Below are 112,289 nucleotides of genomic sequence, written 5' to 3' on the forward strand. Positions count from 1 at the left end.
ACTGCGGAAGCGAAGCAAATTTTCGCAGCAAAACAAAACGTGCGTTTGTTAGAAATCCCTCTCGGTTCTGGCGTCAATCAATATGACGTGAAACGTGTTGGTGGTGGTTTGTTAGTGCAAGCACCAGACGCGAAAAATGTTTTGCCAGCCGATGTGCGTGTGGTCAGCAAATTGCAACCAACACCACAACAAATGGCTGACATGATGTTCGCATGGCGCGTCGCTAAATACGTGAAATCCAACGCGATTGTCTTCTGCGGCAATGGCATGACTTTAGGCGTAGGCGCTGGTCAGATGAGCCGTATCGATTCTGCACGTATTGCTTCAATCAAAGCACAAAACGCTGGCTTAACTTTGCAAGGTTCCGCAGTCGCGTCTGACGCGTTCTTCCCATTCCGCGATGGTCTCGATGTTGTTGTCGATGCTGGCGCAACTTGTGTGATTCATCCAGGCGGCTCTATGCGCGATCAAGAAGTGATTGATGCTGCGGATGAGCGTGGTGTGGTGATGTTGTACACGGGTGTGCGTCACTTCCGTCACTAATTTGCATTCAGAACGTCGTTAGTCAAATGGCGTTCGTCTATATTCTCGCCAGTGATCGCAACAGCACTTTGTATGTTGGTGTAACGAGTGATCTGGTTCAACGAATCTATCAACACAAAAACAAGTTTGTACCAAGCTTTACTGAAAAGTACGGCGTGGACAAACTTGTTTGGTTTGAGACTTGTGATTCTATCGAGGGCGCGATTATGCGTGAGAAGCAAATCAAGAAGTGGAAGCGCGAATGGAAAATCAATTTGATTGAGGCGACCAATCCTTATTGGAATGATTTGTATGACTCGATTTTGTAGTGGCTGTTTTGTTCCAGCTTTTATCCGCGTTGAACAAACGACACTGGGCTCCTGCCTTCGCAGGAGCGACGGTAAATAGTTTATTGTTTGCTGCTTTGTGTTAGGAAACGAAGCTGAAAAATTTGAAGCCATGCCCTACATTTGTTAACGGTCATTCCTGCGAAGGCAGGAATCTAGTGGCGTTCGTTGAGCGCCAACAAAAGTAATTAGGGATCAGAAGTACAACACGCGAACACCCAAGACCTGCGTATAATTTCGCAATAAATTCATACACAGAAATCAAACACCAATGAAAATCCTAGGCATCGACCCCGGCTTACGCACCACAGGTTTTGGTGTCATTCATAAGCAGGGCAGTAAGCTCACCTACATCGCCTCAGGTACCATCAAAACAGTCGAAGGCACTTTGCCTGAACGCCTCAAAACCATCCTCTCCGGCGTCACCGAAATCATCCAAACCTACCAACCCGATTGTGCTGCAATTGAGAAGGTATTCGTCAACGTCAACCCGCAATCTACGCTGCTACTTGGTCAAGCGCGCGGTGCAGCGATTTGCGCTTTGGTGCAAGCCGATTTGAACGTCGCTGAGTACACCGCGCTGCAAGTTAAGCAGGGTGTGGTCGGTCATGGCAAGGCGAAAAAAGAGCAGGTGCAGGATATGGTGCAGCGTTTGCTGTCTCTATCAGGTACGCCAAGCTCGGACGCCGCCGATGCCTTGGGTGTTGCAATTTGTCATGCGCATAGCGGGGATACTTTGAAGACGCTTGGTGCTATTGCGCCTGAGTTGGCTAAGAAGGGTTTGCGGGTGAGGGCGGGGAGATTGATTGGGTGATTTAATCCTGCAGAGAAGTAAAAAATGAGATATCTAAAATTGATGGCCGATTATCATTGTTTCCCACTTTGGGAGAATTCGTCAGATCTTGTAGGAAATGTTGATCCAGCATCTTTCCCAATTTCTGAAAATTTAATCTCAAAGTTAAATGAATGGGCCGAAATATTTAATGCTACGCTAAATCTCAATGATCCAGTCCGATCAGGTTTCGCGGCAGAGAAATTGAAGATTGAGTTTCATGATAAAGGGCATGATCTATGTCTTTCACTAAAATCGGAACTTGGTGATAATTATTCGGTCATTTATGTTTAGGCAAAGTTGTGAAAAATAGGGTTAGAAAAAATTCAAAATTTATTTCCAAAAATGACTTGCGATAATTTGATCTAACCCTCTTATTTTGTATTCATATCTAGTTGGATCTTTGTCCGTTGTCGTGGTTTAAATTTTGTAGGTGATTTTTAATGTGCAGGTCGGGTGTGGCCCGACAGCCACTCCCTTTCTTTGCTTCGCCAAAGAAAGTAAGCAAAGAAAGGCGACCACGCTGCCACTGGCCTTCGGCTCCCCAATTGTGCAAGACAAAAAATGGGAAAGCCTTGAAACTCGCTTCGCTCAGACAACAAGGCTATCTTTATCCATTTTCTGTCCTGCACAATTGGCAGTGTCAGAAGTGGATGAAAGTCAAAAGCAAAAGCGAAAGCGAAAGCGACTTTAAAAACAGCCACCTACAACCACTTAAAATTAGGAGTAGTAGAGCGAATTTTTGCGCAGTGCTAAGTATGAATTCACTCATAAAGGTCATACCGGACTTGATCCGGTATACAGAATTCACCTTTTGGCGCGTCGAAATGAATGCCGGATCAAGTCCTGCATGACCATTAATTTTCGCTCTTCGCATTTGTTTAGCGGAAGCGCTCTTGGATAAGCTAAATACTTGACCTGGAATTTCTTTGTAATTAAGCCTGCTGTTGTTCTGGCCTATTTCAATTTGTGCTAGGTCGAGAATGGTGTGTTCCCAATTGTGCGAACTTAATGATTTAATTTTATTTTCATCATTGGCCTTTGGCCTGTATCGCCAATTTTCCAATTGTAAGTACTAAACAAGCCAAAAAATGATGGCTTCGAACTAGCATTGTGTGAAATGATTTCGGCATTTTTTGGGAGCCGTACTTCAAGTGTTCCATCTACGCTAATTCCTAGTTGTTCGAGCTCACGTTGGCCTTTCTCTTTTATCTCTTTGGACGCGATGGTCATGATGCCATTCTTATCGGTGCTGACTGAGAAAATATCAAACATATTCAGTGTTTGGCCAGTTTTTCTTTTGCCTTCAATTTTAAGTTCGTATCTTCCATTTCCTTTATAGACTGCGTTCTGAACGTCTGGGTTTTTTAAAAGACGCTCTGTTTCCTTCTTTAGACCCATTTGATCCTTCTCGGAAAGTGTTCCTGCTTTCTTTATTTTTGCTGCTGCAAGTCCGTGTACCGCGGTTCCTGCATAAACAAAGGTATAACTTGCGTCAGCTTGAATATCAACTTTGGCCGTGAAACGTTCGGGGATCAGGCAGCTAGAGAGCAATACTACGCAGGCTAAGGAAGCAATGATGGCAATTTTTTTCATAGTCGCACATTCCTAATTGAGGAACAGATTTGATTTTCGTAGATTTTTTTAGGCGGGCGAAACCCGCCATTCTTCTAGACTATCGAATTTTGTGTCTAGGTCACTTGTGATTTTACAGACCTCGCAAGCTTAAAAACTAAATCGTAACGCGGATGTGAGTGTGCCATCTGAGCCAAAACGTTCCACCTCTATAGAAAGTGAGAATTTTTTGCTTAAGGCATATTCGGCGCCAATCGATCCGTATGCATTCGTCTTAGTTTCATCGACACCAGATGGGAAGCCGCTTTTCTTAAATTGATTGCGTATCAATCCAAGTTTTCCGAATAAAGAGAATTGCTCAGTGAGTGGGAGGCTCCCTTTGCCAGCAATGTATTGCCCAGTGGCGCCAAATGTTGCCGTGCCAGCCCGTCCCGAGAATTTCCATTCTGTGCTAACACTTCCCAAATCAACATAGGCTGTTTCAATGGACCATGTTTTATCGATTGCCATACCCGCGAAAAATTTAGCACCAGTCTGATTGACACTGTTTTGATTTGAAAATTGGTCATAGTTGATGCTTACTTCATACTTGCTTGAAGTGATACCTGCCCCGACATAATATCCATCTTGCGCTTGTGCAGTCGAAATACCAGCTAAACAGCATATTGCGAGAACTATTTTCTTCATCTGTAAACCTAAAAAGAGTGAGTTTGAAATTTGACGAATATTCTATGCGCGAAGCGCATATGAATGGCGATAGTGTATCAATAAAATAAGAAAATTAAGCATGTAATTAAAATTTATTTAAACAACTACATCTTTCAAATTCTAAACAAGCACCCGACCCCGCAAAGCCTTTTGCACTCCATGCGTATTTTTGCTATCCAAGCGCTTGCGTTGTGAACTGCGAGTTGGGCGTGTTGGGCGACGTGGTGTTGGTGTGTGGGCGGCTTGTGTGATGATGTCTTGTAAACGTCGCAGACCGTCGGCGCGATTTTGTTCTAGGCTGCGAGATTGCTGTGCTTTAAGAATGATGATGCCTTCTTTAGTGATGCGTTGATCACTCATCGCCAGCAAGCGTTCTTTGATACTGTCAGGTAAAGACGAACGAGCGATGTCGAAACGTAGATGCACTGCGCACGAGACTTTATTGACGTTTTGACCGCCGGGGCCTTGGGCGCGGATGGCGGTGAATTCGACTTCGTCAGGATTAAGTAGGACGCTCATGCGGTGTTTGCTAATAGTCTAAAAAGCTTGGAAGACGCATGATAGGCTAGTCTGCAGGATTTGGAAAAAAACCTTGAAAATTTGCCTTCATTTTCAGCTTTCCAAGTAAGATTAGCGCTCTCTATTACCCTGAGTTTTCTACCAATGCGCTTCATCCATACCTCCGACTGGCACCTCGGCCAAACTCTGCACAATTTTGATCGTAGTTACGAACATCAAGCGTTTTTAGATTGGCTGATCACCTGTTTGGTGAATGAACAAGCCGAAGCCTTGCTGATTTCTGGCGATATCTTCGACACCGCCAATCCTTCAGCGCTAGCGCAAAAACAGTTTTATCGTTTTTTACAGCAAGCCAAACAACAGTTACCGCATTTGAATATCGTCATCATCGCGGGCAATCACGATTCACCCGGTCGCTTAGAAGCGCCTGCGCCCCTTTTGGAAGAAATGGATGTCGCGGTGATCGGATTCGTGCCGCGTTTGCCCGACGGCAGCATCGATTTGGATCACCTAGTTTTACCTTTAAAAAATGCAGCAGGTGAGATCAAAGCATGGTGCTTAGCGATACCATTTTTGCGTCCCAGCGATGTGCCTAAATGTGACGGCGAGGTTAAAGACCCTTACATGCAAGGCATCACGCTCTTGTATCAACAATGCTTGCAATATGCGTTGACTCTGCGTCAACCCAATCAAGCCAATCAAGCCATAATTGCGCTCGGTCATTGTCACATGGTCGGTGGCGAGATCTCCGAAGAATCAGAGCGCCGCATCGTGATCGGCGGTACTGAAGCTTTGTCAGCCAGTATGTTCGATGCGAATGTCGCGTACGCCGCATTAGGCCATTTACATCTGGCGCAAAAAGTCGGTAAGCAAGACCACCTGCGTTATTGCGGGAGCCCATTGCCGATGTCCTTTGCCGAAGTTGATTATCAACATCAAGTGCTGCGTGTGGATCTGGATCAAGACAAAGTCAGTGACATTGCGCCCATCCTCGTGCCACGTGCAGTCGATTTGCTACGCGTACCCAAACATCCCGCACCGCTAGCGCAAGTCTTGGTGGCATTAGCCGCGTTGGATGTGCCCAGCGACACGCCGCTAGAGCGCCAACCGTATCTTGAAGTGCGCGTCAGACTCGATGCCCCTGAGCCAGGTTTGCGTGCCGCGATAGAAAACGCGATTGAAGGCAAGGCGCTGCGACTAGCCAAAATCGAAACCAGCTTCGCCGCAAAAAAAATCAGTGATTCAGAAACCGTGACACTCACCGAACTAGAAAACCTGCAACCCGAAGATATCTTCCAGCGTCTGTACCAAAACAAATACCAAAATGAAGCGCCACCAGAACTACGTAGCGCCTTCACCGAACTGATGCTAGCTAATGACAGCAGCGACGAGGTGCAGTCATGAGAATCTTAGCTCTACGCGGAAAAAATCTCGCCTCACTCGCCGGAGAATTCGAAGTCGATTTTGAACAAGAGCCGCTCAAATCCGCTGGCTTATTCGCTATCAGTGGCGCAACAGGTGCAGGTAAAAGCACCTTGCTCGACGCTCTCTGCATGGCGCTGTATGAAAACACGCCGCGCCTAATTAAGGCAAATGGTGGTAAAACTCTACCTGACGGAAATGAGCTGATTTCACAAAAAGATACGAGTAACTTGTTACGCCGAGGCACGGGCGAAGGTTACGCTGAAGTCGATTTTGTTGGTTGCGATCAGATGCATTATCGCGCACGTTGGAACGTTCGTCGGGCAGGAAATAAGCCTACAGGTACATTACAACCAACCACTATGTCGTTACATCAATTGCCAGATTTGTTGATTTCTGGCGGCAAAAAAACTGAAGTCAAAGCCGAAATAGAAAAACGTATAGGTCTCAAATTTGAACAATTCACCCGCGCTGTGCTACTCGCGCAAAATGAATTTTCCAGCTTCTTAAAAGCCGAAGACAACGAACGTGGCGAATTATTGGAAACCCTGACAGGCAGCGCGATCTATAGTGAATTATCCAAACGCGCTTTCGAACGCGCCAAACGCGAGCAACAAGACCTGCAACGCATATTAGATCGCTTAGACGATCAAAAGCCATTAACCGAAGAAGAGCGCGCACAGCTTGATAGCGATCAGCAAAACGCACTAGTGCAACTGCAAAAATTAGAAGAACGCAAACTCGCCTTAGAACAAGCTCTGCGTTGGTTTGAACAAGATCAAAGGCTGCAACATGATAGCCAGATCGCGCAAGAACAAGTCGAGCAAACACAGCAAGCATGGGCACAATCGGCAGCGCGACAAGTACAGCTACAGCAAATAGAAGAGGTGCAAGTCGCTCGTCCTTTGCTAACTGAAACCGATCGTCTAAAAGCCAGCGTTGAGCAATGTCAGCAACAAATCATCAAGGCCCAAGCGCAACTCCAAAATGCGCAGAGCAATAGCCAACAACAAGAGCAACAGCAGCAAGCCGCCAAACAACAGCTACAAAAAGCCGAGCAAGTCCAAGCGCAAGCCGCACCGCAACTAGACGCCGCCAAAGCGCTAGAGGCTGCCATCGCCACGATACAACCTGCGCACGAAGCGATGCAAGAAGCGCACGCCAAATTGCAAGCAAAATGCAGCCAAACCCAAGAACAGCAGCAAGCAAAGCAAGTCGACATCATTACCAACCAAAGCCAATTGCAAGCCTGCACCACATGGCTAAGCGAGCACAGCGCCTTGCAAGTCTTAGCAAACGATTGGACAAAATGGGAAGTCTTGCTACGCCAAGCCAAACAAGCACAAGACGAGCTTCAACACCTCACACAAAAGCACGCGCAACATGCGAGAGAGCAGCAAGCCCAACAAGCGCAAATCGCAGACCTTAGCGTGCAACTAAGTCTAAGCCAAACGCAATCAGAAAAAGCCGAACAAGCACGCCAACAAAGCGCAGCGGCATATCTGGAATCCAGTACCAAATTAAACGCCCAGCTGCAACAAAAGCCAGCATTAGAAAAACGCCGCGAACACTTAAACAGCCTAGAACAATTGGCGAATAACCGTGAAGACGAGAAAGCACGCCTGCACAAAACGCAGCAACAAATTCAGACACTGCAAGACAGTCTCGCGCAAACTAAGAGTGAAGCCAAACAAGCAAAAGACAAATTACCCGCATTGATCTCAGCGCAAGAGCAAGCCGAACGTTCTCTCAGAATTGCTGAAAGCGCTTGCCTAAAATCCGCCGAAGATCTACGCGCCACCTTAGCGCCGGATCAAGCTTGCCCTGTCTGTGGTTCGCACGAGCATCCATTCCGTAGCGATCCTGCGCATCCGCAACAGTTGCCGCAGTTACATGCCATGCTCGAACAATTGCAAGCGCAGGTTCAACAATGCCGCCTAAGCACACAAAGCACACAACAAGAATTTAGCAGCAAAGACGCGTTGGCTACGAGCTTACATGCACAGTTACAACAAGCCCAGCAAGAAGAGGCGCAACAACAAGCACAGGTCGCACAAACGCAAAGCGCATGGCAAACGCATCCATTAGCGCAAGAGATCGATGATCTATCGCAAGCAGAGACGGTACTCAAAACATGGATAGCCGAACAAACCACCCAAGTGCAACAAGCGCTGGCGAATATCACCAACTTGGAAAACGCCAACCGCACCGCTTTACAAAGCAAAGACAGCGCACAAGCCCACTATGAACAAGCTACGCGTACGCACAACGCCAATAAAGAAGCACAACAAAATGCTCTCAACGCCGTAGAGCGCAGCAAGGCAGAACAAGCGCACACACAAGAACAATGCACCCAAAGCCAAACCAGACTCAACACCTATTTAGAAGAACTCACCCCAGCACTGCATGAGCTAGGCGATGGCGCAAGTAATTGGAAAGAGCAATGGCAAAACGCGCCCGAGCAATTCACCCAGCAATGCGCAGCACACGCCAAAGAATGGCTCAAACAAAGCAAACAACGCGAAGCATGCAATCAGCGCGCAAGCAGTTTGACCCTAGAGTTGAATAATCTCAGCGCTATCCTGCAACAAGCAGAACAAGAACAACAAAACAGCGCACAAAACCTAGCCGCCAGCGCGCAAGCACTACAACAAAAACAAAGTGAGAAAAGCGCCTTATTGCGCACGCTTGCCGACCTATTCGCTTACCTAATTCAGCACAACACACCGCAAATACAAAGAACAGAACTCAGCCTAAAACAGATCGAAGCTCAATTCACGCAAGCGATTAACGCCGCTAAACAAGCGGTAGATCTAGCCACCCAAAACCACAACGCCGCAGTGCTAGCCCACAGCCGCTGCACCGAAGCATTAGCACAAGCAACAGCACGATTAGTCGCTGAACAAAACCTGCAAGCGAACGCCGCAGCCGCGTTAGCAAATTGGTTAGCAGAGCACGGCACAAGCCTAATGAGTGGAGAAGAGTCTGCAGAAAATCCAGAAGACCAACTACGCCAATTGCTAAACTACGATGCCGCGTGGATCACCAGCGAACGCCATGCCTTACTCGCCATCGCCAACGCCAGCCAGCAAGCACAAACGCTCAGCCAAGAACGCCAACGCCTGTGCGCAGAACACCAAGCACAGCGCCCCGATGTGCAAACAATCTTGGCACAAGACGAGTCAAAGAGAGATGACAATGCAGATGACAACGCAGACGCGAATGTGAATGAAAATGTAGATGAAGATGGTGAGCCAGACAGTGATGCGATAGCAGAAGAAAACGCAGAAGTATCATTCAGCACGCAACTAAGCCAAGCACTACAAACCCTGACAAAACAACGCAGCGAGGCACAAGCGCAAGCCAGCCAACTACAAACTGCTATCGCCCAAGACCAAGGCCGCCGCATGCAAGCCGCCGACATCCTAAAACAACTAGAAACCCAAGAAGCCAAAAGCAAAATCTGGGAAACCCTAAACCAATTAATCGGTGCAGCCGACGGCAAAAAATTCCGTAACTACGCCCAGCAATACACGCTCGATGTCCTAATCGGCTACGCCAACCGCCACCTACACGAACTATCCCGCCGCTACCGCCTTCAACGCATCAACGACAGCCTAGCCTTAATGGTGATAGACCAAGACATGGGCGACGAAGCTCGCTCAGTCCACTCACTCTCAGGCGGCGAATCCTTCCTAGTCTCACTAGCCCTAGCACTGGGCCTCGCATCACTATCCAGCAAACGCGTACGCGTCGAATCCCTCTTCATCGACGAAGGCTTCGGCAGCTTAGACGCCGACACCCTACGCGTAGCAATGGACGCTCTAGATGGCCTACAAGCCATGGGCAGAAAAGTCGGCGTGATCTCACATGTGCAGGAGATGACGGAGAGGATTGCGACTAAGGTGATGGTGGTGCGAGGGGCCGGGGGGAGAAGTGTGGTTGGAGTTGAGCGATGCTGAGTCTATGTAGAAATGCATCTGGTTGTGATTTGTGTTCTTTCACATCGAAACAAATGCTTTTGTAACAAAAATGCACAGCTGAAATGTGGAAAGGCTTTTTCTAACCGGATGCAGTTCTAAGATGTGTTGTTTTAAATTACGATTTCATATCTTTGATATATATATGAAATGAGGTGTATGAAATTAAATTTAGAATGACAATGCATATTGCTTCAAATTAAAAACAGTTGAATTTACAAAAAGATTGTGATCTCTTATGTCTGGCTATATTCAAAGTATTAAAACTATAATTCCTTACACAGATAAAATTGTCAATATTGATCTAAGGGGTAAGAACCTTATTCTGACAGGCGGAAATGGATGTGGCAAAACAAACCTTTTAAATCATTTATTTGATTATTTGAAACGTCGAGTTATCGACCATAAAAATTACGATACGGTTAAATTGCAAGCAAGCATTGAAAATTTTTCCACTGCCATTTCGGCGGAAGGGAAAAAATCTCCGAGCTATGAAGATTGGAGCATGCAAATGAAGATCGCCCAAGAAAAATTGGATGAAATTCAGAGAGCCACTTTATCCTTCGTTAATTTGGAAATGTATATTGATAATTTTTATTTAAATCGTGCTCTATTGACCACGTTTAAAGCTGTCCGCGAAGCGAACATTTCGGAGTCTACTTCTGCTTTGAGTACTTCAACGCTTGTCGCACAAGTGAATGGAAAAAGGCAAACACTTGTCGCAGGATCTTTGTTTGAGCAGTACCTAGTTAGCTATAAGACTGTTCAGGCTTACGCTGATGCTCCAAGTGTGAATAATACGCCGGACATCGCATTAAAAATTCAGACTTGGTTTAACGAATTGGAGAGTAATCTAAAGATACTTTTTGAGGACCCTTCACTAGTACTTCAATTCGATTCACGACTGCAGACTTTTTTAATCAAGCAAGAGCACAAAGAAGCGTATCGTTTTCAACAGCTTTCATCCGGTTACTCTTCAATACTCGCTGTCTACGCACATTTAGTAACAACGGTTCAATTAGACGAAGTTACACCAAATGAAATCGAAGGCGTTGTGTTTATCGATGAGATTGATGCTCATCTACATGTTTCGTTGCAGCGGAAGATATTCTCATTCCTAGTAAATTCCTTTCCAAAGGTTCAATTTATTGTTTCAACGCATTCGCCGTTTGTTGTTTCGTCTGTAAGTGATGCCGTTATTTACGATCTTTCAAAGCTTGAGCAGATCGAAGACCTTTCTATGTACTCGTACGAGTCAATATTAGAAGGGTTATTTGGTGTCTCAGTTAGTTCAGATATTTTAAATACGAAAATTGAAGAGCTACATGAAGAGGCTGAAAAAACTGAAATTGATGTAGAAAAACTTGAACATCTAATTTCGGAACTACGCTTAAATGAAACCAGACTTAGCACGGAGTCTTTGCTATTTTTGGAGTCGGCGCAATTGTCTCTGCTTAAGGCTAAAGCGAGGGATAGAAATGTTTAAGGTTAAGCGGTCAGACGTGATACCAGCTTCGCTTTTGACCAAAAGAAGCTATAAGGACGAAGACGTAGTAGAGGCGCTACAAAAAGACTTTTACAAAAAATGCTATCTGTGTGAAATTAAGGAACCTCAAGATATAAATATTGAACACTTTGTTGCTCACCTAGGCGATGAAGATTTGAAATACGATTGGAAGAATTTGTATTTTTCTTGTGGACGATGTAATAACATTAAGCTCCACTTCTTCAACAATCTCCTAGATTGTTGTGATCCGACCCATGATGTATTTCGCGCCATCAAGTTGCTACCACCAAGGACACCCGGTGCAAAAAAGGTTGTCGTCGAACGGCAAAATGAGGATGCACGTACTCGTGAAACCGAAATGTTGTTAGAGCGAATCTATAACAGTGAACATACTGTGAACAAAGCGATCACTGCAAGTTTCTTGAGGAAGAAAATATATAATCGGTACATAAAGTTTCTTCAATTGGTTAATAGATATTATGCAGATGACACTTTGGACGATGAGCGAACTGACGCGCTAGCACGAATAAAGGTGCTAATGTCCGACCAGTTAGAGTTCTCAGCATTCATTAAGTGGTGTGTTCTTGAAGATGAGGAGTTGGTAGAACTACTCGGGTCATTCATTGAATAAAGCGAAGCAAAGGGCTTGGCATAGTCTTTCTTGAAACATGGGAATAATTTTCAATAGATCCTGCTCAGTCAGTGTCATCACTTGCCTTGTATGCTCCGAATTAAGACTAGAAATGTGAATCCAAATACACGATAATGCACCAATAGTATGATTATTTGTGTCTCCCTCACGACTTTTGGAAGGTATGCATTATGGGAACTGTACGTAAAACTATCTCCTTAACGGACACCCAAGACGCTTGGATTAAATCGCAAATTAGCGCTGGGCATTACACTAATGACAGCGAATATATCCGTGATTTAATTCGACGCGAACAAGAGCGCAATGCTGCACTTGAGGCGATTCGTGCCGGATTGATCGAGGGTGAATTGAGTGGCGAACCTCGTCATGTGGACGTGAACACTTTTAAGACTAGGATGATGGCTAAGTATGGCTGAATATCTCCTGACTCCGGCCGCTGAAAGCGATCTGGAAATTATTTGGGAATATACCAGCCAGCAATGGGGCGCGGATCAAGCGATTCGTTACACCGATATTCTGTTCGATGCTTTTGCCGAACTGGCAAAGTCGCCTCAAGCAGCTCCAGCTTGTGATCACATTCGTCCAGGATACCGGCGTCGAAGCGTGGAACGACATATGATTTACTATCGAATTTCGGATTCTGGGATTGTCATCGTTAGAATTCTGCATGATCGTATGGACGCACCTCGGTATATTTGAGCTGATTCTCTAATCAAAGGATAGGTACAACAACCATGGTCACACAATACAAAACCCCAGGCGTCTACATCAACGAAGTCAACGCCTTCCCCAATTCAATAGTCCCAGTCGCCACCGCGATTCCAGCCTTCATCGGCTACACACCCAAAGCAGAATATCAAGGCAAGTCCTACCTCAATACGCCGCAGGTGATTTCTTCTTATGCTGAGTTTGCGGCGATCTATTTGCTGGATGATCCTATGCCGCCAGCTGATCCGGCGAAGCAGTATCAGCCTGAGTATTATCTGGTCCCGCAAGCGCCGCATGTGCCGTTGTCGAGTGTTGGGCATTATATGAATTTTGGTGGCGTGGTTTATGCGATCTTGCCTGATCCGAATACGCTTTATTACATGGTCAATAGCCTGCGCTTGTTTTTTCAAAATGGTGGTGGGCGTGCCTATATCGTTTCGGTCGGTACCTATGGTGCGCCAAGTAAGACGCCTTTGTCTGATCCTAGCGTGCGACCTGTGAATGCGAATGCCTTGCTGTCTGATTTGACGACTGGCTTGGCTGCTTTGAAAAATGAGCAGGAACCGACGATGTATGTGTTCCCCGAGGCGACTTTGTTGTCTTTGGCGGATAATGCGACCCTGATGCAAACGGCTTTGCTGCAGGCTTCAGAAATGCAAACAGCAGTGTGTATTTTTGATGTTATCGGTGGCGATACGCCTGATCCCGTTTTATACACGAATGACATAGAGAATTTCCGTAATGCGACTGGTAATCACGGTTTGAATTTTGGGGTTTGCTATTACCCATTCATTGGCACCACGACCATGCAAAGTGCTGAGATTGATTTTACGAATTTATGTGGTGGCGATGTCGCGCAATTGGCGGCGCTCTTAAATCCACCATCGAATCCTAATCCCGCTGCGGCAGCTATTTTGAATGCGATACAAAATCCGCCAGCCAATCCCATGACGAATAATCAGTTGCAAGCGGCGTTGTTGGCTGCTAGTCCTAGCTATCAGCAGCTGATGAATGAGGTCTTGGCCTATGCGAACATCCTGCCAGCGAGTGGGGCGATGGCGGGTGTGTATACCGTCAACGATAGTCAGTCCGGTGTGTGGCAGGCACCAGCCAATATCGGTATCGTCGGTGCTGTGGATTTGCCGATTCGATTAACCGATACGCAGCAAGAGAATTTAAATGTGGACGCAGTGACTGGTAAATCCATCAACGCGATTCGCTTATTCAATGGACGTGGAATTCTCGTGTGGGGCGCTCGTACGCTTGACGGGAATAGTTTGGATTGGCGCTATATACCTGTGCGTCGCACGATGACTTACATAGAGCAGTCGATCAAGTCTGGCTTGAACAGTTTGATTTTTTCTCCTAATGATGCGACTACTTGGGCGACGGCGACTAGCATGGTTGTGAATTTTCTCTATTCGCTTTGGAATCAAGGTGGCTTGCAGGGTGCTAGTCCTGCTGATGCGTTTGTTGTTCGCTGTGGGTTGGGGTCAACGATGACAGCAGAAGATATTTTAGACTCTGTTATGACTATGAGCGTGGCTGTCGCGGTGACGCATCCGGCAGAGTTTATTGTCATTAACTTTAGGCAGCAATTAGCAGTGGATTCATGATGTTAAAGTTTGTTTGTGATGAGATGGAAAGCACCACAACGCAGTTCCTAAATCCGCATCGTAGCTGGCGAGTCACGCTAGAAATGTATGTTGATCCTGTTGGTGGTGTCGCTGTGGTGCCTTTGGTTTGTCGTCAATCCGCCTGTAATTGACGACGCACGTTCTGCTTCTATTTATTCGAAACCTAGTCGCTTGACACCGGAAAGTATGAGAACCACCTCGCTGGTCGCGGTTGAGAATGCTGTGCCGTGAGCTAGGGCATCTTCGGCTTTGTCGAAATGACCGTCATTGATGAGTTCACCGACTTGACCAGCAACGCGGTGGAAGCGAGCATGTTTTTCGAGTAGTTCTTTAAAGCTTCGACGCCCACCTAATCGTTGGCCGTCGCCATAGATCCATTTGCCTAATGCGCAGCAGTCATCACGAACGAGCGTTTTGACATCCACATGTTCACCATTCTCAATCGCATCGCGCAACTTGACTTTCCATTGGCGATGTCCATCGATGATAGCGTCGATATCGATGCCTTCGACTTTTTCGGAAGCTTGCGCGCCAGGTAGTCTGAATTCGTCGACTTGGGCAGCCAGACGAATGGCGGTGCTACATTGAGATCTCGCGGCGGAGGCGGTTTCTTCGACAAGGGCCGCATTGGCTTGGGTATTGCGATCTAATTCACTGACTGCCTCACCGATTTGGCTGACGCCGAGGCTTTGTTCACGCGCACCATTTGCGACTTCGTCGAGTAAATTTTTGATCTTGTCGGCGTTGTGTACAATTTCTGTCATGGCACTGCCAGCGTTGCGAACGACTATTGTTCCCGAAGAAATCTGCGCCGAACTGTGCGTAATCAAATCTTTGATTTCCTTTGCAGCATTCGCGCTACGGGCAGCTAGCGCTCTCACTTCTGAGGCGACCACCGCAAAGCCGCGACCCTGTTCACCAGCACGTGCAGCTTCAACTGCTGCATTTAAAGCCAATATGTTGGTTTGGAATGCAATACCGTCGATGACGCTGATGATGTCGCTAATTTTTTTGGAAGACTCTTGAATGTTTTCCATGGTGACGACGACGTCGCCCATGACTTTGCCACCACGGGTGGCAGCTGTCGCATTTTCGACTGCAATATGTGAGGCTTGTTTGACGGAGTCTGCGGTCATTTGCACGGTCGAGGTTGTTTCTTCTAAGGCCGCTGAGGATTCCTCTAAGGCGCTGGCGGCCGCTTCTGTTCTGGCTGACAGATCTTGCGTGCCTTGGGCAATTTCCATGCTGGAGCTGACCACTTGATCGCTTGCCAATTTTACTTGATTGACGGTATCTCGAAGTGCCTTTTGCATGTTCGCTAATTCTTTTAGCAAGCCAGACATTTCGTCTTTACCATTAGCTTGAATATCGGCGCGCAAGTCGCCCATGGAAATACTAATAAGTTGCCGACGCAGCTTTTTAAATCCGCCTATCATCGAGCGATAGAAGCCCATGAATAAATAAAAAGCGAGCAGGACGCCAAAGATCGAAATACCAGACGTAAGCCACAAATTGCGGCTGAGATTGTCTTTTCGTTCTAAGAGCATTTGATCGAGAACCACGAGGTTTTTTTGAACCTGAAGGAATTGTGCTTCTAGAGTTTTGCTAGCAAGGGAGACATAGTTGGCGGTATCAGCCGTTAGCTCTGTTTGATTGGCGAGTAGATCACGTTTGATCGCAGCAACATACGCCGTAGTGGCTTCAGTCGCGTTCGTTTCTATTTTTGCGAAATAGGCTGGTGCGATTTGCTTCACTTTTTCTAAATCACGTAAGGCGAGTGAAAGTTCGTGCTCCATGACGGAAAGATGTTGCTGAATTTCGGCTGCTTGCTGAGGCGATATTTGTTTGGCATTGAGCGCATTGCGTCCCAATCCGCGTAATTGAGATGTGTTTCGAATGACTTCCGGACCACGCATTAACACTGCACTCATCAAATAGTAGGAATGCAAATCAGGATCTAGCGCTAGGCCGGAACCGTCCGTGGTCTTATCGAGTAGCCCGATCAGACTATTGAACAGCGCGGTGTGTGCTTTGTAGGCGTCTTCGGCGTTGAGTTTGTCAGATTGGGCTTGGATCAAGCTTTGGCGAGTTTGTTCTAATTGAGTGCTAGTCGCTAAGGTGCTTCCTAGTTTCTTGTCCAGATTTTCTAAGTCTTTAAATGTTGCTTCAAACTGAGCTTTTGCCTCGTTGGCAGCGGAACTTGATGCAGATGACCTCACTTGATAGCGCCAGGTGGCTGCATGATCCAGTGCGGTATAAACAGACTTTGCGTACTGAGTCCCTAATCTCTCTTGCTTGACAAACTGTAAACTCTTGCTGATTTCAAGGTAGTAACTTGCAAACATCCAAAATATCGGCAGCAAAAAAGCAATCGAAATCAGTGCGATTTTCATCGGAAACTTGAGTTGTCGCATGAAGGACGAAGCAGGTGACCAGATTTTTGCGTGAGTGAGCAGATGGTAGATTTTTTTCATAAATGGGTTCTCAATCCTTCTGGAATTTTGATTGTATTACCTTAATGCAATTTTTGTCTAAGATATTGATTATTGTTAAGCTTGCTTCTGGTGATTGTTAAATGTTGTTAATTTTCTGCGTTTTTTATTTTATGAATTCTGTTTTTTCTCGAAAAAAATTCGAGAATTATCTGACTCCGCGATTCGAGAATCGATGATTGAAGTGTGGTGGAAGTCAGAATATCCGTGAGCCAAATGCCTTTTATGTGGATTTGGTTTGGACCTCGGCTATGACGATGGACGATGTGCTAGATCGATGCATATTGCTTGTGAAATTACAGTGATGAGTCAGGCGAGTGTGTTGTAAATACGTACTTGTGTACGTTGGTATTGTCGATCGTGCCGTTGGCTTTGTTCTCAAATTAGTAGCTTATTCTTGCGCACGGCAGGACATTGCACCATTGATATAAAACCAGCCATTGCCAGCGTCCCTAGTCGGCAAGGCACTTAAGTCAATTTTTTGCGTGCCGCATAATTGAATAGCCAGATGCTTATTGTCACGATGCGCTAGGATTTTGTGATGTTGTCCTTGTAGATCAAAGGCGTAGAAGCTGTTTTTGTCTAAGCTGATGCCATCTTGGTGGCGGCTGCGTTCGGCAAAAATTTCTATTTCTGGGTTGTATACACTGGGGCTGTGTGTGAGAAGAAATTTAGCAAGTGGACTATGTTCGAGATAGCGGTATTGGATGGCACTGGCGACGCCTAAGGTTTGTATCAGTAGGCAGGTCAAAAGTAACGGTCGATCCCACGCCACCTGCTTTCGCAGCAACACCAGAAAAACAAACAGGAACGGCATCGCGCCCCAGAACGCATATCGCATCATGCCGATGGCGGCTGAATTCCAATTACCTGCGACCAGCGAGGTCAATGCAAAGAGACAGGACAAGCCGCAGGCGAGTATTAGCAAAAAGAACGAGCGCCATTTTTCTGCCTGTGTGCTCGTCAATACCTGCCATGCCAAACCTAGCCAGATGCCGAGTGCACCGATGATCATGCCTTGGTTCACATCAAAGAAGAAAGAGTGCAGTCGTATCCAACTGATGAATGCGGTGCTGGTAGAGTCTCTGGCGATGACACTGTGTACGCCGAACGCCCAGTAGTTGAAAACTATTGGCGCGAGAAATAGGACGCTTCCTAGTGTTAGACCAAGCAGCAGGCGCTTGGTAAAAACGCTTCGTAAGCGGGTGACAAAACTTGCGTTCACTTCATCAGTTAAAATCAGTTTGAACAGCGGCGCCAATCCTAGCGCAAATACGATAGGCGGGTTTTGTGTGGATGCCAGACCGATCAGCATGCCAGCGATGATCGGTGATTCTAAAGCGAATAAAATGAGGCCAGCGCATAACAGGGCTGCACTCATGCATTCGGGGCTACTCCATAAAACATAATTGAGGCCACCACAGCTGGCAAATAAGAGTAGTCCAAAAGCGGCTTTCCATGCGCTATCAAAAAAACGGAAGAGACAGATTCCTAAGATAAAAACGCAGGCCAGATTCAGAAAATAAAGGCAGTCGCTTGGCGCAATGCCAATTTGTTCAAACAGTAGGTAGGGCAAGGCCGCGACAGCTGAGTATGCAAAAAAATGACTGGCAAATACTTCGCCATTGCTGGCGCGATAGTAGCCGTATTTGGGAACAGGCGCCTGCGTTTGCATGCCCTCGGCAAGTTCGTCAAAACGGGTCGCATGTTGCGGTAATAATTGTTTGGCTTGGACGATATCTTGGCTGCGTATCTCTGGCGTGACATGATTGGCGACGGCGACCGTCATCAAAACATATTCATCAAAATCACCCGCCATTAAGCCCTTACGGCTAATGAATAGCAGGGTCAAGAGTGTGAGCAAAACCAAGGAAAATTTTTGTAGGCGACTCAATTGTACGATGATGGACTCCGTTGCTTCATTGGATAGAATTAACAACCGCAACCATAGCCAAAGCTATCATTGCCCAAGATTTTCCAAGCACCATTCATATTCACTAAGGTCAGACGGTACCAGCGATCATCTGTCGTGGTGGTGCCACCGATGTGACCTGGGCCTTTGCTGGTGCCCTCCCATATCGCGATGTCGGCGATGCCGTCTTTATTTAGGTCGTAATACAGATGATTGCCGCTGATGAAGCCTGTTTTTTTGCGGTCGAGTTTGAGCGGTAAACTGGTGATGCTGGCTTGGTTGTTGTCTAGTTTTACAGGTAGGTAGAATTGATACACGCTGCCTTCTGGATTACGTTTGCGACTTTCTTTTTGGTAGCTGTTGGGATTGAATTCGGGAGATGCTCCTTCGTTAAAATAGTGCCAGAGCGAGGTGTCTGCATCGCCAAAACTAAAGCCGGGCGACCAGCCTTCGCATTCTGCTTCATCGACTTCACGCCACAGGGTTTCTGTGCTGCGTGCCACGCTCGGTTCTGAGACGATTTTGCCGTCGCGGAATAGGCGTACTAATTGCACTGAGCGCACTAGTGCTTGAGTGCGCTTGAGCATGTCATACAGACCGGGGCCGCTATAGTCTCCTTCGTCCTTTTTAGGTTTAGGACGCGGTGTGACTAATTGACGATAGATGATGCCAAAGCGACCGCTTAGTTCCTCCGGGCCAGCGTGTGGTGGTGCGATTTCACTATCTTTGAGAAATAGCGAAGGTTTGACGCTGGCGAATTCTAATTCGCGTACCAGACGGATGATATGCGTAGGATCACTGTCGCTATTGTTGGCGTCTTGTGGTGGAATTTCGAGACCCAAGGTGCCTTGTAATTCTCTGGCGAACTGTTCCATTTGATTTTGGCGTCGCCATTGTTCGTCGCTGACTTTTTTATTTACTTGTAATAGACGATTGGCTTCTCGGCTCAGATCAAGGTCTTGGGCTGCTTTGCGTTTTAACTCTGACCAGTCAACATAGGCGCGCGGTTTGCTTCCGTACATGCCGAGTGCAAGATGGGCTTTCATTTTTTCTAGTGCTTCCTCGCGCGGCCAGGGATCGTTGCTGCCTTTTTTGGTTTTACTGTCTTTGATTGAATTGACATAGGCTTCTAGTTGCCACCAACCGGGCGTGAGCCAGAATGCGCGTTCAGGATTGTAGTCAGGTGAGGCGGGTAGACTGAGGCTAGTATCGCCGCGTACGTTGGCAAGTACCACCGGTGTTTTGACTAAGTAACGGCAGGCGGTAAATCCACTCGCGATGTTCGCAGTCTGAATCTCACAATAGCCGCTGGTGCCATCTTCGCGGATCAGGGTGACGACACTGTTTAAATGTAGTCGTGACACCACCGTGGCATCTTGACGCGGTGCTTCGCGTACCGTTAAGGGATTGCCGCCCGCCCAGCGTTGATCAATAGGGATGCCAGCCTCACCCGATTTGGCGCGTGCCACGATCTCGGCACTCAAAAATTGACAGGCAACATAACCATATTGCCCATCGCCTTCAATCAGACAAAAACCATCGTGTTCGATTTTATCTTTCAAAATAACATGGGCGCCACGTGGTAAGGTGCCAAGCACTTTATGCTCCGCACTAGAGCCGCTGCGAACTCTGACATCATCGACTTTGACCCAGCGAGGTGGTTGCTCGACTGGCTTGGCCATGCTCGCATTGGATAGTAGAGACAAAGGAAGTAGTGAGAGAGATAAGATGCTAGTCAGGTTTGGCATTGGTCTTTGTCTGCTGAATGGATAGATATTGGCGGCTGTTAGGTTTGATGTTGGTATCAAGCTTTCGGATACTTGTCAGCGCAGAATTAACCAATCGCGCCCAGTCCCTATTTTTACTAGCGACTACAGAAAGGTCTATTGTAGCAGTGGAGAATTGGCTTGTTGCCGCTGGCGGCAATTTATTCTGATGATACTTATTTTGACTTTGTGGGCAAATGAATGCCCGCCAACATGCATCGTACGGAGCCGCCTGCTAATTCGATGGTGGGGACTTCTAGTGGTAATAAGCGCGTGTGTTTTTCCAGGCGCTGACGTTGATCTGCATGCAGACTCGCTAATGCCGTGGTGGAGAGTGCTAGTAGTGTGCCGTGTGAACTTTGGAGTTCAAGCGCATTGGCGGCGAAACTGCGAATTTGGGCAGAACTTAATTCGATGACGTCTTTGCCAGCGTCGCGCAGTTGACGCAGTAAGGTGCTGCGCTGTTGTTCATCTTGAATAGTCTCTGATCCAACGAGGGCGAAGTTCCTGCCTATGCTTAGCATGACATTGGTGTGATAGATTGCTCTGTGATCCATGGTCGCGTTGATGACTTGCGTCTGATAGCCGAGGCTGCGACACAAGTCTTGCAACACGTGTGGCGAGGCGCGTTGTGATAAACACATATAGGCATAACGCTGCTGGTGATCAAATACGATGGCGCCCGTGCCTTCTAAAAACTGCTGTTGATTTTCGTAGTGACGCAGGTCGATGCTTTGTTTGACCTGATAGTGCTGCGCGAGGAAGTCCAAAATATCTAGTCGCACTTCACGTCGTCGGTTGTGACACAGCATCGGATACAGATAAATGCTGCCGTCATGATGCGTCGAGAACCAATTATTTGGGAACACCGAATCTGGTGTGTCATGTTCGCCCAGATCGTCAATCACATGCACGGTGACGCCATGAGCGCGCAGTTGCTCTATCGCTTGACTGACTTCGGCATACGCTTGAACGGCGATCTTGTTTGCCGTCAGCCCGCTGTCGAGGTTTTGGAACATATTGTCTGACAAGGTTTCGAGATTCACAGAGAAACGATGTGGACGTATCATGACGACGGCATGGGGTGTTTGCGCTGACATAGTGGCTCGCTTCGATCGAGTTGGAAAGCCAATTATTGTGAGTTTTTTTGATGTCAACGAATAGTCCGCAGTTTGCTCAGTTTTGTTTGAAAACTTCGCACTTTGTCTCGCATCCTTTACAGTTTGCGTAGTCACACTTGTGATGCCATCCGCTTTGCTTTAGTCTTGCCAAAACACAGACCTTAGGCCTATTCAATATGGATGATATCGATCAGCAACTGCTGCAGTTTTTGCGCGAAGACGCGCGCATGTCTGTCTTGATGTTGGCCAAAAAATTGCGCTTGTCGCGGACCACGGTACAAAAGCGACTGACTAAATTAGAGAGTGCCGGTGTGATCCTGGCTTATACGATCAAGACCAGAGCAGACGTTTTGCAACACAAGATACGTGCAATGATGAATATCGCCATCGAAGGCAATTACGCCAATGCCGTGCAGCAGGCATTACGCGCCTTACCGGAGGTGTATAGCCTGCACACCACCAATGGCAAATGGGATGTGATCGCCGAAATCCGTGCAGAGAATTTGGAAGTGTTGAATTTGATTTTGGGTAAAATCCGAACCATCGAGGGCATCGCTGGTTCGGAGACGAATATTTTGCTGTCAACTTTGAAGATTTAAACTTTCACCACCTGATCTTCGTCCATGAAATTAACATGCGGCCAATAAAGATAATGACGCAGCTTGTCAGTACGGCCAGCATGACGATAAAGATGATGACTTCTCCATGTCCGTACCCTAGGCGTAAAAAGTCATAGGCTGAAAGCAGCGTACCACCTCCTACCAAACCAAAAATCAGACTGAATAACGTATATCGAACCCCAGCAGTTTTGACGGTACATTGTTGCCTTCGAATTTGTCGTCGAAACATGCGCGCCATGAGTAGTATGTAAGCCAGATTCGTCAGGCCGTAGATCCCATAGATCAAGTCTTCTTTATCCATCGTTTGGACGTGATGTACGCTTATTTTTCTGGTGTGATATCAAGCATCGATACGCTTTATCTTGTTCATTTGAGGACCTTACATTCGCTGTCAATGAACAGCACTGCAGAATGGTGATGCCCAGTGGAGGCATGCATAAAGCTACCAGTACATATGACGGTTTTGTTCAATTGAGCCCTCAAAGTCTGATAGGCTTTTTTGGCTTCGCCCGCGAAAATCAATTGCATGGTTTTTATTTTTTGTTCCGCTGGTTCCAATTCATTTTGTCCAGCTAATAAACATAAATTGCTGGGCGTGGTGATAAAGAAGTAGCTCGCCGGACGATCGCCGTTCTTGATACTTTCATAGTTAGGTTGCTCTGGGAAAGTCATTCGCGAGAGTTTGCCTTGGATGGTGACACGTTCCGAATACTTTACACAATCCTCTGCATAAGCAAAGGTGGAGGACAATAAGGACAGTAAAACGAGTAAAGGCTTCATAGCTGATTTTTCTTAGATGAAATTAAAGATGTGTTATTGACCGCATGACGGACCGTTGAGAACATATACCCAGCAAAGCCGATTTCAATGAGGCCGCCGATCGCTGCTGCCATCGTCGGTGCCAGTTGTGCGAAAAAGCACGCTAAGCCAGCAGCCACCAAGCTCGCTCCCATGATCCAAAAAACCGGTTTGCCATAGACACTGGCAAAGATAAAATACCGACATCCGATGGTCAGCATCATTGCTGGAAAAAATAGGTAGGGGCGCAATAGGAAAAGTCCATACGCCATCGCACAGCATGCGATCAGCCAGAAAGTCGATGCCATCGCCAATGGGTTTAAGGCGTTGCTTTTGCTGGTTACTGCCGGACGTCCGAGCCACTTAGTCAGCATCGCACTAATCGGATAAATCAGAGCGCCGCCGATCAGTAAAGCCCATACACCTTGCGCTACACTGAGCTGATAGCACACCAGCGTGGCAGTCATCCAAACCAGACCAGAGACCAGGACTCCTGGCGCGCCATCGTAGTGGGCGTGACGCATTTCTTGTTGATGTGCTTCGGTGGGGCTTAGGTTCATTGGGGTATCTTTTTGGGTTTTTGTTAGATTGGTGCGATTCATCTTACGAAATCGCACGATTGATGTTCGAAAAAAGTGTTTGGCTTGATGAGTGATATCTCGTTTTCACTGCTTACTCTTCGTTGTATTTCTTCAAAAGCTTAAGAAACGTCTTGTCCTTTTTCATATCGTCCAAGGTGGTGTTCCATTGCGCGACAATCACAGGATCTGTGCTTTTTGAAACGGCGATGTATAAAGGCGTTTTGAATAAGTCGTAAGCGAGTTTGACGTCGGTAGCTTTGTAGCCAGCTAAACTCGCCGTGATGGGTACGCCTTTTTTGGCGTCTGCGTAGGCGGCGATTCTGCCTATCATTAGTTTTTTGAAGCTAGAAGCCACCGATCCAGCACGGTCTAGATTGGTGAAACCTAGCTTGGTGAGCGTCTGATCACGGATGTCGTCCCGATACACGCCGATCAGGCCAATTTTTTTGGCGTCTTCTAGCTTGTGAATTTGTATCTTGGAATCGGCTCTGACGTAAAGACCATATTCGATCGATAGGATAGGCCCTATCCATTGATAGAGGTGTTCTCGATCTGGTGTGCGTGCCATCGTAAATAGGAAACTATTTGGCACTGTGTTTAATTTGTCGATGCCGCGTGACCACGGGACGACTTGGATGCGATCGGTGTTGCCGATACGTCGCTGAATTTCCTGTACGACTTCGACGGTCAATCCCGTTAATTTTTTGTTGTCGTCATAAAATTGCAGAGGCTTATCGTCTTCACAGTAAAGAGATAAGACCGGCTGCGTTTTATCTTGTGCAAATGTCTGTGTAGACAAACACAGTAAGCTGGCCGTTATCAGGAGATGTTTGAGTAAGACCATGGCTGCGTATTTACCCGGTTTCTTGAATGAGAAGCGAGATAGCTTAGAGATTTTGCTTTTTATCGTTTCTTTCTGCTATGAACTATAACGAAACTTGTCCCTATAGGCAAACTTTACACTCAATACACATCTCGCCGATAGCGGCCATCCTCACGCATCTTTTCTAACACGGCATCTCCCAATAACTCCCGCAGAGCAAGATCAACGCCGCCCGCCATGCCTTCTAAGCTGCCGCAGACGTAAATGGCAGCACCTTGCTTGACCCAGTTACATAGCTCGGGGGCTTGTTCGCGTAACTGATCTTGGACGTACACGCGTTGTGTTTGATCGCGTGAGAAGGCGAGGTTAAGTTTGGCCAAGACGCCTGTGCTTTGCCATTGTTCGATGTCTGTTTGGCAGAAATAGTCGTGAGCGCGATGACGTTCACCGAAGAGTAGCCAGTTTTGCTGTTGGCCATGTTGCTCTCGATGTTTTAGCAGCGCGCGCAGGCCAGCGATGCCGGTGCCGTTGCCGATCAAGATCAGCGGGCAATTATTGCTGGGCGGATGAAAGCTGCGATTGCTGCGTAGGCGCATTTCTATATTGCTGCCGAGTTCGGCAAAGTGCGTGAGCCAGCCTGAACCTAACCCTAGGCTGCCATCGGCCTGCTGCGCTTGTCTGACGATGAGTTCGACCGCGCCGTCTTGTGGGATGGAGGCAATCGAATATTCTCTGTGCGGCAGTGTGCTGTCGATGCCAGGGCGTCGTGGCAAAATTTCGGCGATGTCACCGGCTTGCCAATCGCTCTTTTGTGGCGGGCTTAAACGTAGTTGATAAACGGGATTGCCTTGGCTGCCGGGATTGAGTAATCGGCGCTCGGTCAGAGTCCAGGTTTCGTACTGCGCTTGATGCCAATCGGCGAGATCGGTGTGACCACTGAGTACACCTAAATGATGTTGCCAATGACGTAGTGCGCCATCGTCACCATTATCAACCTCGACCGTATCGAACAATCTTTGTGCGCCTTGTTGGTGCAGCCAGTGATCGAGTTGATGTCCAAAGGCGCAGAAGGCTTGGTAGTTGCGATCTCCGAGTGCCAAGATCGCATAGCGGCAATGTGAGAGTGAGAGCGATTGACTGAGAATGTGACGGCTAAATTTGACGGCACTATCGGGCGCATCACCTTCGCCTGTGGTGCTGGCGATGAAGAGAATTTTGTGTGCTTGTTGTAGTTGCTGTGCATCGATCTGACTGATGTCGGATAGATGCGCTTGCATGCCACCTTGTTGCAAGCTGGCTTGGGTTTGCTGGGCGAGTTGTTCGGCATAGCCAGTTTGACTGGCGTAGATAATCAGGATGTCGTCAGCTTTAAGGGCTTGTTTGGTTCCGAGTGTTTGACGATGGGTTTTGTGTCCTTGTTGTATCCAGAGATAGAATAGGCTGTAGCTGATTAAGAGGCTGATTACCGTGCTCATACGGGCTAGTTGTGTGCTCAGATATTGTTCTAGCGGCGCGAACAAACAGAGGACGCTGATGGCGATAGCGATCAGCAGACCGAGCGTAAATAGTGGCGATTTATGTTGTGACGGCATGGTGAGTAATTCGGCGTATTTTTCTAATATCTTTTATCTGGTATTTCAACAGTCATCATCCATCATGGCCAAGAATGCTGGACTCATGTGGGTACGAAATCCATGTTCTTCGCGCACGACAAAGCGTGCCGCGGCATGCAGTTGTTTGGCGTATTGCATGCCCGCGTCTAAACCCATGACGGTCATCGCCGTCGCCAGCGCATCGGCGATCATGCATTCTGCATGGAGTACCGTGACCGCCGCGACACCGTGTTCTACCGGATAACCCGTGCGTGGATCGATGGTGTGAGAATAGCGCTTACCTTCATACATGAAGTAGCGATTGGTATCGCCGGATGTGGCGATCGACAAACCATGTAAGGCGACCACATGGCTGGGTTCTTGCTCTTGTTGAGTGACATCTTCTAATGTTACCCACCAAGGTTGCCCGTCGGGTTTGCACCCGAGGCCGCGTAATTCGCCACCGACTTCGACTAAGTAACTAGTAATATCCATTTGTTGCAAATAGCGGGCGACTTGATCGACACCAAGACCCTTGGCAGTCGAGCACAGATCCAGTTGAATGTGTCCGGTTTGACGCACACTGTGCTTGTCTTTGTTGACTTGAATCTGTTGCCAGTTACCGCTTTGTAAAGCGTCCTGAATGGCGATCACATCAGGTGTTGCATTGATCTTGCCTGCTGGGCCGAAGCCCCACAAATTCGCCAGTTGCCCGATGTTGGGATCGTACGCGCCACCAGTTTGCTCAGCGACAAACAAACTATGTTGTAAGACTTTGAAAAACTCGCTTGGTAAGACATGCCAGCTATTGGCTGGTGCGAGATTAAAGCGCGTGATATCGGAATCGACTTCCCATGGACTCATTTGCGCAACAACTTGATCGAGCTCTGCTTGAATGCCCGCCTGTAACTTATGCGCATCGATGGAAGCATCGGCATAGCACTGTACCTGCCAAGTTGTGCCCATGGTGAATCCGCGCAGATCATGTAACTGCGCTTGGGCATTTGGCTGATTTGGTCGCTGCATCGTTAGCGGTAATAAGACCTGACGTTGTCTGGTTTGCGATGCGCTCGGTTGCGGCATAGTCACGATGTTCGGTAAGGAGGATTCAGAGACAAGATGAAGGGAGAAAGTTGTTTGCGTGCCAGTACACTTGGGGGGGGAATACCGACACGCGACTCTTGGGAGAGTATGAAATTAGTCTGGCATAACCTCTAAAGTAGCGACATAGCTTGCGCGACGTTCTTTGACGCCTGGAATACTAGATTTGGTATCGCCAAAAGTCGCTTGCATCCAATACAAACCTGCGCCTTGCCATTTGATGCTTACTTTGCCTTCATTATCAGCAGTCAGTAATTGCTCATCGAGTTTTTGACGGTAACGAATGCCACCTGCGATGACAGTCACTTTCACACCCGCCGCTGGCTTGCCATCGATTAAAAATTGGAATTTTGCTTCGTCACCATTCACCAAATCATTTGGATGCGTGATTGGATTTAATTCCAAACCCTTACCCGTTGGCTTTAATGCCGTATTGTTTGGTTTGCCGTTGGTCACAAAAGTTTCCACGCGCCCTTGATTGTGGCTTACTTGCAGATCCTCGGCATTCGCTGGTACTTCTTTTGCGAAGGCTTCTGCGGAACCGCGCCAACGTTTTGGTGCGCCATTTTCTTTGTAGCTCGCATTGATGCCATCATTCACGACACTGATTTTGTACGTGCCTGGCAATTCTGCGCGAATATCAAAGTTGCTACGCAATTTTCCGCTGCTTTGATTTTCCGCTTTGATGTTAGAACCGTCAGCTGCAGTGATGACCAAGTTATTGAGATTCATGGCAACGTGATCAAAGAAGAACACATCCGTCGCCGCCGCTGCATCAAAGCTCACCCACGGTGCTTTGCCGTTCACGACAGTGGAAGTTGGAACGATAAATTGACGATGCGCCAATGCATCTAATGGCGCCAGTAGGGGCATGCAAGCAACTAAGGCGAGGCACAAACTTTGACGAGTTTTCGTTGTGAAGAGTTTCATGGAAAAAATCCTTGATTAAATGATTGTCTTAGTTGAATACGATTATGGTTTAACTTGTACCGAAATCTTGCCTAACTCATGATCGCCTTGCGCTGAAGCCAACTTGCCGTCTTTGCCGCCCCACGTGAATGGAACTTTGACCACTTCACGTCCGCCACCTTCGCGCGCTGCTTCGACTAACAAGTTGTATTCACCTGCTGGCAGTTTAGCCAATGCCGTTTTGTCGCTCGCAAAATTGAGTGTATGTTCACCTACAATCCGTGTCGCACTACTAACGCCATCTATTGGCATCGAGACATCGCGACCACTGCGGCGCCACCATTGACGCATATCTTTTAACCATTTTGCGCCTTCGTTATCACGCTTTTTCAGGTCGTACCAAACAGATAGATTCGCCGCAAAGCTTTGGTCTGGACGTTCAACCCAGATCGCGACATAAGGGCGGTGATATTCTGCGACGTTGAGTTTAGGAACTTCAACTTTCACAACTAACTCCGCTGCCATCGCCGATGTGCCGAGTAAAGTGCTGATAGCGAAGGGAAGTATTTTTTGCATAAATTTACCTCGATAATAGTAGTTCTGATTATTTAAAAAATTTTGCAATTCATGATTGCGATACCTGAAGAATAAGGTGTTTCGATTCATGCGCTGTCATGTATTTTTGAATCGATAAAACGGATGGATTACCGTCAAAAAAACAATCAAGCAATTAAAACAAATCGCTGGCGTGACGATCACTCATCGGCTGGCAAATACAAATAAAAACCATCTAATCTTTTGAGCAAATTGAATCAATAAGCCTAATGAATAAACATAATGCTGAGGATCATCGGGACGACTAAGCCCGCAACCACGAGCGGCCAAGTTAGACGTCGATTACTCGCATGCATCTTGAGTAGAAATAAACCGGTGATACAAAAGATTAAACATGCTAAGGCAAAAATATCAATGAACCATGACCATGCTTTGCCGGTATTGCGGCCTTTGTGTAGGTCGTTTAAATAAGCGATCACACCACGTTCCGTTTTTTCATATTCAAGTGCGCCATCTTCCAAATTAACACGCAACCATGCATCGCCACCTGGACGTGGAAGAGCGACATAGATTTCCTCGGGCGACCACTCTGCTGCTTTGTTAGCTGCATCGATATGATGTTGTGTCTCCAGCCATTGCACCATGCTTGCGGGCAGACTGGTATCGACGTTCTTTTGGCTGCGTTGTGTTACTTCAGCATTGAGTTGCTGCAAAAGACTCGCTGGAACTTGACCAGTCTTTTGACTAGTTTTGGGGCTAGCTTCAATATCTGCAGCATGGTTTAAAGTAAAACCAGTTGCAGCGAACAGGATCATCGCGATTAAACAAATCGCGGAGCTGATCCAATGCCAGTTATGTAAATGACGCAGCCAAAAAGCGCGTTGTTGTTGAGGAGTAGACACGTTTTAGATACTAAGAAATCGTAATTTGCTAGTGACAGCAAGAAGTTAACTAACGAAGAAACCTTATTTTAATTGAGAATCATTCTCAATTGGAAAAAAATTGTGCAATTGATTTGTATCGCATTGTTACCAAGCAGTGGAAGGCACTGACTAGATCAACGAAGACAACGGTGATTAAGTCTCGGCCCACATGCGAATGAGATTATGATACTGCGCAGTCAAGCCTAATACCTCTGTGCTATCACCGATTTGGCCACGCAAACTTTGTATATGTTGATCCATCTCAAACAGCATGTTGCGACGCGCATCGTCACGGATCAAGCTTTGCGTCCAGAAGAAGGAGCAAACGCGAACGCCACGTGTCACGGGTTTCACTTGGTGCAAGCTGGTTGATGGATACAAAATCAAATCGCCAGCAGGCAATTTGACCTCGTGCGCGCCATAGGTATCAATGACTTCAAGTTCGCCACCATCATATTCATCGGGGTCGCATAAAAACAAAGTAGAAGACACGTCGGTGCGTAAAGTGTAGTCAGCATGAGGGACTTGACGAATCGAGCCATCGACATGCAAACCATAATGTTCGCCGCCTGCATAAGCATTAAACAATGGCGGTACGATGCGTAGCGGCAGTGCGGCAGAATAAAAAATAGGGTTCTTCTTTAACGCTGCCAATATCATTTGCCCCAGCTTTATTGATATTTCGGCGTGTTCGGGTAATTGACGGTTCTGCTTGACCAAGGCGCCTTGTGCGCCAACCGTCTGTTTGCCGTCGACCCAGTTCGTTTCCTGTAACCGTTGGCGTAAATAATTCACTTCATCCAAAGTGAGAACGCCGGGGATGTGCAACATCATAATGATTAATCCGTATAAATAAGTGATTTGCTGTTGCCAGCAATGCTTTCAACACTGTTCTGGTGAATGTATCGAGCGCTTGCTTTAGTCATTGATGAGCATTCTAATCAATCTTTCTTGCAAAGTAAATGGGAATCATTCTCATTTACTTGTTGCAAATCAAAATGAGAACGATTATTATTTGCGTTATTGATTTCTGCCAGCCATCGAAACTGTTCACTCCAAGCGGTTCTCACTAGCCAGCCTTCTCCTTTCAATTTAATCGAAACATGCGCCAATAACATGTAAATGCGGTGATTCCGGCGTTTTATGTTCATTAATGACTTGTTTGATTGATTTCCTTTTTTTTATTTTTTATATTCCTAACCGGAGAATTCTTGTGGCATATATTCGTAGTCGTCAACATCCAACAAATACGGTTCAGTTCAAACATACTCTGATCGCACTCGCGGTTATGGCAGCGCCGTTATCCGTGCACGCACAAACTGAAACGCAGAAGAGCGCGCAAGAGCAAAGCAAAAAAGAAAATGCTTTGCCTGAAATTAAAGTGCAGGGCGCGCAAGATATTCCATACAAAGCAGAAGTATCTAGCTCAAGCAAATTGGTGAAACCACTTTTGGAAACGCCACAGATGGTGTCGGTCATCAAAAAAGAACTCCTGCAAGAACAAGGCGCTTACAACTTGATGGACGCTTTGCGCAATACGCCGGGTATCACGATGCAGTTGGGCGAAAATGGCAATACGGCGGCGGGCGATACATTCCAAATGCGTGGTTTCGCAACGCAATCTTCGGTGTTTGTTGATGGCGTACGAGATCTCGGTGCGATTACGCGTGACACCTTCAATGTTGAGCAAGTTGAAGTGGTTAAAGGGCCAGCAGGCGCAGACGTTGGTCGTGGTGCAGCATCTGGCTATATTAATCTCGCCTCTAAAGCAGCGATGTTGGACGATGTGACGAGTGGCACAGCAAGCATCAATAATGGCAATAACAAGCGTGTTACCGCGGATATCAATCGTAAGATCGGCGATACAACTGCTGTGCGTTTAAACGTATTCAAGCAAGACGGTGGCGTAGCGGGTCGTGATCAGGTTGAAAGTAACGGTTATGGCATTGCACCTTCAATTGCGGTCGGTTTGGGGCAAAAATCACGTGCTTACTTTTATTCGCAACACATTCGTCAAAACAATGTGCCTGATGGTGGTATTCCTACAGTTGGCTTAAAGGGCTTTTACAACGCGAGCACTTTATTGTTGAATGCACCTAAGGTCGATAGCGAAAACTTCTACGGTAGCGTCAATGACTTCGAAAAAGTAGAAGCGGATATGGCTACGGCAAAATTTGAATTTGATTTGAATGACACGACGGTATTGCGCAATATCACACGCTATGGTCAATCTTCGATGAAGCGTGTGGTGACAGGGATCAACGGTCTAACGGCAACTGGTGCGCAAGATACTTGGACAGTGGCTCGTTCCCGTCAAGGTTTAGATCAAAGTAATGAAATCATCGCTAACCAAACGAGTATCAATAGTAGCTTCGATACTGCAGGCTTGAAGCACAGCTTATCAGCGGGTGTCGAGCTGTTGATGGAGAAGCAAAATACAAACACGCTGGCGGTACCAACTGGTGTCGTAGTTCCTGCTGCCAATCTGTATAAGCCAGATGCTAATGTGAGCTTGCCTGTCCCTGTGAAAAATGGTGCAACGGCAGAAGGTCAAACCAAGACTGTCGCACTTTACATATTCGATGCGATTGACTTGAATGATGCGTGGCAATTGAACACAGGTTTGCGCTATGAGCGTTATAACACGGAAACACGTACGGTCAGCCTGTCGACAGCCGCAGCGAATCCGACATTGCCAGTGGGGACTTTGATTCCTGCAAAAGTAACGAAGAGCGATGATCTCTTAAGTTGGAAACTGGGTTCAGTTTATAAGGTCGCGAAAAATGGTCGTTTGTACGGCGTGTATGCGACATCCTTAACGCCACCTGGCAGCTCAAATTTTTCATTGAGCAGTGCCGCAAACAATGTCAATGGTCCATTAGCTGATCCACAAAAAACCACTAATTTGGAACTCGGTACTAAGTGGGATCTGTTAGATAAATCTTTATCATTGACGGCAGCGTTTTACCGGACTGACAGCACCAATGAAATCGTCCAAGTTGATAGCGTGACGAATGCATTTGCCCAGTTTGGTAAGCGTCGTGTAGAAGGTTTTGAAATTGGTGTGGTCGGACAAATCAATCCAGATTGGCAAGTTACAGCAGGTGCCGCAACGATGAAGACGAAGGTATTGCAAGGTTCAACTGGCAATAATGCCGCTGGAGCAGCAACACGTTGGTCTCCAGATCTGACAGCAACTTTGTGGAGTAGTTATAAGATAACGCCTGCCTTCACGATTGGTGGCGGCTTACGTTATACCTCAGAGCAAAAACGTGTGATCGATCCTAGTGCAAATCTGGCTGTGCAAAACATGCCAAATATTGCTTCCAGTTGGGTTGCTGATGCGGTCGCATCCTATCAGGTGAATCGCAATTTATGTTTGCAATTTAATGTTGCCAACTTGACAGACAAAGCCTACGTGAGCACCTTAAATAACAGCGGTGCGCGTTATACCGTTGGTGCGCCACGCACATTCAATTTGAGTGCGAATGTTTTGTTCTAATCAGCGCGTGATGGACGCAAGCCATAGTCAGTTTGATTAAATACTTGTCAACGCATTTAAAAGCGCATCATCGTTTTGGTGGTGCGCTTTTTATTTGTCTTGAGCGTTGTGTCTGGTCATCACATTTGTCATTAGTTGTGTATAGTTATTGAGTCGCGGGCTATCCGCAGATATCGTGATTGCTTATTGGGTTTGAAAAAGGAGAAAAAAATGGATGCAATGAAAAAACAAGCTGCAATTGATGCGCTGAATCACATCATGGAGTTGGAACTAGCAGGCGTAGTGCGCTATACGCATTACTCCTTGATGGTGTATGGCTATAACCGTATTCCTATAGTTTCATGGTTAAAAGGAAATGCTGACGAGAGTTTGGCACATGCCCACAAAGCAGGTGAATTAGTAACGCTGTTAGGTGGCCACCCTTCGCTAAAAATCGGTGCACTGTTAGAAACTGAACAGCATGATATTGGTGATATTTTGCGTGAAAGTCTGGATCTCGAAACGACGGCACTTTCTGCTTACTATGCTTTGCAGAAAATAGTAGAAGGCAATTCAGTTTTGCTCGAAGAATACGCGCGTGAAATGATCGTCGCTGAAGAGTTACACTTAGACGAAGTCAATAAAATGTTACGTCGCCCTGGCGCAATTGAGGTGTTTGCAGCGACATAGTATATTTGAACAGAAATGAGCGCCCATCTCACTGCGCACAGTTGTGTAGATGGGGGTTGCCATGATGTATTGCAGACCTCAGTTTTACTTTCTCGTTTCTATCATCGCCCCAGTGTCTTGCTGAGATTTTTTCTTTAGTTCCTAGCGATATAGCTGTATCTGCTTAGCGAGATCTTACGCAAAATACCAGCTTGTTCATCACTAATGATAAAAACAGAATTAGACCAAAACAGAGTGCGCATACCGTTAAATAAATGATGCAAGCTTGAAGTAGACCAAGATAGGTATGTGCTGTAAAGAACGCATTGAGATGAATAAAAAATCCGCAGGCCATCCACGGTAGCCTTGGGAGTGGCTTATCGAGCCATGATTGACGCTGATGGCATAGATAAATCAGACCATTGGCGATTGCCACACTAAATAGAAATGTTGTGATTGCGAGTGTGCTCATGTATATCTTTCTTCGGCTGTGAATTTACTCCAACTGGAAGCATGTGTGATGCCAGCGGTGATCAGATTGGGCATTCAGTAAGGGCTTATGATGCGGGAGTAATTTGCGGCTCTTTTTTCCCAACATCTAAATCTTCAGTCGCTTGTTCCAAGCCGCGCGCCAAAGATGACACACTTGGATTCTCAATAAATACACAACGTTTGCCCGTGCGTTTGCAAAACTCTTTGACACGCCAATAAGCGTTATGACTGATGCAGCCAGTTTGGCAGATCACTAGGTCGGCTGCTGCTAAACTGGTGTCTAATAGGCTTTGGCTATCTTCCATGCCGCCATCATGATGTGCGAAGCGTCCGCCAACGCGCTCGATGAGATCGCGGTAGCTAGCAACATTGCCACTACGACCGCCAACACATAAAACATTTTTTTGCTGTAAATGAATCGCAATCGGAATCGTGCGGTGCGTTTTGATTTCAACTGCACGCATGTCCTGCGCTGGCTGTTGTTCCAGTTGTTCAGTATTAGTTGTTGTCCGTCGGTTGGCGTTAATGAGCTTATGTTTAAGTTCGCGCACCAGTTGTTCTAACTCCTGTTGACGCGACATCATTTGTTCGACTTTTTGTTGCAAACGTTGACGGCTACCTAATTCGGGAATGGTATTTTTGAGTGCTTGTAAATCGGTGTTGAGATAGGCAATGACACTTTCTTTACCAATGTTTTCAGCGCGCAATTGCACGATGCTTTGCTGTAGAAGTTCGAGCTCTTGGGTTTTCTCTTGTACGTAACGGGTGTGCCGCTCTTGTTGTTTGGCTATTTCACGAGCAAGGATCGCATTCTCTTCTAGCACGGCATTGAATCGCATGATGTCGGCGCGCACTGTAGCACCAGCCTGATGTTGCAGCATGTGCATATCGCGACACATTCCTTCTTGTATATGGTGATTGCAGAGTGGGTGAGTTAATCCAGCCCAGAATGCGCCGGCAACATCGCCTTGGTAAATGGCGTCAACCCATAACTGTGCCAAGGCATCGTGGGTTTTGGCCGAACGAAATCGCTTAATCGTTAGTGCATAGCGTTGATCGAGATCTTCTTGCAAAATTTCTGAAACCCGATTGCGATTGCCACATTCAGCAATGGCCCCCACATGGAGTTCGTAGTCGTCGGCCTGCGTGCTACCGCCCAAAGCTTTGCTGATGAGTCTGCGTAGAACGGCAAGCGGAATACAAACGCCAATTACCGGGCAGTGGGTGTCACGAGATAGATCCCATAAGCGACGACGACGTGAACCAACTCCGGCAGCGTTTGGTGTAGCTGCTGCATCGTTTTTTGTATTAGATGAATGTTTGTCGCACATGTTCAAAACTCCTTGTTTGGAAAATGCTCAATGAAATTGACGTGGTACCTCGGGACTTCGCTGGTCTTGCGAGAACGTCTGCGCTTGTTCTATGGTCGTTTGTGCTTGCGTAATCATCTTCGACAGCTCTGCGAACGCGTTCAGATCGAGTCGCATCGAGATCGATTGCAAGCTCAGATGTACGACGCCACACTCTGGGCAAATCATCACCTCACCAATTTTGCTATGGGCAATGCTCAGGTGCTGGCAGGGCTTGTTGTTCTTAGAAGTTGTCATCTGATTAGACTTTCAGGAAGAATGTTCTCGAGTTAAGCGCATTAACAAACGGGATAGGCAAGACAGGAACAAGTCTGGCCAAACGTAAAGGGTGCGTGACTTGAAAGATAGCCAGTAAATGATGCTTGAGCGTCGTGATGGTGTAGTCCCACCGAGCGCGGTCGTACGTTCTCGTTTTGGTATTGATTAAGATTGCCAACGGCGTACTGAAGATGTTTGCCATGCTATGCATATTGCCCCACATAGTTGGCACTGGCTGGCGTAGGCGGGCTGGTGCGTTAATAAAACGATGAATCTAGTTGTGAAATGATCGGTCTAAGTAATTGCGGTTTGATCGACACCAGCGTTTTTAAGCTGCGGCTAGCAGTCTTCTATTTTGGGAACACAAGGATGCGTTTGCAGCTGACATTGCTGCTCACCTTGTCTGACGCATTTACTTCGTCAAAATGAGTTTGCCTAAAGACGTGCAGCGCAGGCGATACAGCATGCCCTGATGTTCTATCTCGATCTCTGGCTGCCCTTGTAAAATGTCTTGGCTGGAAATTCGGAGCGGCGCAATTTGCTTGTTTGCTGGCTTGAGCAAGGCAGGGCTCACTTGCGGTGTTTCAGAGGAGTTCATAGGCGCCTAGTTTGGGAAAGTTAATCAATGATTTTATTATAAATGCGAATCATTCTCATTTACAAGTGAAATTTGTACGGATTTTGTGTTTTTCCTGCTGTTGACGTTGATTGCCTGCTGCGCGGGCGTGGCTTACGCTCAAACGATGATCGATTTGGTATGTTGCGGATTGGTGTAACGCGACTTGCTTGCGTGGAGGCAACAGTTCTTCAGTTACTTAGTGCAAATGCAAAGCAGGCGTTTTACACTGTGCTTGGATCTGCCACTCACATGCTCTTCAATTTCTACGATGCGCTTATTGTTTTTAATAATTCAACTCTTCAGTATGGTGATGTTGACGATTTTGATGTCGTCAGGCGCTGGTGCACAAACGCTAGTGGTCAAAGCCTATACGGAAGATTGGCCGCCTTACAACTTTGTAAAAAATAAGGAAGTGACTGGCATCTCTGCCGATATTTTGCGTGCCGCCTGCGAATTGGCAACCTTACAGTGCGAATCGCAGTTAGTACCTTGGGTTCGAGCCTATAAGACCGTACAAGAGATGCCAAATACCTTGATCTATACCATCGCTCGCATTCCTGCGCGGGAATCACAATTTCTCTGGGTAGGGCCGATTGCGACACGCACCACTTGGGTCTATGCGCGCACCGCCGTCGCCAATAGAATCCAAACGATGCAAGATTTGAACAAATTTAGGGTCGGCTTGATCCGCGATGAGGCTTCGTTATCGGAGCTGATGGATGCCGGGATATCAAAGTCCGCGATTAAGGTATTGAATTCACAGAGTGACGAAATGCGCTTATTTAAATCGGGGCATATTGATGTCGTGGTGAATACAGAAATCGGCATGGCTATGAGCCGAAAGCAATACGATATCAGTGGCACTGACGTGACGAAATTAATGAAACTGTATGATGGCGGTGCCTTGTACTTTGGCATGAATTTACAGTCCGATCCTAAGTTGGTGGAAAAATTACAAAGTGCCGTTGATAAGTTGCGGAATGATGGTCGGATACAGGCGATCGTTCAGCAATATGTCAAATTGCCCTGATCTGAAATCACCACTTACGACACCTACAGATCGTTTTAGAAAGTCCACGATGTTTTACACCTTAGCTGTTTTATTACTCTTTCAATGCTTGGGCGAGGCGCTGGTCTTCGCCTTGCAGTTGAGTATTCCGGGCCCTGTCATCGGGATGCTATTTCTCTTTTTCGCCTTACTCCTGTCGCCACGATTAATGGAAAAAGTCGAAGAATCTAGTCATCATGTGCTCAAGCATATGTCCTTGTTTTTTATTCCTGCTGGCGTTGGTATTATGGTGTCGGCAAATGGAATCGCTCAACATTGGCTGGCGCTATTGACAGCAATTGTGGTGAGTACCTTATTGACACTGGCGGTGACTGCTATCAGCATGCAATGGCTGACTAAAAACCATCACTCCCAGACTGATGATACAAATCAAGTGACCTCGAACTCTTCATCTGAGCTCGAGAAATAAGATGGCAATCAACGAGATTTTTGTGCCAGTTTGGAACCATCTGAGCCATTCACCTTTGCTCGCCATCGCCGTGACCTTGATGGCGTATTTGTTTGCCATGTGGGTTTCCGCACGTTTTCATTTTTCGCCATTAGCCAATCCTGTTGTGATGGCAGTCGCTTTGATCATCCTGCTTTTGCAACTGAGTGGAATCTCGTACGAGCGCTATTTTTTGGCGGTGCAGCCTTTGCATTTGATGTTGGGGCCAGTCACGGTGGCATTAGCGATTCCTTTGGCGCGTCAATTGCCACGTCTGCGCCGTAGCATTTTACCCTTGAGTGTGGGATTGCTTTTTGGTTGTGTGACGGCGATTGTATCGGCGGTATTGATCACGATATGGATGCATGGTTCTTATGAACTTGCGCTCTCGATAGGACCGAAATCGGCAACGACGCCGATTGCCATGGGCATCGCGGAAAAGATCGGCGGTATCCCTTCAGTCGCTGCTGCTATCGTTATTTTGACCGGCGCTTTTGGTGCCTTGGTCGCGCGTTATTTATTTAACTGGATGCGTATAAGGTCGCCCGAAATACGCGGCTTCGCGCTAGGCTTGGCCGCGCACGGCATTGGCACCGCGCGTGGTTTTCAGGTGAGTAAAGAAATCGGAACTTTTGCGGGGCTGGGCATGGGCTTAAATGGCATGTTAACCGCTATCTTGGCGCCCAGTTTGGTTCCTGTGCTGGTGAGCTATTTCTTCAAATAGCTTGGCAGCCATACTAAGCATCGTTAGATAATCGCTGGTGTATAGCCTGCTTCACGTATTGCAGCTTCCAGTGTTGCTCCATCCTGCTTTGATTCAATGCTGACTAAGTGATTAGGTAAATCAACTGTGATGCTGGCTGCAGCATCGAGTTCTTTGATGGCTGCATTGATCGTTGCCTCACAGTGCTTACAGGTCATATCGGGTATGTGGAATTGTGGCATAGGTTTTCTCCCTAGTTATTGTGGAATAGCTTTACGCCAGATTGTAGCTGCTCATTTGTCGTCTTGCTTGCGTTCCATCATGAAGATTGACAATTTTCTTGACTCTCCCTTTCTACAACGCTATATCCTGAGTAAATTAAAAAATGTATCAAGAAAACCTATAAAAAATCTATGACTAAGAAACTGAATTTGCCCATTGTCGGTATGACGTGTTCGTCCTGCGCAGGACGTGTCGAGAAGGCATTGCTTGCGGTCGATGGTGTACATAACGCTTCGGTGAATCTGGCCACAGAAAAGGCCAGTGTCGACCTTGAGCTTGTGGTGGATGCACAAGCTTTGATCTCTGCGGTGGAAAAAGCGGGCTATCAAGTGCCAACAAAAACCTTCGATCTGCGTGTGACAGAGATGACATGTGCGTCTTGTGTGGCGCGGGTGGAAAAAGTATTGAAAGCTGTTCCCGGGGTCTTGCAAGCCAGTGTTAATCTAGCGACAGAGAAGGTGCACCTGAAGACGCTCGCTGAGGTTGAATTGGTTAGCCTGCTAGCCGCCTTAAAGAAGGCTGGATACCCCGCACAGGTGTTAAATGACGCCGAAAGTGTGCCGTCAGCGAGCTTGACTCGAGTTTGGCTCACGCCGGGTTGGACTGTGGTGATCGCCATCGTCTTGAGCCTACCTTTGATGGCGCCAATGTTGCTGGCACTCATTGGCATCGATTTGCAGATACCTGGCTGGGTACAACTCGGTTTAGCGACGCCCGTGCAATTTTGGTTGGGTGCGCGCTTCTACAAAGCAGGTTGGAAGGCCTTGATGGCTGGTAGTGGTAACATGGATTTGCTGGTGGCGATCGGGACTAGTTCGGCTTATGGCTTGTCGGTTTATTTGTTATTTGCCCATCAAGCGCATGCCATGAGCCATTTGTATTTTGAATCCTCGGCTGTGGTGATTAGTTTGGTTTTACTTGGAAAATGGCTAGAAACTCGTGCCAAACGCCAAACCGTACAAGCCTTGCAAGCCTTAGAGTTGCTGCGTGCCACTACCGCATTATTGCGTAAAGATGGCGTCGATATTGAAGTGCCAGTGGTCGAAGTGCGAGTTGGTGACAACCTGATTGTACGACCCGGTGACAGGGTTGCCGTGGATGGTGAAATCATTGAGGGCACTAGTCATCTGGATGAATCCTTAATCACAGGGGAAAGTCTGCCAGTTAGTAAGTCTATTGGTGACAAGGTGATAGGCGGCTCAGTGAATGCGGATGGCTTACTCATCGTGAAAGCGACCGGCGTGGGCGGCGCGACCATGCTGTCGCAAATCATTCAGTTAGTCGAAGATGCGCAAGCCGTTAAAGCGCCAATTCAAGCATTGGTAGATAAAGTCAGCGCCGTATTTGTTCCCGTGGTATTGGGGATATCGGCGTTCACTTTGATCGCTTGGGGTTTGCTCACGGGGGATTGGCAAACGGCTCTCCTCAATGCCGTAGCCGTGCAAGTGATCGCCTGTCCGTGCGCCTTGGGTTTGGCGACACCGACTGCAATCATGGTGGGCACTGGCGTAGCGGCGAAATACGGCATCCTGATTAAAGACGCCCAAGCTTTAGAAACGGCCCATGGCTTAACCGCAATCGCGTTTGATAAAACCGGCACGCTGACTGAAGGAAAACCAGGATTGCGTGCGGTGATCAGTCACGCCTACAGCGAAACACAGTTACTAGAATGGGCGGCAGCGCTACAGCAATACAGCGATCATCCGCTAGCGCATGCGGTCATGCAAAAAGCGAAGGAGTCGGGATTGCAGGTAGCTGAGGTCAGCGATGTCTTGGCGATGCCCGGACGTGGCGTTCAGGCCAAGTTGAATCAGGTCACGATGGTCTTAGGTAATCTGCGTTGGATGCAAGAACTAGGCGTCAACACCACAGAATTCGATGCCACAGCGCTGGAGCAACAAAACATGGGACGTACCGTGTCCTGTTTGGCTTTAGAAAACGAGGGTCAATGGCAATTGGCGGGATTGTTGAGTTTTGGCGATAGTATAAAAGTTTCGGCTCGTACAGCCGTCCAACGATTGCAAACTCTGGGTGTCAAAGCCGTCATGTTGAGCGGTGATAATTATGGCAGTGCCAATGCGGTCGCCGCAGCACTGGGGATTACTGAGGTCAGAGCCGAAGTGCTGCCTGCCGACAAGGCGAAGATTGTGCGCGAATTGCAGCAAGCAGGTTATCGGGTAGGCATGGTCGGCGACGGCATCAATGATGCGCCAGCACTGGCAGCGGCCGATGTAGGTATTGCGATGGCGACCGGGACGGATGTGGCCATGCACACCGCTGGCATTACGCTGATGCGCGGCGATCCGGTGTTGGTGGCGGACGCGATTTCGATTTCGCAAAGAACGTATCGCAAAATTCGACAAAATTTGGGATGGGCATTTATCTATAATGTGGTCGGTATTCCCTTGGCTGCGCTCGGGTATTTGAATCCCATGATCGCTGGCGCAGCGATGGCTTTTTCTAGCGTCAGCGTGGTATCGAACGCTTTACTTTTGCGGAGCTGGAAACCGTGGCAAGCAAAGGAGCGAACTTAGTCCAAACTTTACACGGCTTGTTGCAGGATAAACGCCGTCAACATGTTGAACTGAAGACGTTTGCGACTAAATACAGGAAGGAATTCAGTGAGTAAATTCAACAAATACACTTGGTACTACATCAGTTAGAGCAACTGACGCATGCTAGTCTCGGCAATGATCAACCGGATTGTCCGAACTTAGAGGAATTGTCGAGCGACAAGCAGGCTGCTTGAGGTCGTAGTTTTATATTCGTCACAGCGTATCGTTTTTTAATCTCAAATTACGGACTTATCGCGCAATTTCTGGCATGCTTGCTTTTTTTACACAAGCTGAGATGAGTGATGCCTATTCCATTCCAAAAACAACTATCAACCGCGCTGATCAGTGATGCCAATGGAGGCATTGCCATCGTTCGCATAGGCGTTGCTTTGATTATTTTGATGCACCCTTTGCATGGCTATTTTCATCTGGAGAATATACCGCGCTTTGGCGAATATTTGAGTGGACTAGGTTATCCTATGGGCGGACTTTTAGCATGGCTGGTGCTGCTGATACAAACCCTAAGTAGCGTAGGGTTGCTATTGAATCGCTACGTGCTTCCCGCTTGTATGGGACATATGGTGATCATCAGTTTTGGTCTGGTGCACGTGCATGCGCAATATGGCTGGTATGTCGTGGGGCCGGGACAGGGCGGCATGGAATGGGGCTTTATCTTACTAACCGCCTTAAGTGCTGTGATGTGGGCATATTGGCCGCGTACTGCGCCAGCAAAGTAAACCGACCTTGTTCAAACTGAATCGCTTCAACCTAGGTCGAACCGATTCAGCATGAAATGCTGGTTTGCGTTTATTTTTTCAGGCAACCAGACATAAATTTTTTGCGCTCGTCGCCTTTCATACCCTTGGCATCAGCATTACAAGTTTTCATCTTATCTTGCTGCGTGGTCAGAGTTTTTTCTTCAGCTACCGGCTTGGCAGAGAGACATTCTTTCATAAAGGCTTTGCGCTCATCGCCTTTCTTACCAGTCGCATCTTTGTTGCAAGTGGTCATTTTTGACTGCTGTGCAGTGGTCGCGTGCGCCATGAGAGCCGGACAAATCAAAGCGATAGCGAGAACGATTTTTTTCATGCTTAACTCCAGTGTAGAAGGATGGGGGAAATGCGGGGTGACTATAGAACACTTAGATTGGCAATGCAATTGAGTTTGCTTTGTTTAACTTTTACAAATGACTTATTGTTTTCATGCGTTTTATTATCGCGCCCCGGTAGACTCTACAAGCTGCTGGTAGCTAGCCGAGTGACGTTGGCTTTTAATCGTACTCCAAATGGTTTGAATACGTTTTGGATTTTGTTTGAAAACATTTTTATTGACCGCGAGATACAGCGGTAAATCCATAAATGGCAGCGGGTGGATTTGTATGCCACCTTTAAAACCAGGCTCTCGGGTGCTGAGGTAATCTGCATCCATCTCTCGCAAGATAGCGAGATCAGCGGCGCCTTTGCTGAGTCTGTGCAGGGCTTCTTCTGCGTTGCGGACTTCATGAATTTTAAAGCCCTGCTTCTGCAATAGATTGCCGATCAGATAGCCACGTTGCACGACTATGGCTTGCTTTACGCCTTGGAGTTTTTTTCCATCCCAGCTCACTTCACTCTGAGCTCGCATAAACAGTTTGGTTTGAACGCTATTGAGGGCTGCGTTCAGGTCCACAGTGCCATCGCGCAAACTGGGGTAGACGCTAAAGTGGAGACGTTCAGCGGATACTGCAGCACCAAAATAGCCGTCAAGTACGCCTAGGCGAACTTCTTCCTGACAGCGTTTCCAAGGTTTCGCAATTAATTCAAAGCGTTCACCCAATATCTCTTCGACTCGTTTTAACAATTCTATGCTTAGGCCGCTGCCATCCGGCATCGTCCAGGGTGATTGTGGCGTGTCTTCGAAACAAAATTTGAGCGGTGTTTGTGCCTGTGCCGATGCCACTAGTAAATGACTGAATAACATTATTTTAATTGCTTGCAATATCAGCTTCATCGTTTCACCCTGATTGGTTTGCCGCGCTTTACCTGTGTTTTACCCACGAAAAGTAAGCCTCATTCTGCATGAGTATGAGGAAAATTTGTGCAAAATCATTCGTATGTCTTCACCTATTTAAACAGATTTTTAATGCGCATATACGCCTTGCAATTCTATTGTTGATTTGCGACAACATTTTTTATTCTTAAGCTATTCATCATTCCGAAAAAAGTGCACAGTAGAGACTCAGTTGTTATTTTTTGTAGCACCTGCTTGTCTATACCGATTCGAGATTTGCAGGTGGTTTTTGCTCAATGATTGATATTGTTTTGTGAGGAACATGACATGTTACGAGACCTGACTATTCGTGCAAAATTGATCGCCAGTCTAGCGATATTGACTGTTGTTGCATGCCTAATTGCCGGTGGCGGATTTATCGCTTTATCGAGTAGCAATAATTCAATTAAAACGATTTACGATGATCGTTTGATCGCCTTGAGTCAACTCGATGAAGTGATACGCCTGATTCAAAGCGATAAAATCGCCGTTTCGCGAGCTGCATTAGAGTCTCCTGAGCAAATCAACAAAAGCTTGGCGGAAATCGACGAAAATCGAAACCGTGCCAATAAAGTCTGGTCTGAATACATGGCGACTTACTTGACTCCAGAGGAAAAGTCATTGGCGCAACAATTTGAGCAAAAGCATAAGGTGTTTTTGAGTCAAGGACTGCAGCCCGCCATTGGCGCTCTCAAAAATAATGAAGTCGATCTCGTGAAGTCGCTGGTCACACATAAACTGGGGGAGACTTTTTTACCCTTGCGCGAAACCATGAATGACTTAATCCAATTGCAAAAACGGGTTGCAAAAGCGGAGTTTGAAAAATCCCAAGGTGCATTCGCGAATTTCAAATTGATGACATTCGCCTGTTTAATCGTCGCACTCGTCATTGCAATCGGTATGGGTATGTGGCTAATGACTAGTATCGTTAAACCGATTCGCGAAGCCGTTTTGGTGGCAGAAACGGTGGCTGCCGGTGATTTGACTCGGGTTATTCATAGCGACTCAAATGATGAGTTAGGTAGTTTGTTGCAAGCTTTGAAAGCCATGAGTAAGAGTCTGACTTCCATCGTGAGCCAAGTTCGGACAGGTACCGACACCATTGCCACTGTATCTAGTGAAATCGCCGCAGGCAATTTGGAGTTGTCCTCACGCACCGAGCAGCAAGCGAGTTCTTTGGAAGAAACTGCGGCATCCATGGAAGAAATTACCTCAACTGTCAAACAAAATGCAGACAACTCTAAGCAAGCCAATGTCTTGACTGGCTCTGCCTCTGACGTCGCTGCACGTGGTGGTATGGTTGTTTCACAGGTGGTGTCGACGATGAATTCTATCAATGAATCTTCCAAGAAAATTGTCGACATTATTAGTGTGATTGACGGCATCGCCTTTCAAACGAATATTTTGGCACTCAATGCCGCAGTGGAAGCCGCGCGTGCGGGCGAGCAGGGCAGAGGGTTTGCGGTGGTGGCTTCCGAGGTCAGAAGTCTGGCACAACGTAGTGCGGCAGCCGCTAAAGAGATTAAAGAGTTAATTAATACTTCGGTTGAGAAAGTCGATGCAGGTTCACGTCTGGTGCATCAGGCCGGTGCGACCATGGATGAAGTGGTGGAAAGCGTTAAACGTGTCAGCGATATCGTGGCAGAAATTACCGCCGCCAGTACCGAACAATCTAGCGGGATTGATCAAATTAATCAAGCCGTCATGCAAATGGATACCGTAACTCAGCAAAATGCCTCATTGGTGGAAGAAGCAGCGGCGGCTGCTGAGTCTATGCAAAATCAAGCCAGAACCTTGGCAGAATTGGTGAGCATTTTTAAGATACCGAGTGCGCAACAATTTCAAGCTCTCCGATGAATATCGATAGGTAGCGCAAATTCAAGTGTGACTGTTCTTGATAAAAACAAGGAGCCGATTATTGGCGGGCATGTCGAGATCTGCGCTTAGCAAGAGAGCGTGGTTTTCGGCTATTTTTTGTATCTCTTCAATGTCACGAATGCCCCGATGTGGCGCTTGCATTTTTAAGTTGGTATCGAATTCTTGATTGCTGATCGAAGTGAAGTTGCCGTGGTAATTAAACGGACCATAGATGATCATTTGTCCCTTTGCGTTTAATACACGACTTGCGCCTTCAAACATCAACTTGACCTCATCAATGCTCATGATGTGGCAGGTATTGGCTGTAAAGACCGCATCCACAGTTTGCGTCGGCCAATTTCCCTGCGCAACGTCCAGTGGTAGTGGAGCGCGTACCCGAGAACTGCCGTGATCTTGTATCCACGCTTGGATACTGGGATGGTTTTCGACCCGGTCACTCGTCTGCCATTCCAAGTGGGGTAAATGCTGACTAAAGTAGACGGCATGTTGTCCGGTACCGCTGCCGATTTCTAACACCAGTCTGGCGTCGCTTAAATAGGTTTGAAGGTAGGAAAGAATTGCAGCCTGATTTCTTTCGCAAGCGGGTGAAAATTGTTTTGCCATTTGAGTCATGTAAATCGATCGAAAAGTCATTAAGCAAGAAAAATTGCTACTAATCTGGCTCGCACGCTAACGAGTGCAAGGCTGCACGATTATGGGGCAAGGCCGGCTCTTTATGCCAACTAATGCCATTTTTGTTGTTTCCGTGAGGACATAAATTGACTTCATTTTTTCTTGGTGTCATGATCAATTTACGTTTGTATGTCTGCACACCTCATTTCTTTTTGCACACCGTGTGATTCTCTTGTTTGGAGGTTTTTAATGCAGCACCTCAGTCCACAAAAGTCAGCAGTGGCCATCGCAGTCGCCTCATTGTTTTATACATCTGCTGGTTATGCGCAAACTGGCAATGCGCAAATTCCTGCGATCCAGACGCAAGACGACAAGCCTGTGTCGGTGATCGTCACGGGAACGCGTTCGCAGAACAGGTCCGCAACGAACACATTAGCGCCAGTGGATATTATTTCCGCCGACGCTTTGCAAAATCTTGGCGTCAGCGAAATCAATCAAGCCCTATCTGTTGCCTTGCCATCCCTGAATTTCCCTCGCCCAGGTTTAACCGATGGTACCGATACCATACGCCCAGCCACGCTGCGGGGCTTGGGGCCAGATCAGACATTAGTGTTGGTGAATTCTAAGCGTCGTCACTCGTCCTCTTTAGTGAATGTGAATGGGACGGTAGGACGTGGTGCGGCGGCAGTCGATTTAAATACCATCCCTAGTGCGATCGTCAAAAATATCGAAGTCTTACGCGACGGCGCCTCGGCGCAATATGGTTCCGATGCTTTATCCGGCGTGATTAACTTGCGTTTGCGTGAAAACCGTGATGGTGGTGAAGTGACTGCGAGCTATGGTGCTCGTATTACTGAATATGACTATATTCCTGGTGCGACAGCCACAGGTGCGACTTGGACTGCGCCGGGAACTTCGCGTGAACGACACGATGGCAAAACCGCTACTGTCAGTATCTGGAAGGGTTTGTCGTTTGGCGAAACAGGTTATGTCACGGTCGCAGCCGAGTTGAAAGATCAGGAACACACCGAGCGTGCAGGGTGGGATTTTCGCCCACAGTATCCTTTGGTGAATGGTAGTTTTGATCCGCGGGAAAAAAACTTTAATCGTTTTAATGCCTGGTATGGCGAACCGGAACTCAAGCAGTCGACCGTATTTGTGAATGCTGGACAGAGCCTAGAAGGCGGCGTTAAATTGTATGCTTGGTCGAGTTATCAACGACGTGATGCTTTGTCTGGTGGGTTTTTCCGTCGTCCATTGCAAGATCAAAATGTGCTCGCCATTTATCCAGATGGATTTTTGCCTAAGATCGCTCCGCAAGTGGATGATTACAGTGTCACAGGGGGAGTTAGTTGGTTAGCCGGACAGTGGGACATGGATGCCTCGCTTGGCTATGGCAAAAATAAAATGCAATTCACGATTAAGGACACCTTGAATCGTTCGATTGGCTCGACTAGTAAAAAACAATTTGAGGCTGGTGGGTTTTCTTATGATCAATTGGTGTTTAATCTGACCGCAGTACGAAGCTTTACGATGCCAGAATTGGCGTCGCCTGTGAGCTTTGCAACTGGCTTTGAAGCGCGCCGAGAAGGTTATAGTTTGTTTGCAGGTGAGCCTGATTCTTATCGTTTTGGTGGCGAGAAATTAGCAGACGGTACGTCAGCAGCGCCTGGAGCACAGGTGTTTCCAGGCTTTACACCAACCAACGCGTCTAATAATCATCGTAGTGCGGTAGGTGCATTTATTGATGTAGAAACGAATTTTAGCAAGGCATGGCAAGCATCGGCGGCAATACGAGCCGAACGTTACTCTGACTTTGGTCATAATGTGACGGGTAAGATTGCCACGCGCTATGATTTTAGCAGGCAATTTGGCTTGCGTGGCTCGATGCAAAATGGTTTCCGCGCACCGTCACCACAACAGCAATTTTTCACCTCGACTGCTACTAATTTTATCGTTGTAGATGGCGTTCAGAGAGCATTTGAAATTACCACCTTTAAGCCCTCTGATCCTGCTGCAGTCGCAATGGGCGCCAAGCCTTTAGATGCGGAAAAATCCTTCAATCAGTCTTTAGGGGCGGTCTTTAGTTTTGGTAAATTAGGTGTTACCGTGGATGCCTATCGCATACAACTTAGTAATCGTATCGTTCTATCAGAAAATTTGACTGCAACAAATGTACGTTTATATCTGAATGCGATTGAAGGACTAGAGAAAGTTGGTGGCGGTCGGTTTTTTATCAATGGGGTGGATACAACAACGAAGGGAATCGATATTGTTTCCAATTGGCCGATGGTGACCGAAAGCGCAGGACGATTCGATTTTACGGTGGCGGGTAATTTCACTAAAACAGAGGTGACCAAAATACCAGTCACTGCGCAGTTATCCGCTTTAAAACCCGCACCAGTCTTGTTTGGCCGTATCAATGTTTTGATCTATGAACGAGGTCAACCTCGGAGCAAAATCAATGCAAGTGTCGATTGGAAACTCGCTGACTACGGGGCAACGCTACGTGCTACTCGTTACGGTGAGGCACTCGACCCAGGTGCTAGTGCAGATTTCGATCAGATATTGTCGCCGAAAACTTTGATGGATCTCGAGTTTCGTTACCAGTTGAATCGGCGATTGAAACTTGCCGTTGGCGCTGACAATGTGTTTGATGTCTACCCAGATGCACGTATCCCCAAGTTGAATACGTCTGGCGCAACGAGTTTTTCGAATTATTCACCATTTGGACGTTCCGGCAGATTTGTCTATGCACGTCTGAGTTACAGTTTGTAGCATGTTGATCGTAGTCGACCAGATGGCTTGATTGCAGTGAATTAAGGGCGACAATAGTTCGCCCTTTTTGATTGCTATTTAGAAAAATTAGCATTTTGGAGACTAGTGAGGTGCAAGGTATACTGCGAAGCTTATATCTCCCAATAACGCATTTGAATGTGCAATATGCCAATTACTATCTATCACAATCCGAAATGCGGCACCTCACGCAATACGCTTGATTTGATCCGTAACAGTGGTGCAGAGCCCGTCATCATTGAGTATTTGTCACAGCCACCAAGTAAAGCGGAATTGCAAAAATTAATCGCTGCAATGTGTGTTCCAGTTCGTGAAGTCATGCGTCAAAAAGAGAGCTTGTATGCAGACTTGCAATTGTCGGACAGTAAATGGAGTGACGATGCTTTAATTGATTTTATGTTATTGCATCCAATTTTGATGAATCGCCCAATTGTGGTGTCAAACTTGGGAACTAGACTTTGTCGTCCATCTGAACTCGTCTTGGATCTTTTACCAGATCCACAAGTGGGGGCTTTTACTAAAGAAGATGGTGAAGTTGTGATTGATGCGATGGGACAACGGGTTCATCCATCTGTCTAAATTTTGAACGGGGTTCATGGTTGATGATGGCGCCTCGATGGCGCTCCTGCAGCCCCGCTCAATCCATCTCTATTTACTGCGCTTTTTCGGTGAGTGTTTCATGGATGCGAGCCACATCCATGACCGCCGCGGTTCCATACCATTTATGATACTCGGCGATCATTTCGCCCTTGATGATGACAGGATCGGTGGCGGTCAATTGCTTTGCTTCCTCTATGTCTTTGACCGCGAATATAAACAATCCACGCCAACCATCAACGCCGTCAAACGGTCCCGCGAGTACCAATTTACCTTCAGCTGCTAGTCGTTTTATATTGGCGAAATGACCTGCAAACATGTCATCTCTTTCTTTACCCGTTGCGATTTTATTCGGGCCTGTTTTCAGTACCACTAAAACATAGCTGCGCATCCCGCGCTGATCGGCGCCTAATCGTTGGACTGCTTCAGCATCATATTTAGGATTCGTGGTCAGCGCTTTTTCTGTGGTTTGCGCAAAGCTGCTCAAGCTGAGCATGCCTGCGAAAATTAATAGACCGAAGTGTTTTGATATTGTCATTGTCGTCTCGCTATGAATGGGGAATTCCGTTCACATCATAAACTTTGTTCGGCTGGAATTCTGTAGTTTTGTGAATTCGAAACGACAAACCCGCCTGTGGTGTCGTCGTTTTAAAAAGCCTCGCATTACATCGTTAAATCGCTTTGTCGTGTAATAGATCCATGAGTTTTTGATCATAAAATGTCGCATAAGCCCTACATTGTTTTCGGCAAGACTTCGATTTTTTGCAAGTAGATAGTCTTGTCGTAGGCAAGGATAAATTTTCAGCGCACAATGCCATTTTGCAGAGAAACGTACTTTTTGGGTAATGCTGTGGCATGGTTGTCTATGTCACTTGCGACTTGTCTATGGTCTGATTTTTGAATTGGAAACATGGTGTTGATTAGTGTGACGTCACAACATTGGCGACAGCAAAATTGCCATTTGGTTTGCCTGATTAGCCTTTTGTGCTGGCTGTTTTTGCCAATTAGCGCGAGGGCCCAATGCTCTCGTCCGATCCAGGTACCGGTCTCGGTGTCAGGATACAACGTGATTGCCAAAGGAAATCAATACACGGGAATCATGCCAGACTTTCTAAGTCTGATCGAAGCGAAAACAAATTGTCGTTTTGCGTATTTTCATGTACCTAAAAGCCGCCAGGAATATTTGTTTGAAAGTGGTAAAGCCGATCTTTTGATCTCGACGGTTAAAACGGATAAACGAGAAAAATCTGGCTATTTTGTTCCCTTGATCCAATTGCGCGCTGCACTGATTTCTATTAAAGGGCACAACTTTTCTATCCAAAGTGCCAAAGACTTAATCGAAAAAAAAGCACTCAGATTAGTGGTGGTGAGGGGGTATGACTATGGTCCTGTCTATCAACGTATTGTTGAAGAAATGAATCGCTTGGGGCGCTTGACGATTGAAAGTGATCCAATTTCGGTTGGGCGCACCATGCAAAATAATGCCAATTACGTGACGATTATGGCGCCCACTCTATTTATGGGCTTGGTGCAAACCGAAGTCATCTTAACAAATCTGATTGGCAAATTAAGCTTCGATAAACTAGATGATTTGCCATGGAATGAAAGTGGTATCTATATTTCTACGTTGTCCCTGAGCTTGGAAGATCAAAACTATCTGCGATCGCAGCTGGAAAAAAATGCGATGACAGATATGATTTGGAAATCGTATGCAAATTATTACTCTCCAGAGGTGTTGAAACTTGGTTTGCGTCGACGAGAACAATCTCATGAGCATTGATGATCCGTCCGTCTCTCAACGCATTATTCGCATTGTTCGCGTTTCGAGCCGCAACGTCGTCGACGGAGCGGGTTCGCAATCGGCCGCAGCCTCTCGCGAGGAACTAAGTTGAATCGCTGCTGTCAATAGAAGCTCATTTCTCAGTTTTTTATTCCCCCCCTTTCTATTTTATTTGGAGTATTGAATGCGCCCAAAGCATTACGCCTCGATATGTAGTATTTTGTTTGCCGGCACGGAAGCCTTCGCGCAAACATCTGCGCCCACGACGAAGGCGTCAGTGGCTGCTGATACGCAAGCAGCTACCCAGACGGTGGCTAAGGCCGCCGCGAAACCAGTGACGCCAGCATTACCTCGTCCTGTAGAAATCGCCGATATGGCAGCTTGGAAATCGATTAGTGCCGCCGTGGTATCCGCTAATGGATCATGGTCGGCGTGGCGTTTGACCGAAGCTGATGGTGATGCCAATCTCATCGTCAAATCCCTGTCAGGTAAGGAAGAGTATAGTTTTCCAGCAGGGCAGGGTGTAGGCACAATTGAATTTTCTGATGATGGTCAATGGCTAGCTTTTACAGCGCATATGACGAAAAAAGAGCAAGAGGCGGCGAAAAAAGCCAAAAAGCCACTCCAAACTAAAGTTGCTCTGGTCGATTTGAAAACTGGCAAGTTAACAACGATAGAGAAGATTCGCAAATTTGCCTTTGCCAATGAACGGGGTGGTTGGATCGCCATGCACAAGTCGCTGCCAGATGCAGCGCCGGCGACAGCAACACCACCGCCAGCGTCTGGCACAGCAGGTGCGCCTGCACCTGCGCGTGCTAAGGGTTCAGATCTGTTGTTGAAAAATTTAAAGACTGGAACTGTGCTGAATTTGGGTAATGTCGCTGAATTTGAATTTGATCATGACGGTCGCTATCTTGCCTATATCGTCGACGCAACCGACAAAGCCGGCAATGCGGTGATCGTGCACACTTTAGATAGTGGCGCCAGTCAGGTTGTCGATGATGGCGATGCTGTTTATGAGAAGTTGCTGTGGAATGATAAGGGCAACGGCTTTGCGGTGCTCAAGGGAATTGAAGACAAAGCCTATCAAGACAAACTGTGGAATGCTTTAGGTTTCCGCTTAGAAGCCAATCACGTTTTCGCCAAAACCGTGATTGATCCCGTGAAGTTAAAAGATTTCCCTTCTGATATGACGATCTCCGGTGATGCCCAGCCGCGTTGGAGTAAGGATTTCGCGTGGATTTCATTCGGCATTAAAGAGACCAAGAAAAAGCCTAAGGATGAAAAGAAAGAAGCCGAGGCCGATGAAAAAGTTAATTTGGTGCTGTGGCACCATCAAGATAAGCGCTTACCGACCCAGCAAAAAGTACAGCAAGAGCAGGACAAGAAGCGGTCGAGTGCTGCGCTCTATCGTGTGGCAGAAAATAAGTTTATCCGCATTGGTGACGAGAAACTAAATAATGTATCAATGCCACAATTTGGGGATTGGGCATTGGCGCAAGATGACAGCGAATATCAACGGCAATCGAGTATGGATGGCCGTCGCTTTAGTGATGTATATGCGGTCAATTTAAAAACTGGTGAGCGTCGATTGCTGAATAAACAGGCGAGCTGGACTTTTGCGTTGGCATATGATGGACGTCATTATCTTCATTATGAAGACGGACATTTTTTCAGCGTAGAGATGGCAACTGGCAAACGCCATAATCTCACGGCAGCGTTACCGACGAGTTTCATTTACGTTGAAGATGATCATAACTTAGTCAAACCGCCAGTCTCGCCTTTTGGTTGGAGTGCGGATAGTCGTTTTGTATTATTGAGTGATGGTTGGGATATTTGGAAGATGCCAGCTGAAGGTGGTAAAGCTGTGCAGGTGACCAATGACGGTAAGCGCGATCAAGTACGATATCAACGTCGTTTCACTCTTGATCCGAATGAGAAGGGAGTCGATCTCAGCAAAGCACAATATTTTAGTGCCTATGGTGAGTGGACTAAAAAAGCTGGGTTTTTACGCCTCGATCCTAATGGAAGTACGAAACGTTTAGGGTTTGAAGATGTCGCCTATCGTCGTTTGATCAAAGCGGAAAAAGCTGAAGTATTTTTATTATCTAAAGAATCCTCCATCACGCCACCTGATTTGTATGTCAGTAATGAACAGTTTAATGCGCCACGCAAATTGACGGATTTATCGACACAGGAAAAAAATTACACCATGGGTGGCGGGTCCATGTTGATTGATTATGTCGGTACTGACGGTAAAAAATTGCAAGGCGCTTTATTTTTGCCAGCGAATTATCAAGCTGGTAAAGCTTATCCAACGGTGGTCTATATTTACGAGAAATTAAGCCAGGGCTTGAATAGTTATACGCCGCCTATGGTTGGTGGCGGTGGGTTTAATCGCGCTTACTACACGAGTCACGGCTACGCGGTATTCAATCCGGATATCACATATCGCTTGAATGATCCTGGCGTCAGCGCGAAAGAAAGTGTGCTGCCAGCTTTGCAGGCAGCGATCGCAACTGGCGTGGTGGACGCTAAACGCGTTGGCTTGCAAGGGCATAGCTGGGGTGGCTATCAAACCGCATTTTTGGTCACGCAAACTGATGTTTTTAAAGCGGCGTCCGCAGGTGCAGCATTGACCAACATGATTAGTATGTATAGCTTGGTGTATAAAAATTCTGGCAGTACTAACCAAGCGATTTTTGAGAGCAGTCAGGGGCGTTTCCTCGGTGCTTATAACGACCATTGGGAAGCCTATGTGCGCAACAGTCCGGTATTCTTCGCCAAGAATGTGAAAACGCCATTATTGATGTTGCAAAATGATGTTGACGGTGCGGTTGATTACACCCAAGGCGTGGAATATTTTAATACTTTACGTCGTGCTGGCAAGGACGTCATCATGCTTGAATATCCTGGTGAAAATCATGGCTTAGTGAAAAAGCCAAATCAAAAAGACTACATGCAGCGCATGAAGGAATTTTTCGATTTTCATCTAAAAGACAAGGCGGCGCCAGAGTGGCTAAACAAAGGCGTGGCTTGGTTGAAAATGGATGAGCATTTGAAAGAGCGTGCTAGTTTGGTCAACTTGCCCGAAGTGAAGTCTGAAGCTAAGGCGGATGTTAAAAAAGCGAGCGATGCTAAAGCCACAGATGCCAAGCCTGATGACACAAGAGCGCAATAAGTCATTTAGTCATTGAACAAAAAAGACCATAACTCTGCGAAGAGTTATGGTCTTTTTGTTAGGGGCAATCATACAAGAAAAGAGTCTCGAATTATTGTCGAGGCTTTGAACAATCTTTGCAGTTTTATTTTTTGGATTTCTTTATTTGGTTTGCCCAGTCGATCATTTCGCTTTCTAAGATGGACAAAGGGACAGATCCTAAGCTTAGCAATTTGTCGTGAAAGGTTTTGAGATCAAATCGATCTTCCAAAATTTTTTCAGTTTTCTGACGTACTTCTCGGATCTTCAGTTCCCCCAGTTTGTACGCTAATGCTTGTCCTGGCCAGGAAATATAACGGTCAATTTCAGTCGTAATTTCATGCTCCGATAACGCGGTATTCTCGCGCATAAACTCCAAAGCGCGATCGCGCGACCAGCCTTTGGCATGCATCCCAGTATCGACTACCAAACGTGAGGCGCGCCACATCTCATAGACTAGGCGCCCAAAGTGATGGTAGGGCGTTTCATAAAATCCCATTTCTACGCCGAGGTGCTCCGCATACAGTGCCCAGCCTTCACCGAATGCAGAGATGTAAGCATTGCGTCTGAATTCTGGTTGCTCAGCCTGCTCGCCAGCTAGCGCAATCTGTAAATGATGCCCAGGCACCGCCTCATGCAAAGTTAGTGCAGGCAACGCCCACATGGGACGTTGATTTAATAATGACGTATTGACCCAGTAATTCGACGGACGTTTCGGATCGCCACTGCCAGCATAACGACCTGCGGTATAAGTGGGGGCAATATCCTCTGGTACCGCTTGTATGCCATACGGCTTACGTGGTAATTGGCCGAAATAACGAATTAACAGCCCGTCAGATTTCTTTGCCCAGTAGGATGCTTCTGCCAATAACTCGCGTGGTGTCTTTGCATAAAATTGCGGATCGGTGCGTAAAAAATGTAAGAAAGCTTTGAAGTCGCCATTGAACTTCAAACCCGTGATGATCGTATTCATTTCATTGCGAATTCGTGCAACTTCCGATAAGCCAATCGCGTGAATCTCTTCTGGGCTATTGCTTAATGTCGTGTATTCAAAAATTTGTGCTTGATAAAATGCTTTGCCGTTTGGTAAATCGTAAGCAGCGATGGATTGGCGAGCCTTCGGCATGTAATCATTGCGGATGAAATCGAGCAGTTCCTGGTAGGCGGGAATCACTCTTTCTGAAATCAATTTTTTTGCACGTTTTTGCAAATCAGCCTGTTGTGCCGGATTGATGGATGCGGGTAATTGCGTGAAGGCCTTGTAAAACACACTCTCCTCAACTTGGGCGACAACATGCCTTTGTATGCTGGCATCACGACCAGTCAACACGACCTGCGGCATCGTCATGCCGCGGTCTATCCCGAGCTTCATTAATGCAATTTTTTGTGCAAAAGTTTGGGGAATGCTGTTCAGTTGTTTTAAATACCTTTCACAGCCTTTGAAATTGGCACACCTAGTGGATTCTGCTGCGCCTGCAGTCCCAGCCCAAAATTGGCTGTCAGAGTTAAAGGTCAGTAAATGCGCATTTAACGTGGTGGAATTGATCCGATTGGTGATTTGATCAGCGAAGATTTTAAGATTGATTTGTGATTCCTTACTTAGATGTGAGGGATTGATGTTTTGTAGCTGCTGGGCCAAGTCACGCCAGGTCTTTAAGCGCCTTTGTTCGGCGGCATCACTGTAATCTGCTTGGGTAATCTCATCTTCATCATCCGCTGCTCGACGACCTGGAAATTCCTTATTGCGAAAAGCTGCCTCTTTTTGATAGAGCTCCTTAAATAGTTGTTCCGCTTTGGTCTTTTCTGAAGAGTTGCTGTTGGCAGACAACGATGCCATTTGCGTCGGCATCGCGTAAATGGTGGTCGGTGTCCCTGCAATGACGCATGTAGCGAGCGCGATTGCAGTGAGTGTGGCCTTAGGCTTTGTACTGGCTTCGATGGCGAAGATTTTGGACTGAAGTGAGTGTGGCATGCGATCCCCGAAAATAGAGTTTGAGGTGTGTGACTGAATATGCAGTCGGTAAACCAGTGTAATGGTAATGAATCCGAGTGTGATCAATGCGAAAAGTTCCCTGTTGTTGAAATGAGGCAGGATGACTGGTTGAAAGATATTCTTTAGACAGTGTGTGGGTGAGTTGTTACACTCAAGGCTCAATTAACAGAAAAGAGTAGGTCGTATGACAACACTAGCCTCATATACCGCCGATTTTTGGTCGAATGCTGAATTGGGCGCCAACGCCATTATTTTTTTGAATCTGACTGGTGCTATGTTGCTCGGCTTTGTCGTCGGTTATGAGCGCTCTTATCATGGCAGAGCGGCAGGTATGCGCACTTATGGTTTGGTTTGTATGGCGTCAGCCGCTTTGGTTGTCATTGCCGGGTATCCAGATTTCTGGTTCGGTGGGCGCTCCCTTGCGCCCGTTGCCTTAGATCCTTCCCGCACCATACAAGGCATCGTGACGGGCATAGGATTTTTAGGTGCTGGTGTCATTATGAAAGAAGGGTTTAGTATTAGTGGTCTTACGACTGCTGCATCACTTTGGGCATCTTCTGCGATTGGGATTTTAGTTGGCGTTGGCTTTTTCGCGGCAGCTATTTTATTGGCTTTTTTATCTGCAGCATGCATGATTTGGGTCTTCAAACTAGAAGCTTGGTTACCAGCTCGTCAAGCGATATCCATCGTAATGCAATTTAAAGAAGGTTTTGTTGCTAGTGAGACTGCGATTCGTCAACTCGCTTTGGAGCGAGGATATGAGGTGGCTGGTGGAACAATTATTATTTCGTCCAAAGATGGTAAAACGGAATGGCGTTTTGTTGCGGTTGCCTTAAATCGGAAACAGGCTACCTCAATTAGCCAACTCTCCGAGGAAATGAATAAATTTGAAGGGTTAAGCTCGTATCAGTTGGCACACGCTAGAAATTAGCTAAGTAATTGAATTTTCAATATAAATTTCTGCCTACCGCGTAGGTCGGAAAAAAATGTAAGCAAAAATTTAGATTTCCTCGATAAAAAGGTATTGACAGGTAAAAAGAACATCTCCATAATTCGGGGTTCCCTGGGAGGGGTGGCCGAGTGGTTAAAGGCGACAGACTGTAAATCTGTTCTCTCTGAGTACGCTGGTTCGAATCCAGCCCCCTCCACCAGGCAGAATTTAGCGGCTGAGGTTAGTTGTCGAATCAGTTTCGTATGCGGGTGTAGCTCAATGGTAGAGCCGAAGCCTTCCAAGCTTAAGACGAGGGTTCGATTCCCTTCACCCGCTCCAAGTTTAAAGTTTTGTCTCTGCATGTGTGTTGTGCAAAGAGCTGCCCTTGTAGCTCAGTGGTAGAGCACTCCCTTGGTAAGGGAGAGGCCACGTGTTCAATCCACGTCAAGGGCACCAGTGTAGTTTTAAATCATCGTCTTCGCATTGTTTTTATCGGGCGTGTGCTTGATAAGTTAAGAAGATCTCTCACAATCGTTAGGAGTCTAAAATGGCAAAAGGTAAGTTCGAACGCACCAAGCCGCACGTTAACGTCGGTACAATTGGTCACGTGGATCACGGTAAAACGACATTGACAGCAGCGATTGCGACAGTATTGTCTAAGAAATTTGGCGGCGAAGCGAAAGCATACGATCAGATCGATGCAGCTCCAGAAGAAAAAGCACGCGGTATTACAATTAATACAGCGCACGTAGAATACGAAACAGCAGGTCGTCACTATGCTCACGTTGACTGCCCAGGCCATGCTGATTATGTTAAAAACATGATTACTGGTGCTGCTCAGATGGACGGCGCGATCTTGGTTTGCTCCGCAGCAGACGGTCCAATGCCACAAACACGTGAGCACATCTTGTTGGCACGTCAAGTTGGTGTTCCATATATCATCGTTTTCTTGAACAAATGCGACATGGTTGATGACGCTGAGTTGTTGGAATTGGTTGAAATGGAAGTTCGTGAATTATTGTCTAAATACGAATTCCCAGGCGACGATTTGCCTATCATCCAAGGTTCCGCAAAATTGGCGCTCGAAGGCGACAAGGGTCCATTGGGCGAAGAAGCGATCATGAAATTGGCTGATGCTTTGGATTCATACATCCCAACTCCAGAACGTGCTGTTGACGGCGCATTCTTGTTGCCAGTAGAAGACGTATTCTCTATCTCTGGCCGCGGTACAGTTGTGACTGGTCGTATTGAGCGCGGTATCGTTAAAGTCGGCGAAGAAATCGAAATCGTTGGTATTAAAGATACAGTAAAAACAACATGTACTGGTGTTGAAATGTTCCGCAAATTGCTCGACCAAGGTCAAGCAGGCGATAACGTTGGTGTATTGTTGCGCGGTACTAAGCGTGAAGATATCCAACGCGGTCAAGTTTTGGCGAAACCAGGTTCAATCAAGCCGCATGATCATTTCACAGGCGAGATCTACGTTTTGTCTAAAGATGAAGGTGGCCGTCATACACCATTCTTCAACAACTACCGTCCACAGTTCTACTTCCGTACAACGGACGTAACTGGTTCAATCGAGTTGCCGAAAGACAAAGAAATGGTTATGCCAGGTGATAACGTTTCTATCACAGTTAAGTTGATCAACCCGATCGCGATGGAAGAAGGTCTCCGTTTCGCGATTCGTGAAGGTGGTCGTACTGTTGGTGCGGGTGTTGTTGCAAAAATTATTGTTGGTTAATAGTTTTAAGTTGTAAAGATGAGTTGGGTAGTTGCTTGAAAAAGCTGCTATCCTTCTCGTTTGTAAAAGCTGTAGGGGTGTAGCTCAACTGGCAGAGCGTCGGTCTCCAAAACCGAAGGTCGTAAGTTCGATCCTTACCGCCCCTGCCACCATCAAGGCCAAAAGGCATCGAAAGTAAAAGTCAGCATGTCTAACCAAACCGTTCAAACTGTCAGTACTTCCAATGATAAATATAAAATCATTTTGGCGGTGATTGCTGCTGTTGCTGGTGTTGTAGCGTTTTATGTTCTCGCTAATCAAGCGAAATATGTGCGTATAGGTGCATTGTTTGGTGGTCTAGCATTAGCTCTGGTGCTGGTCTTTATTTCTGAGACTGGACGTGAGTTGGTGTCCTTTGCTAAAGAATCGATTCGTGAAGCTAAGAAAGTGGTCTGGCCTACTCGTAAAGAGGCAGGGCAAATGACTGCAGTGGTATTCGGATTTGTATTGATTATGTCAATCTTCTTGTTTACGACTGACAAAGTTCTTGAATATTTGATTATGAACGTAATTCTTGGGCTTAAATAATGAGCGAACAAATCTCAGATAAAAATACGAATGATATGCCAGAGCAAGACTCTGGTGTTTCTGTCCCAAAGACTGCAAAAAAATGGTACGCCGTCCACGCCTATTCTGGTATGGAGAAAAGTGTTCATCGTGCATTGGTGGAGCGCATTGAACGCGCTGAAATGCAAGATATGTTTGGGCAAATTTTGGTGCCTACCGAAGAAGTGATAGAAGTTAAGAACGGTAAGAAGAGTGTTACAGAACGTCGGTTGTTTCCTAGCTATGTTTTCGTCGAAATGGAAATGACTGATGATACTTGGCATTTGGTGAAGAACACGAGCAAGGTTACCGGTTTTATCGGTGGTAAATCGAACAAGCCAGCACCAATTCCGCGCCACGAGATTGAAAAAGTCCTGCAGCAGGTCCAGGACGGTGTAGAAAAGCCAAGGCCAAAAGTATTGTACGAAGTGGGTGAAGTGGTTCGTATTAAAGAAGGTCCATTCACAGACTTCAACGGCAATGTCGAAGAAGTGAATTATGCTAAATCCAAAGTGCGCGTGAATGTCACGATCTTTGGGCGTGCAACCCCAGTTGATCTGGAATTCGGTCAAGTCGAAAAAGTATAAGTAGTAAATGTCGTAAGCGGGGCTGGCACCGCACAGAAATGTAAAAGCTGGTGAAAAAAGCGAGGAGCCTCTTGATTAAATTTTAATCTAAAGGCGCTACCACTCAACCATAGAAGGAGCCATCATGGCAAAGAAAATTATTGGTTTTATCAAGCTGCAAGTCCCAGCTGGTAAAGCAAATCCATCCCCACCAATCGGTCCAGCATTGGGTCAACGTGGTTTGAATATCATGGAATTCTGCAAAGCGTTTAACGCGCAGACTCAAGGTATGGAACCAGGTATGCCAATTCCAGTTGTGATCACCGCATTTGCTGATAAGTCTTTCACATTCGTGATGAAGACGCCTCCAGCAACTTACATGATCAAAAAAGCAGCTGGCATTACTAAAGGTTCTGCTAAGCCGCATACAGACAAAGTTGGCAAAATCACTCGCGCGCAAGCCGAGGAAATCGCAACAGTTAAACAAAAAGATTTGACTGCAGCTGATATGGAAGCAGCCGTGCGTACAATCGCAGGTTCTGCTCGTTCCATGGGCATCACGGTGGAGGGTCTGTAATGGCTAAGTTATCTAAAAAAGCAAAATTGCTGAAAACAAAAGTAGATCGTTTGAAAGTTTACCCATTTGAAAACGCTATCGCGTTGATCAAAGAGTGCGCAACTGCAAAATTCAACGAATCTATCGACGTTTCTGTTCAACTCGGTGTTGATCCTAAGAAATCTGACCAAGTTGTTCGTGGCGCAGTTGTATTGCCAGCTGGTACAGGTAAGACAGTGCGCGTAGCGGTTTTCGCACAAGGCGCTAAAGCAGAAGAAGCTAAAGCAGCTGGTGCTGATATCGTTGGTATGGAAGATTTGGCTGAACGTATCAAAGCCGGCGACATGCCATTTGATATCGTGATCGCATCTCCAGACACTATGCGTATCGTTGGTACTTTGGGTCAAGTTTTGGGTCCACGTGGTTTGATGCCAAATCCAAAAGTTGGTACTGTTACTCCTGACGTTGCAACAGCAGTTAAAAATGCTAAAGCAGGTCAAGTTCAATACCGTACTGATAAGGCTGGTATCATCCATACAACAATCGGTCGTAAATCTTTCGCTGATGGCGATTTGAAATCGAACTTGTTGGCCTTGATCGAAGCATTGAACAAAGCTAAGCCAGCAACAAGCAAAGGTGTTTATCTGCGTAAAATCTCCATCTCATCCACTATGGGTGCTGGTGTGCGCGTTGATCACATCAATTTGTCTGCGTAATTTAAGAATTAAGTCCATTCACCTTTTTGGTGAATGGCGCATCTTTGGGCTGTTTGTTTTTATTTGCTTCGGTAGGTAATGGCAAACAGAGTGTCAAAGACCGTTGGGCTTTTTAAATTCGTTTAGAAAGTTAATTGTTGAGAAGTGATTCTTGATGCCCAACGCAGATGGTGTACCCGAGCAAGTTTTGTAGTGACTACTGGTAATCCAGTGAAGCTCCTAACTTCGGACGCCGTGTTCGAAACGATATGAGGGAAGTGCATCATTGTGGTGTATCGACTGAGTATCATTTAAGGAGGTTGACCGTGAGTCTCAATCTGAATGACAAAAAGGCTGTTGTCGCCGAAGTCTCTGCAAAAGTAGCAAAAGCGCAGACTATCGTCGTAGCCGAATACCGTGGCATACAGGTCGGTCATTTGACGCAATTACGTGCTAGCGCACGTGCTCAAGGCGTATACATGCGCGTGTTGAAAAACACACTCGCACGTCGCGCTGTAGAGGGAACTGCATTTGCAAGCCTCGCTAACGAAATGACAGGTCCGTTGATCTATGCGATCTCGGAAGATGCTGTTGCTGCTGCTAAAGTTGTTCAAGACTTTGCAAAAAGCAATGACAAGTTAGTCGTTAAAGCTGGTAACTACGCTGGTAAATCTTTGGATAAAGCTGGTGTTATCGCGTTGGCAAGCATTCCTGCTCGTGAAGTATTGTTGGCGCAAGTGTTGGGTATGATGCAGGCTCCTGTATCAGCATTCGCACGTGCTTTGGCAGCACTCGCAGCAAAACAAGAATCTGGTTCACCAGCAGCACCGGCAGCAGAAGTTGCCGAAGCAGCAGCTGAATAAGATTTTTCGTCAAATACCGAATCATAGTAATTTAAATATTGGAGTTTCAAATGGCAATTAGCAAAGACGATATCCTGGAAGCCGTAGGCGCGATGTCCGTAATGGACTTGAACGACTTGGTTAAGGCATTCGAAGAAAAATTTGGCGTTTCCGCTGCTGCAATGTCAGCTGGCCCAGCTGCTGGTGCTGCTGCTGCTGCTGTTGAAGAGCAAACAGAATTCAACGTTATTTTGTCTGAAGTTGGCGCAAATAAAGTTGGCGTAATTAAAGCAGTTCGTGAATTGACTGGTCTGGGCTTGAAAGAAGCTAAAGACGTAGTTGATGGCGCGCCAAAAACAGTTAAAGAAGCTGTTTCTAAAGCGGATGCTGAAGCTGCTAAGAAGAAATTGGAAGAAGCTGGTGCGAAAGCAGACATCAAGTAATTCCATGTTATACTGGCAGACTTTCGAGTTTGCCTAAGTCAAAGGAAGGAATCTTCTTGCAAGAGAAGGTTCCTCTTTGGCTTCTCTGTCGTTCTCACGGCAGAATATTTTGTAAGTTTGTTGAAATTTCCTAAGCCGAATCTCATAAGGTGAGGGCTGAGACTTGAGGTTTCTTGATGGTTTTTCTTGTAGTGTCATTTACCTGGAAAAAAGTTTTGAAATCTGAATTCTCCATCCTTCCTTGCCACTCACGGAGTGTCCATGCACTACTCATTTACTGAGAAGAAGCGCATTCGCAAATCTTTTGCGAAACGCGCTAACGTCCACCACGTTCCGTTCCTGCTGGCGACCCAGCTCGAGTCATATCATAGTTTTTTACAGCAAGACAAAGTTGCGTCTGTTCGTAAAAACGAAGGTCTTCAATCGGCCTTTACATCGATATTTCCGATCGTGTCGCACAATGGGTTCGCTCGTTTAGAATTTCTATCCTACGTTTTAGGCGATCCAGCCTTTGACGTCAAGGAATGTCAATTGCGCGGTTTGACATTTGCTTCTCCTTTGCGTGCCAAAGTGCGTTTGGTGATCCTTGATAAAGAATCTCCAACCAAGCCTGTCGTTAAAGAAATGAAAGAGCAAGAAGTGTACATGGGCGAATTACCGCTTATGACCAACACGGGTTCTTTTGTGATTAACGGTACTGAGCGCGTTATCGTGTCTCAGTTGCACCGTTCACCAGGTGTGTTCTTTGAGCATGATCGCGGCAAGACACATTCTTCCGGTAAATTGCTGTTCTCAGCACGGATTATTCCTTACCGTGGCTCATGGCTCGATTTCGAATTCGATCCCAAAGATATTCTGTTCTTCCGTATTGACCGTCGTCGTAAGATGCCTGTCACGATTTTGTTGCGTGCTATCGGCATGACAAATGAACAGATCTTGGCGAACTTCTTTGTCTTTGATAATTTCGGCTTGCATAGCGATGGCGCGGAAATGGAATTTGTCGCAGAACGTCTGCGCGGTGAAGTTGCGCGTTTTGATATCTCTGACAAAGCTGGTAAGTTGATCGTTGCGAAAGACAAGCGTATCAATTCCAAGCATGTGCGTGAAATCGAATCCGCTGGTATCAAGATGATTTCCGTGCCTGAAGACTATTTGCTCGGTCGTGTATTGGCGAAAAATATCGTCGATGCGGATACTGGTGAAGTGGTTGCGAACGCGAACGATGAGTTGACAGAAGAATTGTTGGCAAAATTGCGCGATGCAAAGATCACTGATATTCAGACTTTGTACACCAATGATCTCGATCAAGGTGCGTACATTTCTCAAACTCTGCGTGCCGATGACACCGCTGATCAAATGGCAGCGCGTGTAGCGATCTACCGCATGATGCGTCCTGGTGAACCACCAACAGAAGATTCTGTTGAGGCTTTGTTTAACGGCTTGTTCTACAACGAAGATCGTTACGATTTGTCTGCAGTCGGTCGTATGAAGTTCAACCGCCGCATTGGTCGTGATGAATTGACTGGCGCAATGACTTTGTCGGATGACGACGTTCTGGCAGTGATTAAGATCTTGGTTGAGTTGCGCAATGGTCGCGGTGAAGTCGATGATATCGATCACTTAGGTAACCGTCGTGTACGTTGCGTTGGTGAATTGGCTGAGAATCAATTCCGTGCTGGTTTAGTTCGCGTTGAGCGCGCAGTGAAAGAACGTTTGGGTCAAGCTGAGGCAGATAATTTGATGCCGCATGATTTGATCAACTCTAAGCCGATTTCTGCAGCGATCCGTGAATTCTTCGGCTCCTCACAGTTGTCTCAGTTTATGGATCAAACTAACCCGTTGTCTGAGATCACGCATAAGCGTCGTATTTCTGCTTTGGGACCTGGTGGTTTGACACGTGAACGTGCGGGCTTTGAGGTACGTGACGTTCATCCAACTCACTATGGTCGCGTTTGCCCAATTGAAACACCAGAGGGACCAAACATTGGTTTGATCAACTCGTTGGCTTTATATGCGCGTTTGAACGAATACGGTTTCTTGGAAACGCCATACCGTAAAGTTATCGAAGGCAAAATTACAAACCAGATCGATTATTTGTCCGCGATTGAAGAAGGTCGTTACATCATCGCTCAGGCGAATGCAACGATCGACGCGAACGGTAGTTTGAGCGATGAGTTGGTATCCTCTCGTCAAGCTGGTGAAACGATTCTGGTTTCCCCTGAACGCGTTCAATACATGGACGTTGCGACAGGTCAGGTCGTTTCTGTTGCGGCATCTTTGATTCCATTCTTGGAACACGATGATGCGAACCGCGCGTTGATGGGTGCCAACATGCAACGTCAAGCAGTTCCTTGCTTGCGTCCAGAAAAAGCATTAGTCGGTACAGGTATCGAACGCACAGTTGCGGTCGATTCAGGTACTACAGTACAAGCATTGCGCGGCGGTAAAGTTGATTACATCGATGCAGGTCGTATTGTTATTCGTGTTAATGACGCGGAAGCACAAGCGGGTGAAGTCGGTGTAGATATCTACAACTTGATCAAGTACACACGTTCTAACCAAAATACGAACATTAACCAACGTCCTATCGTGAAAGTTGGCGATATTGTTGCTAAGGGTGACGTATTGGCTGACGGCGCTTCCACCGATTTGGGTGAATTGGCGCTCGGTCAAAATATGTTGATCGCGTTTATGCCATGGAACGGTTACAACTTCGAAGATTCGATTTTGATCTCTGAAAAAGTTGTTGCTGATGATCGCTACACATCGATTCATATCGAAGAGTTGTCTGCTGTTGCTCGTGATACGAAGTTGGGTGCGGAAGAAATCACACGTGATATCTCTAACCTCGCTGAAAATCAATTAGCGCGTCTGGATGAATCCGGTATCGTGTACATCGGTGCGGAAGTGACTGCTGGTGATACGCTGGTCGGTAAAGTGACGCCAAAAGGCGAAACACAATTGACGCCAGAAGAAAAACTCTTGCGCGCAATCTTCGGTGAAAAAGCATCTGACGTTAAAGACACATCCTTGCGCGTGCCTTCTGGCATGGTAGGTACAGTTATCGACGTTCAAGTCTTCACACGTGAAGGTATCCAACGCGACAAACGTGCTCAACAAATTATCGATGATGAATTGAAGCGCTATCGCCTCGATTTGAACGATCAGTTGCGTATTGTTGAAGGTGATGCTTTCGAACGTTTGCAACGTATGTTGGTCGGTAAAGTTGCTAACGGTGGTCCAAATAAATTGGCTAAAGGCGCAACGATCACTAAGGAATACTTAGCAGAAGTTGATAAGTATCACTGGTTCGATATTCGCCCAGCGGATGAAGATGCAGCACGTTCTATCGAAGCGATTAAAGATTCTATCGCTGAAAAACGTCACCAGTTTGATCTGGCGTTTGAAGAGAAGCGTACTAAATTGACGCAAGGCGATGAGTTGCCACCAGGCGTACAAAAAATGGTTAAGGTTTACTTAGCTGTTAAACGTCGTTTGCAACCAGGTGACAAGATGGCGGGTCGTCACGGTAACAAGGGTGTGGTTTCACGCATTGTTCCGGTTGAAGATATGCCTTACATGGCTGACGGTACACCAGCTGACATCGTGTTGAACCCATTGGGTGTTCCTTCACGTATGAACGTGGGTCAGGTTTTGGAAGTCCACTTAGGTTGGGCAGCTAAAGGCTTGGGATTGCGTATCGGTGAGATGTTGAATGCTAAGGCAAAAGTCGAAGAAATTCGCGGTTTCTTGAAGCAGATCTATAACGAATCTGGTAAGACAGAAGACATCGATGGTTTGTCAGATAGCGAAATCCTGGAATTGACTTCCAACTTGAAAAAAGGCGTACCTTTCGCGACACCAGTGTTTGACGGTGCGCATGAAAGTGAAATTCGCCGCATGTTGGATTTGGCATACCCAGACCATATCGCAAAACAACTCGGTATGACGCCTTCGAAGAATCAAGTCACTTTGTATGATGGTCGTACTGGTGAAGCTTTCGAGCGTAATGTCACCGTCGGTTACATGCACATGTTGAAATTGCACCATTTGGTCGATGACAAAATGCATGCACGTTCGACTGGACCTTACTCTCTCGTTACTCAGCAACCATTGGGCGGTAAAGCACAATTCGGTGGTCAGCGTTTCGGTGAGATGGAGGTGTGGGCACTCGAAGCATATGGCGCGTCTTACGTCTTGCAAGAGATGTTGACTGTGAAGTCCGATGACGTGAATGGCCGTACCAAAGTGTACGAAAATCTCGTCAAGGGTGATCACGTGATCGATGCTGGTATGCCAGAGTCGTTCAACGTTCTCGTGAAAGAGATCCGCTCTTTGGGTATCGATATCGATCTAGAACGTAATTAATTAGTTTTAAATTAGTAAATTGGTAGCAAACCTTCGCCCGAATTCATTTCGGGCGTTGGTCATTCAGATGGGTCTTAATTTTCTGTGCTTTTTGTTCCCGGTAGTAGCGGAACTTGTGTCGAACACGATGTCGATCAGGCTCTCCCGTTATTGCGAACAGGGTTAAACCTAAAGTTAGTTAATTAACTCGTCAGCTTTAAGCGATTCAACTCTTCACTGGAGTGATATACATGAAAGCCCTGCTCGATCTATTCAAGCAAGTTCAGCCCAATGAACAATTCGACGCGATCAAAATTGGTCTCGCGTCTCCAGAAAAAATCCGTTCATGGTCCTATGGCGAAGTAAAAAAGCCAGAAACAATTAACTACCGTACGTTCAAACCTGAACGTGATGGTTTGTTCTGCGCGAAAATTTTTGGCCCAATCAAAGATTACGAATGCCTGTGCGGTAAGTACAAGCGTTTGAAGCATCGCGGTGTCATCTGCGAAAAGTGCGGCGTTGAGGTAACTTTGGCAAAAGTGCGTCGTGAACGTATGGGCCATATCGAATTGGCTTCCCCAACTGCCCACATCTGGTTCTTGAAATCCTTGCCATCCCGTTTGGGTATGGTGCTCGATATGACTTTGCGCGATATCGAACGCGTTTTGTATTTTGAAGCGTATGTAGTCACCGATCCAGGTATGACTCCGCTGAAAAAATGCCAGATCATGTCTGAAGATGATTACGCAGCGAAGTACGAAGAGCATGGTGATGAATTCACCGCGTTCATGGGTGCAGAAGGTATCCGTGAATTGTTGCGCTCTATCGATATCGATCGTGATGCAGAAACTTTGCGTACAGAACTCAAAGAATCCAAATCCGAAGCGAAGATCAAAAAGTATTCCAAGCGTTTGAAAGTATTGGAAGCATTCCAACGTTCTGGCATTAAGCCAGACTGGATGATCATGGAAGTGTTGCCTGTATTGCCGCCAGAATTGCGTCCATTGGTACCATTGGATGGTGGTCGTTTTGCGACTTCCGATTTGAACGATTTGTATCGTCGCGTCATTAACCGTAATAACCGTTTGAAGCGCCTGATGGAATTGCGCGCTCCGGAAATCATTACGCGCAATGAAAAGCGTATGTTGCAAGAAGCGGTCGACTCCTTGTTAGACAATGGTCGTCGCGGTAAAGCAATGACTGGTGCGAACAAGCGTCCATTGAAATCTCTCGCTGAGATGATCAAAGGTAAGGGCGGTCGTTTCCGTCAAAACTTGTTGGGTAAGCGCGTCGATTACTCTGGTCGCTCCGTTATCGTGGTTGGTCCACAACTGAAATTGCATCAATGCGGTTTGCCAAAATTGATGGCTTTGGAATTATTCAAACCATTCATTTTCAATAAATTGGAATTGTTGGGTTTAGCGACTACGATCAAAGCAGCGAAAAAACTCGTTGAAATTCAAGAGCCAGTGGTTTGGGATATCTTGGAAGAAGTCATTCGCGAACATCCAATCATGTTGAACCGTGCGCCAACCTTGCACCGTTTAGGTATTCAAGCGTTTGAGCCAGTCTTGATTGAAGGTAAAGCGATCCAATTGCACCCACTCGTCTGCGCGGCTTTCAATGCCGACTTTGACGGTGACCAAATGGCGGTTCACGTTCCTTTGTCTATCGAAGCACAAATGGAAGCACGCACATTGATGCTCGCTTCTAACAATATTTTGTTCCCATCAAACGGTGAACCATCTATTGTGCCTTCTCAAGATATCGTGTTGGGTCTCTACTATGCATCCCGTGAAGCCATCAATGGCAAGGGCGAGGGTATGATGTTCCCAGACGTTTCTGAAGCGATTCGTGCTTGGGATAACAAAGAAGTGGAATTGGCGACACGTATTACCGTACGTATTACTGAATATCCAAAAGACAAAGCAACTGGCGAATTCGTTAAGACAGTTAAGCGTTACGAAACCACAGTTGGTCGTGCGATCTTGTCTGAAATCTTGCCAAAAGGCTTGCCATTCTCAGTCTTGAATCGTCCGTTGAAGAAGAAAGAAATTTCTAAGTTGATCGATACGTCCTTCCGTAAGTGCGGTTTGCGCGCGACGGTGGTGTTTGCCGATCAATTGATGCAGTCTGGTTTCCGTTTGGCGACTCGCGCTGGTATTTCTATTTGTATCGACGACATGTTGGTACCACCACAAAAAGTCACTTTGTTGGCTGCGGCTGAGCACGAAGTTAAACAGATCGAACAGCAATATGCGTCCGGTTTGGTCACTGCTGGCGAACGTTACAACAAGGTTGTTGATATTTGGGGTAAGACCGGTGATGAAGTCGGCAAGGCGATGATGGAACAACTCAAAGTTGAACCAGTAACCCGTCGTGATGGCACAGTTGGTACACAAGAATCTTTCAACGCGATTTACATGATGGCTGACTCCGGTGCGCGTGGTTCTGCAGCACAGATTCGTCAGTTGGCAGGTATGCGTGGTCTGATGGCAAAACCAGACGGCTCCATTATTGAAACGCCGATTACCGCGAACTTCCGCGAAGGTCTGAACGTTTTGCAGTACTTTATTTCCACTCACGGTGCACGTAAAGGTCTGGCAGATACGGCGTTGAAAACAGCGAACTCCGGTTACTTGACGCGTCGTCTGGTCGACGTTACCCAAGATTTGGTTGTTATTGAGGACGACTGCGGTACATCGAACGGCGCTTCCATGAAGGCCATCGTTGAAGGCGGTGAAGTTAACGTGCCTTTGCGTGATTTGATCTTGGGTCGCGTTGCTGCAAACGACATCGTTAATCCAGAAACACAAGAAACTTTGTATGCTGCTGGTACGTTGCTCGACGAATTTATGGTCGAAGAAATCGAAGCCTTGGGCATCGATGAAGTGAAAGTTCGCACACCATTGACATGTGACACACGCTACGGTTTGTGCGCAATGTGTTACGGTCGTGATCTTGGTCGCGGTGCGATGGTAAATGCAGGTGAAGCAGTTGGTGTTATTGCGGCCCAGTCTATCGGTGAACCTGGTACACAGTTGACGATGCGTACGTTCCACATCGGTGGTGCGGCTTCTCGTGCAGCGATCGCTTCTTCTGTGGAAGCAAAATCTAACGGTACGATTCGTTTCACAGCGACGATGCGTTATGTCACGAATGGCAAAGGCGATCAAATCGTGATTTCCCGTTCTGGTGAAGTCTTGATTACAGACGATCATGGTCGTGAACGTGAACGTCATAAAGTTCCTTACGGTGCGACATTGATCGTGAAAGACGGCATGACGATCAAGGCTGGTACAGATTTGGCGACATGGGATCCATTGACACGTCCTATCATTACTGAGTACACAGGTCAGGTGAAGTTTGAGAACGTCGAAGAAGGCGTGACTGTTGCTAAGCAGGTTGATGATGTCACTGGTTTGTCCACACTGGTGGTAATCGATGCGAAACGTCGTGGTTCTGCAGCGGGTAAGAGTTTGCGTCCACAAGTTAAATTGTTGAACGAAGCTGGTGAAGAAGTGAAAATTTCTGGCACTGAGCATGCGGTAACGATCGGTTTCCAAGTTGGTGCTTTGATTACTGTGAAAGACGGTCAACAAGTTCACGTTGGTGAAGTCTTGGCGCGTATCCCAACTGAATCACAAAAAACGCGTGATATTACCGGTGGTCTCCCACGTGTTGCTGAGTTGTTTGAAGCACGTTCACCAAAAGACGCAGGTATGTTGGCAGAAGTGACTGGTACGGTGGCGTTTGGTAAAGAAACCAAAGGTAAGCAACGTCTGGAAATCACTGACATGGATGGTCAGAAGCATGAATTCCTGATCACCAAAGATAAACAAGTCTTGGTGCATGACGGTCAAGTTGTGAACAAAGGTGAGATGATTGTCGACGGCCCAGCTGATCCACAAGACATTTTGCGCTTGTTGGGTATCGAAGCTTTGGCGCGTTACATCGTTGACGAAGTCCAAGACGTTTATCGCTTGCAAGGCGTTAAGATCAATGACAAGCACATTGAAGTGATCGTGCGTCAAATGTTGCGTCGTGTTGTCGTTGTCAATCCAGGTGATGCTAACTACATCATGGGCGAACAAGTTGAACGTTCTGATTTGCTCGGTGAAAATGATCGTGTGCTTGCTGCTGGCGGTATTCCTGCAACGTATGAAAATATTTTGCTCGGTATTACGAAAGCTTCCTTGTCGACAGATTCTTTCATCTCTGCCGCTTCCTTCCAAGAGACCACACGTGTTCTCACCGAAGCAGCGATTATGGGCAAGAAAGATACATTGCGCGGTTTGAAAGAAAACGTCATTGTTGGTCGTTTGATTCCAGCTGGTACAGGTTTAGCGTATCACCGTGCACGCAAGATGAAAGAGTCTTGGGAAGCCGATGAGCGCGCAGCCTTATTGCAAGCTGAAAAAGAAATCTTCGCACCAGCAGCCGAAGTCGTTGCTATTGATGTGAATACTGACGAAGCGTAAGTTGTAGCGCGAGTCAGTCAGACTTGAAAACGGCACCGTAGAGTTTCTGCGGTGCCGTTTTTGTTTTTGATTGTAGGGTTTCAGAGAATAAGATGATTCAGGTATTGAATTGGAAGCTGACAGAAGTACAGAGTTAGTAAGGAAAGTATGGAAAGTATGCGCTTAGAAGCTAAAGCGATTGAGCAGGCCTTATACCAGCTCAATCAGGCTAACGAATATCCTTCTCTCCAAATAGAAGTGGTGGAGCAGACTGGTTCAACCAACGCAGATCTGATGCAAAGAGCCAAGAATTTACAAACCCCGACATTGCTGTTGGCGCGTCACCAGACTGCAGGTAAAGGCCGTGCTGGTCGCAGCTGGTTGTCGACACCCGATGGTGTGTTGACTTTTTCGTTGGCATGGGAATTCCAGTCCGGTGTGCAGGGATTGATAGGTTTGCCTTTAGCTGTTGGTGTCGCCATCGCTGAACGCCTGCAGCAACTCGGGGTACCGGTAAAATTAAAATGGCCAAATGACCTGTTGAAAGAATCAAAAAAACTAGCAGGTATTTTGGTGGAATCGCAAGTCAGTAGTGCGGGCAGTAGCTGGGCTATCATAGGCATAGGGCTAAATTTGCGTGTACCTGATGAATTAGAGCAACGCATAGGACAAGCTGTTGCCGATGCCGCGTGGCTAGCACAAATGGACAGAAATCAATTGGTCGCGCAATTGCTACAAGCTTTACAGGCTGCCTTGATAGAGTTTTCCACGCAAGGATTTGCCGCCTTTGTCGATCGTTGGAATCGTCTGCATGCTCACGCAAATCAGGCAGTGATGATTATTGATCAGCAAACGGTATTGCAGCAAGGCATTGCGCTTGGCGTGGATCAACAAGGTTGTTTGATCTTGCAAACGGAAAAAGGGGAAGTTTTGATTCATTCTGGGGATGTCTCTTTGCGGCCTTTGCCGTAAAATGCTTATTTCCGTTTTCCGGCTTGGTCATAAATCCAAATGATAGAAAAACGTCCCATGCTCCTATTGATCGATGCCGGTAACACCAGGGTGAAATGGGCATGTGTGCCGATCGATGCTCCTTTGCAGTTCCCCGCTCCCTGGGATGCCATTGGTTCCGTATCGCACCAAGGGTTTGAACAATTGGCGCAATCGATCAGTCATCACGATTTCGTGCGTTGTAAGATATCCAATGTCGCCGGTGCGGCTTTACAGCAACGTATAGAACAATTGGTACTGACCCAGTATCCCGACTTACTCATCGAATATTTCAATGCTGCTGATGCGGTGCCTGGTGTGCAAAATCGATATCGCGATCCTGCCAAATTAGGTGCTGACCGTTTTGCGTCAGCGATCGCTGCGCATTATAGTTTTCCCGGTGATGATGTAGTGGTAGCTACCTGCGGCACGGCGACAACGATAGACGCGATCACGGCTCAAGGAGATTTTTTGGGTGGCATGATTCTCCCTGGCCTCCAATTGATGGCAAGCGCCTTAGCAAACAACACCGCTCAATTACCGCAGATAGCACTGCATGCGGACTCGTTGGATGTGTTCGCCACGCAGACCGATCAAGCGATTGCTAGTGGTTGCCTGCATGCACAAATCGGTGCTATGCAGTGCGCCGTACAACATTTAGCGCATCGGTGTGGCAAACCAGTGAAGCTAATCATTTCAGGCGGAGCCGCACCCTACTTGGTGCCACAACTCAGACAACTTCAACAACTCCAGCCATTTCATTGGCAAGATGTTGAGAATCTGGTGTTGACTGGTTTATGGATCGCCGCCAAATCGTCGTGATATGCAAGCACTTCATTGAGAAAATACATTATGTTGAGATTCTTTTTTCTAATTTTTTTGATCGTTAATGCGCTACTGCTGGCCTTGAATCTAGGGTACTTAGGGAAGTGGTCGAGCGAGGAGCGTGAACCATCGCGCATGAAGTTGGAGAAAAATGCCGACAATATTAAATTGATGAGTGCGAATGTCGCACAAGATCTGATCGAAGCACAAACAAAAAAGGCTGAGCCCGTTTTAGCTTGTCTTGATTTAAGTGGTTTTACCGCAGCCGACAGTAAGAGTTTTGATGAGAAAATTAAGACACTGTCGCTGGCGACACGATTGACCCGCACTGAGTTGGCAGAGGTCGCAACGAATATGGTGTACATCCCGACACTCGGCAGCAAAGATGCAGCAGAAAAGAAAGCGGCGCAGATTCGTAAACTAGGATTCAGCGAGTTTTATATTGTGCAAGACCAAACGCCAATGCGGTGGGCGATTTCTATGGGCGTATTCAAAACCCCCGAAGCAGCGAAAGCCCATCTAGCCAATTTGCAGAAAAAAGGATTGAAAGAAGCCAAGCTAGCACCGCGTACGGTGAGCGCTGCAAAAGTGAGTTATCGTTTGCAAGATTTGAACCCAGAAGAAAAACAATTGGTCGAACAAATTAAGTCGGGTTTTGTTAACGCGCAGAGCCATGAATGTGCGTCCAAGACGGAGTAAGGACAAAGTCTGTTTGTTGTTAATGGGGTGGCGTCATGAACCTGACTTGGCTGCTGGCGTTATCATGTTGATGGCTCTTGATTCGTGATCACTGTCCAACTAGATACCAAAAAAATCAAAAGAATTCAAAAAACCTCAAGAAAATCAGAGAGAAATAGCATGTCTGCCGCCTTTCATTTCAAACAGGGACAAATCCCACTATTGATTTCTATGCCGCATGTCGGAACAGAAATCCCTGCCCATATCGCAGCTCAACTCAATCCAGTCGCAGAGATTAAGGCCGACACCGATTGGCATTTGCCCCTGCTCTATAACATGCTCGATGAACTCGGCGCTTCTTGTATTCACGCCAGATATTCGCGTTATGTGATCGATTTGAATCGTCCATCGGATGATAAGAACCTCTATCCCGGGCAAGATACCACGGGTCTTTGTCCGCTCGATACTTTCGCGAAACAAGCCTTGTATCGCAATGGTATCGGTCCCAATGCGGAAGAAGTACAGAACCGTATTCAAGATTATTGGCAGCCTTATCACCAACAATTACAAGCTGAATTAGCCCGTTTGGTCGAGGTGCATGGCATCGCGATTTTGTGGGATGCGCACTCGATAGCGTCACAAGTGCCACGTTTTTTTACAGGACGTTTACCGGATTTAAACTTCGGTACTGCGGATCAGAAGTCTTGTGATGCAAGCTTGCAAAATGCATTGGCAAATGTCATGCAAACAGGAGCGACGTCTTACACCCATGTTTTCAATGGCCGTTTTAAAGGCGGGCACATTACCCGTCATTATGGACAGCCAACGCAGCATATTCATGCGGTGCAATTGGAAATGAGTCAGTGCGTTTATATGGACGAAACGCAGCCATTTGGCTACCGCCCTGATCTGGCAGCACAAATCCAACCGCTATTGAAAGACTTACTGCAAGCCTGTTTGCAGTGGGCGCAGCAGAACGCACAGGCAAAGAGCATAGGAAAGTCATCATGAGTACACCACAACAGTCAATCTATGCAAAAAATGCTTTATTACCGTCTGGCTGGACTAGCAATGTTCGTTTGCACTGGAATGCCGACGGGGATTTCACACAGATAGAATTGAATGCGGTGGCGACAGCGTATGAAGTGCAACATAGCTTCGTATCACCCGGCATGACCAACCTGCATTCTCATGCTTTTCAGAGAGCGATGGCCGGTATGACGGAGATTGCGGGTGAAGGGCCGGATAGTTTTTGGACTTGGCGCGATTTGATGTATCGCTATGCCTTGGCAATTTCACCCGAACAAATGCAAGCAATTGCGGCGCAGTTGTATTCCGAATGTTTGCGGCACGGTTACACGTCTGTATGTGAATTCCACTACGTACATCGTGCGCCCAATGGTGAATTTTATGCCGACATCGCCGAGACATCAAAACAAGTAGTTGCCGCCGCTAATAATACTGGTATGGGCATCACGATGTTGCCAGTGCTGTATAGCTTTGCGGATTTTAAGCAATTACCATTGCGCGAAGATCAAAGACGTTTTAATACCAACGTCGATCAAATTCTGCAGATCATCCAAGCATTGGAAACACAAAGAAATGTGCAAGTTGAAGTAGGCGTGGCACCGCATTCCTTACGTGCAGCCAGCACAGATCAGATTCGCGAGTTGGTAGCGGCCTTGCCGAGCGCAAGACCGATTCATATTCATATCGCAGAACAAATGCGCGAAGTGAATGCTTGCGTGGCAGCGACAGGTATGCGTCCGGTTGAACTTTTATTTGATACGCAAACTGTCGATGAACGCTGGTGCTTAGTGCATGCAACGCATTTGAATCAACAGGAAGTGGCGAGCATGGCGGCAAGTCAATCTGTCGCTGGGATTTGCACCTCGACCGAGGGTAATCTCGGCGATGGCTTTTTTGAATTGCCTGACTATATCGCCGCGCAAGGGCGATTTGGTATCGGTACCGATAGTCATGCCTCGCAGAGTGTGGTGGAAGAAATTCGTTGGCTGGAATATGGGCAGCGTTTGAAAGCGCAAGGCCGTAATATCGCCAGTGTCAAAGGACAAAGACGCGTCGCTGATTTCTTGTGGCAGCAGTGTTTGCACGGTGGCGCACAAGCTTCTGGTCGCAAAGTCGGACAACTACAAACTAACTGTCGCGCCGACTTCATTATCTTTGATGATCAGCATCCGAATTTACAAGGTCTAGATGTGGCGGATGTCTTGAGCAGCGTGGTGTTTACCGGTAACGATAATCTTATTCGTGATGTGTATGTTGGAGGTCAACAGGTCGTTGCCGCAGGCCGCCATCGCGATCAGACACAGATCAATGCAGATTATGTCCAATGTATGCGGCAGTTGCGGCAGCTGTAATCGCGCTGCTTTTGAGGTGTGACAATAAAAACGAAGTAAAAAAACGATAAAAGATAAACGATAATAGGGGAAAAACATGAAGACATTTGCGATTAAGCATTTGAATGGATTACTAATAGGCTTAGGCGTATTAACAGCACCAGTATTGGCAATTGCTGCCCAATTTTCCACCACAAGTTCAGCTATCTCTGCAGAAAAGAGCGATCGCCAAGCCTCGTCACTGGCAGCGCGACTCCAGGCTTTAGATCAATTACTCGCCGAACAATGGGAATACGGTTTACGCACGAATCCGGAATATGCGTCGATGTTAGGTGACAAGCGCTTCAATGATCAACTACGCGACTTCTCACAAAGTGCGATTGATACGAATTTGAAGAAAAGTCGTGAGTTCCTGAAGCGCTTCCAAGCCATCGATACCAAGGGATTTGATGTGCAGCAAAAGCTGAACAAAGACTTGATGGTGCGTCAGTTACAAGAAGAATTAGAAGGCGCACGTTTTAAAAATTGGCAAATGCCAGTGCTGCAAAATTCTGGTTTGCACCTCGATACTCCCGAGTTAGTCAGTATGCTGAGTTTTTCCAGCGTGAAAGACTATGAAGATTACATTGCGCGTTTGCATAAGTTGCCAGCGCTGTTCGAACAAACCATCACGCAAATGCGTTTGGGTGTGAAGAATAAAATTATGCCGCCGCAATTTTTGCTACCGAAAATCGCCAGACAATGTGAAGACATCGTTGCGATGAGTATGGAGACTTCGCCTTTCGCAAAACCCGTCGCGCAATTTCCTGCGGACATTTTAGAAGCAGATCAGCAACGTCTGAAAGCCGCCGTTCTGGACGCGATTAAAACCAAAGTCATTCCAGCCTATCAAAATTTCGCGAATTTTGTACGTACTGACTATGCGCCGTATGGCCGTAAAGATGTGGGTTTATGGGCTTTACCAGATGGCGCAGCGCGCTATAAATTGCAGGTAAAAACGCAAACGACCACCAACAAGACGCCCGAAGACATTCATCAAATCGGTTTACGTGAGGTCGCGCGTATTGAAGGACAGATGTTAGAAGTCGCCAAGAAATTGGGTTTTGCTGATCTCAAATCCTTCAATGCCTCGATGGAGAAAAATCCTGATTTACATCCAAAATCACGTCAGGAAATTCTCGATTTGTATAGCAAGTACACCGATCAAATGTACGCCAAAATTCCTGAATTATTCGGTCGTTTACCAAAGGCCAAAGTCAAGATAATGGCGGTTGAGGAGTTCCGTGAAAAAGAAGCTGCGGGTGCGTCCTATAACCCGGGTGCAGCCGATGGCTCACGTCCCGGTCATGTGATGGTCAATACCGGCGACTTTGCCAATCGCATGACCTTGTCGATAGAGACGACCGCTTTGCACGAAGGCGTGCCCGGACATCATATGCAAATCGCGATTGCCCAAGAGTTGGAAGGCTTGCCTGCTTATCGCCAGCAAGGCGGCAACAATGCTTATGTAGAAGGGTGGGCACTGTATTCTGAGCGCTTGGGACGTGAACTCGGTTTCTTTAATGATCCATACAATTTCTATGGTCATTTGCAAGACGAGATGCTGCGTGCGATTCGCCTAGTGGTGGATACTGGTTTGCACTATAAAAAATGGGACAGGCAGCAGGTCGTCGATTTCTTCCGTAATCATTCTGGTATCGAAGAAGTCGAAATTCAGAGTGAAACTGACCGCTATATCGTTTGGCCAGGTCAGGCATTGGGTTACAAGATCGGTCAGTTAAAGATCTTAGAATTGCGCGATTATGCAAGCAAGACCTTGGGAAGTCGGTTTAGTTTGAAAGAATTTCACGACGAGATCTTAGGCGCCGGTGCTTTGCCACTCGATGTTTTGGAAAGTCGAATTAAGACTTGGGTTGCAGCAAAGAAATAGCAGAAAAGTAGCAAAAGAACAAATGTAAGATAGTTGGACGGGTGACAAGACTATGTGGTTTTGTCACCCGTTTTTAATTTTCAGTATGGAAATAGATTGCCCGCACGTAATTGGCGCGAGTAGAATCAAAAGCTTCAGATCGCGTTCGTGGTCTAATCATAAGGAGCTGTTATGGGTGCCTTTGCGATGCCGGTTTATATGCTCGAATACACGCCAAAGACGATTGCGTCTTTACTGTCTCAGGGGGCGATAGATGGAACGGAAGTCCAGCTCGATGTTTATGATAGAAACGACTTAAACATCAAACTGGAAGCCAAAGGGCAGCGCTTAAAGTCAGAGCCAGAAATGTTTCGCATCACTACCGAACATAATGGCATCACCAATGAACACGATTGGAATTTCACCATCTTGCGTGAATCGGCAGATCGTAGTCGCAAAAAACGCTGAATCACAGCGTCCGAATCACCGCGTCGGAATCACAGCGTCCGAATCACAGTGTATGTGTCAACGCATATGGATTCAGTAAATCGCTGCGGCGCAGGCTTTCGGAGACGCGTCGTGACAACGATTGTTAACCCTTCCAAGCTCTTTGCAGGCCAGTATCCGTGTGTATCCAGCCACCTTTGGCGCTCGCGCGGAAATAAAACCCTACGCCACCTTGTTTGAAACTCTGTATTAACTCACCCAAGACTTCTTCATGTAAATCACCGATGCGAATGTCGGCCGCTCGTCCCTCTAAATGCAAAGATTTGCGGGCTGCCGGAATGCCTTCTTCACGCAAGCGTTGATTCGATTCTGGGGTGCGATAACCCGACAAGACTTCCAGCGGCTTCGTCATGCCAAAGCGGGCAATGAATGCCTGAGTTGCCCATAATGTTTCCAGTAATTTTGGATCGATAGGCGCACTGCGTTTTCCATTGACGTCGCGCAGGATATGGCAGAACTGTTGATAAGCAGATTCCACCATCTCGCCATCTTTCCAATATAAAAGCTTGATTCGCTCTCCGCTGGCTGGGCGAATTAAATCCAAGGTGCGTGGCTTGAGCCAAAAATCGATATCTAAAACCTGCGCATCAAAGAGATCCGGCGGTGGCGTCAGTTTGCCCGTTTTGTTCTCGCTATCTTGTGCCAAGCTCACCAATGGACGGCTACCTATATATAGACCGGTGGCAGTTAGTAGTAGCGACTTTTTCAGGAACTGGCGGCGATTTTGCATGATAGGAATTGGGGAAAACGAAGATAAGAAATTCTAACGGGTATCTGTCTGCTTGCGTACGTTCTGCTCTAGTTTCTTTCGATGAAAGTGCAACGATATTCAACAAAACCGGATTTCAACTTACTACTATAATGTGACTTTGAGTTTCACTTCACTACGCCCATGTTAACTCCCGCGCAAATCAATCAATTTCAGCAGCAAGGTTTTTTGGTGTTGTCTGCTTTTAGTACGCCAGAATATTGCCAGCAAGTGCTGGCGTTTGCTCAGCAACAGCTCGATAGTGTGGTGCTACCGATCGAGTACGAAGCCGATACCCGTTATCCCGGCGCACCAATTTCACGAGATGCTGAAGGAGGGCAAACAGCACGACGTTTATTGCAAGCCTATGCACGGTCAAGTTTGTTGGCGGATTGGGCGACGCAGCCAAAACTGACTGGCGTATTGACGCAATTGCTGGGGACTGGCGTATGCATGTCGCAAGTCCATCATAATTGCATCATGACCAAACAAGCGAGGTTTTCTAGTCTAACGGGATGGCATCGAGATAGCCGTTATTGGCATTTTCAAAAGCCAGAATTAATCAGTGTATGGCTGGCACTTCGGGATGAAAAAGTTGAAAACGGTTGTCTGTTAGTCCTACCGCAATCACATCAATGGCAGATCGAACCAGAACAACTCGACAGCGCTCAATTCTTGCGTGCCGACGTCGCTGCGAATCAAAGTCTCCTTGCCGAAGCTTGTGCAGTGCCACTAAAGCAGGGCGACGTTTTGCTATTTTCCAGCAATCTGTTTCATGCAGCCGGTTGCAATCAAACCACCCAAACTAAATTTTCCATGGTGTACACCTATCGTGCCGCAGACAATCCGCCTTTGCCAGAAACTCGTTCGGCTAGCTTGCCTGAAATCCTTTTAGTCACCGAGGAACAGGCTGACTAGGGCTTGGGTATTGATCGAGGTTTGTTCAGTAATATCGACGGCAGCCAAAGCGATGCAACGATAGGAATCGAGAGTCCCATCTCGACCACGTTGGAACGTGTGTGAGCGAGGTCAAACTTGGCTTGGCAGCAAAGTGAACTTTCTCAAATTTGTCAGCGACTTTCACCTGAAAGTGCCGTCTATCCTAATAAGCGAGTCTTGAGGGACAGGCACAAAATCAGCTTGTCTTCTTATTCGGAATTTGGGAGCAGTAATTAGGCATTGACACAGGTCTATCTTCATTTGGTGTGTTGTTTTTGGTTGCTTTGCATTTTGTCCCCACCGTCTTGCGCCTGTGTAAGCATGATCCTAGCCTGACCGAATTTCACTTAGTCGCTAGTTGGGGTAATTCGCTCTTGCATCGAGCCGCTATTACAGCTGTTCTCCAAATCCCCACAACGTGAGAGAATGTGTTTTTACTAATCTCAGGAGAAGCGTTGTGCATCTCGTTCTCATCCTCGTTGTGATCGCCGTTTTGGTGCTCGTCATCAAACAAATGAACAAACAAGCGGCGGCCAATTCCTCTGTGCTTTCCCCTAGCAATCCTCAGAGCCCGTGGGGCAGTGATACGTCGATTTCCATTGCCTATCTCGCCAATGGTAAGCTCTTTTACAAAGACGCCCATGCGGTTATCGAACAGGTGCAAAGTCCCTATGTGCAAGAGATGATGGACAAAATGGAGCGCCAAAAAGAACGGCACGCTTGGAAAGAAAACACTAGCTTTAGTGTCTCTGCGAATGGTGGTATGCGACAGTTTGATAAAGACTTCGCGCAAATCATGGCGACTTCCATGCAATTGATCGAAGCGAAGCAAATGCTCTATTTTCTCAAAGACGACTTGATGGGCGGCTTATTTTCGATGGACCTGCAAACAGGCGAAGAAAAGCGCATTCTGCATAAGCAAAACTTGGCTCTCAGCGATCTGAATTTAGATGCGGCGAGCGACAACATTCTGTGTACCTCGACCAGTAAAGATGGCTCGACCAATATCGCCATGATCCATCGCGACGGCGGCCAATTTCAATTATTAACTGGCGGTGATACGTTCGATAGCGCGCCTGCGTGGATACCAGGTTCGCCAACCCAAATCTTATATCAATCAGCTGGCATAGCACGAGCACCAAGCGGTTATATCGCTGCAGTCGGCAATGCATGCATACAAATGTTGGACATGAAATCGAGTAAGGTCACGCCGGTATTGGACGATCCACAATTCGACTTTTTGCACCCACGCGTTTGCCCAAGAGGAAATTTGCATTTTATTCGCCGACCCTACGAAGGACAAAAGAGTGACATGGGTGGTGTGTTGTTAGACACCTTGTTATTCCCTTTTCGCTTATTGCGAGCGGTATTTCATTACCTGAATTTTTTCTCATTGATGTACAGCCGCAAACCATTGACCAGCGCCTCTGGTCCCGCAGTTAAGGCAGACCTCAAAGAGATCATGCTCAAAGGCAAACGTATCGATGCAGAAAAAGCCCTGCGCAACGCAGGCACGGTGCAAGGCGTCCCTTCACTCGTCCCCAGCGCATGGCAATTAATCTCGCGTGATCGCCAAGGCCAAGAGCAAGTGCTTGCCACCAACGTCGTTGACTACGATATTCGCGCAGATGGCAGCATCGTGTACTCCAATGGTCGCGGCGCTTTTTTGCTGGAACCAGGAAAGCCAGCAAGTTTGATTATGCGTACCGATTTGATTGAGGAATTGGTGGTTGCTGCGGTTTGAGGTGAGTGGTGTTGGTTGTTGAATGGGTGATGCTGGTGAAGATTTTTCATCTGCATTTAGACGCACAGTCAAGCTGAGCTATGAATCAGGACTTATGAATATGGGTATTTGAGTATAGGGCTAACATTAGGAGAGAAAGTCTCTGATTTTGTTTGTGGATCTATCAAACGAGGACTCAGATTGCCTCACTCATAACAACATGGTTAACTGCTCTTGAAACGACAACAAAGAAGTTCGTTTAAACAAAATATGTCCAACTTTGGGACGCACAAGGCATTGCCTTTTCAGCTGTAATATTGAGAATAGCGTTGTCCCCCACCTACTAAGTCAGTGGGAGTCCATTAGCGTCCAACCCATCGAGGCGTGAATGGAGAGTTCTGATTTTTTTGTAGCTATGAATAAGCGGGCAAACCGGGACTAGCGATCGTATCCTCTATCGATTAATGTTGTGTATGTCATCAAGACGAAGCGGTGACTTACTAAATCATGCTTTCCTCACGCATTGATTTTGAGCACCTGCTAAGCACAAATCTGCTAGGTAAAATCGAATTCGTGTACACTCAGTCAGCGAGGCTGTGATATACACCGACTTGCCAACTTCGACCAACGCCTAACCAAGAAAGTATTCCATGCGCACATCAACTTCGTTCTATCGTTCACTATTTGTGGCTCTACTTAGCTGGGGGCTGCTCGCTGGTTGCGCGACAACGCAAGGCAATACACCAACCGAAAAACGTCAAGCAGTGCAAACTATGCGCGACAATGCATTGACGACTTTATATAAGACACGTGCTGACGCCAAAGCCAAAATTGCTGCCTCGTATGGTACAGCTGTTTTTAGTACCGCCAATGTCAATTTGCTCATCGCTAGCTTTAGTGGTGGATATGGGGTTGCCAAAGATCGCAACGGCAGTCAAATTTATATGCGTATGGCGGAAGCTGGTGTTGGCTTAGGCGCTGGCGTTAAAGATGTTCGTACCATCTTTGTTTTCCATACCAAAGAAGCGTTTGAACAATTTGTGAATTCGGGCTGGGAGTTTGGCGCCCATGCGGATGCAGCAGCGAAAGCTGGAGATAAAGGCGGCGCAGTAGGTGGTGAAGTCGCGATCGGTGGCATGACAATTTATCAGATCACGGAAGCTGGTCTAGCACTGCAAGCGACCGTGAAAGGGACTAAGTTTTACAAAGACGCTGAGCTAAACTAGACCTAAGACGATATCTCAGCTAAGACGCCGCAAGGTAGTAGAGCACACGCATTGTCAATCGTCCAGACCAGAAAATAGATCTGGTCTGGGCATAGCTATATCAACTAAATTTTTCATGGTGTGCTCCTATCGTGCCGCTGACGATTCGCCTTTGCCAGAAATGCGTTCGATCAGCTCGCCTTGATTTGCACTAAGCCTGAGCTAAGTCTGCATTCATGCAGACTTAGGGATATGAAGAAAATAAGTGGTCAAAAATGATAGCTTAAGGCTAGCACGCCAGAGTTACTACGGATCGTTTTGCTTATTGGACTCAGTTTCGCATCACCCGTCAAACGATCACTAGAGACCAGTAAAGTCAGTGCTGAACGCGGGTTAACCATATACGATATAAATGCCGTGATATGGGTATCGCGCAAACCTGCTTTGGGTTTGAATTCTGCATGTTGACTTCGCTGTGCCTGCAATTTTGTCACGCCAAAAAATGACTGCATGTAATTCTGATTTGCTAGACTTACACCCGCACCTGCACCCACCCGCAATTTGGCGTTTGGCATTTCCACTAAGCTGATGCCAAGATCCACGACGAAGCCTTTACTATCGCCACCAGATCCATAGCGGGCTGAGCTCGTCAGACTGATATTGTGATTCGGATTCACGTTAAAGAACGCACCGAGTTCAGCTTTCTCCTTGATCTCGCCCATACCGCGTAGCGCTGTTGAACGACTTTCTTTACGACCAATATCAGCAGTCAGTCGTGCACCAAAATCTAGCGACGCATTTTTGGAAAAATTGTAGCCTATTCCATTCGAAGCGCCAGCGAACCAGCCATTTGCCCACTGATAATCAAGGACAGGCACAATCAATTTTCTGGTTTCTTTAGCGCCTTGATATTGCGGCATCGTCAGTGCCGCGATACCTGCTAGGCCACCATCTCTACCGGGTGGTGCTGCATGCAGTTGAACTGCGTTGAACATTTGCGCATACGTATGAGAATGTAGACCGTACAGCATGATGCCAGCCATGATGGAGACAAATTTAAGAGTGTGATTTCGCATGTATTTTCCTAATGATAGAAAGTGAATTGAGATTCTGGTTGCACAAGCAGAGCGTGAAGTTTGTCAAGGTATGACCACACGATCTGATTGGCAGCCCGAAGTGTAAAAAACGCTTATATAAACCACATTGGAAATGAGACGAAAGGATTTGGTGGTGCCGTCAATACACCTAAAAATGGCGTGAATTGTTAGGCTTTATGGTGCGACTTGGAGGTCAGTGTGAGCGCTACTCAGAGATGTTTTCAGTGCAGCCGTATGGCGATATTGAAGTAGATAGTGCTAAAACTTGTTTGTATCATCGCCCGCACGCTGTTATGTGAGCAGCGTGCATGGAACGGTTCATAACTCATGCGTGAAAAACTAAGGCAGTTCAATCCAGTTCGAATAGGTATCTTTGATCTCGACTTCTGCTTTTTGAAATGGGATCGATACAGAAACCTTCGTGATGGCATTCTTAGGTAAATTGCGCGAACCTGCACCAGTGCTGTAGCTCGTAGTAATGACGCCTGACATGACAAACGGCATTGCCCCTTGAAACACGCGCTGATGGCGTTCTCCTGTGTCGGGATCGATCCATAGTTTGACGTTTAGGCCCTTATTGGAGAATTCAAAAACTGCTAAAGTTTTGCCGTTTAATACTTGCGAACCTATGCGTTTTATTGCCGCGTTATCCCCGAACATTGTCGATTCCAAAGGCAAAAACATAGCGCCGAAATCGACATTTTGGTCGGCGTCTTTAGGATCGCTCAGTGGCGGAGTGACATCTAATACCGTGTAGACAGGTTTGGCTTTTTCCATGCGGGCGAATTGTTTGTGCACGATGATTTTTTTGGTCGGCTCGCCTTTCGGTGTTTCAAGTACCACCTGCTCAATATTTTTAGCCACCCATTTATTGTTTTGCTTGAATTGTGCGACGGCTTTCTCCCACACGGGATCGACCACATCATTCGCGCCAAGTGCATTGTTGCAAAAGGTGGTGGTGATAAAAAACAGAAGGCTGTATAGATATTTTTGCATAAATAATTGTCCATGGATTCATATGGCAGTGAATGTAGATTATTCGCTTGTGGAATGCAAGGAAAAAAATTTAGTGCAGGTTTTTGCTTGCATGTTCTGAGGTGGGATCACTCACATCATCTGAGCTCTATTGGACGAGAAGATCCGCGTCGACAGTTTCGGTGGGTGAGGGCATGGCCTCGATTCTGGGTTTGCCACTCACCACTGGTCATGACAAGACGACGGTTTAACTACATGTTTAACCTCGGTCTTCTTGTGCCGCCAAGCCTTTCTCTTTGGCCGCTTGAATAATTGATTTTACTTGCTTCTCAGCTTGTTTAGCTAAGGCATTCATTTGCTCACCCAGCCGATTCATTTGCTTGCCAAGCTCATTCATCGGTTCTCCGGCTGCGTTCATTTTTTTGCCTAGATCCTCGAGTGGTTTTAACGATTCCGCGTGCTTCACATGTTCGGCGCTGTATGCGGCAGTTTCTTTAGAAATAGCTGCCGTGACTTCTTGCAGCATCGCTTGAGTTTCCGCTATCGATTTGTGAGCATCGGCACGTTCTGTGCTGCTATTGGCCCTCTCTAATTTAGCTGCTGCTTTCTCCATCTTCCTTTCGAATTCTGCCATCTTCTTTTCGTGTTGACGCATCTTCTCGGCAAACTTTTTTTCGACTACGGTATCGGTCTTGTAGGCGACCTTTTGCACCTCCTCCATTTGTTTGCCTATTTCTTCCATGATCTTGCCTTGGCTTTCCATCTTCTTACCGTGTGCTTCCATTTGTTGACCAAGCTCTTCCATAGGTTTGTAGGCTTCCTTAACTTGGGCGATCGTAGTTTTATCGCGAATCGCATACGACTTACCATTTTCTCGGAACCACAAGGTGTCTTCTTTACTGCGCATTCCTAGTAGCTTGATTTCTTTGTCGTTGTAACCGGAGTTGGTTGTGACATCGATGTCTTCCCTTGTATTCGCTTTGATCAAGACATAAGAATTGGAGCGTGAAGTATTTTTACGTTCAGATTGACTAGTCTTGTCGACTTTTTCTGCGTGGGTGCTGTTGCCCATGGCAAGTAAAGTAGGCGCCGAGGCCGACATATTTTCTAGCGTTGGAACAGGTGTAGGTTGTGCATTGACTACACCAACCTGCGCAAATAAAACTGCACAGGCTGTGCTGAGCCCTGCTAAAGGAACCAGCATTTTCCAGCTAAGTGGTTTGGTTGAAGATTCAGGGTGAATTAAACGTTTGATGCGTGACATAAGATTTCCTCCATGCGCCGCTTGGGCAATGTGGGGGTTAATGAACTGGAACTGCTCCAGCTCGGATAATGCAAGCGCCAGGCGCCGCGGTTCGCCTAACAATCCTGCGGCTAAATCGTCGGCAATTTGCTCGCGTTCGATACGAATCTGCTTGGACAACCACCACACAACAGGGTGATAGAACAAGACGATTTCAATCGCGCTTTGCAACAAATTGACCAAGTAATCCATACGCTTTACGTGCGCCAATTCATGCGCCAATAAAGCTTCTAATAAATTGGGTGCCATACCAGTGATCAGCGCCGCTGGTACGATTACCATAGGCTGCCACCAACCTGCTGTGACGGGTGATTCAATTTCATTCGATACCCCTACGCGAATCTGGCGAGTAATTCCTAAGCGCAGCGCCATATTGCAGATCTTCTCTTGCCAATGGGGATTGCTATGCTGCGCGCCGTGATTCACGCGTGCTCGCACCCATAGCAAGCCTAAGCCCATGCGCAAGGCCATCAAGGCCACGCCAACTGCCCAGACCGACACAATCAGAGACACGTGACTTCTTGCGTTGCTATCCAATTGTGAGAGAAATTGTGAGGAAAACGAGGTGGGGTCAACGCTGTTTTGAACGAGTAAACTTGGAGCATCATCGTTTTCCACAGTCGCACTACCCGCATTCACAAGAGTTGGCGTTGAGCTAGGGCCTGAGGCCTGAAATACATACGATATCGGCATCGCGACACACAATATCAGAGCGAAACAACCGAGCAAATAGCGAGACTGCGCCTTGGCATTACGCAAGATAAAGAAACCTATGGCAGCGAGAGCGCCAATTAATAATCCTTCCCATAAGAAATGCAGCAGGGCCATACCAAAGAGCGGGATCCAATTGGAGATCGATTGCATCAAATGAGAAATCATTTTTTATCTCCATGTAAAAATTCTTGGATTTCGGCACGGTCTTTGTCCGACACATGTTCCTTCAAGGCCGCCATGATCAGCTCTTTGCCGGAACCGGAAAAAGCGCGTTGAATAAAGTCTTTGAGCAGGTTGGTTTGCAATTTCTCCTGTGCCTGCGCCGCCGCATAGACATGCGAACGGGCACTCTCATCGCGTGTCAGCAAACCATCGCTATGCATGATTTGCAATTGGCGCAATACCGTCGCTTGATTCACTTCAGGACGCTGTTTCTGTGCATGCTCAAACACCTGCTTGGCGGTAGCAGGACCGTGTTGCCACAAGACACCCAGTAGCATTAATTCTGCTTTGGTCGGCTTACGAGTTTGCGTGGATATGGGGATGTTTTTTGATGATGACATGCAGGACTCCTATTCGATGGAGTGAAGCATATACCATCTAGAATAAAATTTCTAGAACTTTTTTTCTATATGTGCTTTTGGCCATTTTTCCGTATTTCGAGGACGACCGAAAGAGCAGGGAATAAAGGAATGGTGCTGTTCTACGACAAGTTTCATCGAGTTTGAAACCCAAGATTAAAGCGGCATAAACGAGTCTAATCGGTGCATTAAATAACTATTTAGTAAAGTAAATTTAAGTAGTTAACAATTTACGTTTATTGGGGCTTAATGTGCGTATAGATTCCCATCGTTGCGTGGAGGAGTCGTCTCCCTGGATACTAAATGTCCCTATTGATAGGCTGACGAGATCGGTTCAAGCAAGTAACAATAGATTCTCAACCAGCATCCTTGAGAGCATCAGGCATTTCACCAAAAAAGACGTTAATTCTTTAGATGTGTATTTGAACGCGCCTGCTTACACCAAGCAAATTCAGACGCTGGATTTAGGTAATTTCACGCATATCGACCTTGCATACATTGATATGGTCAGAGACCAATATTTGCGTGACGTTCCTGAAAAATATTGGAATTTTGTAGCAGAGATCTACGCTAAGCGATTGTCGCTTTCTCCTGACGAGATAAGCGGTTTCATACGTTCAAGTAGAGAACTCACTTCTCGCACAAAACTTATTGTGAACACGACAAATGGAATTCGATCCAAGTCGGAATTTAACGGGGGCATTAGCGTGGTATTTTCGAGGCATGAAAATGAGCCGCTACCTTTTGAAAAGTCACTAAATGGGCAGCTGTCGCGTCCATCAAGTGAAGCTTCCGCAGAAATTGTCAGGCTCACAGTGGTCAAAGAAACTGACGTTAAAAATTTATGTCGGGAGTTGATTCATCAAGCCGCAGAACTCATACTCCACGACATACAAATTCAAACCACCTACATCTACACTTCCAAATTACACTACCGACTATATCGTCAATTTGGCGTCGAACCAGCCAGCATTAAGTCTTTAGGTGCACGAGATGTTTTGATCACTCTGAAACGAAGCGATATGGATCATCTATATGAGCTGACGTATGCCTAGTAAGTTGAACGAGGGGCGACATAATTATTGTAAATTTGTTCTTGAGTGTTTAGATTCGTTTAGATTCTTTCGGTGTCGGTCAATAAAATGAATAAATTCCTATTTTTAGTATTGTTTTGCTTTTTGCCAGTGTCGGCATGTTTTGGCTGTGATAAGGGAAAAGTCATTGTCGAAATATTGAAAAATGAGGAGGCGATTATTCAAAAAACTGAATATCAAGACCAGTTTTTCTTCCCAATTCTCGACGCAGCTGTCGAAAATAAAACACTGCTAGTGCGCACCTATGGTGGTGACTCCTTTCCGGTAGAAATTAAGTTCGATGGCGGAGAAGTAGAATTACTCAATGTTACCTATCTGTTGTATGTGAAAGGGATGAGTACCTCGGGTGCCGCCTTTAAAGTCAAAAATTATCAAGGAAGTCGCACTTTTATTCAGCCACATTTTGACAAAGCATGTAATTTTGGCGGTCGAGTCGATATGGTCGTGAAGAAGCGAGATAGCTCTATCGAAAGAGGTGAATTTAATGTTTACAAGCTCTTGAGAGCAAGAGCGAATACAGCTAAAGCGTAGGAAAAAATTTTAGCGGCTGTTTTTGTCAGTAAAGGAGTGTTTGGTATGCGTTTTTTTCGTCAAATTTTTGCGTCAATTGTCATTTCTTTTTTTGTGTTTGGTGCTGCAAATTCTAAATCCATCAATGGCGGCGAAAACGATGCATCATTAGAAAAATTAGTTGCATCGATCTACAAAGAATATGCTTGGACAGTTTTATTTGGAGTTGAGACTAGATTAGATTCAGCGATTCCCTTAAGCCAAGAGCCTCAAGCGAAACTTAAGAAAATTTTTACGGATGACCTAGCAATTGCCATCTCCACGGATGAGCGCTGTGCTAAGAAAACAAGGGGCGTCTGTCTTCTTGATTTTGATATTCTGTTTGCATCCCAAGATCCTTCTGCTCGGGATCTTTCAATAAAATTCATCAAAGAACACGCCGTCGAAGCATGCTTTATTGACCAAAGCGACTCGCGGCGATGTGTAGAGTTTGTTGGCGTTAAAGAGGCGAAAGGTGTACGGATTCGTGACATTAAATACAAAAACATTGGTGGCTCGCTTCGTGCAATATTGAAGCTTGAATGATGACTGTAAGTAGGGAGTTAAAAAGAGCTTGTGTTGCATTTACACTAAAAGTCAAACTTAAGGCATCAGATTTCGCTTTTTACTGGCCTTTAGATTTACGATAAGGTTTTAGATTGCTCATTGGATGGCGTTAACTCGCTTCATTTGACTATAAATTTTGGAGTTCTGCATGGCATTTCAAGCAAATCAGCATGGCCAATTCGCATTGCAATGGAAAGGCGACATCTTGATTGCTGTCTACGAAGGTATGTGGAACGAAGTTGCCGCATCAAATCTGCATGCACAAGCGCAAATTCTTTGGAGTGTGCGTCAAGGCAAAAAGTGGGGTTTTATTAGTGATGCGCGAAATTGGGAAGGAGCAACTGCTGAGACACTTGAATTATGGTGGAAATTTTTTGAAGATGCTGTTGCAAATGGTTTAGTCGCCGTTACAGATATTCTCCCAACTCAGTTTCATGAATCGATGGTCAGCCCTTTGGCCGAAAGAGCGTCGAAAATCGCCCACTATCAACGCTCAAAGGATGTAGATGCGGCAATCAGCTGGTTAAGGTCAAAAGAATTGCGTGATCACTAGTCCCAATGAACTTTGGATGCACGCATTTTTTCTCGACTTAGTTACCACCAACTAGCTATTTACTGATCGATCATCTCCAACCCCATCAACTCCTGAATCGTCTGCCGACGACGAATCAAACGCAGCTCTTCACCATCCACCAACACCTCAGGAATCAAAGGGCGCGAATTGTAGTTCGACGACATGCTGGCGCCGTAGGCACCTGCATCATGGAACACAATTAAATCGCCAACTTCGCACGCTGGTAAATCTTGATGTGTGACCACGCCACCTTCTTCTTGGGTAAAAACATCACCGGATTCGCACAATGGACCGGCAACAACGCTCGGACGTAATGTGCCAGTACGTAAATTTCCGTCAGGAGTGTGAGCGCTAATGCGGTGGTAGCTGCCGTACATCGACGGACGTACGAGGTCATTAAAACCAGCATCGACGAATACGAAATAATTACTGCCGGCTTGTTTTTGTGCGCGTAGTTCGGAAATCAGGATGCCTGATTGTGCGACCAAGAAGCTACCTAGTTCGATTGATTTGTGTGCTTTATTTGACTCTAGTTTTCAGATGACATGTCAAAGAAATTTATTTCAAGCCTGCAATTACTCCGGTCAAGCTGTCGGCATATTGTTCAGAATGTGATTTTATGAACGGCATAGCTCTTCTCGCACCTTGCAACATGATTGGTTTTCCCGAATCAGGGAACGCGATCAAGGCGTCTTCAATATCCCCCGGATATTTATCCTCCATAGCGCATATCACGGTGGCTGCTTGCAGGATGTCTTTATCACTTTTTGCCGATTGATTGATACGCGAAAGCGCTGAGAATAATTTGTGAATAGCAAATCGTGCAGGATGGGGCGTATAGACGGGAACCGCGTAGGTTTTGCTTAAGATGACGGATTCCATTTTTTCGTCTACCAAATAGTCCAGGTGAGGTACCGACTGGGCATAGGCATTCAATTCTGGGATCAAAATGGGTGTTCCTGCGTCCGATCCGTTGACTAGCAGATCTACCAAGAGTTTTTCTTTTCCTGGTAGCTTATAGGTTTCTGATTTGCCGCCAGGCTTTAAGCTTGTTTTGGCCTTGATGAATGGCAGTCCTGAAGTTTGCAGGATTTCAAGCAGATTCATTTGCGGTGTCGTCGCGAGATTCAATGGATTTGAACTTACTGCGTCAATGTCTTCTGTCAAATAACTCGGCGCCTTTACCCCGAGCCTATTAAGAATTGCTCCGTAGGCATGACTTCCAATTAAGGTGAGTCCCGCTGCAAAAAGTTTGTGGTTATGTAGTGCAGCTAATGTGGCACCAGCCTTGTCTTCAATCACGGCAAAACCAAGCTTCCGAAGCTCTCTTATGCTTCGCACGACCATCTCTGCGCTTTGGATATTGTCTCGGGCAATTCTAAGGAGACTTTCCGTTTCAGGATTTCCAGACGGACCACCTATATATTTCTCTGAAGGTTTGCCATTTGCATCGTAAAAACGACGATAAAGAAAAGTATCAGATCCTCGCAATCGGTCTTCAATCCGCCCTGGCGTACCAATATGAATGATCTCCTGCGTTTGCGCCCACTGCGAAAGATTGTCGAATTCAGTGTGATAGGTCGCTTGAAAGGGCGAATAGAGTTGCTTCACTTTGTAAACCCCTTTCTTGCCACATAAAATTTATAAATATGTGGCAATGGTAGTTTGTGTCGTTAATCTTTGCCACATATTTCTTAATATTGTGTAGCAAGAAATTTGACTAGTTTGCATTTTAAAGTGGGTGTCTCGCGCCTTCGCAATATTCGATTCCATCAATATTGTCACATCAATTTTATTCAATGGGTGTTTATCTAGTGGTATAGGTGTGTAAATTACTTGAGTAGTAAAACTTAAACTAGTAATAACGAATTCTATGTGGAATACTTCGCATTGGGGGCGTTGAAATGTTTGCACAAGTCATTTTTGTTTGCTAAATTCGCGCGCGCCAAGGTACCACGCAATGTCAAGCATTGATGTTAACTTCGTATCTTTGATGACTTTGATCTGAATAGCTTTAAGGGAGTAGGGTTAAATTGAAAACAATTTATATTTCGGTGGTTTTGCTGTTCCTCAGTGCGTGCGCGACCGTCAAAAACGACGATGACGAGTTCGCGTTTCTCAATCGCGCGCACAAGTTGGTATTTAGCGAGAAAGTCGATGATAAGACCATATTTGAATCGAATCTGCGCGTGACTTATGAACAACTAGATAAAAAGATCGCGTTAAATCAATTTGCAGATGAACCAATACGTATTTGGTCGCACTTTCTTCGGGCATCCTTGGGTGAGCGTTTATTGGGATTTGACTATGAAAATGCTCGGCCAATAGATTCAAGGTTGGCGATTCAGACCGTTAAAGACTTTGACGTGACAGCATCGGCGGATGAACAAATAAAAAAAAGGATAGGTACATCAGTCAGGGATCTTATGTATTTATCAGCGCGTATTAGCAGTAACTTTTTGAAGGATGATATACAAGCCAATAAAAATTTCGAATTGTGCGCAGACCTCGGACATGCAGGTTGCGCCAATGTCGTCGCGTCGGGCGCGCGATACGGCAAGTATGGCCAGAAGATCGATATCGAAAAATCAGTTCGTTATCACAAAAAAGTCGCGGCGACCGGTGTGGATTTTCGATGTGCGGGATCATTTTCGTCTGCTTCGATTGCGCAGTTGGTCTATTTCGAAGGGGTGAACACCCCAGAAGGTGATGAGTTGTTCTGGATTCAACAGAGTATCCGGCTCGCCAATAAGGTTCGTACGACTATAAACGCTGGGACGTCGTGCTATATAAACGCGCTTGAGAACGAGCAGTATCTCTTTCAACTCGCGCGCGGCGTGCCTGCAAATCAGCCATCGGATACGCACCAGCGCCCGGAAAAGCAAACCGAGCTGGCTGACTCATGGGCGTTTGGAAAATTGATTATCGGTGCTATGAATCAAAGTGAGTTCGATATGATCGTGGAAGAAGAAGTGAAGGCTATTAGGCGTTGTAGTAATTGGTTTAATGCGACGTGGCTTTACTCATTACGTGGCGACGAGGTGTCCAGAAACAAATACCGTTCGCGCTTACTCCTTGAGGACGAAAAAGAGTGTGTAACGTATCGGCGATATTTGAAGAAGATCGAATCTCAACCAACAAAGTCAACGTGAAAATGGAATAGGCTTTAATTTGCTGGAGCTGCCACGTCATCGAAGATATTGAGTGGCAGCAAGGTTGGGCTGGTAAGCCCAACTTACGTATAAAAATAGGCACTAGTCTATTTTTATTCTTTCACACCACTTGAAACTAATTGCCAATCATCTCCAACCCCATCAACTCCTGTATCGTCTGCCGACGACGAATCAAACGCAACTCCTCACCGTCGACCAATACCTCAGGAATCAAAGGTCGTGAATTGTAATTCGACGACATGCTAGCGCCATAAGCACCAGCGTCGTGGAACACGACTAAGTCGCCGACTTCACACGCCGGTAAATCTTGATGCGTGACCACGCCACCTTCTTCTTGGGTGAACACATCACCAGACTCGCACAATGGCCCGGCGACCACGCTAGGTCGTAATGTGCCAGTGCGTAAATTGCCATCGGCAGTGTGAGCGCTAATGTGGTGGTAGCTGCCGTACATCGACGGACGTACGAGATCATTAAAGCCGGCATCGACGAAGACGAAATAATTACTGCCGACTTGTTTTTGTGCGCGTAGTTCGGAAATCAGGATGCCTGATTGTGCGACCAAGAAGCGGCCTGGTTCGATTTCCATACTGATTCTGTGACCGAGATGCGTCTCGATTTGCTTGCGTGCTTTGTCCCAGATCTCGAAATAATGGGCGGTATCAACTTCAGGTTCGCCCGCTTGGTAAGGAATGGATAAGCCACCACCAATGGAAATGGCTTGCAGATCGAGCGGGCAAGCTTTAACTTGAGCTATCATCGCATCGCACACACTTTGCAAATGATCGTAATCGACACCAGAACCGATGTGCATGTGCAAGCCGACCAGTTGTAAACCGTATTGTTGAATCAACGCGTAGGCTTGCGGTAACTCTTCGTGCCAGATCCCGTGTTTGCTTTGTTCGCCGCCGGTATTTGTTTTACGGCTATGACCATGACCGAAACCTGGGTTGATGCGCAGCCAGACTGGATGACCTGGATTGGCTTGTCCTAATTGCTCTAGCATTTGTGGTGAACCGCAGTTGACGGGAATTTTCAATTCCACCACACGTTGCAGAGCATGACGGTCAAGTAGGTCGGCGGTGAAGACGATAGGCGCATGTTCACTATTGGCAGCTGGATCGAAACCCGCAACCAGCGCGCGTTCGACTTCGCCTAGCGATACGGAGTCGACCAAAACACCTTGTTCGCGCATCAAACGCAAGATGTGAATATTGCTACAGGATTTCTGGGCAAAACGGATCACGTCAAACTGGCGCAATTGCGCAATTTGGCTACGAATCAATGCCGCATCGTAGGCCCAACAAGGTGTTTGGTAGGTCTGGGCGATGGTTTGAATTTGTTGGGCGGTGATGGCGTTAGTCATGGAGATGGAATCCGGAGAAAAAGTCAATTTGAGATGCATCACTGTAGCGCGTACAATGCCAAAACAAAATGGGCATCCAAAGGTGAAAAGGGGTTTTGACCTTGGAAGTCCATGAAATCACGAGGTTTTGCTTATGAATCAAAAAATCGATCAATTCGATAAGAAAATCCTGCAATTATTGCAAGAAGATGCGCGGATGTCGCATGCGGAAATCGGCCGACAAATCCATCTGAGTCAGCCTGCCGTATCCGAGCGTATCAAGCGCTTGGAAAGCAGCAACATCATTCGCGGCTATCGTGCTGATATTAATCCCAAAGCTTTGGGGTACGACATCACCGCGATGATACGAGTGTCGACGCAGCAAGGTCGCCCATACGCGCAGTACGTTGCCGATTGTCCTGAAATCATTGATTGCTACACCGTCACGGGAGAAGACGGTGCGGTCATGAAGGTGCTGGCAACGGATGTTGAACATTTACAGCAGATCATTAATGCGCTCAATGCCTTCGGTTCGACCTCGACAGCAATTGTATTGACGACCCATGTGGCAGGCAAAGTGATCGCCGTGCCTGGGCTGGACGATAAATAAGTACATGAGCAAGCAAAGCAGGCGATAACGATGAATACAAGTTTGGACAAACTTCCGCAACCGACACATGGACTAGCATGGCTGACGCGTGATGCGAGCGCTCGGCAGAGCTTATTGGCGGCGCTTCTGGTCGGCGTGTTGATGTTGGGGTTTTTATTTCCGCTAAGTTTTTGGCAAGGGCAGGGCGGATTTTTTGAAAAAATCGATGCCTCGCAGCATATCGCTGGCTGGCAGTATTATGCCCAAGACAGCTGGCGTTTTCCTTTATTGCACACGACTCGCATCAATAGTCCTGAAGGCGTGAACATCGCTTTCATGGACAGCATTCCTTTGGCGGCATTATTGTTTAAGCCTTTTGTCGCTTGGTTGCCAGCGGATTTCCATTACATCGCGCTGTGGCATATTTTGGCTTTTATTGGACAAGCGATAGCCGCGGGCGTGTTGATGCGTAGTCTTGGAGCTCGCTCGATTTTTGCTACTGTGGTTGCTGGCGTGTTTGCCTGCTTGTGGCCTGCTTTGATGTGGCGCTTTGGGCATACTGCTTTGATGACGCAGTGTTTATTACTGTTTGGATTGGCGGTGTATTTTCAAAAACGGCGTGAGACGATGGAGGTGAATCGGGCGCAGACGTATTTGCTGACTTTGAGTTTATTGGGCTTGTTGATCCATCCTTATTTCTTTGCAATGTTGTACTCGCTGTTTTTATTTAGCCTAATCGAAGAAGGTTTGCTGCATCGTCGTTGGGCTTCTGGCTCGAAATTGTTGATGATATCGGTGGCGTTGATTGCCTTCATTTTTTTCGTCATGGGATACGGCGGGCAAAATACAACGAGCTTTGGTTTTGGCGAATATTCGATGAACTTGAGTTCACCATTTTGTGGCAGTCATTTTTATTCTTGCGCTGCTAGTGAGAGTGCGCATCAATTCGCCGCTTATCATTTTGCCGATCCGACTACCGGGCAATACGAAGGATTGAATTATCTGGGTTTTGGCGTCTTTTTGCTACTGCCGATCAGTGTGTTTTTGGCGCGTGGACAAGTGCTGGCCTTATGTCGTCAATATCAATGGTTTATCTTATTCCTGTTGGCCTTAACGTTCTATGCGATTGCCAATCGTGTGTATTGGAATGATCATTTGTTGTTTGAATATACGGTGCCGCAGAGTTTACGAAAAATCACTGACAGTTTTCGAAGTAGTGGTCGCTTTTTTTGGTTAGTGGCGTACACACTGTTATTTATTAGTCTGGCTGGTGTCATGCAGACGATGAGTAAAGCTAAGTTAGCTTTGGTCTTGTTCGCCTTGGGTTTGCAATTTGTCGATACGCGTGACTTTAGCAAACGCTTGACGCGAATCGCTGGTGAACCGAGTAAAGGTGATTTAGTCGCATGGCAGCCGGTGATGCAGCAAGTGGAGGATTTGCATGTGTATCCGGCTTTTTCCTGTGATCCGACCAATGAACAGATGGTGTGGTTCTTCCAACGACTTGCAGCGCAATATCAGAAACGCATAGACACAGGTTACATCGCCCGCGATAAAGTTGATTGTCAAAAGAACCGAGCCTACTTTGATCAAAACTTTGTTCCTAGTGCTTTGTATGTGATGCCAACAAAGAGTCTGATGAATGCGCCTAAGGGTTTCGTGGAAGCAGTAGCGCAGCAGGCTTGTGTGAAGTGGCAGAGTTATTTGGTGTGTGGATCTGCGAAAACGCGCGCAAGCTTGATCGCACAAAATTTGGGTCTCGCGTTCCAAGACCAATTACATGAGCTACATTGGAGCGGCAAGGAATTGCCAACGCAGGTTGGTCAGCTTAGTGAAGTCTTGAGCTCGACTGGCAAAGCTGGGGTACTCAATTACGGCCCCTATGTTCGTTTGGAGCAAGGTTCTTACGAATTTGAGTTTGCGTATCAGGCTGATTTGGCTGCCACTTCGGAACAAGCGAATTGGGATGTGTGGGTAACTTTGCCAGCAACAAAAGATGGCGGATTGCGTTTGGCGCAAGGGAAATTATTCGGCACTGACAATGTGAAGCAATCTTTGCGCGTACCTGTAGTGATATCTGCCGATACCGCGAATCAGTTGATCGAATTTCGTAGTTTTTTCAACGGGCAAGGCAAGATCATTATCCACGCTTTGCATTTAAGAAAATTGGATAAGTGAAAATTTCACGATGAACACGACTAAAAAAACTATTAGCATTGTGATCCCAGTCTACAACGAAGCCCAGTTGATACAGACCAGTATTCCCTCGATCATACATGCAGTGGAACAAGGTTTAGGAACGCAACGTGCAGATCTCTATCACTTGGAGATTGTCGCGGTCAACGATGGTTCTTCCGATCAGACCGCGCAAGTGCTGGCGCACATGCAGCAGCAAGAACCACGGATACGTGCCATTAGTTTTACGCGTAATTTCGGCAAGGAGGCCGCGATTTTGGCTGGCCTGCAACATGCGCAAGGCGATGCCGTTGTGGTCATCGATGCCGATCTGCAGCACCCGCCAGCATTGATTGCGCCGATGATTAAATTATGGGAAAACGGTTTGTTGGTAGTACACGCTGTCAAGGCACAACGTGCACGTGAAAGCTGGTTGCAAAGGCATCTTGCTAAAGCCTTTTATGCCGTGTTTCAAAGTATGTCTGGTTTAGATTTGCGCGGACACTCTGATTTCAAATTGCTCGATAAACAGGTCGTGCAAATGCTCCTGGCTTTGCCTGAGCGTCAGCGATTTTTCCGTGGATTGATTTCCTGGGCGAATTTCCCAAGCGGACAATTGCCATTCGAGGTGGCAGATCGTCCCGACGGTACAGAGAGCAAATGGAATCGCCTTAAATTATTACGCTATGCGGTCAATAACATCACCAGTTTTTCCAGCTTGCCTTTAAAGCTCGTGACCTATTTAGGTGTGGCGACCTTGCTGTTCGGTCTAATTATAGGTGGGAATAGTTTGCTGCAAAAAATTGAAGGCAAGGCAATCGATGGGTTTACCACCGTCAATCTCTTGATCATTATTATTGGCGGGGCGATCCTACTGAGTTTAGGGGTGATCGGACATTATCTGGCGCGCTTATACGATGAGATGAAAGGTCGCCCAGCTTACCTAGTACGGACCGACGCCATCGATTCCAAAGATAAGGAAGCATCATGAAACAACTGAGCATCGCTTTGATCGCAGTTTTGTGTAACGTGTCGGCGCAAGTGCTGATGAAATTGGCTAGCCAGAGCGGCTTTCAAATGCGGGATCTCAGCACTTACTTTTCGTGGCAATTAGTGACGAGTGTGATTTTGTACGGACTCAGTTTTCTTTTGACCCTGCAAGTCTTGTCGCAGGCGGCACTGAGCATCGCCTCACCATTGATGGCGGGTTTGACCTTTGTTGGCATCGCCCTAGCTAGTTATCTCGTTTTGCATGAAGCGATGAATCTGCAAAAAGTGCTGGGTATGCTGGTGATTTTTGTCGGCATTTTCATTTTAACCAAAGCGTCGATGTAGGCGTTGCTGTAGTCCAGATCTGTCCATGCGTGTCCGTAGCCCTTGTGCGGACACCTGATGATTGCCCTGATCATTTTTCTATTCTCAATTAAATCAGTGACTTAGCTACTATTTTCTGTGTGGCACACTTCCTGCTAAAGAGTTGTTATTCGTTCTCACTCTTTGCTAGGAAATTCCATGATTCGAGATACCTCTGGTCAAGATGCCGTCATCGCAGCAGCGCCACTATGGCGTAGAAAGAAACTGATTGTTGGCGTCATTTTGGCAATCGCTTTTATTGTCGTTAGCATTTTTCTGCTACGCACGTTTGCCAACAGTAGTAAATCCATCAATGCTTCGCGTATCAAAATCGCGCAAGTGACGCGCGGCACGTTGGTGCGTGATGTCGCTGTCAACGGTCGTATGGTGGCTGCGATCAGCCCGACCTTATATTCCACAGCGTCGAGTACCGTCACCTTAAAAGTCAAAGCGGGTGACATGGTCAAAAAAGGCGATGTCGTTGCCGAATTAGAGTCACCCGATTTGACTAGCTTACTCAAGCGCGAGCAAGCGAATTACGATCAGCTAGAAGCCGAAGTCGCTCGACAAAAAATCCTCGCTCGCAAACAAAAACTCATCGCACGACGTGATGCAGATCAGGCGGAAATTGAACGTGTCACAGCCGCTCGCACTTTTGAACGATTCGAAAAGGCAGGGCCTTCCGGAGTCATTTCCAAAATCGATTATATGCGTGCGCAAGATGCGTTAAAGACGGCTGAGATTCGTGCCAAACACGCCGAAGCTGCGACCGGTTTGGAGAATGAAGATGTTGATCTGAATCTTAAAACGAAGAGCGCACAACTAGAGCAACAGCGTCTTGTACGTGATGACGCTAAGCGCAAGGTGGAAGAACTCAAACTCAAAGCGCCAGTGGATGGCATGGTCGGCACCTTATCAGTCGCGAATCGTAGCGTAGTCGCAGCGAATACCGCATTGATGACTTTAGTCGATCTATCTCAACTCGAAGTCGAACTTGAAATTCCAGAGACCTATGTGGCCGATTTAGGTTTAGGCATGACTGCTGAGATCACGATTAATGGCGTGACGACCAAAGGCAAGTTGTCGGCTCTATCGCCTGAAGTCGTGAAGAATCAAGTGTTAGCACGAGTTCGCTTTGATGGTCAGCAACCGTCGGGCCTACGTCAGAGTCAACGCGTTTCGGCACGTCTATTAATCGAAGAAAAACCCAATGTCTTAATGTTGGCACGCGGTCCTTTTGTCGAAAGTGAAGGTGGCCGGTTTGTGTATGTAGTCGAAAACAATATCGCGACCCGTCGCCCATTTAAACTCGGTGCGACCAGTATTTCTGCGGTTGAGATTGTGGATGGTTTAAAGCTAGGCGATAAGGTCGTCGTCGCTGGTACCGATCAGTTTGAAAATGCAGAAAAAATCTCTTTGAATAATTAATCTTTAAAACCGAATTTAAGAAAAGGAAATGCCATGTTACACATGAAAAATCTGAGCAAAGTTTATCGCACGCACATGATAGAAACCCATGCTTTGCGTGGATTTGAAATCCACGTTAAGCAAGGTGAATTTGTGACGGTGACTGGCCCTTCAGGGTCAGGTAAAACCACCTTCTTAAATATCGCTGGATTGTTAGAAGATTTTACCGGTGGTGAATATTTTCTAGATGGTGTCAACGTGACAGGTATGAACGACAACGCCCGCACGCGTTTGCGCAATGAAAAGCTGGGCTTTATTTTTCAGGGCTTTAATTTAATTCCTGATTTGAATTTGTTTGATAACGTCGATGTACCTTTACGCTATCGTGGCTTTGCTGCAAAAGAGCGCAAAGAGCGGATCGAAGACGCTTTAGCGCAAGTGGGATTGGCTTCGCGCATGAAGCATTATCCCGCCGAGCTGTCAGGCGGGCAGCAGCAACGTGTGGCGATTGCACGTGCCTTGGCTGGTTCCCCGCGCTTGCTACTTGCCGATGAACCAACCGGTAATCTGGACACACAAATGGCGCGTAGCGTGATGGAATTGCTGGAAGAAATTAATGCCAGAGGCACGACGATTTTGATGGTCACCCATGATCCTGAATTAGCACTACGTTCACAACGGAATGTGCATATCATTGACGGTCAGGTTTCTGATCTGGTGCGTAAAACACCGAGCTTGGTGGTAGAGCATCAGAATGTTGAAACCAATCTGCACATTGCATAAAAGGCGGAACGATTATGTTGACTTACTATTTTTTTCTGGGCTTGCGTAGCTTAAGACGCAATCCAGCATTGACCGCTTTGATGATATTGACGCTGGCGATTGGCGTAGCAGCCAGTGTTTCGACACTCACTATTTTACATGTGATGTCCGGTGATCCTATTCCGCAAAAGAGTGATCGCCTGTTCACCGCTATTCTTGATGTTGGGCAGAAGGAAGGTTACACACCGGGTGATGAACCGAATGACCATCAATTTACATATAAAGACATAAGTAATCTTCTCGAAAGCAAGCAAGGCGTACGTCGTGCTGCAATGTACGGGATTGAGGCAACAGCAGAGCCTGCACGTAAAGATTTGGGTGCCATCTCGATGGAAGGTTTAGCCGTGACAGCCGATACGTTTGCCATGTTTGAGATTCCCTTTGTTGTTGGACAAGGATGGCAAGCCTCTGAAGATAAAAACTCTGCGGATGTAGTGGTTCTAAGTAAAAAAATGGCAGAAAAGTTTTTTGGTACAGCGAACCCTGTGGGGCAAAAACTTCGTATGTTGAAAGGTGATTTCACGGTGATAGGTGTTGCCGATGACTGGGCGCCCAAGCCAAAATTCTACATCTTTAATGGCCGTGAGGCTGCATTTGTTGAAGAGCCTGATTTCATACTGCCTTTGAGCAATGCGATTCGCCGTGAAACTGCGCATAGTGGGAGTATGGGCTGTACTTCACGTTCAGATCCGGGTTGGGAAGGGCGTTTAAACTCTGAGTGCACTTGGTTTCATTTTTGGTTCGAATTGAAATCACCAAGTCAACGCGCTGAATTACAAAATTATTTGGATAGCTACGCAGCTGAGCAGTTCAAGTTAGGGCGCTTCCAACGTCAGGCAAAAAATCGCTTGTTTAATGTGCGTGAATTTTTGGTCGAAATGCAAGTGATTGGGGACGATAGTCGCTTGTCGGCTTGGTTGGCATTTGGTTTTCTTTTGCTTTGTTTGGTCAATACGGTGGGTTTATTGTTGGCGAAGTTTTCAGTGCGAGCGTCAGAGGTCGGTGTCAGACGCGCACTGGGTGCGTCACGTAAGGAGATATTTACCCAATTCTTGATTGAGACCGCGGTGGTCGGTTTGGTCGGCGCGTTGTTAGGCGTGTTACTAGCAGCAGGAGCTTTGCAACTCATTGCTTTGCAATCGAAAGCACTGGCTGTCGTCGCACACATGGATTGGGCGATGTTAGGTTTGACTTTCTTCATGTCGGTGAGTGCAGCGATGATTGCCGGGCTGTTGCCCACTTGGCGTGCATGTCAGGTGACGCCAGCAATTCAACTTAAATCGCAATAAAGAAGAAAGCAACAATCATGAAAACATTATTTGAACTACGTCCGATTTTTTCCGCATTAATGCGCAATAAATTGGGTCCCGTGTTAGTCGCTTTGCAGGTGGCATTAAGTTTGGCGATACTGGTGAATGCGATTTATATTGTTAATCTACGTCTTGATGTAGCCGCCCGCCCTAGCGGTATAGCCGATGAGCTTGAGGTTTTTAGGGTCAACGTCAGAAATCAGATTTTGGGCGGACATGAAGATCAACTCGCTTTGCAAAAGCGTGAAGCCGATACGATACGTGCGGTGCCTGGTGTAGTGTCAGTCGCACGTGTTAGCTCCTTTCCTGTTTCGCGTTCAGGTAGCAATAATTCGGTGGCTATTGATCGCAAGCAGGCGGTACCAACTGCAACAAGCGGGATATTTGTGTCCCCAGATTCACTTGTCAAGACTTGGAAATTACGTTTGGTTGAAGGGCAAGATTTTCAGGCAGGTGATTTTTTAGAGGTGAACCCTAATGTCGACGGTGGCTTCGTAAAAAAAGTGATAGTTAGTAAAGCATTAGCACAGAAACTATTTCCAGGACAGTCTAACTTCGTAGGGAAAGAGTATTTCTTTGGGACCGGGAGTAACGCTAATGGAGTAACCATTATAGGCGTAGTCGAAACTTTGCAAACTTCTGGCGCTCAGTCTACGACGAACGGTGAATTTGCTACGATTATGCCTGCGCGTGTGACTGGCCAAATCTGGGACGGTTATGCAGTACGTGCCGAAGCGGGACAGCGTGATCGTGTGATGAAAGAAGTGGAAGAAGCTCTACGTAAAGCATCAGCTACACCGATCTACGTCAAAGCAACGAGTATGGAGAAATTTCGTGATGATCGCTATCGTAGTGAAAAAGGCTTGGCTTGGATGTTGCTCGCGGTAAGTGCCTTGCTGGTCGTCGTGACTGCCAGTGGTATCGTCGGTATGAGTACCTTATGGGTAGCACAGCGTCGCAAACAAATTGGTATTCGCCGTGCTTTAGGTGCGAGACGTATCGATATTCTGACTTATTTCATCGCTGAAAATTGGTTGATTACGACGGGCGGTATTGTATTTGGGATTGCCCTAGCACTTGGCTTGAATCAGGTATTGGTGGGACAATTTGAATTACCGAAACTACCAGTATCTTATCTGCTTCTGTCGCCGTTACTATTTTGGATGTTAGGTGTCATTGCTGTGTATGCACCAGCCTGGAGAGCGGCAAGTATTTCGCCAGCAACCGCGACCCGTGGGGTATAGTGTTTCATTGAATGTGATAAACCAAAATCCATTGCTCTGAATTGATATTGGTGAAGTCGTAGGGTGGGTGAAACCCGCGCCGTTCAAGTGCATGATGGCTTGTCGGCGAGGATTTCACCCGCTCTATAACTTGGACGTTTAACTTATAGGTACGCGATATGCGTAGGTCTTCAAAATTTTTTTGATGTGAATCTCATGCCCACCGTTCTGATCATTGACGACAACCCCAGTATCGCTATCGCCTTGGATGTGCTGCTGTCTTTGCACGACATTCAAAGTGTGAGTGCACAATCGCCGGAGCAGGGCTTGATGGTCTTGCAAAATCAAGCAATTGATCTGGTAATTCAAGACATGAATTTCACCGAGGACACGACATCCGGTGAAGAGGGTGTTGCGCTATTTAAAAAAATTCGCGCCCAACACCCTGATTTGCCAGTGATCTTATTGACAGCATGGACGCATCTGGATGCGGCAGTGGATTTGATTAAAGCTGGTGCCGCTGATTATCTCGCCAAACCTTGGAATGATCAGCGTGTAGTCGCGACTGTGAAAAACTTGATAGAGCTTGGTCAAGTGAATCGTGCTTTGCAACATCGGGTGCAACGCGAGCGCAAACAAAAACGCGAGCTGGAAACCAAATATGATTTGCGCGATTATGTCTGGCAAGACGCCGCCACTGAACGCGTTTTAGGGATGGCATGTCAGGTTGCGAAGTCGGATGTGTCGATCTTGATTACAGGGCCTAACGGCGCTGGTAAAGAACGTATCGCTGAAATCATTCAAGCCAATTCGAAAGTGAAAGACGGTCCTTTCGTGGTATTAAATTGTGGCGCGATTCCCTCAGAGCTGATTGAAGCCGAATTATTTGGTGCGGATGCTGGTGCTTATACTGGCGCAACTAAAGCGCGCGAAGGGAAATTTGAGGCAGCTGATGGAGGCACTTTATTTTTGGATGAGATCGGGAATTTACCCCAAGCTGGGCAAGTTAAATTATTGCGCGTGTTAGAGACCGGGCGCTTCGAGCGTTTGGGTTCAAATAAAGAACGACAAGTCAAAGTCAGAGTATTGAGTGCCACCAATGCCGATCTTGCCAGTATGATTAAAGCGGGTGCATTTCGTGAGGATTTGTTTTATCGCTTAAATGTCATTCAACTCAATTTGCCCGCACTAGCGGATCGCCCTGATGATATTTTGCCGATTGCAATGGCGTTCTTGGAAGAGGGTAAAAGTTTAAGTACCGGCGCACAAGCTTGTTTGTTGGCGCATAGCTGGCCGGGCAATGTACGTGAATTAAAAAACGTAATGCAAAGAGCTTGTTTGTTGTCCGCCAAAGATGAGATACAAATCGCGGATCTGGGCTTGCCTATGACCGCGGTCGTTACGCAAACGAATGATGTTGAGTCGGATAAGGAAACGATAGAACAAGCGCTCCTCAAAGCCAAGGGCGTGGTGGCGCAAGCAGCTTCGGAATTAGGTTTGAGTCGACAAGCTTTGTATCGACGGATGGAGCGTTTGGGGATTACGAGATAATTATTTGAGATGTTTGGCGAAATAAAAAGCCAGTGCACAAAACGTTCACTGGCTTTTTTTAATTACAAAAAGCGTTGACGTATGGACGCTTCAATACCTTCCGCATTCAAACCACACTGTGCCAATAATAATCCTGGGTCACCGTGATCAACAAATCGATCTGGCAGGCCTAGTATCATCAAAGGCTTGCTCAAACCAGCTGCCGCCAGTGCTTCAGCGATAGCAGAGCCACCACCACCCATGGTGCAGCCTTCTTCTATCGTCACGATCGCATCGTGGCTGTTAGCGATCTCCGCGATCATGGCGTTGTCGATAGGTTTAACAAAGCGCATATTGACGACGGTGGCATCGAGTGTTTCAGCAGCTTTTAAGGCTGGATGCACCATGGAGCCGAACGCCAGAATCGCGATGTTTTTGCCTTGACGTTTTAACTCCGCTGTACCGATTGTGAGCTGACTGAGTTCTTGTTGAATGACTGCACCGATACCTGCACCGCGAGGATAACGGATGGCGGCTGGACCCGGATAGTGGTAACCCGTGCTCAGCATCTGGCGACATTCATTTTCATCACTTGGTGCCATGACTACCATGTTAGGAATGCAGCGTAGATACGCCAGATCATAATTGCCGGCATGGGTAGCACCATCCGCACCGACCAAACCTGCGCGATCTAAGGCGAAAGTCACATCCAGATTTTGTAAGGCGATATCATGAATTAACTGATCGTAGCCGCGTTGTAAAAACGTGGAATAAATCGCCAATACGGGTTTCAAACCTTCGGTTGCCAAGCCGCCCGCGAAGGTCACGGAATGTTGTTCGGCAATACCAACGTCGTAGTAGCGTTTAGGAAAACGCTGTTCGAATTCCACCATGCCAGAGCCTTCTCGCATGGCGGGAGTAATGCCTATCAGCTTATCGTCAGCTGCCGCCATGTCACATAGCCAGTCGCCGAATACTTGGGTATAGGTTTTCTTCGCTGCGGTGGTGGCAGGTTTAATGCCTTCTTCAGGATTAAATTTACCGGGGCCGTGATACAAAATTGGATCTGCTTCAGCCAGTTTGTAGCCCTGACCCTTTTTGGTGACCACGTGTAAAAATTGTGGCCCTTTCAGATTCTTGATGTTTTGCAGCGTTGGAATTAAGGACTCTAAATCATGACCATCAATTGGGCCTATGTAATTAAATCCGAATTCTTCAAACATGGTGGCAGGCACGATCATGCCTTTGGCATGTTCTTCGAAGCGGCGTGCCAGTTCGAGCATTGGAGAAGGTAAAACAGATTTGCCGACGTTGCGAGCCGCTGCGTAAAATTTACCTGACATCAGGCGCGCCAAATAACGATTTAGTGCCCCTACCGGCGGAGAGATCGACATGTCGTTGTCGTTTAACACCACCAACATATTGATGTCGTCATAGACACCAGCATTATTCATCGCCTCAAATGCCATGCCCGCCGTCATTGAGCCATCACCAATGATAGCGACGGCGTGACGTGATTCACCTTTAGTGCGGGCTGCTAGTGCCATCCCGAGTGCAGCTGATATGGAGGTCGAGGAATGCGCGGTACCAAAGGTGTCGTATTCACTTTCACTGCGGCGTGGAAAACCAGAAATGCCGTCTAGCTGACGCAGACTATGCATCTGATCACGACGACCAGTCAGAATTTTGTGCGGATACGTTTGGTGGCCGACATCCCAAACAAGTCTGTCTTCTGGTGTGTTGAAAACATAATGAAGCGCAATCGTCAACTCAACAGTACCTAAATTGGAAGACAAATGGCCGCCAGTTTTAGACACGGAATTGATTACGTACTCACGCAATTCGTCGGCTAGGGATACCAATTGTGGTCGGCTTAGCTGGCGTAAATCGGCAGGGGAATTAATCGTAGTAAGTAGGGACATTATTATGCTTTCCGCTGAACGATAAGATCTGCCAAATCACGCAGATGTTGGGCGGACTCTCCAAAAATAGTCAGCGCTTGATGGGCATCACGGCACAGTTGATCGGCGAGTTGACGTGAGGCTTCTAAGCCAAGTAAGGACACGTAAGTCGGTTTGTTGTCGGCAGCATCTTTGCCCGCAGTTTTGCCTAGTGTGGCTGAATCCGCGGTCGCGTCTAAGACATCGTCAACAACTTGGAAGGCCAGGCCAATCGCACGAGAATATTGGTCTAAGGCTGCAACTTCATTGGCTTCTAAATGTTTTCCACTCATTGCGCCCAGTAGTACGGATGCGCGTAATAGCGCACCTGTTTTTAATCTGTGCATTTGCTCCAGTTCAGGCAAACTCAGTGCAACGCCGACACTAGCCAGATCGATTGCCTGCCCGCCGCACATGCCAAGTGAGCCAGATGCTTGTGCTAATAATTGCAACATGGGGAGTTTATGATCGGCACACGCGCTGGCTTCCGCTAGCACTAAGAAAGCTTGCGCTTGTAGAGCATCCCCAACTAGCAGCGCGGTGGCTTCATCATATTTCTTATGAACGGTAGGTTTACCGCGACGAAGTGCATCATCGTCCATACAGGGCATGTCATCATGTACCAAAGAATAGGCATGAATCATTTCAACCGCACATGCAGCGCGACTTAATAATTCACCCGGCGCGGAGAATAATTTGCCAGCTGCAAATACGAGTAAGGGACGTACCCGTTTGCCGCCGTCCAGCACAGCATAGGCCATCGCTTCGTGCAAAGCTTGCGGTGCCAGTTCGGGAGAAGGTAAGTAAGTGTTTAGGGCGACTTCGACTTCATTTTGTATCGATTTCATCCAAGTTTGAAAGTCCTGACTCATGCTTGGCCTTCTGCATTGTCGTTACCGTCACTCAATTCGGTGTTGAAAGGTTTGAGCATACCAGCGTCGAGAATTTTGACTTGCTGTTCTACCTTTTCTAATTGAAATGCACAATATTTAATTAATTCTGAGCCACGTTGGTAAGCGGTCACGGAGGCCTCCAAAGGCAGTTGTCCGGTTTCCATTTGTGAGACCAATTCGCTCAGTTCTGCCATCGCACTTTCGAACGAAGCGGGTGTGGCATTTGCAGGTAATTTCTTTGACATAGATTAGTTTGCAAGGTAGATTGCAGGAGTTGCAAGCATAGGATCGCAGGCATTCCTCAAAACCTTGTATTTTAGAGCAAAGGGACTGTCTATGTGGAGATATCAGTGGCTTAGGATTGATCCGTATGCGTAATATAAAATCATGAATTGGACAAAAAAGCCGATTTAGAACAAAGAAATGCTTAAAAAATGCGCTAAATTGCGTTTCAAACATTTCCATGTGGAAATAACTTGAATATAGTCATACATATCGAAATGCTTTAATTCACCCATTTATTCAAATAAGTACCCAAATAAAATCCTAGAGGCAGATTAATTTAGTCGGCGAAATTGCCGTAAATCCTGATTCAATGTTTTATTATTGTGGTTCGAGTCATTGCACATAAGGTTGGTGTTGTAAAAATTCTTTTATGTCGATAAACCAAGTACATCAAAAGCAAACTGAGGGAAATCCGAAGGGTAGAGCACCCACTTCAGTGGGCAAACTCGACACTTTGCAGGCCTTGGTACAACACGCCTATCAATTAGTGCTACCGCAAATCGATGCATTTGCGGCCAGGTTATCCCATGCTTTGTTTGGTAAATCCGAAGAAGCAAACGATGCCAGAGAAGCAAATCTATATTTTCATGGCGCACAACTGCTAAAAAATAGCACATACACCTATTACTATCTGTGCTCTGGTATCTTGGAAAAGATGTTGAACAGCGAAGCAGCAGCTTTGCGTAGTCCGGAAAAGAAAGCGCCAGTGGCTATGCAGGATGTGGCGATGACGCTTGTCTCGTATGAAGAAATGGATCTGAAGCTGAGCATCAGTCGTGCTAGCCGCTCGTTGGAGCTCAACCACGCAGAGAGTCTAGCAGCATTAAATATGCGTTTGGCTAGTTTGATTGGTGTAGAAACCCTGAATTTGACACAGAATCCTTTTCGCCCCGATGTCTTTTTGCGCGCGCTCAATACAGCATGGTGTGAGTTTACCCCTGAAAAAGATGCACACGAATTTGTTCTACCTTTACTCAGTGATTTAATTTTTGATTTAACGCCTGTCTATCATGGCTTAAATGAATTATTAGTTGAACGTGGCATTTTGCCTGATCTGCAAGAAACCTATCGTCTCAAACGCAAACAAGCGAGTGCTGAAGCGGCACGAGTCGGCGAAGCAGTAAAAAATGAAGTAACAAAAAAATTGGAGCAGTATTTTTCCGAACAATCTGGCGCCACAACAAGCCAACAGGCTGCAGCAAATCATGCGACAAGTTCTCAAGCAGCGGTACCGTTTCCGCAAGAGATGATGAATGCGTTTCAGCCTGCGAATTCTGAATTGTTTCAATACTTGGCTGGCGTGCAAAAAAACATGGCCATACACCAATTGGTGTCAGGAGCGCAGCATGCGGTTCGCCTGTCCAATTTGCGTCAAGACATACCCTCAATGCTGCATTCTGGTGTTGAGAAACATACCTTCGATTTGATGTCGCATGTGTTTGAAGGCGTGCTTAGCAATCAGGATATCGCTGACCCAATTAAAGAGTTAATTAGTGCGTTGCAAGTCCCTGTACTAAAGGCCGCCTTAATCGATAAAGACTTCTTCTTTCAAGATGCCCACCCGGCGCGTCGCTTGATTGATTTACTGTCGAAATATAGTGTCGAATTAGATCCTGAAAAAGGCGTTGATGATCCTTTATTCCAAGAAATGCAGCGTAATGTCATTCGCGTGCAAAAGGAATTTGACCAGCAATTAGGCCTCTTTGATGAAGTTGTCACCGATCTTGAAAACTTCATCAAAAAAGAAGAAGCCGCCAGTATCGAAGCTTTGCAAGTACCGATTAATCGCGCTTTGCAAAGAGAAAAATTCAAGCAAGCAACGCTGGCTGCCAATAACGATATTTCTACCCGCATCGGCACCGGGGAAGTTGTCGCGTTTGTCGAAACTTTCCTCGAGCATCGTTGGACCAAAGTGCTGACTTTGGCGTACAGCGTGCAAGATCAAAAACCGCACGCCGTGGAAGATGCGATTAAGACGATGGATGATTTAATCTGGAGTATTAAACCAAAGATTACGCTGGCACAGCGTCAAGATCTAATTAATCGTTTACCGGGTATTTTGGCGCGTCTGAATAAGTGGCTGAGTTTAATCAAATGGGAAGATGCCGATCGCGTGCAATTCTTCGCTGATCTGGCGGAGTGTCACGCCTCCATCGTCCGCGCTCCACTGGAATTATCGGCCGATCGTCAGATGGAAATTGCGGTCGAAGCGGCAAAAATTGCCACCGAACGTCGCTTGGAGAAACGTGCTAAAGCTGAGGCTGAAGCAAAAGTAAAAGACGAGGCGCAAGCTGCAGAAAAAGCACGCTTGATTAGTATCGCTTTGGAAAAAGCCAAGCTAGAGGCAGAACAAGCTGCAAGACAACAGGCTATTACAAAAACGCAGCCAGCAAGCGAGGTCGCCGTTTCAGCCGAATCGACCGAAATAGATGAGACCAAGCTCAACAGTCCGCCAGCAGCGTCCGAGTCAGTTCTGAACCTGAACGAAGAAGCCTTGGTCGCTAAAATTGAGCAAGCTATCGAAGATGCCGCAGCAACCGTGGCTGATCTCGAACGAGGTGCTTGGGTAGAATTCCACAAACTTGATAATACGTATCAAAAGGTACGCTTAGCTTGGGTGAGTCCTATGCGTAGCCTTTTCATTTTTACCTCTAGTCAGAAAGAAAAATCTTTCTCAGTTGCCGTCGATGAACTAGAGAAAAACTTCCGCGAAGCCCGAGCCAAGATCGTGTCGGTTGATCATGTGGTGGATAAGGCTTTGATGGACGCTTTAAATCAGCCTAAGCCAATTCAACCCCATGTTGCTGAGATAATGTAGTGTGATTGTAGTTAATTTAAGAGAATAATTGCGGTTGAGCTCGCCGCATTTTGCAAACGCACTTATAAAACACGCATAAAAATTTCGCAGCATTTTGGCTTGCACTGATTTACACACTAATTTGCACGCTATTTTTCTCGATCTTCTTCTGAAGTTTCTTGTAGTTGTCCACTAAATACGATGGTTTGTACCCAAATAATTTCTTGGCGCTCACAGCAATCGTAACTTTCCCAGTCCTCCATGTCGACAGAAAAAGCGTCGGTAAAATTCTCCGTTGTTGTTGTTGTTGTTGTTGTTGTTGTTGTTGTTGTTGTTGTTGTTGTTGTTGTTGTTGTGAAGATCAAGTCGTGACTTGGATGATTCAAGATTAAACCGAGGATTAACTTGTAACCATCCCGTAAAATCAAGCCATGCATAACTAGAGTTCTTGAGGCAAACTTATGTGCCAAAGGAGAACAGAAATGCGTAAAAGCAGATTTACAGAAACACAGATCATAGGAATATTGAAGGCA

Annotated in this window: 97 protein-coding genes, 4 tRNA genes and 1 pseudogene (1 of these 102 cut by a window edge); 63 read left to right on the forward strand and 39 right to left on the reverse strand. The window is 46.7% G+C overall.

The genetic code is table 11. The features are described from left to right. From purH to ruvC, 3 genes are all read left to right on the forward strand, one after another. A protein-coding gene (gene purH, locus H8K52_RS05570; RefSeq protein WP_186921901.1) for a bifunctional phosphoribosylaminoimidazolecarboxamide formyltransferase/IMP cyclohydrolase crosses the window boundary here: on the forward strand, positions 1-543 show its end. 1,023 nt of this gene lie to the left of the window's left edge; the window shows 543 of its 1,566 coding nt (coding positions 1,024-1,566); its start codon lies off the left edge, out of view; the stop codon is at positions 541-543. 26 nt (positions 544-569) lie between these two features. Continuing rightward, a complete protein-coding gene (locus tag H8K52_RS05575) occupies positions 570-851 on the forward strand; it encodes a GIY-YIG nuclease family protein (protein ID WP_186921902.1) in 282 nt (93 codons plus the stop codon). A gap of 289 nt (positions 852-1,140) precedes the next feature. Next, on the forward strand, positions 1,141-1,683 hold the full coding sequence (gene ruvC, locus H8K52_RS05580) for a crossover junction endodeoxyribonuclease RuvC (protein ID WP_186921903.1): 543 nt from the start codon (positions 1,141-1,143) through the stop codon (positions 1,681-1,683). A 1,026-nt stretch (positions 1,684-2,709) separates the two neighbouring features. Here the strand turns inward: ruvC and H8K52_RS05585 are convergent. The 3 genes from H8K52_RS05585 to arfB all read right to left on the reverse strand — a co-directional run bounded on the left by H8K52_RS05585 (position 2,710) and on the right by arfB (position 4,503). Next, positions 2,710-3,297, reverse strand: coding sequence for a hypothetical protein (locus H8K52_RS05585; protein ID WP_186921904.1), 588 nt, complete (start codon positions 3,295-3,297; stop codon positions 2,710-2,712). Between the two features lie 129 nt (positions 3,298-3,426). Continuing rightward, positions 3,427-3,963, reverse strand: a complete 537-nt coding sequence (locus tag H8K52_RS05590) for a porin family protein (protein ID WP_186921905.1) — start codon at positions 3,961-3,963, stop codon at positions 3,427-3,429. Positions 3,964-4,104: 141 nt separating this feature from the next. After that, positions 4,105-4,503, reverse strand: a complete 399-nt coding sequence (arfB, locus tag H8K52_RS05595; protein ID WP_186921906.1) for an alternative ribosome rescue aminoacyl-tRNA hydrolase ArfB — start codon at positions 4,501-4,503, stop codon at positions 4,105-4,107. Positions 4,504-4,647: 144 nt separating this feature from the next. Here arfB and H8K52_RS05600 point away from each other — a divergent pair, with 144 nt between their 5' ends. The 8 genes from H8K52_RS05600 (at position 4,648) to H8K52_RS05635 (ending at position 14,540) form a co-directional block, all read left to right on the forward strand. After that, a complete protein-coding gene (locus H8K52_RS05600) occupies positions 4,648-5,907 on the forward strand; it encodes an exonuclease SbcCD subunit D C-terminal domain-containing protein (protein WP_186921907.1) in 1,260 nt (419 codons plus the stop codon). After that, entirely contained in the window at positions 5,904-9,887 is a 3,984-nt protein-coding gene (locus H8K52_RS05605) for an SbcC/MukB-like Walker B domain-containing protein (RefSeq protein ID WP_186921908.1), read from the forward strand. Before H8K52_RS05600 ends, H8K52_RS05605 begins: the two co-directional genes overlap by 4 nt. Positions 9,888-10,143: 256 nt before the next feature. Then, on the forward strand, positions 10,144-11,391 hold the full coding sequence (locus H8K52_RS05610; protein WP_186921909.1) for an AAA family ATPase: 1,248 nt from the start codon (positions 10,144-10,146) through the stop codon (positions 11,389-11,391). Further along, the gene (locus tag H8K52_RS05615) at positions 11,384-12,043 is read left to right on the forward strand and encodes an HNH endonuclease family protein (RefSeq protein ID WP_186921910.1); all 660 of its coding nucleotides are present in this window, start codon (positions 11,384-11,386) and stop codon (positions 12,041-12,043) included. Before H8K52_RS05610 ends, H8K52_RS05615 begins: the two co-directional genes overlap by 8 nt. A gap of 191 nt (positions 12,044-12,234) precedes the next feature. Next, positions 12,235-12,480 carry a type II toxin-antitoxin system ParD family antitoxin gene (locus tag H8K52_RS05620; RefSeq protein WP_186921911.1) on the forward strand — a complete coding sequence of 82 codons (246 nt, stop codon included), beginning with the start codon at positions 12,235-12,237 and terminating at the stop codon, positions 12,478-12,480. Continuing rightward, the gene (locus tag H8K52_RS05625; RefSeq protein WP_186921912.1) at positions 12,473-12,763 is read left to right on the forward strand and encodes a type II toxin-antitoxin system RelE/ParE family toxin; all 291 of its coding nucleotides are present in this window, start codon (positions 12,473-12,475) and stop codon (positions 12,761-12,763) included. The genes H8K52_RS05620 and H8K52_RS05625 overlap by 8 nt, the downstream gene beginning before the upstream one ends. 35 nt (positions 12,764-12,798) lie before the next feature. Then, entirely contained in the window at positions 12,799-14,388 is a 1,590-nt protein-coding gene (locus H8K52_RS05630; RefSeq protein ID WP_186921913.1) for a phage tail sheath family protein, read from the forward strand. After that, positions 14,388-14,540: a hypothetical protein gene (locus H8K52_RS05635; RefSeq protein ID WP_186921914.1), complete on the forward strand. Its 153-nt coding sequence runs from the start codon at positions 14,388-14,390 to the stop codon at positions 14,538-14,540. Before H8K52_RS05630 ends, H8K52_RS05635 begins: the two co-directional genes overlap by 1 nt. A gap of 21 nt (positions 14,541-14,561) precedes the next feature. Here the strand turns inward: H8K52_RS05635 and H8K52_RS05640 are convergent, their stop codons facing one another. The 4 genes from H8K52_RS05640 to ctlX form a co-directional block, all read right to left on the reverse strand. Then, complete coding sequence (locus tag H8K52_RS05640) at positions 14,562-16,883, reverse strand: methyl-accepting chemotaxis protein (RefSeq protein ID WP_186921915.1); 2,322 nt, start codon at positions 16,881-16,883, stop codon at positions 14,562-14,564. Positions 16,884-17,292: 409 nt separating this feature from the next. Beyond that, entirely contained in the window at positions 17,293-18,840 is a 1,548-nt protein-coding gene (locus H8K52_RS05645) for a hypothetical protein (protein ID WP_186921916.1), read from the reverse strand. Further along, on the reverse strand, positions 18,834-20,561 hold the full coding sequence (locus tag H8K52_RS05650) for an SH3 domain-containing protein (RefSeq protein ID WP_186921917.1): 1,728 nt from the start codon (positions 20,559-20,561) through the stop codon (positions 18,834-18,836). Before H8K52_RS05650 ends, H8K52_RS05645 begins: the two co-directional genes overlap by 7 nt. 194 nt (positions 20,562-20,755) lie before the next feature. Then, positions 20,756-21,679, reverse strand: coding sequence for a citrulline utilization hydrolase CtlX (gene ctlX, locus H8K52_RS05655; protein ID WP_246464302.1), 924 nt, complete (start codon positions 21,677-21,679; stop codon positions 20,756-20,758). Positions 21,680-21,876: 197 nt separating this feature from the next. Here ctlX and H8K52_RS05660 point away from each other — a divergent pair, with 197 nt between their 5' ends. Then, positions 21,877-22,299 (forward strand): Lrp/AsnC family transcriptional regulator, encoded by a 423-nt coding sequence (locus tag H8K52_RS05660; RefSeq protein ID WP_186921918.1) that lies wholly within the window; start codon positions 21,877-21,879, stop codon positions 22,297-22,299. A 4-nt stretch (positions 22,300-22,303) separates the two neighbouring features. On the opposite strand, the gene H8K52_RS05665 is transcribed toward H8K52_RS05660, so the two are convergent. From H8K52_RS05665 to H8K52_RS05710, 10 genes are all read right to left on the reverse strand, one after another. Further along, positions 22,304-22,621 carry a hypothetical protein gene (locus tag H8K52_RS05665; protein ID WP_186921919.1) on the reverse strand — a complete coding sequence of 106 codons (318 nt, stop codon included), beginning with the start codon at positions 22,619-22,621 and terminating at the stop codon, positions 22,304-22,306. Between the two features lie 65 nt (positions 22,622-22,686). Beyond that, positions 22,687-23,100: a DUF4431 domain-containing protein gene (locus H8K52_RS05670; protein ID WP_186921920.1), complete on the reverse strand. Its 414-nt coding sequence runs from the start codon at positions 23,098-23,100 to the stop codon at positions 22,687-22,689. Further along, complete coding sequence (locus H8K52_RS05675) at positions 23,097-23,678, reverse strand: DUF7010 family protein (RefSeq protein ID WP_186921921.1); 582 nt, start codon at positions 23,676-23,678, stop codon at positions 23,097-23,099. Before H8K52_RS05675 ends, H8K52_RS05670 begins: the two co-directional genes overlap by 4 nt. 112 nt (positions 23,679-23,790) lie before the next feature. Continuing rightward, entirely contained in the window at positions 23,791-24,543 is a 753-nt protein-coding gene (locus H8K52_RS05680) for a substrate-binding periplasmic protein (protein WP_186921922.1), read from the reverse strand. 119 nt (positions 24,544-24,662) lie between these two features. After that, positions 24,663-25,997 carry a sulfite reductase subunit alpha gene (locus tag H8K52_RS05685; RefSeq protein WP_186922004.1) on the reverse strand — a complete coding sequence of 445 codons (1,335 nt, stop codon included), beginning with the start codon at positions 25,995-25,997 and terminating at the stop codon, positions 24,663-24,665. Between the two features lie 162 nt (positions 25,998-26,159). Continuing rightward, complete coding sequence (locus H8K52_RS05690) at positions 26,160-27,197, reverse strand: FAD:protein FMN transferase (protein ID WP_186921923.1); 1,038 nt, start codon at positions 27,195-27,197, stop codon at positions 26,160-26,162. A gap of 114 nt (positions 27,198-27,311) precedes the next feature. Next, positions 27,312-28,145, reverse strand: a complete 834-nt coding sequence (locus H8K52_RS05695; protein WP_186921924.1) for a DUF4198 domain-containing protein — start codon at positions 28,143-28,145, stop codon at positions 27,312-27,314. 42 nt (positions 28,146-28,187) lie between these two features. Beyond that, entirely contained in the window at positions 28,188-28,700 is a 513-nt protein-coding gene (locus H8K52_RS05700) for a DUF2271 domain-containing protein (protein ID WP_186921925.1), read from the reverse strand. A 245-nt stretch (positions 28,701-28,945) separates the two neighbouring features. Next, entirely contained in the window at positions 28,946-29,581 is a 636-nt protein-coding gene (locus tag H8K52_RS05705; RefSeq protein ID WP_186921926.1) for a PepSY-associated TM helix domain-containing protein, read from the reverse strand. A gap of 174 nt (positions 29,582-29,755) precedes the next feature. Next, entirely contained in the window at positions 29,756-30,436 is a 681-nt protein-coding gene (locus tag H8K52_RS05710) for a Fe2+-dependent dioxygenase (protein WP_186921927.1), read from the reverse strand. Positions 30,437-30,815: 379 nt separating this feature from the next. Between H8K52_RS05710 and H8K52_RS05715 the strand changes: the two genes are divergently transcribed. Together H8K52_RS05715 and H8K52_RS05720 are read left to right on the forward strand one after the other, a co-directional pair. Continuing rightward, on the forward strand, positions 30,816-33,104 hold the full coding sequence (locus tag H8K52_RS05715) for a catecholate siderophore receptor Fiu (RefSeq protein WP_222613692.1): 2,289 nt from the start codon (positions 30,816-30,818) through the stop codon (positions 33,102-33,104). 210 nt (positions 33,105-33,314) lie between these two features. Then, the gene (locus H8K52_RS05720; protein ID WP_186921929.1) at positions 33,315-33,773 is read left to right on the forward strand and encodes a ferritin-like domain-containing protein; all 459 of its coding nucleotides are present in this window, start codon (positions 33,315-33,317) and stop codon (positions 33,771-33,773) included. A gap of 536 nt (positions 33,774-34,309) precedes the next feature. Here H8K52_RS05720 and H8K52_RS05725 read toward each other — a convergent pair. The 4 genes from H8K52_RS05725 to hemP all read right to left on the reverse strand — a co-directional run bounded on the left by H8K52_RS05725 (position 34,310) and on the right by hemP (position 36,470). Continuing rightward, positions 34,310-35,575 (reverse strand): DUF2325 domain-containing protein, encoded by a 1,266-nt coding sequence (locus H8K52_RS05725; protein ID WP_186921930.1) that lies wholly within the window; start codon positions 35,573-35,575, stop codon positions 34,310-34,312. Positions 35,576-35,602: 27 nt separating this feature from the next. Then, complete coding sequence (locus tag H8K52_RS05730; RefSeq protein ID WP_186921931.1) at positions 35,603-35,851, reverse strand: hypothetical protein; 249 nt, start codon at positions 35,849-35,851, stop codon at positions 35,603-35,605. Positions 35,852-35,855: 4 nt separating this feature from the next. Then, entirely contained in the window at positions 35,856-36,074 is a 219-nt protein-coding gene (locus tag H8K52_RS05735) for a hypothetical protein (RefSeq protein ID WP_186921932.1), read from the reverse strand. Between the two features lie 210 nt (positions 36,075-36,284). Further along, entirely contained in the window at positions 36,285-36,470 is a 186-nt protein-coding gene (gene hemP, locus H8K52_RS05740) for a hemin uptake protein HemP (RefSeq protein WP_186921933.1), read from the reverse strand. 298 nt (positions 36,471-36,768) lie between these two features. Here hemP and H8K52_RS05745 point away from each other — a divergent pair, with 298 nt between their 5' ends. From H8K52_RS05745 to H8K52_RS05755, 3 genes are read left to right on the forward strand one after another with little or no spacing between them, the layout of a single operon-like run. Continuing rightward, the gene (locus H8K52_RS05745; protein ID WP_222613693.1) at positions 36,769-37,521 is read left to right on the forward strand and encodes a substrate-binding periplasmic protein; all 753 of its coding nucleotides are present in this window, start codon (positions 36,769-36,771) and stop codon (positions 37,519-37,521) included. Positions 37,522-37,570: 49 nt separating this feature from the next. Further along, complete coding sequence (locus H8K52_RS05750; RefSeq protein ID WP_186921935.1) at positions 37,571-37,969, forward strand: CidA/LrgA family protein; 399 nt, start codon at positions 37,571-37,573, stop codon at positions 37,967-37,969. A gap of 1 nt (position 37,970) precedes the next feature. Then, positions 37,971-38,711 (forward strand): LrgB family protein, encoded by a 741-nt coding sequence (locus H8K52_RS05755; RefSeq protein WP_186921936.1) that lies wholly within the window; start codon positions 37,971-37,973, stop codon positions 38,709-38,711. Positions 38,712-38,734: 23 nt separating this feature from the next. On the opposite strand, the gene H8K52_RS05760 is transcribed toward H8K52_RS05755, so the two are convergent. Then, positions 38,735-38,932: a heavy-metal-associated domain-containing protein gene (locus H8K52_RS05760; protein ID WP_186921937.1), complete on the reverse strand. Its 198-nt coding sequence runs from the start codon at positions 38,930-38,932 to the stop codon at positions 38,735-38,737. Between the two features lie 171 nt (positions 38,933-39,103). On the opposite strand from H8K52_RS05760, the gene H8K52_RS05765 reads away from it, so the two are divergent. Beyond that, a complete protein-coding gene (locus H8K52_RS05765) occupies positions 39,104-41,506 on the forward strand; it encodes a heavy metal translocating P-type ATPase (RefSeq protein ID WP_186921938.1) in 2,403 nt (800 codons plus the stop codon). 323 nt (positions 41,507-41,829) lie between these two features. Beyond that, the gene (locus H8K52_RS05770; RefSeq protein WP_186921939.1) at positions 41,830-42,264 is read left to right on the forward strand and encodes a DoxX family protein; all 435 of its coding nucleotides are present in this window, start codon (positions 41,830-41,832) and stop codon (positions 42,262-42,264) included. 70 nt (positions 42,265-42,334) lie between these two features. Here the strand turns inward: H8K52_RS05770 and H8K52_RS05775 are convergent, their stop codons facing one another. After that, entirely contained in the window at positions 42,335-42,616 is a 282-nt protein-coding gene (locus H8K52_RS05775; protein ID WP_186921940.1) for a PsiF family protein, read from the reverse strand. 123 nt (positions 42,617-42,739) lie between these two features. Continuing rightward, on the reverse strand, positions 42,740-43,516 hold the full coding sequence (locus H8K52_RS05780) for a substrate-binding periplasmic protein (RefSeq protein WP_186921941.1): 777 nt from the start codon (positions 43,514-43,516) through the stop codon (positions 42,740-42,742). Between the two features lie 327 nt (positions 43,517-43,843). Between H8K52_RS05780 and H8K52_RS21540 the strand changes: the two genes are divergently transcribed. Beyond that, positions 43,844-45,412: a methyl-accepting chemotaxis protein gene (locus H8K52_RS21540; RefSeq protein ID WP_186921942.1), complete on the forward strand. Its 1,569-nt coding sequence runs from the start codon at positions 43,844-43,846 to the stop codon at positions 45,410-45,412. Between the two features lie 21 nt (positions 45,413-45,433). Here H8K52_RS21540 and H8K52_RS05790 read toward each other — a convergent pair whose 3' ends face one another. Next, on the reverse strand, positions 45,434-46,036 hold the full coding sequence (locus H8K52_RS05790) for a DUF938 domain-containing protein (RefSeq protein WP_186921943.1): 603 nt from the start codon (positions 46,034-46,036) through the stop codon (positions 45,434-45,436). Positions 46,037-46,294: 258 nt separating this feature from the next. Between H8K52_RS05790 and H8K52_RS05795 the strand changes: the two genes are divergently transcribed. Together H8K52_RS05795 and arsC are read left to right on the forward strand one after the other, a co-directional pair. Next, positions 46,295-48,823, forward strand: a complete 2,529-nt coding sequence (locus H8K52_RS05795; protein WP_186921944.1) for a TonB-dependent receptor plug domain-containing protein — start codon at positions 46,295-46,297, stop codon at positions 48,821-48,823. Positions 48,824-48,988: 165 nt separating this feature from the next. Beyond that, entirely contained in the window at positions 48,989-49,420 is a 432-nt protein-coding gene (gene arsC / locus H8K52_RS05800) for an arsenate reductase (glutaredoxin) (protein WP_425507525.1), read from the forward strand. 73 nt (positions 49,421-49,493) lie between these two features. Here the strand turns inward: arsC and H8K52_RS05805 are convergent, their stop codons facing one another. Further along, entirely contained in the window at positions 49,494-49,976 is a 483-nt protein-coding gene (locus H8K52_RS05805) for a YciI family protein (RefSeq protein ID WP_186921946.1), read from the reverse strand. Positions 49,977-50,537: 561 nt separating this feature from the next. On the opposite strand from H8K52_RS05805, the gene H8K52_RS05810 reads away from it, so the two are divergent. After that, positions 50,538-51,218, forward strand: coding sequence for a type 2 periplasmic-binding domain-containing protein (locus tag H8K52_RS05810; protein WP_222613694.1), 681 nt, complete (start codon positions 50,538-50,540; stop codon positions 51,216-51,218). A gap of 184 nt (positions 51,219-51,402) precedes the next feature. Then, positions 51,403-54,399 carry a S9 family peptidase gene (locus H8K52_RS05815; protein ID WP_186921948.1) on the forward strand — a complete coding sequence of 999 codons (2,997 nt, stop codon included), beginning with the start codon at positions 51,403-51,405 and terminating at the stop codon, positions 54,397-54,399. 124 nt (positions 54,400-54,523) lie between these two features. Here H8K52_RS05815 and H8K52_RS05820 read toward each other — a convergent pair whose 3' ends face one another. Then, on the reverse strand, positions 54,524-56,389 hold the full coding sequence (locus tag H8K52_RS05820; protein WP_186921949.1) for a DUF885 domain-containing protein: 1,866 nt from the start codon (positions 56,387-56,389) through the stop codon (positions 54,524-54,526). Positions 56,390-56,594: 205 nt separating this feature from the next. Here H8K52_RS05820 and H8K52_RS05825 point away from each other — a divergent pair, with 205 nt between their 5' ends. From H8K52_RS05825 to H8K52_RS05925, 21 genes are all read left to right on the forward strand, one after another. Beyond that, positions 56,595-57,341 carry an MgtC/SapB family protein gene (locus tag H8K52_RS05825; protein ID WP_186921950.1) on the forward strand — a complete coding sequence of 249 codons (747 nt, stop codon included), beginning with the start codon at positions 56,595-56,597 and terminating at the stop codon, positions 57,339-57,341. 135 nt (positions 57,342-57,476) lie between these two features. Then, positions 57,477-57,561, forward strand: a tRNA-Tyr gene (locus tag H8K52_RS05830). Between the two features lie 45 nt (positions 57,562-57,606). Then, positions 57,607-57,680, forward strand: a tRNA-Gly gene (locus tag H8K52_RS05835). 42 nt (positions 57,681-57,722) lie between these two features. Continuing rightward, positions 57,723-57,797: transfer RNA gene (locus H8K52_RS05840), tRNA-Thr, on the forward strand. 91 nt (positions 57,798-57,888) lie between these two features. Continuing rightward, a complete protein-coding gene (tuf, locus tag H8K52_RS05845; RefSeq protein WP_186921951.1) occupies positions 57,889-59,082 on the forward strand; it encodes an elongation factor Tu in 1,194 nt (397 codons plus the stop codon). A 73-nt stretch (positions 59,083-59,155) separates the two neighbouring features. Beyond that, positions 59,156-59,231 (forward strand) — tRNA-Trp (locus tag H8K52_RS05850). A gap of 37 nt (positions 59,232-59,268) precedes the next feature. Continuing rightward, on the forward strand, positions 59,269-59,649 hold the full coding sequence (gene secE, locus H8K52_RS05855) for a preprotein translocase subunit SecE (protein ID WP_186921952.1): 381 nt from the start codon (positions 59,269-59,271) through the stop codon (positions 59,647-59,649). 35 nt (positions 59,650-59,684) lie between these two features. Further along, the gene (gene nusG / locus H8K52_RS05860) at positions 59,685-60,254 is read left to right on the forward strand and encodes a transcription termination/antitermination protein NusG (RefSeq protein ID WP_246464313.1); all 570 of its coding nucleotides are present in this window, start codon (positions 59,685-59,687) and stop codon (positions 60,252-60,254) included. A gap of 124 nt (positions 60,255-60,378) precedes the next feature. Continuing rightward, a complete protein-coding gene (gene rplK, locus H8K52_RS05865) occupies positions 60,379-60,810 on the forward strand; it encodes a 50S ribosomal protein L11 (protein WP_186891709.1) in 432 nt (143 codons plus the stop codon). Continuing rightward, on the forward strand, positions 60,810-61,505 hold the full coding sequence (gene rplA, locus H8K52_RS05870) for a 50S ribosomal protein L1 (protein ID WP_186921954.1): 696 nt from the start codon (positions 60,810-60,812) through the stop codon (positions 61,503-61,505). The genes rplK and rplA overlap by 1 nt, the downstream gene beginning before the upstream one ends. A gap of 305 nt (positions 61,506-61,810) precedes the next feature. Then, entirely contained in the window at positions 61,811-62,347 is a 537-nt protein-coding gene (rplJ, locus tag H8K52_RS05875) for a 50S ribosomal protein L10 (protein WP_186921955.1), read from the forward strand. A 50-nt stretch (positions 62,348-62,397) separates the two neighbouring features. Then, the gene (gene rplL / locus H8K52_RS05880) at positions 62,398-62,769 is read left to right on the forward strand and encodes a 50S ribosomal protein L7/L12 (RefSeq protein WP_186921956.1); all 372 of its coding nucleotides are present in this window, start codon (positions 62,398-62,400) and stop codon (positions 62,767-62,769) included. Positions 62,770-63,030: 261 nt separating this feature from the next. Further along, complete coding sequence (gene rpoB, locus H8K52_RS05885; protein WP_186921957.1) at positions 63,031-67,137, forward strand: DNA-directed RNA polymerase subunit beta; 4,107 nt, start codon at positions 63,031-63,033, stop codon at positions 67,135-67,137. 230 nt (positions 67,138-67,367) lie between these two features. Continuing rightward, a complete protein-coding gene (gene rpoC / locus H8K52_RS05890; protein ID WP_186921958.1) occupies positions 67,368-71,597 on the forward strand; it encodes a DNA-directed RNA polymerase subunit beta' in 4,230 nt (1,409 codons plus the stop codon). Between the two features lie 147 nt (positions 71,598-71,744). Then, positions 71,745-72,548, forward strand: coding sequence for a biotin--[acetyl-CoA-carboxylase] ligase (locus H8K52_RS05895; protein ID WP_246464304.1), 804 nt, complete (start codon positions 71,745-71,747; stop codon positions 72,546-72,548). 57 nt (positions 72,549-72,605) lie between these two features. After that, the gene (locus tag H8K52_RS05900; RefSeq protein WP_186921959.1) at positions 72,606-73,388 is read left to right on the forward strand and encodes a type III pantothenate kinase; all 783 of its coding nucleotides are present in this window, start codon (positions 72,606-72,608) and stop codon (positions 73,386-73,388) included. A 30-nt stretch (positions 73,389-73,418) separates the two neighbouring features. Continuing rightward, positions 73,419-74,090 (forward strand): SPOR domain-containing protein, encoded by a 672-nt coding sequence (locus tag H8K52_RS05905; RefSeq protein WP_186921960.1) that lies wholly within the window; start codon positions 73,419-73,421, stop codon positions 74,088-74,090. 159 nt (positions 74,091-74,249) lie between these two features. Beyond that, a complete protein-coding gene (gene hutG / locus H8K52_RS05910) occupies positions 74,250-75,080 on the forward strand; it encodes an N-formylglutamate deformylase (protein ID WP_186921961.1) in 831 nt (276 codons plus the stop codon). After that, positions 75,077-76,450: a formimidoylglutamate deiminase gene (locus H8K52_RS05915; protein WP_186921962.1), complete on the forward strand. Its 1,374-nt coding sequence runs from the start codon at positions 75,077-75,079 to the stop codon at positions 76,448-76,450. Before hutG ends, H8K52_RS05915 begins: the two co-directional genes overlap by 4 nt. A gap of 76 nt (positions 76,451-76,526) precedes the next feature. Then, positions 76,527-78,359 (forward strand): DUF885 domain-containing protein, encoded by a 1,833-nt coding sequence (locus H8K52_RS05920; RefSeq protein WP_186921963.1) that lies wholly within the window; start codon positions 76,527-76,529, stop codon positions 78,357-78,359. A gap of 171 nt (positions 78,360-78,530) precedes the next feature. Beyond that, positions 78,531-78,806, forward strand: a complete 276-nt coding sequence (locus H8K52_RS05925; RefSeq protein ID WP_186921964.1) for a hypothetical protein — start codon at positions 78,531-78,533, stop codon at positions 78,804-78,806. Between the two features lie 124 nt (positions 78,807-78,930). Here the strand turns inward: H8K52_RS05925 and H8K52_RS05930 are convergent, their stop codons facing one another. Beyond that, complete coding sequence (locus H8K52_RS05930) at positions 78,931-79,575, reverse strand: YcbK family protein (RefSeq protein ID WP_186921965.1); 645 nt, start codon at positions 79,573-79,575, stop codon at positions 78,931-78,933. A gap of 162 nt (positions 79,576-79,737) precedes the next feature. On the opposite strand from H8K52_RS05930, the gene H8K52_RS05935 reads away from it, so the two are divergent. The 3 genes from H8K52_RS05935 (at position 79,738) to H8K52_RS05945 (ending at position 83,481) form a co-directional block, all read left to right on the forward strand. Further along, the gene (locus H8K52_RS05935; RefSeq protein ID WP_186921966.1) at positions 79,738-80,511 is read left to right on the forward strand and encodes a phytanoyl-CoA dioxygenase family protein; all 774 of its coding nucleotides are present in this window, start codon (positions 79,738-79,740) and stop codon (positions 80,509-80,511) included. 478 nt (positions 80,512-80,989) lie between these two features. Continuing rightward, positions 80,990-82,276, forward strand: coding sequence for a TolB family protein (locus H8K52_RS05940; protein WP_186921967.1), 1,287 nt, complete (start codon positions 80,990-80,992; stop codon positions 82,274-82,276). Positions 82,277-82,905: 629 nt separating this feature from the next. After that, positions 82,906-83,481 (forward strand): lipid-binding SYLF domain-containing protein, encoded by a 576-nt coding sequence (locus H8K52_RS05945; protein WP_186921968.1) that lies wholly within the window; start codon positions 82,906-82,908, stop codon positions 83,479-83,481. 248 nt (positions 83,482-83,729) lie between these two features. Here the strand turns inward: H8K52_RS05945 and H8K52_RS05950 are convergent, their stop codons facing one another. The 4 genes from H8K52_RS05950 to H8K52_RS05965 form a co-directional block, all read right to left on the reverse strand. Then, a complete protein-coding gene (locus H8K52_RS05950; RefSeq protein ID WP_186921969.1) occupies positions 83,730-84,536 on the reverse strand; it encodes a MipA/OmpV family protein in 807 nt (268 codons plus the stop codon). A 360-nt stretch (positions 84,537-84,896) separates the two neighbouring features. After that, positions 84,897-85,553 carry a hypothetical protein gene (locus tag H8K52_RS05955; protein WP_186921970.1) on the reverse strand — a complete coding sequence of 219 codons (657 nt, stop codon included), beginning with the start codon at positions 85,551-85,553 and terminating at the stop codon, positions 84,897-84,899. Between the two features lie 238 nt (positions 85,554-85,791). Continuing rightward, positions 85,792-87,714 carry a M56 family metallopeptidase gene (locus H8K52_RS05960; RefSeq protein ID WP_186921971.1) on the reverse strand — a complete coding sequence of 641 codons (1,923 nt, stop codon included), beginning with the start codon at positions 87,712-87,714 and terminating at the stop codon, positions 85,792-85,794. Beyond that, positions 87,711-88,112, reverse strand: a complete 402-nt coding sequence (locus H8K52_RS05965; RefSeq protein WP_186921972.1) for a BlaI/MecI/CopY family transcriptional regulator — start codon at positions 88,110-88,112, stop codon at positions 87,711-87,713. The genes H8K52_RS05960 and H8K52_RS05965 overlap by 4 nt, the downstream gene beginning before the upstream one ends. Before the next feature lie 440 nt (positions 88,113-88,552). Here H8K52_RS05965 and H8K52_RS05970 point away from each other — a divergent pair, with 440 nt between their 5' ends. The 4 genes from H8K52_RS05970 to H8K52_RS05985 all read left to right on the forward strand — a co-directional run bounded on the left by H8K52_RS05970 (position 88,553) and on the right by H8K52_RS05985 (position 90,893). Beyond that, positions 88,553-89,185 (forward strand): hypothetical protein, encoded by a 633-nt coding sequence (locus H8K52_RS05970; RefSeq protein WP_186921973.1) that lies wholly within the window; start codon positions 88,553-88,555, stop codon positions 89,183-89,185. An 87-nt stretch (positions 89,186-89,272) separates the two neighbouring features. Continuing rightward, positions 89,273-89,755 carry a hypothetical protein gene (locus H8K52_RS05975; protein WP_186921974.1) on the forward strand — a complete coding sequence of 161 codons (483 nt, stop codon included), beginning with the start codon at positions 89,273-89,275 and terminating at the stop codon, positions 89,753-89,755. A gap of 45 nt (positions 89,756-89,800) precedes the next feature. Beyond that, a complete protein-coding gene (locus tag H8K52_RS05980; protein ID WP_186921975.1) occupies positions 89,801-90,319 on the forward strand; it encodes a hypothetical protein in 519 nt (172 codons plus the stop codon). A gap of 169 nt (positions 90,320-90,488) precedes the next feature. After that, positions 90,489-90,893, forward strand: a complete 405-nt coding sequence (locus tag H8K52_RS05985) for a hypothetical protein (RefSeq protein WP_186921976.1) — start codon at positions 90,489-90,491, stop codon at positions 90,891-90,893. 59 nt (positions 90,894-90,952) lie between these two features. Here the strand turns inward: H8K52_RS05985 and H8K52_RS05990 are convergent. Together H8K52_RS05990 and H8K52_RS05995 are read right to left on the reverse strand one after the other, a co-directional pair. Continuing rightward, positions 90,953-91,420 (reverse strand): annotated as a pseudogene (locus H8K52_RS05990) (diaminopimelate decarboxylase family protein); the annotation flags it as partial. Between the two features lie 52 nt (positions 91,421-91,472). After that, entirely contained in the window at positions 91,473-92,525 is a 1,053-nt protein-coding gene (locus tag H8K52_RS05995) for a GSU2403 family nucleotidyltransferase fold protein (protein ID WP_186921977.1), read from the reverse strand. 422 nt (positions 92,526-92,947) lie between these two features. Between H8K52_RS05995 and H8K52_RS06000 the strand changes: the two genes are divergently transcribed. Further along, positions 92,948-94,066, forward strand: a complete 1,119-nt coding sequence (locus H8K52_RS06000) for a hypothetical protein (RefSeq protein WP_186921978.1) — start codon at positions 92,948-92,950, stop codon at positions 94,064-94,066. A 136-nt stretch (positions 94,067-94,202) separates the two neighbouring features. Here the strand turns inward: H8K52_RS06000 and lysA are convergent, their stop codons facing one another. Then, positions 94,203-95,453 carry a diaminopimelate decarboxylase gene (gene lysA / locus H8K52_RS06005; protein ID WP_222613697.1) on the reverse strand — a complete coding sequence of 417 codons (1,251 nt, stop codon included), beginning with the start codon at positions 95,451-95,453 and terminating at the stop codon, positions 94,203-94,205. A gap of 133 nt (positions 95,454-95,586) precedes the next feature. Between lysA and H8K52_RS06010 the strand changes: the two genes are divergently transcribed. From H8K52_RS06010 to H8K52_RS06050, 9 genes are all read left to right on the forward strand, one after another. Continuing rightward, a complete protein-coding gene (locus H8K52_RS06010) occupies positions 95,587-96,042 on the forward strand; it encodes an Lrp/AsnC family transcriptional regulator (protein ID WP_186921980.1) in 456 nt (151 codons plus the stop codon). Positions 96,043-96,072: 30 nt separating this feature from the next. Next, on the forward strand, positions 96,073-98,199 hold the full coding sequence (locus tag H8K52_RS06015; protein ID WP_186921981.1) for a DUF6311 domain-containing protein: 2,127 nt from the start codon (positions 96,073-96,075) through the stop codon (positions 98,197-98,199). A gap of 10 nt (positions 98,200-98,209) precedes the next feature. Further along, positions 98,210-99,187, forward strand: coding sequence for a glycosyltransferase family 2 protein (locus H8K52_RS06020; protein WP_186921982.1), 978 nt, complete (start codon positions 98,210-98,212; stop codon positions 99,185-99,187). After that, positions 99,184-99,531 carry a DMT family transporter gene (locus H8K52_RS06025; protein ID WP_186921983.1) on the forward strand — a complete coding sequence of 116 codons (348 nt, stop codon included), beginning with the start codon at positions 99,184-99,186 and terminating at the stop codon, positions 99,529-99,531. Before H8K52_RS06020 ends, H8K52_RS06025 begins: the two co-directional genes overlap by 4 nt. Before the next feature lie 177 nt (positions 99,532-99,708). Beyond that, the gene (locus tag H8K52_RS06030; RefSeq protein ID WP_186921984.1) at positions 99,709-100,977 is read left to right on the forward strand and encodes an efflux RND transporter periplasmic adaptor subunit; all 1,269 of its coding nucleotides are present in this window, start codon (positions 99,709-99,711) and stop codon (positions 100,975-100,977) included. A 33-nt stretch (positions 100,978-101,010) separates the two neighbouring features. Then, on the forward strand, positions 101,011-101,739 hold the full coding sequence (locus H8K52_RS06035) for an ABC transporter ATP-binding protein (RefSeq protein ID WP_186921985.1): 729 nt from the start codon (positions 101,011-101,013) through the stop codon (positions 101,737-101,739). Between the two features lie 14 nt (positions 101,740-101,753). Beyond that, positions 101,754-103,067, forward strand: a complete 1,314-nt coding sequence (locus H8K52_RS06040) for an ABC transporter permease (RefSeq protein WP_186921986.1) — start codon at positions 101,754-101,756, stop codon at positions 103,065-103,067. A 17-nt stretch (positions 103,068-103,084) separates the two neighbouring features. Then, positions 103,085-104,332, forward strand: a complete 1,248-nt coding sequence (locus H8K52_RS06045) for an ABC transporter permease (protein ID WP_186921987.1) — start codon at positions 103,085-103,087, stop codon at positions 104,330-104,332. Between the two features lie 195 nt (positions 104,333-104,527). Then, a complete protein-coding gene (locus H8K52_RS06050; protein WP_186921988.1) occupies positions 104,528-105,862 on the forward strand; it encodes a sigma-54-dependent transcriptional regulator in 1,335 nt (444 codons plus the stop codon). A gap of 62 nt (positions 105,863-105,924) precedes the next feature. On the opposite strand, the gene dxs is transcribed toward H8K52_RS06050, so the two are convergent. Genes dxs through H8K52_RS06065 form a run of 3 tightly spaced genes read right to left on the reverse strand, consistent with a single transcriptional unit; the run spans position 105,925 to position 108,919 of the window. Then, positions 105,925-107,763, reverse strand: a complete 1,839-nt coding sequence (gene dxs, locus H8K52_RS06055; protein WP_186921989.1) for a 1-deoxy-D-xylulose-5-phosphate synthase — start codon at positions 107,761-107,763, stop codon at positions 105,925-105,927. 2 nt (positions 107,764-107,765) lie between these two features. Continuing rightward, positions 107,766-108,653 (reverse strand): polyprenyl synthetase family protein, encoded by an 888-nt coding sequence (locus tag H8K52_RS06060; RefSeq protein WP_186921990.1) that lies wholly within the window; start codon positions 108,651-108,653, stop codon positions 107,766-107,768. Beyond that, positions 108,650-108,919, reverse strand: coding sequence for an exodeoxyribonuclease VII small subunit (locus H8K52_RS06065; RefSeq protein ID WP_186921991.1), 270 nt, complete (start codon positions 108,917-108,919; stop codon positions 108,650-108,652). The genes H8K52_RS06060 and H8K52_RS06065 overlap by 4 nt, the downstream gene beginning before the upstream one ends. 410 nt (positions 108,920-109,329) lie before the next feature. Between H8K52_RS06065 and H8K52_RS06070 the strand changes: the two genes are divergently transcribed. Further along, positions 109,330-111,777: a DUF1631 family protein gene (locus H8K52_RS06070; RefSeq protein ID WP_186921992.1), complete on the forward strand. Its 2,448-nt coding sequence runs from the start codon at positions 109,330-109,332 to the stop codon at positions 111,775-111,777. 128 nt (positions 111,778-111,905) lie between these two features. On the opposite strand, the gene H8K52_RS06075 is transcribed toward H8K52_RS06070, so the two are convergent. Continuing rightward, positions 111,906-112,289, reverse strand: a 384-nt coding sequence (locus tag H8K52_RS06075; RefSeq protein WP_222613698.1) for a hypothetical protein, incomplete at its 5' end; no start/stop codon positions are given.

This window comes from Affinundibacterium seohonense (assembly GCF_014284305.1).
GTDB classification, from domain to species: domain Bacteria; phylum Pseudomonadota; class Gammaproteobacteria; order Burkholderiales; family Burkholderiaceae_D; genus Undibacterium; species Undibacterium seohonense.

Bases quoted from the DNA above. Each gene is read 5' to 3' on its own strand.
- H8K52_RS05575 (WP_186921902.1), top strand. From the start codon at position 570: ATGGCGTTCGTCTATATTCTCGCCAGTGATCGCAACAGCACTTTGTAT.
- ruvC (WP_186921903.1), top strand. From the start codon at position 1,141: ATGAAAATCCTAGGCATCGACCCCGGCTTACGCACCACAGGTTTTGGT.
- H8K52_RS05585 (WP_186921904.1), bottom strand. From the start codon at position 3,297: ATGAAAAAAATTGCCATCATTGCTTCCTTAGCCTGCGTAGTATTGCTC.
- H8K52_RS05590 (WP_186921905.1), bottom strand. From the start codon at position 3,963: ATGAAGAAAATAGTTCTCGCAATATGCTGTTTAGCTGGTATTTCGACT.
- arfB (WP_186921906.1), bottom strand. From the start codon at position 4,503: ATGAGCGTCCTACTTAATCCTGACGAAGTCGAATTCACCGCCATCCGC.
- H8K52_RS05600 (WP_186921907.1), top strand. From the start codon at position 4,648: ATGCGCTTCATCCATACCTCCGACTGGCACCTCGGCCAAACTCTGCAC.
- H8K52_RS05605 (WP_186921908.1), top strand. From the start codon at position 5,904: ATGAGAATCTTAGCTCTACGCGGAAAAAATCTCGCCTCACTCGCCGGA.
- H8K52_RS05610 (WP_186921909.1), top strand. From the start codon at position 10,144: ATGTCTGGCTATATTCAAAGTATTAAAACTATAATTCCTTACACAGAT.
- H8K52_RS05615 (WP_186921910.1), top strand. From the start codon at position 11,384: ATGTTTAAGGTTAAGCGGTCAGACGTGATACCAGCTTCGCTTTTGACC.
- H8K52_RS05620 (WP_186921911.1), top strand. From the start codon at position 12,235: ATGGGAACTGTACGTAAAACTATCTCCTTAACGGACACCCAAGACGCT.
- H8K52_RS05625 (WP_186921912.1), top strand. From the start codon at position 12,473: ATGGCTGAATATCTCCTGACTCCGGCCGCTGAAAGCGATCTGGAAATT.
- H8K52_RS05630 (WP_186921913.1), top strand. From the start codon at position 12,799: ATGGTCACACAATACAAAACCCCAGGCGTCTACATCAACGAAGTCAAC.
- H8K52_RS05635 (WP_186921914.1), top strand. From the start codon at position 14,388: ATGTTAAAGTTTGTTTGTGATGAGATGGAAAGCACCACAACGCAGTTC.
- H8K52_RS05640 (WP_186921915.1), bottom strand. From the start codon at position 16,883: ATGAAAAAAATCTACCATCTGCTCACTCACGCAAAAATCTGGTCACCT.
- H8K52_RS05650 (WP_186921917.1), bottom strand. From the start codon at position 20,561: ATGCCAAACCTGACTAGCATCTTATCTCTCTCACTACTTCCTTTGTCT.
- ctlX (WP_246464302.1), bottom strand. From the start codon at position 21,679: ATGTCAGCGCAAACACCCCATGCCGTCGTCATGATACGTCCACATCGT.
- H8K52_RS05660 (WP_186921918.1), top strand. From the start codon at position 21,877: ATGGATGATATCGATCAGCAACTGCTGCAGTTTTTGCGCGAAGACGCG.
- H8K52_RS05665 (WP_186921919.1), bottom strand. From the start codon at position 22,621: ATGGATAAAGAAGACTTGATCTATGGGATCTACGGCCTGACGAATCTG.
- H8K52_RS05670 (WP_186921920.1), bottom strand. From the start codon at position 23,100: ATGAAGCCTTTACTCGTTTTACTGTCCTTATTGTCCTCCACCTTTGCT.
- H8K52_RS05675 (WP_186921921.1), bottom strand. From the start codon at position 23,678: ATGAACCTAAGCCCCACCGAAGCACATCAACAAGAAATGCGTCACGCC.
- H8K52_RS05680 (WP_186921922.1), bottom strand. From the start codon at position 24,543: ATGGTCTTACTCAAACATCTCCTGATAACGGCCAGCTTACTGTGTTTG.
- H8K52_RS05685 (WP_186922004.1), bottom strand. From the start codon at position 25,997: ATGAGCACGGTAATCAGCCTCTTAATCAGCTACAGCCTATTCTATCTC.
- H8K52_RS05690 (WP_186921923.1), bottom strand. From the start codon at position 27,197: ATGCCGCAACCGAGCGCATCGCAAACCAGACAACGTCAGGTCTTATTA.
- H8K52_RS05695 (WP_186921924.1), bottom strand. From the start codon at position 28,145: ATGAAACTCTTCACAACGAAAACTCGTCAAAGTTTGTGCCTCGCCTTA.
- H8K52_RS05700 (WP_186921925.1), bottom strand. From the start codon at position 28,700: ATGCAAAAAATACTTCCCTTCGCTATCAGCACTTTACTCGGCACATCG.
- H8K52_RS05710 (WP_186921927.1), bottom strand. From the start codon at position 30,436: ATGATGTTGCACATCCCCGGCGTTCTCACTTTGGATGAAGTGAATTAT.
- H8K52_RS05720 (WP_186921929.1), top strand. From the start codon at position 33,315: ATGGATGCAATGAAAAAACAAGCTGCAATTGATGCGCTGAATCACATC.
- H8K52_RS05725 (WP_186921930.1), bottom strand. From the start codon at position 35,575: ATGTGCGACAAACATTCATCTAATACAAAAAACGATGCAGCAGCTACA.
- H8K52_RS05730 (WP_186921931.1), bottom strand. From the start codon at position 35,851: ATGACAACTTCTAAGAACAACAAGCCCTGCCAGCACCTGAGCATTGCC.
- H8K52_RS05735 (WP_186921932.1), bottom strand. From the start codon at position 36,074: ATGGCAAACATCTTCAGTACGCCGTTGGCAATCTTAATCAATACCAAA.
- hemP (WP_186921933.1), bottom strand. From the start codon at position 36,470: ATGAACTCCTCTGAAACACCGCAAGTGAGCCCTGCCTTGCTCAAGCCA.
- H8K52_RS05750 (WP_186921935.1), top strand. From the start codon at position 37,571: ATGTTTTACACCTTAGCTGTTTTATTACTCTTTCAATGCTTGGGCGAG.
- H8K52_RS05755 (WP_186921936.1), top strand. From the start codon at position 37,971: ATGGCAATCAACGAGATTTTTGTGCCAGTTTGGAACCATCTGAGCCAT.
- H8K52_RS05760 (WP_186921937.1), bottom strand. From the start codon at position 38,932: ATGCCACAATTCCACATACCCGATATGACCTGTAAGCACTGTGAGGCA.
- H8K52_RS05765 (WP_186921938.1), top strand. From the start codon at position 39,104: ATGACTAAGAAACTGAATTTGCCCATTGTCGGTATGACGTGTTCGTCC.
- H8K52_RS05770 (WP_186921939.1), top strand. From the start codon at position 41,830: ATGCCTATTCCATTCCAAAAACAACTATCAACCGCGCTGATCAGTGAT.
- H8K52_RS05775 (WP_186921940.1), bottom strand. From the start codon at position 42,616: ATGAAAAAAATCGTTCTCGCTATCGCTTTGATTTGTCCGGCTCTCATG.
- H8K52_RS05780 (WP_186921941.1), bottom strand. From the start codon at position 43,516: ATGAAGCTGATATTGCAAGCAATTAAAATAATGTTATTCAGTCATTTA.
- H8K52_RS21540 (WP_186921942.1), top strand. From the start codon at position 43,844: ATGTTACGAGACCTGACTATTCGTGCAAAATTGATCGCCAGTCTAGCG.
- H8K52_RS05790 (WP_186921943.1), bottom strand. From the start codon at position 46,036: ATGGCAAAACAATTTTCACCCGCTTGCGAAAGAAATCAGGCTGCAATT.
- H8K52_RS05795 (WP_186921944.1), top strand. From the start codon at position 46,295: ATGCAGCACCTCAGTCCACAAAAGTCAGCAGTGGCCATCGCAGTCGCC.
- arsC (WP_425507525.1), top strand. From the start codon at position 48,989: ATGCCAATTACTATCTATCACAATCCGAAATGCGGCACCTCACGCAAT.
- H8K52_RS05805 (WP_186921946.1), bottom strand. From the start codon at position 49,976: ATGACAATATCAAAACACTTCGGTCTATTAATTTTCGCAGGCATGCTC.
- H8K52_RS05810 (WP_222613694.1), top strand. From the start codon at position 50,538: ATGCCAGACTTTCTAAGTCTGATCGAAGCGAAAACAAATTGTCGTTTT.
- H8K52_RS05815 (WP_186921948.1), top strand. From the start codon at position 51,403: ATGCGCCCAAAGCATTACGCCTCGATATGTAGTATTTTGTTTGCCGGC.
- H8K52_RS05820 (WP_186921949.1), bottom strand. From the start codon at position 56,389: ATGCCACACTCACTTCAGTCCAAAATCTTCGCCATCGAAGCCAGTACA.
- H8K52_RS05825 (WP_186921950.1), top strand. From the start codon at position 56,595: ATGACAACACTAGCCTCATATACCGCCGATTTTTGGTCGAATGCTGAA.
- tuf (WP_186921951.1), top strand. From the start codon at position 57,889: ATGGCAAAAGGTAAGTTCGAACGCACCAAGCCGCACGTTAACGTCGGT.
- secE (WP_186921952.1), top strand. From the start codon at position 59,269: ATGTCTAACCAAACCGTTCAAACTGTCAGTACTTCCAATGATAAATAT.
- nusG (WP_246464313.1), top strand. From the start codon at position 59,685: ATGCCAGAGCAAGACTCTGGTGTTTCTGTCCCAAAGACTGCAAAAAAA.
- rplK (WP_186891709.1), top strand. From the start codon at position 60,379: ATGGCAAAGAAAATTATTGGTTTTATCAAGCTGCAAGTCCCAGCTGGT.
- rplA (WP_186921954.1), top strand. From the start codon at position 60,810: ATGGCTAAGTTATCTAAAAAAGCAAAATTGCTGAAAACAAAAGTAGAT.
- rplL (WP_186921956.1), top strand. From the start codon at position 62,398: ATGGCAATTAGCAAAGACGATATCCTGGAAGCCGTAGGCGCGATGTCC.
- rpoB (WP_186921957.1), top strand. From the start codon at position 63,031: ATGCACTACTCATTTACTGAGAAGAAGCGCATTCGCAAATCTTTTGCG.
- rpoC (WP_186921958.1), top strand. From the start codon at position 67,368: ATGAAAGCCCTGCTCGATCTATTCAAGCAAGTTCAGCCCAATGAACAA.
- H8K52_RS05895 (WP_246464304.1), top strand. From the start codon at position 71,745: ATGGAAAGTATGCGCTTAGAAGCTAAAGCGATTGAGCAGGCCTTATAC.
- H8K52_RS05900 (WP_186921959.1), top strand. From the start codon at position 72,606: ATGCTCCTATTGATCGATGCCGGTAACACCAGGGTGAAATGGGCATGT.
- H8K52_RS05905 (WP_186921960.1), top strand. From the start codon at position 73,419: ATGTTGAGATTCTTTTTTCTAATTTTTTTGATCGTTAATGCGCTACTG.
- hutG (WP_186921961.1), top strand. From the start codon at position 74,250: ATGTCTGCCGCCTTTCATTTCAAACAGGGACAAATCCCACTATTGATT.
- H8K52_RS05915 (WP_186921962.1), top strand. From the start codon at position 75,077: ATGAGTACACCACAACAGTCAATCTATGCAAAAAATGCTTTATTACCG.
- H8K52_RS05920 (WP_186921963.1), top strand. From the start codon at position 76,527: ATGAAGACATTTGCGATTAAGCATTTGAATGGATTACTAATAGGCTTA.
- H8K52_RS05925 (WP_186921964.1), top strand. From the start codon at position 78,531: ATGGGTGCCTTTGCGATGCCGGTTTATATGCTCGAATACACGCCAAAG.
- H8K52_RS05930 (WP_186921965.1), bottom strand. From the start codon at position 79,575: ATGCAAAATCGCCGCCAGTTCCTGAAAAAGTCGCTACTACTAACTGCC.
- H8K52_RS05935 (WP_186921966.1), top strand. From the start codon at position 79,738: ATGTTAACTCCCGCGCAAATCAATCAATTTCAGCAGCAAGGTTTTTTG.
- H8K52_RS05945 (WP_186921968.1), top strand. From the start codon at position 82,906: ATGCGCACATCAACTTCGTTCTATCGTTCACTATTTGTGGCTCTACTT.
- H8K52_RS05950 (WP_186921969.1), bottom strand. From the start codon at position 84,536: ATGCGAAATCACACTCTTAAATTTGTCTCCATCATGGCTGGCATCATG.
- H8K52_RS05955 (WP_186921970.1), bottom strand. From the start codon at position 85,553: ATGCAAAAATATCTATACAGCCTTCTGTTTTTTATCACCACCACCTTT.
- H8K52_RS05960 (WP_186921971.1), bottom strand. From the start codon at position 87,714: ATGATTTCTCATTTGATGCAATCGATCTCCAATTGGATCCCGCTCTTT.
- H8K52_RS05965 (WP_186921972.1), bottom strand. From the start codon at position 88,112: ATGTCATCATCAAAAAACATCCCCATATCCACGCAAACTCGTAAGCCG.
- H8K52_RS05975 (WP_186921974.1), top strand. From the start codon at position 89,273: ATGAATAAATTCCTATTTTTAGTATTGTTTTGCTTTTTGCCAGTGTCG.
- H8K52_RS05980 (WP_186921975.1), top strand. From the start codon at position 89,801: ATGCGTTTTTTTCGTCAAATTTTTGCGTCAATTGTCATTTCTTTTTTT.
- H8K52_RS05985 (WP_186921976.1), top strand. From the start codon at position 90,489: ATGGCATTTCAAGCAAATCAGCATGGCCAATTCGCATTGCAATGGAAA.
- lysA (WP_222613697.1), bottom strand. From the start codon at position 95,453: ATGACTAACGCCATCACCGCCCAACAAATTCAAACCATCGCCCAGACC.
- H8K52_RS06010 (WP_186921980.1), top strand. From the start codon at position 95,587: ATGAATCAAAAAATCGATCAATTCGATAAGAAAATCCTGCAATTATTG.
- H8K52_RS06015 (WP_186921981.1), top strand. From the start codon at position 96,073: ATGAATACAAGTTTGGACAAACTTCCGCAACCGACACATGGACTAGCA.
- H8K52_RS06020 (WP_186921982.1), top strand. From the start codon at position 98,210: ATGAACACGACTAAAAAAACTATTAGCATTGTGATCCCAGTCTACAAC.
- H8K52_RS06025 (WP_186921983.1), top strand. From the start codon at position 99,184: ATGAAACAACTGAGCATCGCTTTGATCGCAGTTTTGTGTAACGTGTCG.
- H8K52_RS06030 (WP_186921984.1), top strand. From the start codon at position 99,709: ATGATTCGAGATACCTCTGGTCAAGATGCCGTCATCGCAGCAGCGCCA.
- H8K52_RS06035 (WP_186921985.1), top strand. From the start codon at position 101,011: ATGTTACACATGAAAAATCTGAGCAAAGTTTATCGCACGCACATGATA.
- H8K52_RS06040 (WP_186921986.1), top strand. From the start codon at position 101,754: ATGTTGACTTACTATTTTTTTCTGGGCTTGCGTAGCTTAAGACGCAAT.
- H8K52_RS06045 (WP_186921987.1), top strand. From the start codon at position 103,085: ATGAAAACATTATTTGAACTACGTCCGATTTTTTCCGCATTAATGCGC.
- H8K52_RS06050 (WP_186921988.1), top strand. From the start codon at position 104,528: ATGCCCACCGTTCTGATCATTGACGACAACCCCAGTATCGCTATCGCC.
- dxs (WP_186921989.1), bottom strand. From the start codon at position 107,763: ATGTCCCTACTTACTACGATTAATTCCCCTGCCGATTTACGCCAGCTA.
- H8K52_RS06060 (WP_186921990.1), bottom strand. From the start codon at position 108,653: ATGAGTCAGGACTTTCAAACTTGGATGAAATCGATACAAAATGAAGTC.
- H8K52_RS06065 (WP_186921991.1), bottom strand. From the start codon at position 108,919: ATGTCAAAGAAATTACCTGCAAATGCCACACCCGCTTCGTTCGAAAGT.
- H8K52_RS06070 (WP_186921992.1), top strand. From the start codon at position 109,330: ATGTCGATAAACCAAGTACATCAAAAGCAAACTGAGGGAAATCCGAAG.